Source organism: Stenotrophomonas sp. ATs4 (assembly GCF_051861585.1).
GTDB classification, from domain to species: Bacteria; Pseudomonadota; Gammaproteobacteria; order Xanthomonadales; family Xanthomonadaceae; genus Stenotrophomonas; species Stenotrophomonas maltophilia_AS.
This window is the reverse complement of record NZ_JBLYPK010000003.1, coordinates 1-104,957: the sequence shown is the minus strand read 5'-3', so window position 1 is coordinate 104,957 and position 104,957 is coordinate 1. Positions and strand designations below refer to the sequence as shown.

Here is a 104,957-nt window from a genome sequence, read left to right as displayed (position 1 = left end):
CAGATGCCCGGGTGGCGTGAGCGGTGCCGGTTCTTCCACCGCGACATCGGGGAATCGCATGGGCACCACCAGCACGCCGCGCGGCGTACGCAACAACAATCCTGGCAACATCGACCGCACCAGCACGCCGTGGCAGGGTGAGGATCGCTCCGTCGCCGCTATCGCGCGCGAGCAGCGCTTCTGCGTGTTCCTGACACCGCAGGCCGGGTTCCGCGCTCTGGCGAAGACCCTGCTCACATACCAGCGCAAGCACGGCCTGCGCACGGTGAAGGAGATCATCGGGCGTTGGGCACCCCCGGTGGAGAACGATACTGGTGCATACGTCCGGCAGGTTGCCACTGCGGTGGGCGTTGCGCCTTCGGAAGTCATCCGCCTGGACAACGCGGTCACTCTGAGCCGTCTGGCTACCGCTATCGCCAAGCATGAAAACGGCGGAATGTACTGGCGCCCGGACGTGATCGACGCCGGTGTTGCAGAGGCGCTGCGCTGATGGTCGGCGGCGGCGTCACCGCTACGGCTCCCTGGTGGGCTGCAGGCAGCGTGGTAGCGCTGTGGCTGCTCCGCGAGACGTGGACGGCGTTCCTCTCTCGTAGGAAGGAGCGTACCGAGACCGACGCCAACGTGGATCTCATCAAGGGCCTGTCCGACCGTGTCTCCTTCCTCGATCAGAGGGTCACCGCCCAGGATGAGCGGCTGCAGGCTGAAATGCTGCTGCGGCTCAGAGCGCAGGAGGAGGCCAGCGCCCTGCGCACGCGTGTGCGCCAGCTCGAATCGACGCTGCGGGGCCTTGGTGCGGTTATCCCGCCCGAAGACCCGGTGGTGTCCCCATGATCCGCGCTCTGGTCGTCGCCATCCTCCTGCTGCTGGGCGTCATCGTCTGGCAGCGCGGCTCGGTATCCATCGCGCACCGTGCGGCCGACCAGGCCGAGTCCAGCCGTGACGCTATGGAAATCGAGCGTGATGCCGCTCGCGCTGAGGCCGATGCCGCAGCCGAAACCCTGAAGGCAGAGCGTGGCAGCGCCGCCGCCGCGAACAACCTGGCGTCCAAGTACGAAAAGGAAAAGAACGATGCACAGAAGGCATCTGATCGCCTCATCGCTGATCTTCGCGCTGGCAACCAGCGCCTGCACCAGCGTTGGCAAGCGTCCGTCGCCACCGCCGCGCTGTCCGCGGCCGCCGCTGCCGGCAGCCAGCCTGATGGTCGAGCCGACGACCGAATTGAAAGTGCGGGCCGAGCTATTGGCGCCGCCGCCCAGTGCGACGCCCAGGTGAGGGCACTGCAGGCTTACGCGATGCTGTGTTCGGGAGGTGCGCGGTGAGCGAGGTCGACTTCCTCCGCGATCTGGATGGCACCTTGCACGCCGCCTTTGCGCTGGCGGGCATGGCGTCGCAAGGTCGGTACACGGCCAAGGATGGTCCGATCACCGAAGGCGTGCGTGCCTATGTGGAGCGCGACGTTGAGACCATCGGTGAACTGCGCCAGTTCAGGTCAGGCCGTGTGGAGATCGCGTACCTGCGTTCGGACGTAGCGCCTGACCAGGGCGATCGCTTCGAATTGGTTTCGAGCGCGTTCGGTACTGAGGTCTTCGTCAACAGTAAGAAGATCAGTGATGACGGCTCACAGAGCCGCTGGCTGGTGACCCGTGGCTGACCTGGCAGAGCCGCTGTCGTGGCAGCTGGTGGAGTTCCTGGCTGCTCGCGTCCGCCTGATCTCGCGCAGCAGTGGCTTCCGCACCGACATCGGCGCCGGCGCCGTAATCATCGATGAAACCGAGATCAGCGAGGACAGCACCGAGCCAGCGACGATCATCTCTGTCCGCCAGCTTTCGCGCAGTGGTGGTGGTGTGGCCCAGTCCAGTTCCGACGCGGCCATCACCATCGAGTTCGAAGTTCCGCGTGGCAGCGATGAGGCGAATCCCAGGCTGCTCGTTCATCGTGCGCGCCACGACCTGATCCGCGCCCTGACGTTCAAAGAGAAGTCGCTGCCGCTGGGGGTGACCAGTTTCGAGCTGCTGGAAACCCAGCTGGCGACCCTGGAGGACGATGCCGGGCATACCGCCGTAGTCGCTCAGATCACCGCGCGGGCTGGTCTGACCGAGACCTTTGAGCCCGTGTCCAACCCGTAAAGGAACCAGAACCATGGCACAGCCCAAAGTCCGCAAATTCGCAGGTGACCTGCGCTTCTGGGAGCACGGCTCCGAGGGCGTTCGCGTCCCCGTCATCCCCGAGCCCGCCGACAAGTTCGGCAACCAGCCCCTGGAGCAGTCCTCGCTGACCTTCAGCTACGAAGCCGGCGATTCGGTGGAGATCAAGAGCAAGCGACGTGATGCTCGCTATCAGCAGATCATCCACAAGGACTCGAATCCGGGCGTCACCAACGTCTCGATTACCGCGCTGGAAGTGCCGCCGGCCTTCTTGGCTCGCATGCTGTATGGCACCCTGGTCAACACCACCGTGGCAGCCGGATCGGCAAACGCTGTGTCGGTCACTGTTGGCAGCGTGGATACCCCCGTCAAGCTGCCGCATAACTTCATCGAAGCAACTCCAGCCCCGGTGTTCAAGAAGGGCGAAGTGGACCTGGTGAAGGGCACCGACTATGACCTCGAGCCCCGCCATGGTTTGCTGATCCCCAAGAAGGGTGGCGCGCTGCAGGCCGGCGATGTTGTGGCTGCCGATTACAACTTCGATGCCTATCTGGAAACCGCGATCAGCGGCGGCACCACGCCGAGCAAGTCGTTCCAGGTCTTGGGCGATATGCAGGACCGAATCAGTGGCGACGAAGGCCTGCTGACGATCCCCAATGTCGACCTGACCGTCGATGGCGACGTTGACTGGTTCAGCGATGAGCCGATTCAGGTGACCTTGACTGGCCCGGTCATCTTCCAGGCCGGCGAAACCGATCTCTACACCTTCAAGATCGCCGCGCAGTCGGCGGCCTGAGCGTACCGGTGACTCCGGCTAGGGGAGGGCGCCTGGAAGGCGCCCTCCCGGTTTGAAACAGGAAGGGCACTGTGGCATCCAATCGCAACAACAACCTGCTCAAGTACTACGTCAGCGGTCGGCGGGCAAAAGGCTTCCATGGCCTGACCGACCTGGCCGGCGAGGTGCTGAATCGGTACGACCTGTCGGTGCAGCGGGCGTTCGTTGGTCTGCAGCGCCGGGCTGGGCCGGCTACTGCGCAGGAGGTCCGTGCCTCTTACAACATCCGCGCCTCTGCGCTGCGCGGGAAGTATCGCGTGGAAACGGGCGAGCGTGGCTACAGCACCGGCAAGCGTGGCAGGGACGACTTCCTTTCGATCTGGGCCAGCACGCGGCAGATCTCGCTGATCGAGTTCGGTGGTCGCTGGGCCGGTCGCAAATCCCGAGGTGCTACGGCGGGCATTGGCGTGGGCGAGTCGAAGACCTACGACGGCGCCTTCATTGCGACGATCAAGGGCCGCAGGGCCATCCGGGTGCGTAGCTGGGATCGGGCGCAGCAGAAGCGCCACGGCCGTGGTCCCGTTCGCATCCTCCGTGGGCCCAGCCCGTTCGAAATGCTGTCGGGTGCTGATGGCAACAGCCGTGCCCTGGAGGCACGTCGCCGGCTGATCGAACGGTTCCACACCACCTACCTGACTGAACTGCGCCGCCAGTGGCGCGTCAACGGAAGCTCCAATGGCTGATCGGCTGGAAGAAGCAATTCGGGTCGTCATCGAAACGCAGGGCCGCGAGGGCGTGGATGAACTGCGCGCGGCGTTTGGCGATCTGGGGGATGTCTCGGTCGAGACCGCTGGCAAGGCGACAAAGCTGCTCGACTCGCTCACTGGGCTGAACGAGGCGGCGGCGAAAGCGGATGCCTTCGACGGCATGTTGGCCGATCTCGCGGAGCTGGAAAAGCAGTTTGATGACAATCAGAAGGCCGCGCTGGCGCTCAGCCTCGGCATCGGGGAGATGGAGAAGCCCTCCCGCGAGGTACTGGCAGCCCAGCGCGATCTTCGTAAGGAAGGCGAGCGCCTGAAAAAGGCGCTCAACGAGCAATGGGACGCCGTAGGCAAAGCCGACGAGGAGCTTTCTTCGCTCGGCGTCAACACCGCGAACCTGGCCGATCACCAGCAGCGCCTGCGTATCGAGGCGACCCGCAGCGCGGCAGCGCTCACTGAGCAGGCCCGGGCCGCTGCGGCAGAGGCCGAGGCGGGGCGTCGGCGCAAGCAGCAGATCGAGGAGGGCGAGGCTGCCTTCCGCAAGCAGGCTACTACCAGCAAGGCGGCCGCGAAGTCGTTGGCTGAGTACAGGGAGCGCGCCGCTGATGCCGCCGCCAGCAGCGGCGACCTGGCAAACGCCACGGAGAGCACGGTTAGCTTGTTCGGCAAGCTCAAGGCGGTCGCCGCTGGTGCGATCGCGTTCGTCGGCCTGAACCGAGTGGTTGATGGCATCAAGGCCATCGTGAAGGAGGGCAGCGACGCTGAGCAGGAATTGGCTCAGCTGGAAGCAGCCTTGCACGCCACGGGGCGCACCAGTGAGTTCACCGCGCAGAGCCTGGCCGCCATGCGCCAGCAGTTGCAGAGTGGGCTGTTTGACGATGGGCAGATCAGCGCCGCCCAGGTGCGTCTGCTCTCCTATACCAACATCGTGGGCGAGCAGTTCCCGGCAGCGATGCAGATCACCATCGACCAGGCCCAGCGGCTGGGCATGTCGCTGGAGCAGTCTGCCGAGGTCGTAGGCAAGGCTCTGCAGACGCCGTCGAAGGCAATGGAGAGCCTGAGCAAGCAAGGCTTCACGCTGGATGACAGCCAGAAGTCGCTGATCAAGAGTCTGGAAGCGACCGGTCAGGTGGCTAAGGCTCAGGCGATCATTCTCGACCTGCTGGCCGAGTCGTATGGTGGCGCGGCTGCAGCGGCGAAGGTGGGCACCATCGCCGGCCTGTGGAAGGCGGCCACCGATCGCTACAAGGATTGGAAGCAGGAGGTCGCAGACCAGGGCGTGCTGACCTACTTCAAGGAACAGCTCAACAGCCTGCTGACGACCCTGGACCGACTGGCCGCCGATGGAAGCCTGTCGCGCTGGGCCAAACAGACCGCCCAAGCCATCATCACCATGGCAGAGGCGGTGAAGGGCACGACGCAGTGGGTTGTGGACCATGCTCGCGTGATCGGCCTGATGGCTGCTGCGTATGCGCAGTTCAAGATCGTGGGGGCCCTGCTCCAGCTGAACGCATGGCGCGCGGCGCTGATCGCAACCACGAACGCGCAGATTGCCAACAATGCAGCGGTCGCAAGCGGCAGCCGGGGAATCGGTCGGTTCGGTGCGTTACTGCGCGGTTTGCCGAAGGCAGTCCCCATTACTGTCGCCGTCCTGGGGCTCGAAGCGGCGATGGGCGGTCTGGATGTCCTCAAGACCGTTGCGCAGGACATTTGGAAGCAGCACGACCCGGCGCTGAAGCGTGCCGGTGAAGCGCAGCGCGCTTACATCAGCCAGGTCCGCGATTCGGCGCTGCAACTGCGTGAACAGGCAGTGTCCTTCGTCGCATACCGTGACGTGGTTATCAAGTCAGCCGAGGAAGTCGCCAAGCTGGGCGAGGCGGAGCGGCAGGCTTACGAGAAGCGCCTGTCCGGTCTGGAGGAGTACCTCACGGCGCAGGAAGGCTTCCTACTGATGCAGCAGAAGGCCGGCGTCGCGACGGCTGAGCAGATGCAGCAGCTGGGCCAGGTCACACAGAAGCTGCTGGAGGTGTCGACGGGCTTTGCGGCGCTCCGGGGTGGCGTCCAGACGGCTGCGGACGCGCTCACGAACGGAATCGGCCCGGCTGCCCAGCTTGTGGTGCAGCAATTGGCGGGGATCGATGGAAACGCGAAGCTCGCGAAGGAATCGATTGGCAAGGTGTTCGAAGGGCTCAACTTTGCAGACACGGCGAGCCTGGAGGCGGTCGGAGCGGCATTGGGCTACATCGCCTCCCAAGGCGCGGCCGCAGAGCGCAATGTGCGCGATGGGTTGCTGGAGACGCTGAAGAAGCTATCCGGGGAGGAGCTGCTCCGCTTCCAGGCTTCGGCCCAGTCGGCGTTTGAGGCTATGCCGCAAGGCGCCACCAATGCCGCCGCCGTGCTGCAGACGACGCTTGTTGCAGCAATGGAGCGGCTTGGTGTTTCCGCATCGCGCATGGGCGTCAGCTTCAGCGCTGGTGGTAAGGATGCGATCGCCGCTTTCGGTGCGGTGGCTGAAAGCGCGGTCGCGACCGGTGTCCAGATCGAGACGGCCTTCAAGGCAGCGCTTGGCAAGGTCGCGACGCTGGACGAAGCACGCACGCTGGGCGCGCTGCTGGAATCGGCAGGGCGGCAGGGCAAGGTCGGCTTCGATGCGGCCGCGCGGTCGGCTGCAGCGCTGAACGCTCGCATCCGCGAGATTCAGGTCGCCATTGACCCGCTGGCTGACGAGTTTGCCAGGCTTGGCATCCAGTCCCAGGCCTCGCTCAATGCGACGCGCGACGCTGCCAAAAGCGCCTTCGAAGCGATCCGTGACGGCGCGGCGCGCGGCAAGGCCTCTGTGGAAGACGTTCGTCGTGCCTTCCGGGCATATGCCGATGCAACCCGTGCTGCAGCCGCAGACAGTGACCAGTGGCGCCGGGACAACGTCGATAGCCAGCTCGCAGTACAGGAATCGATCTACGACACCGAGCGCAGCATGCAGCGGCTGGGCGACGTGAGCGACGTGGCAATGCGGCAGCTGCAAGACGGTGCCAGCCGCAGCCGCGAGCGGCTGGAGGAAGTGCGCGAGAGCGCGGGAGGTGCGGCGGACCAGGTTGACCGGGTAGGGAGTAGTTCCGAACGAATGGGCAAGCAGATGGGGCAGGCCGGGGCCGCTGCGCAAGGAATGGCGTTCAGCATTGGCGAGGTCTCCGATGCAGCGCTCAAGGCGATGCGCAACCTAAGTGGTCCGAATCCGCTTCAACAGTTCGCGAATGCCCTGAATAGGGTCACCGCCCAGCGCAAGCAGCTGGCGGAGTACAAGAAAGAGCTTCAGGGATTGGCGGAGACCGAGGACGAGTTTGCCTCCTCCGCCAAGAGCCGATTGGAGTATCAGTACGACTTCCTTGGCAAGCAGGAGGTTGCCGAGGTCGCGGCGCTGGAAGCCCAGGTGCAAAGAAAGCGCGCCGAGCAGGATCGTGCGGCCGCCGATGCGATGAAGGAGCGGCGCAGGGCCGCTCAGGCCGAGGCAGATGCTCAGGCGAAGCTCGATGCGGGGCGGATACAGGCAGGCGCCGACAAGGAACAAGTGCTGATCATCGACTGGAAAGTGCCCAGCAAAGAAGTGGTGGCCGGGGCGACCGCCCAAGAGCTCCAGCAGGCCCAGAGAATCGCGAACCTGGTGACGCCGATGGTGCTGACTGCTGTCCAGAAAAGCCGCTCGGTTTCGGTCAGGGGGCGTCGCTGATGACCCGCATTCTGCTCGCCGGGATTGAGCTGCCGGCCGATCTCCAGTGGACCGATGAGTTCACAGCATGGAGGGTGGGGCAGCAGGTTCGAAACAGCCTCAATGGGGCAATGATCGTGCAGGAGTCCGCGCGTCAGGCCGGTCGCCCCATCACGCTGCAGACAACCCGCGACGGCACTGCGTACGTTGGTGTGGTTGCCTTGCCCATCGTCCGCGCACTTCAGGCCAGTGAGAGCGAGGCGCGCCTGTCGCCTCTGGAGTTGGTCATGCCTGCCCATAACGGCGGCGATCGCACGTTCCAGGTTCGGTGGCGTCGTGTCGATGCGCCAGCTATCGAGGTCGAGCCCACTCGATTCGCTGTTCCCGCGCTGGATTCGGATCTTTTCTCAATCACTCTTCGCCTCATGACGGTGTAACTAATGCCCATTTCCGCAACCGACATCAAGCTCCGCCAGTCGCAGCGCCTCACAGACAATCCGGATGGTGGTGGCCGGATGATCCAGGCTGAAGTTCAGGACGGCGCCATGAACAATCTTTTCCCTGACATCGGCGATGAGGAGCGGACGACCGGTCGTGCCACGCTGCGCAAGATGTTCGTGCACGTGGACACTTCGAACGTTGATGTGCTGAAGGATGCTATCGGCGTCCTCATTGAGCCGCCCTCTGACCCGAAGGTGACCGTGAGCATGTTCGCAACGGGGTCCTACAGTGATGTGCGCCTGGACGCTAAGAACAGGGTCGAGAGCTACATCACCCGTGGAACCGAGTCTCGATTCATTCTGATGGGGAACCACTTCATTGGCCAGATGACGCTGCTGGTGTACACGACCGCAGATGCGCCGAGCCCTGACATCAATGACAACCTGTCGCTGTTGACGCCCGCCAGCTCGGGGCACGATGAGGGAGAGCAGTACGTGCGGGTGAAGTCGGTGCTTTCGCGCACGACCCGAACCTTCACGGACGATCAGGGTGCTTTCGAGCGGGATGTTCTTGTCATTGAGCTGGTCAATGCCCTGCTGCGGAATTTCTACGGTCAGGAAGTCGTCCGCTACACCGCGAGCAAGCCGGCCACCCGTGTCTACGACACGAACGTGGTGGATGCCAACAGCTATCACAGCGTGAAGCGCCTTACAGCTGCCGGCAAGCCTGGCGATCTCTCCGTGCTGGTGGATACGCCGTACGTTCCAATCGTACCCACTTCTACCGCTGAAACCCCAGTGAGCGACGTGCTTGCCGGTCTGGGCATGATGAGTTTCGTACCTTCCGGCGCGGCGGGAAGCCTGGCGCTCAACTTCGCGTCCAGCTTCCAGGCAGGCGTACCGGTCACCCGCTACCTCGGCACAGGAATGGCCGTCGGCAGCGTGAAGGTGGTCGCCGGGAGCGTGGAGCTGGCCGACGATGGTTCCGGATCGTTGACCTCGGTGGCGGTCACGCCTTGGGGTGGAACGGTCGACTATCAGGCGGGCGTGATCTCCGTCACCCATGCTTCTGGTGCGAGCGCCACCTCTATCAGTGTCACGGCAACCCCGGCCGGCGCGATCCCCATGCAGGGCTTTACCGATGAGATCGCGGTGACGCAGAACAACCAGGGCATGGTGTGGTTGATCCAAGCGACGCCCTTGCCTGCACCTGGAACGGTGATCGTCGACTACCGGGCCCTCGGTCGCTGGATTCGGTTGACCGATAACGGTCGGGGGCAACTTGTTGGGAAGCCGGGGCAGGGCAGTGGCACGGTCAACTATTCGACTGGCTCCATCGTGCTCACTGCAGGTGCGTTGCCCGACCTGAAAAGCAGCATCATTGCCGCGTGGGGGACGCCTGTGATCGCTGAATCCCGTGTAGGGGATGCGGCCATCCAGCCGCCGTCATTGCACTTCGTTCTCGGCGAGGGCTCGGCTGTTCCGGGCACGGTCAGCATGACCCTGCGGATCGGCGGTGCGGACGTTGCTATCACCGACAATGGATCGGGCGGCATGTTGATTGGTGGTCAGGTGCGCGGCTCGATTGCTTACTCGACGGGCGAGGTATCGCTCCGGCCTGGAACACTGCCGGATGCCGACAGCCTCCTCGCAATCACCTACGACTGGGGGCAGCCACTGCATGCTGCGCCCCAACCGGTCCCGGACGCGTCTGGCGTCGTCTCCTTCACCCTGCCGCAGGGCCCTGTGCGCGCCGGCTCCGTTCTGCTCGATTGGTTGGTCAGCGTTAGCCGTGACCGGGATGACCTGACCTCTGCACCTCAGCCGATGCGCGTTATCGCCAAGGACGATGGGAACGGCAACATCGTGGCCGTATCGGTAGGCGACACTGCGTCCACGACGGTACTCGGTTCCGTGAACTACAGCACCGGGGCGGTGTCCGTTCAGGCGGGAAAGTTCATGGTGCGCCAGGTTTCCTACCCACAATACGAGAACAGGTCCGGGCGGCTCAGGGTTGTAGGGTACGGCCGACTGGACGTGCTTTCACAGTTCTCGGCAGGCACGATCATGTCTGCGGCGTGGCTGCTTGCAGGGGACAGTTCGCAGCAGGCGCAGGAATCATTGCCGCTGCCAGCCATGCAGCTGCAGCTGACACCGACCATCAGTGATAGCGTTGTGCCCGGCAGCGTTCGCTTTGGCTTCCGTGGTAGGACCTACATCGACCGGAGCGGTGGGCTGTACCACAGCGTCGACCCGCAGACTGGCGCCGGTGTGTACGCCGGCACGGTGGATTACACATCGGGCATCGTCAACCTGGCCCAGTGGCAACCAGGTGGCGGCAACACCGTACAGGTGCTTTCGCTGCTGACCCGGATCGCTGACCCGGGCGTGGCCTTCTCGTTCTTCCGCGCGCCAGGCTCACCGCTTCGGCCGGGAATGTTCACGCTACGGGCCAACCGCCTGGACGGCGAGCTGCTGACGGCGACAGCCGATATCAACGGTGATATCGCCAGCGCCGAGATCCGCGGCCACGTGGATTGGGAAAGCGGTGTGGCGAAGGTGAAGTTCGGTCAGTTGGTACCGGTCGCTGGTAATGAAGGCCAACCGTGGTTTGATCCCGGTCAAGTGGAAGGCGACCAGGTCTGGCGCCCGGCGCTCGTGCTTGCCGGCTCTATCTACATGGGGGCGGTGGTCTACAGGTCCATTCCGCTCTCCGAAGTGGTTATCGGCTTGTCATCGGTCCGCCTGCCGAGCGACGGACGTGTGCCGGCATTCAAGCCGGGTCAAACGGTGTTGATCCATCACACGGCCAAGCACAGCATCACATCGCCGCAGGCGGGTCAGGTTGTGGCCTTCGGCCGCACGCGAATCGCCGGTGTGGAGGTTAGGGATTCCAAAGGGGCTCCCGTCGACAGCGCCTGGTATGTCGTGGACCTCGCCTTGGGGCGGCTGACCTTCAGCGACCCTCTAAATTTGTCCGCGTATACCCTGCCCATCGTGATCAATGAGCGTGTCGAGGATCGCCGGCTGGTAGTCCAGCCTCAGATCACGGGGGAGATCGAGATCAACAGTGGGCTTACTCATGATTTCCCCGCTGGGGAGGCCATGATCAGCGCGGCCCTGCGCCTTGGTGAGGCCAACGGGTCGCTCGACCTGCAGGCACGCACAGTGAACCTGTTCGACCAGGCAGCCTGGACTGGCGTGTGGAGCGACCTGCTGATCGGCAGCGCCGCACCTGGCACGTTCAACGACACCGACTATCCGCTGGTGGTAGCCAATGCGGATGCGATTACCGAGCGATGGGCGATTCGCTTCAACAGCTCCACGACGTTCGAGGTGATGGGCGAGACGGTCGGCACCATCACGGCAGGGTCGGTCACCGCCGATTGCGCACCTACCAATCCGCGCACGGGGCGTCCCTACTTCACGATCCCGCGAGCAGGCTGGGGCTCCGGGTGGTCTACCAACAATGTGGTTCGCTTCAACACAGTCGGAGGCTTGGCGCCGATCTGGTTGGTACGGACCACGCTCCCAGGTACGCCTGAAAGCGTCGTGGATTCGACTCGCTTCCAGGTCATTGGCAACGTCGCAGGAGTTCAAGCATGAGTCTCGTTCCAACTATTTATCGAAGCACCGATTCAGGTGCGCCGCTGCTTTCGGGTGTGCCGGGCGCACTGATCGCGCTCCTCGATGCCGTCTTGGTCGATGGCTATGGCGTCGGCGCGGGAAGAAAGGATGGTCTGGGGTGGACGAAGGGGTTCGGCGGCGTGAACATTCGTGCCTACCAGAACTCGCAAGTGTCCGGCACCGGTTACTTTCTGAGGGTCGATGACACAGCTGCAAGATCGGCGTTGCTGCGTGGCTACTCGTCCATGAGCGACTTGAACACGGGGGAAGACGCGACACCCTCGCCATCGCTCAAAGCGATTGGATCAATGTGGGAGAAGTCCAACGTAGCGAGCGGCGCATTGCGTCATTGGATAGCTATCGGTACGGAGCGGTTCTTCTACCTATTCGTTGACACAGGCGGAAACTACGGAACCCAAGGGTACGCAGGAACGCATGGTCACTACGCTGGTGACATCACATCGATGAAGCCCGGTGATCGACATCATTTTGTTGTTTCCTACAAGGGCGGCGACAGCGAGGGAAGCAGTAACGTCGGGTATGGATTTAAGGCTCGGCCGTGGTCTGATTTCGGAAATGCGGATTCTCATACGGCGGCCTTTATTGGACGCTCAATGTCTGGGATTCCAGGTTCGATGCGATCCTTTGTCTCTGCTGCAGCCGCTACTGTAAACACCACGTTGGGGAACCAGTCCAACTACCCAACCTATCCGTACATTGGAAACGGCGGCCTGCTCTATTCGACCGTTGATGTCTTGGAATCAGTAATGCAGCCGCGTGGCTTCTTGCCTGGCATCTACGCACCTATCCACCGACGGCCTTTCCCAGAGCTGACCCTTGTATCCGACGTGGATGGGCTGCCTGTCGGTACTCAGCTGCTGGCGAAGTGCGTCACCGCTGACAGTTTCACGCCCGGCTTCAATGAAACTTACACGGGCCAGATTCTCATCGACATCACGAACGCGTGGGGATGACCGTGGGAATCCCGTCAACCCGATACGGTGCAAATTACGCTAGGGTCACCTGGAACGTTCCGCGTGCGGCAGTGCGGATCGGTGTTCGCAGCTCGTCCGGCCAAGCGTGGGCGGGGCCCGGCTATCTCGCCGGTGAGGCGCCGAAGACGAACGATCCCGCTGAGCCAGACGGTAGGCTTCGCATTCTGAATGAGCCCGCCCAGGGCCGCATCCTGGTCTTTGAGCGTGGTAGCGGTCTCTGCGTGGCGTCCACGATGAGCCGGGCCGACGGCACGTGGAGAGTCGATCGTCTCCACCCGGCATTCCGTTTCACGGTCGTCGGCTTCGATGACCTGGGTCGGCAGAATGCCGCGATCCAGGACTGGATTGCGCCGGCGGCGCGTGAGTAGCGAATGGACAAGCTCGGCAACAGGGTAGTGCTGAACCTGGGCCCGCCTGCTACGGCTGGCGGTGCGTTGGTCGGCCTAAATCTTGGCGTCGATTGGTGGTCGGAGGAGCCGCCGGAACCCGAGCGCGCCTACCTTCATACCAGTGCGTCGCTCTCATGGTCGGTGGCTCGCCCGCGCACAGCCATGATTCTGGTTGGTTGGGGTGGAGCAGACACTGCGTCGATTGTGACCTCTTCCGCTTGGCGTGGCGCTCAGCGCTTGGAGGGGAACGCCATCGCCACAGGGTGGGGTCTTACTCCCCTGCTGAGCCGTGAAGGCACTCTGCGGTGGAGGACTTCGCAGGGGGTCCTTCGGAAGTCGAATGCCCAACCCTGGCGGTCCATGGGCTCCCAGAGCGTGTCGCTGCTATCCCGGTGGACCCGGCCAAGCCTCTTGGGCAGGTACAGCGCTTTGCACTGGTCGTCGCAGGCGCAGGTGAGCGTATCGATGGGGGCGCGTTGGCTTTCGAGCAGTTCTGCGCGGAACCAATGGCAGGGGAGCTGGAGGTGCGGCGAACGTTTGCCCAGGTCTTGGCGGCTTCGCTGGGGGAGTGCAGCCAAGCTTCCATGGATCGTTCGGCCTCTAATTCCCCCCGATCCTGATCCCGAGCCTGGTTGGCCGGCCGGCAACACGGTCGGGCTGAATCTTGGCTGCCCCGTGGTCGGTGGCTTCGGGGTGGTTCCACTCAATCTCGGCGTTGTCGCGTGCTACGCGGTGCGCCCGCAACGAAGGACGTATGTCGTGATTAATACCGTGTCATTCGTACGACTGCCGGACCGTATGCCGATCGAAGTAACAAGAATCACCCTGCAATCGGGCCGGAGCGCGTGGGGCTGGACGTTCGACTTCGAGCTTGCCGATCCGGCACAGCTTGATCTCCTGAAACCCACGGCGGCGGGCCCGCGCCAGTTCGAGGTTGTGCTCAACGGCCATGTCTGGACTGGGATTGTGGAGAGCTATCAGAAGCAGCGCGAGTTCGCGGATGGGGCGGTGCGCCTCAGTGGCCGGTCGCGCACCGCGCTTCTCGCTGCGCCCTACGCGCCAGCGCGGGTGAAGGTCACCGGTGACGACCGGAGCGTGTCGCAACTGGTGGCGGAGGAGCTTGCCGATACGGGATTCACTAGCCAGTACGGGACTGTCGACTGGATCGTTCCTGCCGGTGCTTGGTTCTACGACGCGAACACGCCTCTCGATGCCATCAGTGGCCTGGCTGGGGCAAGTGGCGCGGTGGTGCAGTCCGACCCAGCGCAGCCGATGTTGCGGGTCCGGGCCAGCTATCCGGTCAGCCCGTGGCTTTGGCGGGACTCACCTCCTGACCACGTTGTGCAAGAGGACATTGTCCTTACCGAGAGCCTCCAGATGCGCAGCGCGCCACTGTACGATGCGGTGGTGGTCACCGGTGAGCTGCCGGGGAAGGGCATCACCTGCAAAGTGCGCAAGGACGGTGAGGCAGGTCAGCTGTTCGCGCAGCAGGTCAGCAGCCCGCTGATCAATGTTGCTGCTGCTGCCGCCGAGCGCGGTCGGAACATCCTCAGTGATCGCGGTGAGCAAGCCGCCGTCGACCTCACTATGCCGCTGTTTCCCAAGCCGCTTAAGCCAGGCGAGATCGGCCCTATCATGCCGTTGGATCTGGTGGAGGTCGTTGGCGCTGCGGGGCGGTGGCACGGGCAGTGCGAGTCGCTGCGCGTTGATGTTGTGATCGATCAACAGGCAGTGGTGATCGAGCAGACCGTAACCCTTGAAAGGCACTATAGCGATGCGGACTGACCTTTGGGATCAATTCGGCGAACTGGTCAGCAGCAACCCTCGATTGCTGGCGACCGTCACCGCGCACAACAGTGATGGCACCAGCACGCTGACGACCTATGACGGTGTACAGATGCGAGCGTTCGGCCAGCTGCAGCAGACCATCCCATACAACGTCTGGGTTCGCGGTGGTCGATTGGTCGAAGCGGCTCCGAATCTTCCGGTGATGGAAGTCACCATCTAGCAAGACAGGGCGCTGCCCAGATGCCTGCAAGCATCCAGGCAGCGCCGCAACACAGGTGGTCTCAGCACCTGGCATTGGCCGTGGCCCCGTCGCCCTCGCGAGAGCGGCGGGATTGTCGGCTTCCTCTATCGCAAATACTGAGAAACCATGCCCAAGCCCATCATTTCCTGGCCGGGCGGCAAGCGCCGCCTGCTGAAGCACCTCTATCCGCACTTCCCAACCCACGACTGCTACGTCGAGGCATTTGCCGGCGGCGCCGCGTCGCTGCTGATGCGGCCATACCCGGCCCAGATGGAGGTGCTCAACGACATCAACGGCGAACTGGTGTCCCTGTACCGCTGCGTGCGCCATCACCTGGACGAGTTCGTGCGCATGTTCCGCTGGTCCCTGGTATCGCGGCAAATGTTCGAGTGGGCGCAGATGGAGCGGCCGGAGACCTTGACCGATATTCAGCGCGCAGCGCGCTTCTACTACCTCCAGAAACTCGCCTTTGGGGGGAAAGTACAGGGCCAATCGTTCGGAGTGGTCACTGCCGGAGGCCCGCGACTGAACCTCCTGCGCATCGAGGAAGAGCTGAGCGCGGTGCATCTTCGGTTGTCGAATACGGTGATCGAGTGCCTCCCGTGGCAGGAGTGCGTGCGGCGCTACGATCGGCCCGGCACTCTGTTCTATCTGGACCCGCCGTATTGGGAGACTGAGGGATACGGCGTCGACTTCCCCTTCAGCGAGTACGAGGCGATGGCAGAGCTGATGCGCGGTGCTGCCGGCCGATTCGTGGTGTCGATCAACGACCACCCGCAGATCCGGGAGGTGTTCGCCGGCTTCGACCTAGTGCCCCTGCAGCTCGACTATACAATTGGCGGCGGGCAGGGCAGGGGGCGCAAGTCTGGGGAGCTGATCATCAAGAGCTGGGACGATCGCCAGGCCGCCCTGTTGTAGCGGTCAGGTGCAAAGCTCTAGATCATCCTCCTTCAATAGCGGCATGCGTCAAAGGATTGACTGGCAAAGCCAGTCTGCAGACATCACCCTCAAGTACCGCGCTCTGTAGGAATTTCCCTACAGGAATAAAGTGCTCTTTGATGCATGATCTAGTGGGGGCTATAAGCCCAAGACTAGGACTAGAGAAGGGGGGATGATGTCTGCAGGGCCGCGTCTTGTATATCGAAATGCTTATCTAAAGCGAGTCAAATTCAATTATGGTCGGCGAAAAAATCCGCCGATTCATAATCTTGAAGACTTACTGCTAGCTGTTCGAGCTGCTACCACTGATTGGACTAACCGACATTGGCCGGAGCGCCCCGCTAAGGGATTGCCTGATGCTGGGACTAGGTTCATGTACTTCGGTAAGATGACGAGGCGGCTCACTCAACCTGATGGTTCAGGAGGAGGTTTTTATTTCACCGTTGGTTCGTATATCTATGGCCAAGGCGAGCATCAGATTGCAGTAGATCTCCAAGACCCTGAGCCCGATATCAATTCGGGTCCGATGTATGATGCCAAAGGGCAGAAACGATCAATCTTGCATGAATTTCGATGCGTCGCAATTGGTGAGACGCTGATCGTCCAAAATGAGCAGGGCGGCGGAGGATTGCCGGCTCTTGCAGTATTCTTGACAAACATCTTAAGAAAACATAACGCATCTCTTCAGTTGCCTAACCTGGTGTTCATGGATGTCTTCGCGAATAATTTGCGGAAGATAATTGAGCAGGGCGGTGGTGTTAAGAGTATGCAGATAAGGGTTGTACAGGGGGCTCCGCCTACTGAGACTGCCACTCTCGCGATTGCTACCCCTCTTTATGATGCAAAAAATGCCGTTGCAAATACGGGTAAGCTGGTGGTGAGATGGGAGGCGGATGACGAGGATGGGTTGGATATTGATACTGTTATAGACACGTTCACTGCTGGGCGTGAAGTCGTGTCAGACTTGGATAAGGTAGACTTGGAGACAATGACCGGTGGGCCCATCCGGAACATCGGTAAATATAAAGCCAAGACAGAGATTCCAGTGACTATTGATGCGAGTGGAATAGAGCATAAAAATGAGATAAAGCAGTTGCTTTATAATTATTTGGATGATCTGCGAACGCCCGATAGCGAAGATTGGCGTATAATAGACGACGAGGGCATGTTTCTAACTGGGCGCGTCCTCTCAACCGAAGATTGAGGTCTATGGAAAGTCTGATGCTTCCCCACGATATAAAGTCAGCTTTTGCTACTTTAAAGCACCTGCGTGCCCACGTAGGGAAGCATCAGGAAGCGCGGGCGCAGTGTTTCTTTGCATTGCTGCTGTTGGCGCTAGGGAGCCTGTTGACTTGGGCGCTGATCCCAGCTGTGCCCGATGTGACGAAGGATGGAGTTAGTTCGTCGCTCTTGGCGGTGGCAGCTGGCGCATTGGCGTATGCGGCTATTTTGATCGGCTTTGTTGTGAACTTGATGCTGTTCAGTGGCCGAGTCGAGAATTCGCAAAGTTATAGCCCGGAGGAGCTGGATTTAATTATTCCAAGGCTTAGATATCTTTTGTACTCTCAAATGGTTACGTTATTTGCTGCTATTGGACTGTCGGCGATGACTTTGCTAGGCAGTCTTGTGGTTGCTGCAGGAATAGATCGCTTGGCAATTGGGCCTATCCTCTTTTTGTGTGGTGGCTTTGCTTTTTTGTGCGTAGTTCGTACTGCACTGCTACCTCTGCAGATCTACGAACTACATGAGGCGTCATTTAGCTCGATGGCAGTTTTAAATCGGAAGGCTGCAAAAGCAAAACATTCGCGTCGTACTCACGAAGAGGACTGATGATCACAGTCCGAGCGGTCCTGGACATGCCGACCCTGGCACCTTCTAACCGCTCTCCCGAGGACGTTTCAGCAGCGCCAGAGTCAGAACGTCAGCAGCGAGCAGCGGGAATTTCGTGCACTGACGTGGTGTAGTTGGGGGAAAGTAGGTGCTGTCGCATGCCCCAAGCAGGACGTGTCTGCCACCCCGAAGCGCCAAGGCCGGCCGTACCGCGCCCGAACTTCTGGTTGATCTGGTCCATGGTGGCCATCAGTCGGTCATTGCCAACAATCGTTGGCCCAAACAGATCAGCCTGAAGCTCGTCCGGCCGGGCTAGGTCGAGCAGTGCCACGCCTGCTTTCTTGTATCCGATCCCGTCGCGGAGCAGGCCGCCTAGCAGTTTGCGCACGATGCCCAGCACCACCTTGGTGTCTGCGGTCGACGAGGACAGACCCACGGTCTTGCTAGCGTTGTGCTGCGGCAGCTCTGGCCGGAACACGTCGGAATGGGCGAACACCCAGACGGCGGCGGTGACCAGGCCCCGGGCACGCAGCGTCTCGCAGGCGCGCACTGCGAAGGTGGTCAGCGCCTGGGCCACGGCTTCGTGGTCCTCGACTCGGTCGGCGAACGATCGGCTGACCATGATCTGCTGGCGGTCTGGCTCGACTTCCATCAACTCCATGCAGGGATGACCCTGCAGCTCGCGCTGTGTGCGCGCTAGCGTCACCCCGAACGCGGCCAGGATGTCGTCCGCCGGCGCATCGCGCAGCGCGGCAGCAGTGGAGATGCCCATCGCCTCCAGCCGCGGGGCCAGCTTGCGGCCCACGCCCCACAGATCTCCGGCGGGGAAGGTGCGCAGCACCGCTTCGCGGTAGCCTGCGTCCCCGAGGTCGATCACGCCGTCGGCGCTCTTGGCCACCTTGTTGGCCAGCTTGGCAAGCGTCTTCGTTGGCCCGATGCCAACGCAGTTGGGAATGCCGGTCCATCGATGCACGCGCTGTCGCAGATCCCGGGCGAACCGCTCGCGGTCGCGCACGCATTCCAGGTCGATGAAGCTCTCATCGATGCTGTAGACCTCCACTCGCGGCGCGGCTTCTCGCAGGATGGCCACGACGCGCGCGCTCATGTCGCCGTACAGGCCGAAGTTGGCCGAGCGCATCTGCAGCCCGTGGCGCCGCACCAAGTGCTTCAGCTCGTGGGCCGGCTGGCCCATCTTGATGCCTAAGGCCTTGGCCTCGGCCGAGCGCGCGATTGCGCAGCCGTCATTGTTGCTCAGCACCACCAGCGGCGCGCCGCGCAGCGCCGGCTGAAACACGCGCTCGCAGCTGGCGTAGAAGTTGTTCCCGTCAACGAGCCCGAACATGGCCGCCCCGGCGTTTGATCTGGCGGACGACGCCCACCACGGCGAACACCTCAACCTCGGTGGCCTGTTCGAGCACGATGGGCGGGAAGTCAGGGTTGGCCGAGTGCAGCTCCATGTGGCTCTCGAACAGTTGCAGCACCTTGCAGCTGGGCTGGTTCCCGTCCCAGATGGCAATCACCAGGTCACCAGCCAGCGGCGTGACTGACCGGTCCACCACCAGAATGTCCCCGTCGCTGACGCCGGCGCCGCTCATGGACCAGCCATCGGCTCGGTACAGAAAAGTGGCGGCGGGATTTCGCACCAGCAGACGATGCAGGTCGATCGCATCGTCCATGAAGTCGTCGGCGGGCGACGGGAAGCCCAGCCGTGCACGAACGGCGGCCAAGGGCACGAACTGTGCGGGGCCGTCGATAAGTGCCGGGCCGATATGTAGGGCGAGGGTGTTGGGGTAGGGAACGGACTGCATGGCGAGCACTCTGGGATCGGCAGGTCTCACCCGCCGCGACGGCGCGGATGTTAGTACAAATACTAATTCGCAGGCAGGGGCGACAATTTCGCGAACATGAATGATTCGGCCCTACTGTCGGTGGCAAGTCGGGCGGCATAGATTGTTAAGGCTATGATTTATAAAGAAGTGCGTAGGATTGCAAATCCGTTTACAGCGGTTCGATTCCGCTTGAGGCCTCCAATTGAAAAGCCCTGACTCCGGTCAGGGCTTTTTTGTTTGTCCGCTGCCAGCACCTGCCCGGATTGATATCTGCTACAGCCTGGCCAACGCCTGCACCGTGGCCTGCGTGAGCGGCTGGGGCAGGGCATCCAGCGCGAACCAGCCCAGCCCGGTCTGCACACCCGGCTCCTGGATGGAGGCCTCGGCACCTGCGGGTGCCCGTGCCTCGAAGATCGGCGCGACCCAGTGCTGCGCAAACGCGGGCTCGAAATGATCGGCCACGCACAGCAGGCGCAGCAGCGCCACTTCCAGCGCCGTCTCCTCGCGGATTTCGCGGACCACGGCAGCCTCCACCGTTTCCATCCAGTCGACTTTTCCGCCGGGCAGGCCCCAATGCCCGCGCTCCGGTTCACGTCCGCGCTGGATCAGCAGGATGCGGCCGTTGGCATCACGGACGACGGCGCCGCATCCAACGCGGGGAATCTGCAGTTCAGTCATGGCGGAGAATGAAAGAGGGACCATCTTCATTCTTGCATGCACGCCGCTTCAGGCGGACCCGCGCTAGGCTGAGCATCTGTGCATCAATAACCTCACAGGTGCGTCGCATGCTCATCCGGCAACTCGGTGCTGAAGACGCCGATATTCTTTGGCAAGCGCGATTGCAGGCGCTTCGCGAGTCGCCCGCGGCGTTCCTGTCCACGCTGGCCGAGTCGCAGAACGATACGGCGGACGTGATGCGCGTCCAGCTTGCTGATTCCGGTACGCGCTACTTCGGCACTTTCGTTGATGGCATGCTGGTGGGTTTCCTGCGTTACGTACGCCCGGCGCGGATGGCGCGATGGCACACGGCGGAACTGCACAGTGTCCACGTGAGTGTTGAACATCGTGGAAAGGGAATCGCCCGCCAACTTCTTCTTGCAGCGCTCGCGGCTGCGCGCGCGGACGGCATTGAATCGATCACCCTCACGGTGCTGGCTGACAATACTGCCGCACGCGCGCTGTATGAATCGCTGGGCTTCAGCGTATTTGGTACGGAGCCGCGGGCAGTCAAGCGCGCGGGCAGCTACACGGATATCGTCTCCTACTGGATCTCTCTGCACTGACAGTGGAACGTCGCGGCGGGTACGGTCATGTTTCGTGGCACGATGGGGCTCGGCACTCCTTCCACGAAGACCGGGCAATGCACGTTCAAGTATCCAGCTGGCAAAGCGTGGCGCCGGATCACCGTCAGCAGGCGGTGGAACTGCTCTGCCAGGCGTTCCCGGACATGCAGGGCGACGGCTACGCCATCCCGGGGCCGGTCGCTCCGGTGCTGGCGATGGAAGGCGATCACGTGGTCGCCCACCTCTCACTGTACGAACGCAACGTAGTGCTGGACGGCAAACCGGAACGCATAGGCTTGATCGGCGGCGTGGTGGTGCGTGCTGACGTTCGCAGGAAGGGCGTCGCCTCACGCTTGATCGAAGCTGCACACGCTGAACTGCGCCAGCGCGGGATCAATTTCGCCGTGTTGTTCGCCCTGGATCATCGGCATTACGCCTCGGCCGGATATGCGCCGATGCAGAACGAGACCTGCTTCATCGAAGACGGTCATGCACGCCGCTTCGTCTATCGAGGCGGCATGGTGGCCGCGCTGGGGGAGCGCCGCTGGACCACGTCCGTGCTCGATCTGCAGGGCGAAACGGTCTAGACCGCTAGGCAGAAGCGCCCGTAAGGGTCTCCGCGCGGAAGTTGTGCCCGACCGGTTCGCTCACGCCCAGGTAGTGGCGGAACAGGTAGATCAGCGGCTTCCATCGCGCCACGTCGATGTGCTGGGTACCAGCCACAGTGATCGCTTCGTGGGCGTGCACGCAGCGGATCCGTCCTTCGACGATCACGAAGCCCTGGCCGTCATCCTCGCCGGGTGGGTGCATCGCTATCACGCTGACTTCCACCTGCAGCGGGCACTCGGCAATCGCTACCGGCGCGACGTGGGTCGAGTCGACCGCACTGAATCCACCCAACGCGAACTTGTCGCGGACGTGCACGTAGCCCATCGCCTGTTTGGCAGTGGGCACCGGGTCGCAGCCGGTTGCCCGCGCGATGGCCTCAACTTGTGCGGCTTGCGCGGATGAGGGGAAGTTCAGCACGCACTCGTTGCGTAGTTGCAGGTTGCGGTAGCCCTGGCCCTGCACGCCGAGACCGAGCACCACCCGGTTGCCCAAGGCCCAGAACGAAGAAAGCGGACTGATGTTGCTACTGCCGTCGTCGTTCAGCGTGGTCATCAGCAGCACCGGCGTGCCCGGGTACAGGACCGAAGGGGTGATGCGGCGGCGGGGGATCGAAGCGGTTTTCACGGAAGGCCTTGCGGTATCGGAGTGGCCACTGTGCCTTGGCCGAGGGCGCCGACGCTTCGGCCTGCATCGAACTGTCGGCCCGCAACGGCGTGCCACAATGCGGGCATGGTCCACACCTCTGGTTCCCTTGTCAGCGTCGGTGCCCTGGTCGGTGACCAGGCGCGCGCGGCCATGCTGCTGCAGCTGATGGATGGGCGCGCCTATACCGCGATGGAGCTGGCCCGCGTGGCCGGGGTGACGCCGCAGACGGCGAGCACGCACCTGCGCAGACTGGTCGAGGGCGATCTGCTGGTCGCCGTCGCACAAGGGCGCCACCGCTACCACCGGTTGGCTTCGCACGAGGTTGCCGACATGCTCGAGGGCATCCTGCGCGTTGCCGACCGCACGCCGTCCTGCACCGCTGCGGCATCACGCAGCATGCCGGCGTTGCGTCAGGCGCGTTCCTGCTACCGGCATCTGGCCGGCGTGCACGCGGTGGCGATCACCGACCATCTGCTGCAGGCGGGGCATGTGATTGCGTGCGAGGGGCACTGGCAGGTGAGCGCCGGCGGTGCCGACTTCCTGCGGGGGCTGGGCCAGCCGCTGGCCCATGCACTTCAGCGGCCGCTGACGGTCAAGCCGGCACGCTATTGCCGGGGGTGTCTGGACTGCACCGAGCGGCGGCCACATCTGGCGGGCGTGGTCGGCGAAGCGATGCTGGACAGCTTCGTGAAGAACGATTGGCTGCGGCGCGTCGAGGCACGGCGAGAGCTGCGGCTGACGCCGCCCGGGCGCGAGGCGCTATGGAGGCTGTTCGGTCTGGCGACCTGAGCGACGCGATCAGTCTCATCCGCCTGCGACATGGCAAGGCGCTATGGTCGAGGTCCAAGCCTCAGGGAGCAGCAATGTCGAGCACGGACATGATGGATCGCGGCATGCAGGCAGCAGGCCGACAATGAACAAATCTACTGCGGAAGTCCGCTGGCTGACGTTCCGGCTGATGAATGGTCAGTCGATCGGGCCGGATCAACTGAAGGATGGGTGGGTGAGCGCTTCGGAAACCCGCCATTGTGGTGTGCGTCGCGAATCCATCGAAGGCGCGGGCGTGGTCTATGCGCTGTATGGACCTGCCAACCTGGCCTCGCCGCGACGTGCGGAAATGCGCATGCGCGAGTTCCTGATGAGCTCAGGCTACACCTTCACCATGGGCACGCTGGGCGGCTGACGCCGCCCGTCATCGTGGTCACGGACGTACCGTCAACGCCTGGCCGAGCGTCCCGATCGGGCCGCGCGCATCGTGCAGCACCGTGCTGGTCAGGCCCAGGCCCTGGCGGCCGAACGACACCGAGGTGTCGAAGCCCAGCCACTCGCCTTCGGGAGTGCCGAACAGGTGCGCGGTCAGATCGAGGTTGGGGAAGGCGACGTCCTTCGGATCGGCGCGCACGGCCATGCCATTGGAAAGATCGAACAGGGTGGCGGCACGGGCCAGTGGACTGACTGCTTCGCCGTCCAGCAGTGCGTGCTTCGCGCGCGCCCAGTAGGTGGCGCGTCCAGGCCCCTGGTCGTGTCGGCGGATCTCTACGCTTTGGATGAATCCCCCTGGCCAGACCGTGCCCGGATCCCACGCTGGCATCGACTCTGGCGGTGCAATGGTTGTCAGCGGTGTGCCCGCAATGGCCTCGGTATCGTTCGGACGCATCAGCCAGGCGCGCACGCGCAGTGCCGGCCGGTCGCCATGCCGCAGCGTGGCTTCGACCAGTTCGATGGTGCGGCCGCCGCGCAACACCTGCACGTCGGCTTCCATCGCCTCTATCGGAATGGTGCCGAGAATGTCGTAGGACAGGCGCGCGATCAGGAAGCCGTGGCCACGTGCGATGGCATCGCGTTCCAGATGATGTGCCAACAGGCCGATCGCAGGCGCGATATGTTGTTCGCGGACGTTCCAGGCGCCGCCGGTATGTTCGGTTGGCAGGTAGCGGGTGTCGCTCAGTCGTTCGAAGAAGGCCATCGTGTGCGTTGCTTCAGCAGGGAGGGAGGCGGCAGGTGCTGCACCGGTCCCTGCATCGTAAGCGTTCGGCAACGTGGCTGGCTGAGCCGGCTCCCGCAGGAGCCGGCCGGACGCCGGTCAGGGAGACGGGCAATCCATTTCGCGGCACATCTTGTACTCGGCCAGACACTGCTCAGAGGTCTTGCCCAGCGGTCCATGTGACGTGCGCAGGCACTGCTCGTACTTCAGCGTGCAGAACTCGCAGGTTCCTGCGGCGAAGGCCAGGCCGGTCACGGCCATGCCAAGGAACATCACGGTCTTCAAGGTCATCTTGATCATCACGTCAGTCCTTTGTCTGCCCTTCATTGGGCCCGGCCACCATAGCAGTCCTCATGACATGCCCCTGATGCGCTGCGGCACACGATGGGCTCAGTGCTGCACCGCCTTCAAGGCCTCGACCACCTGTGCTTCAGAGAAGCCACAGTGACCTTCGCAGGCCGGCTGCAGCACCCGTGGCCGTGGTCGCGGTCGTGCGCCGGCGCGTGTAGCCAACTGCGGATACACCGCCTGCATGTGCGGCACGATGGTCGGGTCGTTGTGGTTGAACTGGATCACCCGCGGTCGCTGCAATGCGCCGATCAATGCCAGCGTGTTGCGAACGTGCGCCGGCGTTGAATGCGGTGTCATTGCCGAAGCCGCTGTAGATCACCTCGATGTTGCCGACCGGCATGCCGCCGCTGCGCGTAGCCAGTTCGTGCAGGACCAGCGCGTGCAGGCTGATCGTCGGTGTGGCGTACACGCTTGAGTTCAATCAGGGCATGTTGGCGCAGGCGTTGCATGTCGGTGATCGCATCGGCCACCGCCCAGCCCTGGCTCGCATAGGCACTCTGCGCGACCGCGTAGCCCGCAGCCAATAGTGGCGCGGTGCTGTCATTGGCCGTCATCGGCGTGGTACGCGGAACGCCCACCGGTTCGTAGCCATGGGCCAGCATTACCAGGTCGCCGTTCCAGGCTGCGGGTACATCCAGCCGCCACGGTGCGCCCTGCAGTTCGCCGCTGAGCGTACGCGGTGCTGGCGGCGGTGCAGCCGGTGATGTCGTCCAAGGCAGCAGGCAGAGCGCAAGCGCGCATCGAAGCAAGTCTCGCATCGTGGTCATTCCATGCGGGAATGGCGCCGAGCATAGATCCCCGCGCGACCTTGCGCGCGCTGCACTGCCGCAGGCATTGCCGGTCGACCGTGCTGCGCTCTACGCTGGCGACATGGTCCTGCACACCACCGCGTCGATTATCCGCATTCCCCATGGGAAGGCGGGGTAGCGCGCGGTCGTCACGGCCATGCAACCCGCCCGGGAAGGCGGATTGCATGCAGCGCTCTCCCGGCAGTGGAATCCACCAAGGAGAACGCAGATGCAATACCTATCATCGAGCGACGACGCCCCGACCCTGCACCTGGTGTGCGGCAAGATCGGTGCAGGCAAATCCACCCTGGCGCAACAGCTGGCGGCGCCGCCGCGCCACGTGCTGATCAGCGAAGACGCATGGCTGGCGGCGCTGTATCCGGGCGAAATCCATTCCATTGCCGACTATCTGCAGCGCGCAGCCACGTTGCGCAATGTGCTGACCGGGCATCTGCAGGCGCTGCTGCGGGCGGGGATGTCGGTTGTGCTCGACTTTCCGTTCAATACGCCGGCCACGCGTGCGTGGGGGCGTGAGGTATTCGAATCGGCCAGCGCAGCGCATCAACTGCATTTCCTCGATATCGCCGACGAGGTCTGCAAAGCGCGACTGCGCGCTCGCAATGCGCGCGGCGAGCATCCGTTCCAGGCCAGCGACGAGGAGTTCGCACAGATCACCCGCCACTTCGTTGCACCGGCCGCGGGAGAGGGTTTCATCGTGATCCGCTATACCGAAGTCGGTTCGATGTAACGGCGCGGCTCAATCGACGAACGACGGCTTGCCATCGGTAGCGGTCTGCACCAGCGTCCTGCGGAAGGTCTCGACCAGCGGGCGCAGGTTGATGCGGTGCCAGGCCGCCCACAGCGGCGTGCGGTAGCTGAACCACGGCAGCTCGCGCAGTACCACGCCCTCCGGTGCCTGGTGGTCCAGGCTGCGCTGGATGGTGGTCAGGCCCAACCCAGCGGCGACCAGTCCAAGCGCGGCCAGTGGTTCGGTCGCTTCCATGGCGATGGTCGGGGTGAAACCGGCCTTCGCGCAGGCGGCGATCAAGGTGTCATGGCGCAGCGCGCTTTCCTTGTGCATCACGCCGATCCACTGCTGGCTGGCCAGATCTTCGGGCGTGATGGTCTCCGCGCTGGCCAGTGGGTGGCCGGCCGGCAGGGCCAGCAGCATCGGATCGTTCAGCACCTGCGTGGCTTCCAGGTCCGGATCGTCGAACGCGGGTGGTTCGCAGACCAGGGCGATGTCCAGGCTGCGCTGGCGCAGGCCTTCCAGCTGCACGTCCGACTGCTGGTTGTACAGCGCGATGTGTACGGCAGGACGGTCGCCGCGCAGTTCGCGCAGGGCGGTGGGCAATACGCCGGAGTGCATCGCGTACTCCAGATAGCCGATGCACAGGCCGCCTTCATCGCCGCGGCCGAGCCGGCGTGCCAGCGATTCCAGCCGGTTGGCGTGGGTCAGCAAGGCGCGCGCCTCGGCGAGGAAGGTGCGGCCATCGGCGGTGAGCCGGATGCGCTGCTGCGAGCGTTCGAACAGCTGCAGTTCAAGCCGTTCCTCCAGCTGGGCGATCTGCCGGCTGAGCGGGGATTGGGAGATGTGAAGGCGCTCGGCGGCGCGGCCGACGTGTTCATCTTCGGCGACGGCCACGAAATAGCGCAGTTGGCGGAGATCGAGCATAAGACCATTCGGGACTCAAGATGGGTAAATTATGTCTTGGACAGTCTTATCGGGCAAGCCTAGCCTATGCTCAACCTCAACAACCTCCCCAAGGGGAACCCCATGAGCATCAACACTCTGCTGGCTGGCAAGACCCTCGGCTTCGGGACCGCGCCGCTGGGCAACATGTTCCGTGACATCCCGGAAGCCGAGGCCCAGGCCACGGTGGACGCGGCCTGGGAACAGGGCACCCGCTACTTCGATACCGCCCCGTTCTACGGCGCCGGCCTGGCCGAGATCCGGCTCGGCGACGCGCTGGCCAAGCGCAACCGCGACGACTTCGTGCTCAGCACCAAGGTCGGCCGCCTGATCCTGGACGAAGTGGAAGACACCAGCGCCCGCGACCTTGGCGAGAAGGGCGGCCTGTTCGTCGCCGGTCGCCCGAACAAGCTGGTCAATGACTACTCGGCCGATGCCACCCTGCGGTCGATCGATGACAGCCTCAAGCGCCTGAAGACCGACCGCCTGGATATCGTCTGGGTGCACGACATCGCCCAGGACTTCTACGGCGATGAGTGGCTGTCGTACTTCGAGACCGCACGCCGCGGCGCCTTCAAGGTGCTGACCCGCCTGCGCGAGGAAGGCGTGATCAAGGCCTGGGGCCTGGGCGTGAACCGCGTCGAGCCGATCGAGCTGACCCTGGACCTGGACGAAGCCCGTCCTGACGGCTTCCTGCTGGCCGGCCGCTACTCGCTGCTCGACCATGAGCGTGCGCTGCAGCGGGTGATGCCGAAGGCGGCCGAGCGCAACACCGGCATCGTGGTCGGCGGTCCATACAGCTCCGGCGTGCTGGCCGGTGGCAGCCACTTCGAGTACCAGAAGGCGTCGCCGGAGATCCTGGCCAAGGTCGAGCGCATCAAGGCCATCGCGGCCGAGTACGGCATCAGCATCAAGGCCGCCGCCCTGCAGTTCTCGCTGGCCAACCCGGCGGTGGCGGCGGTGATCCCGGGCGCCAGCCGTCCCGAGCGCATCGCCGAAGACTACGCCGCACTGAAGGAAATCATCCCGGCCGGGTTCTGGCAGGAACTGCGCGCCCAGGGCCTGGTCGCGGCCAACGCCCCGCTGCCGATCGACAACATCTGAGTCCCCGAGGAGACCTTCCCATGGCAACTGCTTCTGTATCCATCATCGTGCCGACTCCGGCCGGCCAGGTCTGGAACCTGATCGGCGGCTTCGATTCACTGCCCGACTGGCTTCCGTACATTCCCCAGAGCACGCTCAGTGAAGGCGGTCGCGTGCGTCATCTGGCCAATCCTGATGGCGACGCCATCGTCGAGCGCCTGGAAGCGTTCGACCAGGCCGGTCGCAGCTACACGTACTCGATCCTGCAGGCTCCGTTCCCGGTCAACGGCTATCGCTCCACGCTGCGTGTGGTCGAGCAGGGCGGCGGTTCGCGGGTCGACTGGTCCGGTGAGTTCACCCCGGTCGGCGTCAGTGACGAAGAAGCGTCCGCATTGTTCCAGGGCATCTATCGCGATGGCCTGAAGGCACTGGAAACCACACTGGCCGGGTGAATGCCCGTGTGGCGTTGATCGCATGCAGGCGCCCCGGCCGGTCCGGGGCGTTTGCATGTCAGCGTGCGGGCGTCGGTCCACCGCAGGCGACGCGATGCATTGGAAAGTCCATTGCCTGCTTGGGATTGTCCTGGGCGATCTCGATGCGCGCATGCGCGCGCTGGTCGTCGAGGCGACGGTAGTGGATGCGCTGTGGGAAGTCGTTGGCGGGATTCTCGAACACGGCTTCATTGCCATCGACCCGAGTGGCGTTGAAGTCTGTGGCGTTCTGGCCAGAGGGCAGGGCGGTCAGCACCAGGCGCCCATCATCGTGCTGGCGCAGTTGCATGAACTCGAAGCCTACTGTGCGGCCGTCCCGCAGGCTGCGGCTGCTGCCGAACAGGGTGTTGCCAGCCAAGGTGGACCACTGCTCGCCGGCACCGGCCGGCTGGCCATCAAGCTGCCAGCAACCGGCCAGCCAGGCCAGGTGTTCAATCTTCGACGGTGCGGCGGACGATGCGTGCGGGGCTGCGAGCAGCAGCGGCAACAGGGCCAGGGCGATGCGGAGCGACATCGGTGCCTCCATGCGCGGGGATGTGCGGCCTGTATAGCGCCCCAGGGAGGAGGCGGCCAGTGCTGTCCTTTCCAGTGTTGATTCCGATACGATCTGTCGCATTGAGCCCGCCTTGCTTGACCCGGAGTCCCGTCATGGTCGACCGTCTCGCCATCCTGCTTGAACGCTTCGCCGTCACCGCCTCGGTATTCCATGCAGGTGCGCTATGCGGCATCAATACGCTGGACGGTGAAGACGAGGCCGGCCAGCTGCATCTGGTGCGGCGCGGCCCGCTGCAGGTCAGCCACGGCCAGCAGACCGTGCAGGTTGAAGTGCCAAGCCTGCTGCTGTATCCGCGGCCGATGCGGCGCCGCTTCAGCTCCGACCCGCAGCACGGTGCCGACATGGCCTGCGCCAACCTGCATTTCGAAGGTGGCCGGCTCAATCCGATCAGTGCCGCGCTGCCTGATTTCATCTGCCTGCCGCTGGCTGATCTGTACGGCGGCAACGCGGCGTTGGAGCTGCTGTTCGAAGAAGCGTTCGAGCAGCGCTGCGGGCGTGCGGCGATGGTGAACCGGCTGTTCGAGGTAGTGATGATCCAGGTGCTGCGCCAGTTGATGGAAGGTGGCGAGATGCGTGGCGGCCTGTTCGCCGGGTTGGGTCATCCGCGGCTGCGGCTGGCGCTGGTGGCGATGCATGAAGCGCCCGCACAGTCCTGGACCCTGGAAGACCTGGCCGAGGTGGCTGGCATGTCACGCAGCGTGTTCGCTGCCAGCTTCCGCGAGGCGATGGGCACGACTCCGGGCCAGTACCTGCAGGGCTGGCGGGTGGGTCTGGCCCAACAGGCGCTGCGCCAGGGGCGGCCGCTGAAACGCATTGCCGACGACGTGGGTTACGGCAGCGAAGCCGCGCTGTCGCGGGCGTTCAAGTCGCACACCGGGCAGTCGCCGCGGGAATGGCGCGGTCAGGCCCGTGCCAGTGCGGCCTGAGCCTCAGCCCAGCACCACCCGGGCCAGCTTCATCCCGCCGAACAGGCCGGCCAGGCCCAAAGCCACCGAGCCACCGGCATACAGTGCCGCCAGTCCATGCTGGCCACGCTGCAGCAGCAGGCCGATCTCCAGCGCGTAGGTGGAAAACGTGGTGTAGCCGCCGAGGATGCCCGTGGCCAGCAACAGGCGCAGCTGCGGCGAGGCGCCATTGCGCATGGCGAAGACCTCGACCACCACGCCCATCAGCAGCGCACCGCTGATGTTGATCAGGAAGGTCGACCAGGGCCAGGGACTGCCGACCGCCACCCGTGCGCCGATCAGGTTGCAGGCATGGCGCAGGCAGGCGCCGATGCCGCCGCCAACGAAGACCAGGAAATAGTTGTTCAAAGCTTGCATTGCGTGCCTCGAGTGCGGGTTCGCAGGGTCGATGGCGAACGCCGAGGGCAGGCACGGCCTGCCGTCGACGAACACCCGGTTCGTCTTGGCAGGAGCCATCAGCCCTCTCAGGCGGTTATCGGGGGAGCCCCATCCCCATCGTCGTCCATGCTACCAGCGGTGGCGCGTTCACGTCATCGAGGTCATCAGCACGCGGGCCACCTTGCTGCGGCTGAAACCGTCCATCAGTAGTTCGAAGGCCAACAGATCCAGTGCCGCGTGGCGGCGATGGTCGATCTCCAGTCCGTTTTCGGCGACCAGGTGGCTGACCAGTTCGTAGGCGTCCTGCCAGACGTCCAGATGGGCCTGGCTGGGAATGTAGGCGCTGCCGGGTTCACCAACGCCGAGCCCGCTGATGCCATACAGCAGTTCGCGCGCGTCCAGCTTGGCCGCATCGGCGATGCGGAACAGCTGTTCGGCCTTCACATGCGAGGGGCTGACATGGTCGTTGAGCCAGTTGCTGATGGTTGCCGTCGTCGAGTGCGCGGCGCGGGCCAGATCGGCCGGGCGTGGGTGCCCGGCTTTCTTCATGGCGGTAGCGAGTCGTTGGCCGAGAGTATTCATCTATGCAAGCCAGCTTAACGCGTGGAATGCGAAGAATCCTTGTCGCAAGAATAAGGCTGGTTAACAGAAGGACCGACCATGACCGAATTCTGGAGCAAGGGGCAGGTGCGCACCCGGCTGGGCTTCCGGACCGACGCTGAACTGGCGCGTTTCTTTGGCATAAGCCGATCGGCAGTGTCGCAATGGCCCAGGGACTTTCCCATTCCTGCGTTGCGGCAGTACATCCTGCATCAGCGCTACCCAAACCTGTTCCCTGCAACTGAGGCTGCGGAAGGTAAATCCATCTGATCTGCGCCGCATTCTGTCGTATCTAGCGCTCTAAGCACTTTTTGTTAAGTATACTTAGCAACATAGGCAAATTCGATCAACCCGGGCTTGCCGATCAGTGGTGTCTACTGGCGAGAAGGGCGGTCGAGGCCGGCCGAGTGTCGGCTTAGACCCGTGTGGCGACCTTGTGCTTCCGTATGCAGTTTCGTGAACGATTAATAATTTCGATCACGAATGTCGCTGCATGTAATTGACGTGTCGTGAAATCTATGACTAATTGGCATCAACTGGGCGTGAAGCCCGGGAGTCTTTCAGTAGCACGCAAGTGAATCGGTAGACCGTCAACGATGCAGAACAAGTCCAACGGAGGTCGTATGGAATACGGCATGCATGGCTTGGCTGAACGGGTACGCCGCGAACTGGAAGCCAGTTATCACAAACACGGATGCGGTCCGGCGTTCTGGGATACCTACCAGCAGGTGCTGGACCGCCTCGTCCCGCAGGGGACCGAGCGTACCGAAGTCACCAACGAAATGGCGCTGATCATCGAACAGCTGGGCATTGTCCGACGTGCGCAGCTTGTCCCGCCGAACGCCAGCGGGCCGCGTTGATTCAGAGCAGGCGCCACGCGCCGCAGGCAAGCAGCGCCAGCAGCATTGAAAGCAGGCCCAGGGTCCGCGGTCGCCACCAGCGCCGCGGTTGCCCGGCCATGGCCTGCGGACTGCAGTAACGCACCAGCCCCGGACCGAAGCCGGCCCGGTGCTGCTGCTGTGCGCAGGCCTCCAGGCAGGCACCACACGCCAGGCAATCGGCCTGCGGCCCCTGGCGGATGTCCAGCTGCATCGGACAGGCCCTGACGCAGGCAGCGCAATCGGTGCAGTCACCGAGACGGTCCGCGCTGAAGGTCGGCATCGGTCCGGCCAGCAGCGGATGTGCTGCGCGGAACACGTAATCCTGCGCTGTGGTCGGATCGAGCAGGCCGCGACGGCGGCCAAGCACGCCGCCCAGGCCCGATGGGCGGGGACCGCGAGGTTCCCCGCGACGTGCGTCGTACAGCATGCGCGGCGTGTGTGGATCGGTCAGCAGTGGCTGCATGCGTGCGAATGGGCACAGCGATCGGCAGACCTGCTCGCGCAGGAAGCCTGCATTGCCCCAGGTAGCGGTCGCATAGAACAGCACCCAGAACATTTCCCAACGGCTCCAGCCGGCCTGCGGCAGCGCCGACAGCAGCTCCCCGATGGGACTGAACAGCCCGACGAAGGTGACGCCGGTCCACAGTGACAACAGTCCCCAGGCCGCCTGCGTGGCGGGGCGCGCCGCGGATGCCGGCAGTACGCGCGCCACCGCCCGTGCGATCCAGTCGAAGGCTCGGCGCCACAGCGTCTGCGGGCAGGCATGGCCGCACCAGATGCGCCCGGCGAGATGGGTGAGCAATGCAAGGCCCACCGCCAGTGCGGCCAGTAGTCCGATCAGCACGCCGACGTCGCCCGGCCACAGTGTCCAGCCGAACAGGTCGAAGCGTCGCGCGTTGATGTCCAGCAGCAGGGCCTGGCGACCGTCCCAGCGCAGCCATGGCAGTGCGTAGAACAGCATCAGAAGGGCGGCGCTGAGTGGGCCGCGCCAGTGCCAGGGACGGGATGTCATGGTGCAGGTCGTGCTCATCCCAGCGGCAACTCGTCGTCATCGTCGCTCGGCATCGGTCGCTGCAGATACCAGGTGACTGCACTGGACAGCGCCGTCACCGCCCAGAACATGAAGAAGCCAGCGGTATAGCCCAGCTCACGGCTGATCGCCGTGCCGGGGAAACCGATGGCCTGCAGGCGCAGCGGGTCGACGAAGGCGAAGAACACCACGCTGGCCACGCCGGCGGCGATGAAACTGGGCCAGAGGATGGCACCCCAATGCTGGATCAACCGCTGGCGTTGGCTGGGAGAGGGTCTGTTCATGCTGTCCCGGATTGAAAAGGGGGCGGCGCGTATACTTCGCCGGGGCTGGCGCAGCATCCGCAGGGCATGCTTCCTGCAAGCGTGCCAGCGTAGGTGCAGCCGACTGCGCCGACATTGATCTGGATCAACGGTGGTGGCAGCCGGCTGCGGCACACTGCCGGCAAGCTTTGGGTGCCTCGATGAACGCAATACCCCCGTCAGTCCTACCCGTTGCCTCGCCCGAGTTGTGCAGCGAGCAGGAAGTGACCCGCCTGGTCCACGACTTCTATGCCCGCGTGCGCGAAGAAGATCGGCTGGGGCCGGTGTTTGGTGCGCACGTCCACGATTGGCCGGAGCACCTGGCGCAGCTGGTCGATTTCTGGTCGGCGATGCTGCGTGGTACGCGCCGTTTCAAGGGCTCGCCGATGTCCAAGCACATGGCCATCGAGCTGGACAAGGACCTGTTCGACCGTTGGCTGGTGCTGTTCCGGATCACCACCGCCGAATGCAACAACCCACCGATGCAGGAACTGGCCAACGATGTGGCTGCACGCATCGGTGACACCTTCTGGAAGCGCTACCAGATGATGCGCTGGCCGCAGGTTGGCCTGCCAGTGCTGGGCAGCCCCGCCAAGGATTGATCTGGGTCAAGGCGGCGCAGGCCGCCCGGCGCGATGCTTGCGGCATGGACACGTTCTCTCCCGCCGCTGGCGGCCTGGCCTGGAACTTCGACCCCGATCTGCTGCGTCGGCACGACCGCCCGGGGCCGCGCTACACCTCATATCCGACCGCGCCGCATTTTCACGATGGTTTCGATGCGCCGGCCCTGCGCCAGGCGATCGCCGACAGCAACCAGATGGCCCGTGCACTGTCGCTGTACGTGCACGTGCCGTTCTGTTCCAGCCCCTGCTTCTACTGCGGCTGCAACCGGGTGATCAGCCGTGATCGCGGCCGTGGCCACAGCTACGTCGCGCGCGTGCTGGCCGAGGCCGATCTGCTGGCGCCGCAGTTCGAGGATGGTCGCGAGGTCATCCAGCTGCATCTGGGCGGGGGGACGCCGAACTTCCTCGATGCCGAGGCGATGACCACGCTGGTGGAAGGCCTGCGCAGGCGTTTCGATTTCAGCGATTCGGCGCAGCGGGATTTCTCGATCGAGCTCGACCCGCGCTTCATCGATACCCGCGACGTGGGCATGCTGGCCAGGCTCGGGTTCAACCGCGCCAGCCTGGGCGTGCAGGATTTCGACCCGCAGGTGCAGGAATCGATCAACCGCGTGCAGGGCGTGCAGCAGACGCTGGACATCCTGCGCGCGTGCCGCGACAGCGGCATGCGTTCGGTCAATGTTGATCTGATCTATGGCCTGCCCGGGCAGAGCCTGGAGGGTTTCGGGCGCACCTTGGAGCTGGTGCTGGCACTGCGCCCGGATCGCTTGGCGGTGTACGGGTATGCGCATCTGCCGCATCTGTTCCGCGCGCAGAAGCAGATCGACGAAAGCCGTCTGCCGTCACCGGAAGACAAGCTGGCGCTGCTGGGCCTGGCGGTGGAGAAGCTCTCTGCGGCCGGCTACCAGTACATCGGCATGGATCACTTCGCGTTGCCGGAAGAGGACCTGTCACGCGCGCAGCGTGCCGGCCAGCTGCATCGCAATTTCATGGGCTACACCACCCACGCCGATACCGATCTGCTCGGTCTGGGCGTCAGTGCGATCAGCCACATCGGCGCCACCTACAGCCAGAATCCGCGCGACCTGCCGTCGTGGGAGGACGCGGTGGACCACGGCCAGCTGCCTGTGTGGCGTGGCGTGGCGTTGAGTGCTGACGACCAGCTGCGTGCGGAACTGATCCAGCAGCTGATGTGCCAGGGCGAGGTGGATGGTGCCGTGTTGGGCCAGCGCCATGGTGTCGACTTCGAGCAGTACTTCGCAGAAGACCTGCGTTCGGTGCAACGCCTGCAGGAAGATGGTCTGGCCGAATACCGTGGGGGCGTAGTGCGCGCCAGTGAACCTGGCCGACCGCTGCTGCGGCTGCTGGCGATGTGCTTCGATCCGTACCTGCGTGCAGCGCATGAGCAGCCGCGCTATTCGCGGGCGATCTGAAGGCTCGTTGCGTTGTGCGTGCGTGGTGCCCGGAGCCGGAATCGAACCGGCATGGGGTTGCCCCCGGCGGATTTTAAGTCACCTGATGCAGCGCAACTAGTTGATTCGTATAGGTCGGTGCAGGACTGAAATGACCTGTTTTGACCCATCTACTGCACAGAAACTGCACAGGATCAGGCCATCTTCCTGATGGCCTCTGACAGGTGTTCCGGTGACAGGTGAGCATAGCGCCGAGTCATCGCCATAGAGCTGTGCCCAAGCACCTCTGACACGGTGTGAAGGGGCACGCCAGCCTGGACCAGCCATGAGGCGCACGAGTGCCTCAGGTCATGCCAGCGGACGTGCTCCATGCCGCACGCAGCCCGTGCCTTTGCCCACGAATCCCGCACCTGATCGTCTGTGGCACCCAAGGGGAGCCGCGCAGCAATACCCTCTACCTTCGGGTGCAGCGGCACCAGCTGCAGCGTCTTCGTCTTGCTGGTGCGGTCCAGATGGATGAACCCTCCACGCACCTCGTGAGCAGTCAGACGTAGCAGATGCCCGCGCCGGATGCCGGTGTACGCCGCCAGGCGCACGTAGTCGCCCGCCGCAGGGTTCGGACAGGATCGCGCCAGCGCCTCGACCTGTTCGGTTGTCAGGAACGTCTCGCGTGGCTTCTCCGGCAGCAGCCCGATAGCGGCTGGCCGCTCCAGCCACCCCCACTCGCGCCACGCCATCCTGCTGATCTGCCGTAGGATGCGCCCTTTGTGGTTGACCGTGGCCGGGGCCTTCCCGATCTCCGCAGCCTTCACCTCCGCCCATACCTGGGCAATATCCCCAATCTTCCGACCAGCGATATAGGGCAGCAGTGCCCGAACGTGAGCCTTCGTCTTGGTAGCCGAGCGCAGGCGCGGCACGTGGTCCGTCAACCAGCGCTCCACCGCCTCAGCGATCAGCCGTTCCGGCTCACGACCAGCCGCAACGTCTTTGACGGACGCGAGCCACTTGCGCTCGTACTCCCGCGCGTCCTTGAAGGACCAGTGGCGAGAAGTCTTGCGATACGTTCGTCCGCCGTATCCGATGGTGACTTGATAGTGTCCGTTGGGACGCTTGGTGACGGGCATACCTTTACCTTGCACTTGGCCCACCATACAGCGAGGTCGGCGGGGTGAATTCTGTCAGATCGGGGGCCTTGGCCTAGCCGTGCCGCTGCAAGCTGCCCGGCATCGATGGCGCGCCTCAGCGTCTTGACTGAGCAGGCGCAGTGGTCTGCTGCCTGCGCCAGAGTCATCAATTTCTCAGCCGCGCCCATCCGGCACCTCCGGCTTGATCCAGTTGTTCCAGACGCCACGGGCCCAGGCCACGGTGTAGAAGCAGCACAGCACAACGATGCCCCATTGCTCAGCGGCTATGGCCGATGCAAACCAGAATGGCTGGCCTGCCAATCCGAACAGGCACGCGAACCGCCGCACGCCGTCGCGCTTGGACTGTGTGAGCCAGATCGCAGTGAACCCGGTGAACGCAATAGCTGCCTGTACGATCACGGCTTCACCTCCGGGCGCGCGGAGAGAGCTGCCGATATGGCGAATCCCATGTCGCCGAACGGCATGTGCGCCTCCTCCGCCGCAGCGATCATCGCCTCAGTCGGCTGCAGCGGAACCAGTACGAACCCCTCGGGCGGCGTGAGGGCGGCGATTACTGCCATCATCAGGCGCCCATTGGGGCTATACGGATCAAACTCGCGTGTTTCAGGCCGCGTCTCATAGCCGAACTGAGGCGCAAGTCGCTCATAGGCCTCATGGAATTCCCTGGCCCTCTGTTCAACGTCCATCGTCGGTCTCCTTCTCAGCCCGCAGTGCGCGCTGCTTCCAGTAGTCAATGGTCTCTTCGGTGGTGGCTTCGCGGACAAGGGACTTGGCCCAATGTTCTAGCCGTCCTTCTGGGCTCCGGAGGACATAAGTCGGCTCAATCATGTATCCGACCACTTCGCTCATGTACTTGATTCCGCCGTCGCCGTAGAAGGCGACAACGATCTTCCCGCCATCAACGAACCCGTTCATTCGGTCTCCTTCGGCGGCTCGGGGAAGGGCTGGAAGTGCGTCGCCTTCTGCCACTTCTCCCATTCGCCAGTTGATCCACTCTGACCCCACCACGCCTGATGCAGGCGGTGCCAGTACGCAAGCAGGATCTCTTTCCGACCAACTATCCCGAGCATCACCCAGCTCCCATCCCTCGGCGCGCTGCTGATCGGCTTCCAGGTCATGCGGCTTGCTCCTTAAAGTCTGGCGTGTAGCTCTCGGAATGCTCGCGCAGCCACTCGCGGAACTTGGCCGTTTCCAAGGGCTTTAATTCGGTCCACCCTTCCGGCAACCCCATGAGCCACTCGGCCCACGTTGGGTTCAGCAGGCCACCGATTGCCTGTGGGAGGCACTCTCCCGACTTGCTGCCAGTCCTCTCCAGGCGACTCCTGCCGATCCCTCGATAGTCCCTGGCACAAACGGTTGGCCAGAATCCAGATGCGCTCGCGGAGGTGCGGAGCGCCGGTGTCGGCTGCTGATACAACTCCCCATTCCGCATCGAACCCCAGCGCGGCCAAGTCTCCAAGAACTCGTCCGAGCCCCCGAGAAGTGAGCATTGGGCTGTTTTCCACGTAGACGAATAGTGGCTGTACTTCGCCAACGATCCTGGCCATTTCCGACCAGAGTCCACTCCGCTCGCCGTCCAGTCCATCGCCCTTGCCAGCGATGCTGATGTCCTGGCACGGGAAGCCTCCAGAAACCACGTCAACAGACCCTCGCCAAGGGCGTCCGTCAAAGGTGCGAACGTCATCCCAGATCGGGAAGGCCGGGAGAAGTCCATCATTCTGTCGTTGGGCAAGAACGCTTGCGGGGTAGGGCTCCCACTCGACAGCGCAGACTGTGCGCCATCCGAGCAAGTGGCCTCCCAGTATTCCGCAACCAGCGCCTGCGAATAGAGCCAGCTCACGCACGTTCACTCCTTGGCTTGGCTGATGTTCTTGCTTCTAAGGCGGCCTTGATAGCGGCCCTGGCATGCTCAAGACTCAGTTCAAATGGGTAGCCATCCCCGATAATCGCATCGGCTGCAGCCTCAACCATTGCGTCGGTAACCTCCACCGGCTCCCCCACCGGCTGGCGGGCGGCGAGGGCGGCCTCCACAAACTGCTCCAACTGTTTTTCTGAAAAGTCGTAGTAGGTATCGACCTGCTGGCCGTACAGATAAGCGCCAACAGTCTTTGCAATATCAACCAGCGACGCCCCTTGGACAACAGTGGATGGCTTGGCGACATCACCAGCGTAGGCGGCACCAAGATCACAGTCAGGGCAGAAAACGTTGCGGCCTTCATCGTTCCGGCGGATGCCGGTTCGATGGCACGCATCGCAGCCCTGCGGAACAGTAGCAGCCGTATTGCTGGAAGCGATGGGGTTGTGGCGGAATCCATCGTCAATGTCGCAGCTGTCGTCGGGGCAGATGACGCCATTGTGCTGGGATGCGAGGCACACGTCCGCTCGCCCGTTCTGGCAGTGCTCGGCACAACGTCGCGCCTCCTGACCACCCGGCTGGCGGGCGGCGAGGCGTGGCAGCTTGTCGATGATTTCCTCAGCGAGCGCCCCAGCACCGAGCGAGTGATTTCCATCAACCTGTCGGATGACCTGTGCCAGGTCGTCCACGGTGATCAACCCCTGACCACCCGGGGAGGGCTGGGCGGAGAGGGCGGCGCGTGCGTAGTCCTGCATCTGCTCTGCGGTGTACAACGGTTCGCTTCCATCGCCGTACGCGTTGTAGTGCGTGCACGGCAGCGGCGGCAGCTGATCCCCCAGCCTCACCCTCCCACCGGGCTGCACGTCGACCAGAGTCTTGTCAGTGCTCATGCTGATTCTCCTTTGACGCGGGCGAGGGCTGCTTCAATCTGCTTGTACTCGCCGCATGCCCGCAGGCCACGCTCACGAAGAGCCAGCTCGGCGACCTGAAGGGCACTAAGCATCTCGGCGACGGCGGCGCGGACGGCTTCCGACTCTTCCTCCGCGTCGTCTGCGTACTCGGCATCCACCGTCATTCGGTGACGCTTCGCCTTCTGTGCGTCGTCAAGCATCACCGCCAGCACATCGACAGCCAGGGTCTTGTTGTCGGTGGTCATGCGGATGCTCCCATTGCGGCGTCGATGTTATTAAGAAGGGACGTGCGTGCGTTGCAGACGGCTTGCATGAGCCCATCGTCATTCCTGCAAGCCTGCTCATAAGCATCGGAATTGCTGCGGCGAGTTTTCGCCACAATTTCCTTAACCTGCTTCAAACCCTCCACCTCAGCGCGCCGCTCCGCTACCTTCTCTTCCAGCGGCGCGACTTCGTAGCCGAGCACCTTCTCCACCTCAGCGCGCAGGCGGGCTACCTCTGCCTCGTGGTCGGAGTGGAGGACGTAGGGTCCATCATCAGCAATCTCGCAACCGTCATTTGAGTCATAGCGCTTGATGGTCATTCCATCTCTCCCAAGATGCGGCGCAGTTCCAGCGCGACCCGGTTCTGCTCGATCTGCTCGTCACTGGCATTGGCCCACTTTCCGTCGTAGGAAAGCTGATCCGCGTAGTCGGAGACAGCAGCGACAACCTCGTTCAGTCGCTCGATCTCGTCCTGTAGTTCCTCCAGATTCTGCTTATCCTTCTCCCGGCGCTCGTCCTCCACGAATTCCCGATAGGCGGAATCGGCCACAGCGCTCCAATCGGTATCGGCGCTCATCACCAGCCCCCCTGCATGGAGACGAATGGAATTTCGTCGTCGGCAAACTCGTTCTGCGGCGCATTGTCCGTAGCCCTCTGCGGCCGCTCGCGCTGCTCCTGACCGCCTCGGCGGGAGCTGGTGCCGCCTGACTGGCCTTCCTGCTTGCCGCCGAGCATCTGCATCTCGTCGGCCACGATGTCGGTCGAGTACTTCTCCACGCCGTCCTGACCGGTGAACTTGTCGTACTTGATGGCGCCCTCAACGTAGACGCTCGATCCCTTGCGCAGGTACTCGCCAGCAATCTCGCCAAGCTTCCCGAAGAAGACCACACGGTGCCATTCGGTGCGCTCGACCTGGTTGCCGTCCTTGTCTTTGCGGACACTGGTTGTCGCCAGAGAGATTCGCGTGATCGCCATGCCGCCCTGGGTGTACTTCGTATCAGGGTCATTCCCCAGGTTCCCAACCAAGATCACCTTGTTTATCCCGCGTGCCACAGGCCTTACTCCTTTGTCAGTTGTTGAACCTTCGCCTCAACCTCGGCGTCGGCCTTGCGGATTTCTTCGGACAGTTGCTTGATCGCTTCCTCGTCGCGGGTGACGCGGCGGATAGCCTGCTGTAGGTTCTCGGGCCAGCGCGGGTCATAGCTGTAGGCGTCAACCCATTCCCTACCGGTGACCAGCAGTTGGTGCTGCAGCTGCCAGCGATACTCGTCGGCGTGTGCGCCAGTAAGGAGTGCATCCAGGTGCTTTCCCATTGCGGACGGGCACTTGATCTCGACCAACCCTTCATCGCCAACCAGCCCATCAGGGGAGCAGCCCGTGTTGGGAAGCCAGCCGCAGGTGATGAATCCGGTTTCGACAACAGCCTGTCCGGTGTTGAAGCTGTAGGCATCGCGTGCCTCGCCTTCAAGCTCGATACCGCGATCCATGGCCGCATTCCGGTAGCCCTCGACCGCCTGCCCAGTGATCCGCTCTGCCACCAGAGTGGCGATCAGATTGGCGCGGGCAGCACCTGGGCCAGTCTTGGTGCGTGCCATCAGGTCAGCCGCTCGGGAGGCCGTAAACTTGCCTGCCCGTGCCTGCATCCAGTCCTGTGACTCTTGGGCGGCGTTGGCCTTCACTTGGCAAGCTCCTTCGCCTTAGCCGACCACAGGGCGCGAATCTGACGCAGTGCCAGAGCCGGGATGCCGGTCTGCGCCTTCAAGTCAGCGCCAATACGGTCAAGCTCCGTCTTGTCAGCGGCGCCATTGATGGCAGAGGCCCATTCGCTGATATCGAAGCCGGTCACCGATGCAAAGGCATCGTCGTCCTCACCATGGCTCGTCAGGTTCAGTAGGGCCGACGCGGTGTATCGCTTGCCATAGCTGACGCTTGATGCCACTGCCTGTACGGCATTCTTGTTGCCGCTACCGTCAGCTGGCAGGTTGATGGTCGTCTCTTCCCGGTGGCCGCTGCGGTGGGTCAGGACGCCCGTCACGCTCACGCCGTTGGAGCAGTCGGTACGGAACGACAGGGCGAAGCCAAAGCGCTTCATGATCGGCTTGATGGCGGCGTTGATGTCTTCCCACAGGGCGTAGGTGTACCGGCCTGCTGCATTGCCACGCTCACCGATGGAGGGGAGCGTGTCCTGCATCTCGGCCAGATCGGCTGCGAACTCAGCCTGGGCACGGCGGCTCTCGATCCTCTCGTACATGCCCATCAGACGCTCCATCTTGTCCACGTCCGTGTTCGGGTCGGACGCGGCGCGGGAGATGACGGCCAGGATCGCGGAGCCTTCAGCTACCGTCTGAACCGGATGATCGTTTTGGGTAGCGACTACTGCGTTCATGTGTGCCTCGTTGAATTAGTGCCAGCTTCTGGACCCGGCTGGCGCGGGTCCCTGTCGTGGGGAGCGACAGGGCAGGGGATTGGGTGGAGGGGCCGGTGGTGCGTTTCCGGCTTTGACCTGAGTGGCTCCAGTCACGTGCAGAACCTGATGGCCGGGCTCTCTCACTGCGGCTAACTGCCTCGCTGCGGATCACCACTCCGCATTCCCTCCGTAGAACTCAGCCCCGCTCGGTGGTGAGCGGCGGCTGCTTGAATCGGTCGTTGCGCTTCTTGCGGATCACTGTCAGTTCGTCGGTGCCGAACAGAACGGCCAGCACAGCCAGTGCAGCGAAGATGAAAGTCAGGTCGAAGCGCTCGATCTGCTTGCATACCCACGACAGACCAACGCACGCCAGCAGAGCCGCAACGCACCAAGCCAGTACCAGGTAGTGGGCCTTCATTCCTCATCCACCTGTGCGCAAGGGCCATGGTTCGTCTCGTCGGCGTCTACCTCGTCGCCCAGCGGATCGGGCTTCGGGATGGCGGGGAAGAGGCGGGCGAGTTCGGATAGCGGGGTCATCACTCGGCTCCGCACAGAAAACCTGGGCTTGACTCTTCCAGCCACGCCCGCATGGTCGTCATCTCGCCAGTCGGAAGTTCGTCTTCTCCGAAATCAGGGATAGAGCGGTCCAACTCTGTTTCGGACACTTCTCGCGGATAGCCTTCGTCGCAGGGATCGCCAACGTCTTCCTCATAGAGGCGTTCAGCCTCTTCCGCCGACTCGGCGGCGTAGATGGTTGGCATGTCATCGACATAGAACGCTTTCAGATTCATTGCACAACTCCATTCATAGCCAGCACAAGCTGGGTCACTGTTGCGGCGGCAATGACTGCTTGCACTGCCAGCGGGAAGTAGGGGGAGCGCAGGAAGCGGGTCATGGGCGGGATTCCAAAGTTGAGCTCGCATCGGTCTCATCGGGGTTGTAGTCATAGCCGCCCAACTGCACCGCTGTGTCCTCAACCTCACGGCCATACCAGCAACCATCGGCCTGATCCCAAAATGGCTCGGCTTCATGGAAGTTCCAGCCGCCATCGGAATCCATCGCAAGCCACTCCGCCCACTCCGGCGCATCCTTCCAATCCGGCTTCATCACGCTGCTCCTTGCGGCCCGTGGCCCTGGTTCATGCGCTGGCGGCGGGCGGCCTCAGCAAGGTCGTTCATCTCGCTACGCTGGCAACCGTGCTGGATGAAGGCGCGGACAACTGACACGCCCCATCCATGACGCTTCGCCAGGCCGCGCACCACGTTGATGTCGTGGCGCTCCGTGGGGTTCGGGAACTGGATGACCATTAGCTGTTCCTCGGATCGTGATAGGAGGGAGACTTCATCTCGGACTCGATCTGGCACTTGATGTCCCGCTGCTTGTTGAGCAGGGCGCGAAGGTCGTGGAGCAGGTAGCTCGGCACATCAACCCGTGAAATCAGGTAGTCCAGCGCCGACTCAGCCCCAGCGATCACCGCGACCAGCTCGGCCGTTTCGTGACACTTCGCGACCTCGTTGACCGCGTCCTGGTAGGCGGATTCGTTGTCATCCGGAAGCAGGCCGTCAAAGCTCTTCTGAGCGTTCCGGGCGATTTCGTTGGCAGTGTGGGGGGTCATGCTGCCTCCATGGCATCGAGCGCCTTGGTTGCCTCTTCCAGCTCCATTTCCAGAGATTCGATTTGCTGGCTCTTCTCCGAAATTCGCTCTTCCAGTTCTGCGATGGTCTGCTGGGCCTCGACCAGCTCTAGATAGGCGCCTTCCAGAGCTTCACGGAGTGGGATCGTCGCTTCGTCCTTGATGCTCTCAACCAGATCCTTCAGCACATCCTCGATTGCGGATTGGATGGAATCGATAGCCCTGTCCCTCAACTTGTCGAGCTTCGGGCAGGTTTCCCCGATGGCGCCAAAGGACATACGCCGTGCTTCTTGCTCATTGGCCCGACTCATACCTCACCCGCCTTACCAGCAGCGATCAGCTGCTCGCCTATGGTCACGGCTTCGGAGGGGAGGACGGCGATCATCAGGGTCAGCAGACCGCTTGCCGAAGACAGCCAAACCTCGTTGTCTCGGCGCTCGATGGTTACGACGGATTGCTCGTCGGCTCCTTCCGATGCCCTGATCAGCTCAACTTCAAAGGTCTTGTCCATTCAACCCTCTCCTGTGGCCTGAGCGATAACCGCTTGCATCTCTGCAAGTACGCTGCTTGGCTCACCTTCGGTCACGCAGTTCTTCCGATAGACACACTCGACCATCTGCAGGGTCCTCAGAAGCATCGGGGCCGCCTTGATCAGGCTGGCATTCGCCCTCCTCTCTCCCTCTTGGTGGGCTCCCATAGAGCGCGGCACCTGGTGGATCTGAACGGAACAGACGTATTTCCCTGCCCCGCCGTCTCCGAGAATCAGAATTCGGTCATCGAAGTTGGTATTTCCGAAACCCCACGGGCCCGGTGTGTGCCTTTCGGTCATGGCTCAGTTCTCCAGCACGGTGTAGGCCGGGGCGAAGTTCACCGGCGACGAGGTGCGGATACCGTAGGCCAGCGAGAGCAGGCGGCCACGGTTGGAGTCGTTCAGTTCATCGCCGTAGGCGGTCGGCTGACGGACGGCTGCATTGGCTTCCTGGGCAACATCGGCGCCGATCAGGTTGGCGGCGAGGTAGTCGGCGATCAGCTGAGTGGCGGTTGCGATGTTCATCTTCGTCTCCTAGCCCCTGGTCCCGGTGTTGGGTGTCGTGGGGCGTTGGAGATAAGGTAAGCTCGGCTTACCATCGAGTCAAGCAAAACTTACGTTTTTACGTAAGCGAATTATGAACGATCCTGATTTCGTTCATAAAAAAGGCCCCGAAGGGCCTTTGCACACTATCTGATGATCCTATGCCTCGCGCCGTAGGCTATGTAGAAGATGATCTTCTGCAGGAATGCGATCAGTAGCCAGAGGACAATGCTAAATAACAGCGCGTATCCTCCGTTCTTCCGCATTTCGGGCCAACTTATTCGCTGTTCCCAGGATGTCTTAATGGGGTGCTGCTTTGAAACCGCCTCCAGAACTCTAGCATCGCTTACCGGAGTGCGCGGCGTGGGGATTTGCTCAGACTGGGTGATGTATCCGATGCTCACCATGTCATCAACCGCGCTTCTGGCATCCCTGAATTCCCCGCAGAAGAAGCTAGATTCGTTGATGGAGTAGTAGATCGAAGGCTCGCATGTGGTCTCGTGACCAGTAGCAGCGTATGGAAGCCGCCAGCTGTACGAATACACAGTCTTCTCAGAAACGGCCCATGCAAAGTAAGCGGCTGCCAATGAAGCGAGCAGCCAGAACCAGCCCAAAACCACTGCTATCAATCGGTGCCACCATGTTTCTTGGATTTCCTTGATTTCCATATCAGCTCCCTCAGTTGAACCTATCGATCCGATTGCGCAAGTACACCTTCCCGCCGATCAAGGTCCCATCGGGGATAGGGAAGGGAGCCCCATAGCTGGGGTTCTCACTCGCAACATGGATCACACCCCTATCGAGCAGTCGCTTGATCTGATGGCCGTTGCCCATGTTGATCAGGTAGACGCCGTCCCCGTCGAAGGACGTTACTCCAGTGTCCACGACAACCGTATCGCCAGGCTGGATGAGAGGCATCATGGAGTCGCCGCGCCCGGCGATCAGGCACAGCCGACCAGGCGGAGGCATGTAGCCCACGATGCTACGGATGTAGCTAGATTCAAAGTCAATCGCCCGTATCACTTCAGGGGCGTCCACGTTTTCAATCTCGCTTCCCATGCCAGCCTCCGCGTCAAGTTGACGGACGCGAACATACCCCTCTCCACTCTCAATCTCTGAGACTTCTGAGACTGAATGTGAAGAAGGGATCAAAAGGTCTGAGTCGTCGTCATAGAGCCACCCCAGTGGGGCGCCAGTGACCCTGGAAAAGTCCTTCAGATTGTCCCTAGACGGAGTAGTCCGCTTGTCTTCTTGGATGGCTTCCCATTGAGCTACAGCAGCACGGCTGATTCCTAGCTTTGTGCCGACCTGTTCTTGAGTCATCCCCGCTGTTGTGCGGGCCAGCTTGATGCGTTGCCAGAGGGAGCTTTTCATCCCGGCATTGTGTAAGAACGCCTTACGCGTTTCTACGTAAGCGTGGCTTGACACGTAAGGTAAGAGGAGCTTACTGTGCTTACCCATGAAGAACATTTCCCTCAAAGCGCTTGGTGGTCCCGCCCATATCGGACGGGTGTGCGGTGTTTCCTCTCAGGCTGTGAGCCAGTGGAAAAGGGTGCCAGCGGAATACGTCTTGGCGATTGAAGAGGACACCGGCGTCTCTCGCCATGACCTCCGGCCAGACGTATTCGGCCCGGCCCCCAAGAAGCGGGCTGCTGCCCGGAAGGTGGCTTGAGTCATGAGCGCCGAGGCCGAGATGGTCAATGGCTACTTGACTGGGTATGCCTCTAGCTCCATCGACCTTCCTGATTGTCACAAGCGGCAGTCTCCAGCCTTCAAGCATGGCTGGCTCAACGGACGAGACGACAGAGAGCGCAACCCCAGGGAACGCGGCAGCGTCCTGCGCGCACGGGCTGAGATCATCCTCGGCAATTCGGGAGTTACCCATGCTCCAGCATGAGCCCGCCAAATCGTCGCCTCGAATCACTGCGTGCGTCGCAGTTGCGTACCGACAGTACCAGGACGGCAAGACCCTCCAGCAAATAGCCGACGAGTACGGGGTAACCCGCCAAGCGGTTGGCATCGCATTCAAGCGCGCGGGCCTGCAGGTCAGGCCGCGTGGTTGCGCCCCTCGATTGGGCGCTAAGCGGTCGGATTGACCGCAGCTTTCTGAAATCTCTCTCACTGACAAGGCTCCATCTATGTACGCAGACCCCACACACCTCCGCGACAACCCGATCAAGGTCCGTTTCAACGACTCCGAAAAGGCAGTGATCGAGGCTCTCGCCAACTTCAACGGTCGTCAGCCCGCAGTGTTCGTGCGGGAACTGGTCCTGGCTGGGATTGCTTCTCTCGAACAGCGTAGCTCCGACCGCGATGCCGCCTGAAGGTCCATACAAGTCCCCGGGGAGGGCCTATGGAAATACAGCTGTCGCGCGATGAGCGCCGAAGGCTTGAGAAGTACGCGGAAGCATTGGGGCTTCCGCTGGAACAGGCACTGAGACATGCGGCGGGCGCTGAGATTGAACGGCGTTACCGCCTCCCGGCCCGAGAGGCCTCAGTAGTACCGATTAAGGGCCTCAATCGTGACGACCGCGACCCCTAAGAAGAAACCACTTCACCCCTTGCGCAACTTCTCCCCCGGCTGGTTGCAGCAGGAATCAGACAGACAACGCGCCGAACGAGTCATCCCGCTCCACGCCCGCCCGATCAAGGGCTGAGGAATCCACATGAACCATCCAGCTCGCTACACCGATCCCAGCAGCAGCCACGAAGCCGCAGCGCACATGGTGTCGTCTGGCGCTCAGGCTGTGCAGCACTCGCAGGCCGCTTCGGCGGTAAGCAAGTATCCGGGCCTCACCAGCCTGGAACTGGCCCGTGCCACCGGGCTGGATCGCTTCATGTTGGCCCGTCGCCTGCCCGAACTGGAAAAGCAGGGCCTCATTCTGCGCGGCATGGTCCGCAAGTGTTCGGCCAGCAACGGCCGCAGCGGTTGCACTTGGTTCCCGATCAGCAGTGACGAAGGTCCGAAGGCCGCCTGAGCCATGAATTATTTTGAGCATCACATCGGTGACTACGCAGCGGCGACGGCTCATCTGTCGCTGATCGAGGACGCCATCTACAGCCGCCTCCTGCGGCGGTACTACCTGCAGGAAGAGGCGCTGCCTGCCGATGTGAAGCAGGTTGCCCGACTGGCCGGCGCTCGCTCTCAGGAAGAGCTGGAGGCGGTCCAGGCAGTGCTGGAAGAATTCTTCAGCCTGCACCCCGATGGTTGGCACAACAAGCGCGCCGATGAAGAGATTGAGCGCTATCAGGCCAAGCAGGACAAGGCACGAGCCAGCGCTGCTGCTCGCTGGAACAAGGACGCAATGCCATCGGATAGCGAACGCAATGCGAACGCAATGCGAACGCATAGCGAAGGCAATGCTCTCCAGACACCAGACACCAATATATCTACTTCACTTCGTTCAGTAGATAAGGCGCGCAAGCGCGCTGCCGCCCCCGATTGCCCGGATGACGTTGATCCGCAGACATGGGGCGACTGGCTCGCCCTGCGCAGAGCGAAGAAAGCTCCGGTAACCGAGACGGTGCTCGATCAGGCGCGCCGTGAAGCCCACAAAGCCAACCTCACGCTGACCCAGTTTCTGCAGGTCTGGTGCGCTCGTGGATCTCAGGGGCTGCAAGCCGAGTGGCTCAAACCAAACGAACGGGGAGGGCCTCAATCGGTTCCTCCCAGTGCCCAACAGCCCAGCAAGACACGAGCTGGCGTCGAACTCCTTCAGAGCCTGAAACCCAATGCACAACGAATGGATCCACAGCGAGATTCTGGATGGCCTGAGCCGGTTGCTTTGCTTGGGCCTGGATCGGACCCCGGCGATGGACATGATCCAAGGGACCGCCGCTATGTGGGTTGATGCGCTGACCGATGACAAGGTTTGGGAGCAAGAGTTTGACGCCCCGCGCTTCCGCAAGGCGTTCGTGAAGCTAAGTCAGACGCGCCGGCAGTGGCCCGCTCCGGCTGACTTCTTCGAAGTAATCCCGCCGCGAGAGCAGCTTGCACTGACGAAGCAGCCGCTTCCGGCCGACCCTGATTCACCCGCGATGAAGAAGCGCTTCGCCGAGCTGGCGAAGGTGCTGGGGATACCGAAATGACCCGCCTGAACCTTTCCGACGTAGACGTGTTCCGCCTGTACTGCGAGGGCTGCAACGCCAACGAGATTGGCGCGGCCATGCAGATCCCGGCGCAGGCTGCGGCGGCGCTGATCGCACGTAGCCGCGTCCTGTACGCCCGAGCGCAGGAGTTTCGCCGTCCTGGCGTCCTGCAGCTGTCTGAAAGGAGAGCTGCGTGATCGCCGCCTACGAACTGGAGCGCGCCCGCCAGACTGGCCGGTGGATGCGCGACGCACACAAGGACCGGAGGCCACCCCTCTACGCCATGGGCGAGGACGGGGCGGAGATGCGCCGGGAATGGCTGGCTGGGTACGACGAGCGGGACGAGCAGATCAAGGGGAAGCGGAAATGAGCGAGCAAAAATGGATCGGCGAAGATGGCCCTCAGGAAATGTGGGTGTTCCTCGACCAAGGGACGAATGTAGTTGGGTATTCGGAGACTGGCCCGGAACTGGCACGGCCCAATGAGCGCGCCGTCCACTTCACCCGCGCCCCGCAGTGGCAGCCGATTGAGTCGGCGCCGAAGGATGGGACGTGGGTCCTGATATGGGAGGAATGGAATCCGGAGCGGAAGCACAGGAACTGGACTATCAGCCGGTTCATCAGGGGCAAGTGGTCAAATTCTCAGGCGTATCAAGGCCCATCACATTGGATGCCCATGCCCGCAGCGCCGGAGGCGGAGGGATGAAGATGACCGTCAACAGCGACCGCGCCCTGCAGGACGCCATCGGCGAGCTACGCGGGGCATACGCGGCTCGACGCTACGTGACCATGACCATCGATGACGGGAAGCCCCGCAGCCACGACCAGAACGCAATCAGCCACGTCTGGTACGAGCAGGTTGCCCGAGAGCTTCGAGAGGACACCGCGCTCGGCGTGAAATCGTTCTGCAAGTTGCACTTCGGAGTGCCAATCCTGCGCGCCGAGGAAGACGACTTCCGCGCCATGTACGACCGCGTGGTCAAGCCGATGGGCTACGAGGACAAGATCGCGCTGATGGCGTTCTTCCCGGTCACATCGCTGATGAAGACCCCGCAGCTTTCGCAGTACCTGGAGGCCGTGCAGGCCCACTACCACAAGCATGGCGTCTGGCTGCAGTTCCCAGAGCCGACCTCCAAACAGCAGAGGGCAGCGTGATGATTTGGCCGTTCTTAAGTCCGCCGCCAGCAGTCTTCCACATGCCATCGATTGAGATGCGGTGGGTGGTTCATGCGCGATGCGCTGATATAGCGAAGGACAGGCTTCGTGCGATTGTCAGGATCGATCGTGAGGCCTGCGGCGATGGGAAGTGGCTGAAGGTTTCAGAGGGCTACTACTTTGAGTGGCCGTTAAGCGAGCCACAGCCAGTTTTCGTGGCGAAGAAGCCCCGATACCGTTGGGAGCGCCGCCGATGAGGACCAAAAACGCGAAGGCATTCACTGCCGCCGAGCGCGCGCACCTGCAGGCGGTCAAGGATCTGCCTTGCTCGGTCTGCGATGCCCCGCGCCCATCCGACGCCCACCACATCAACCAAGGCCAGCACTACACCACCGTAGCCCTGTGCAAGGACTGCCACCAGGGCAGCTTTAACGGGATCCACGGACAGAAGCGCATGTGGGCCATCATGAAGATGGATGAGCTGGCCGCTCTCAACGTGACTCTGCGCCGACTGGGTCTTGGAGTGGCGGCATGAGCCTCGTCATCCTCCCGTGGCCGCCGTCAGTGAACCGCTACTGGCGCACATTCCGTGGCCGGATGCTGATCTCCGCAGATGGTCGGACCTACCGGCAGGAGGCAGTAGCTGCGGCTGTCACTGGTGATCGGTTCGGGTCGGCAAAGGTCCGGGTCAGCATCGACGCATGGCTGCCGGACAACCGGCGCCGCGATGTCGACAACTTGCTCAAGGCCCCGTTAGACGCCCTATGCCATGCAGGGATCTACGACGACGACAGCCAGATCGTAGAGCTGTCCATCAGGCGGGCAGGGTTGGACAAGGCCAATCCGCGCCTAGTAATCACGCTGGAGGCTGCATGAAGTTCTATGTGTTCCGAAGGGCAGAGGGCTTCTATCCGGTCGCACTTAAGGATGACGCCGACGCCGTGGCAAATGCTGAATGCAATCCTGGGACGCTGAGGGTTGAGGATCTCGATGGTCGGCAGGTATGGCCATTGGCCCTGCAGCCGGTAGAAAGCGAATGACTCCAATCTTCAGTCAATACACAACCCCAGAACTGGAGGTGGTCGCGCGGCTCGACCACGCGCTGGCCGACGAGATCTTCAGCCTACACCGGCAGGGCTACGACGTGCGCGAGGTGCTGCACGAGGCCCGCGCGTTCAAGACCGAAGCGCAGCTGATGCGCCGCGAGATCAACCGCAGGAAGGCACGCCCATGAGCCAGGTATCCCAACCCCGCACCGGAGGTCGAAACATGGCCGCATCCGTTGAAGCTCCGCGCCGCACCGGTACAACTGAGGGTGTTCCGTTCCGGCAGGTCTGGAAGCCGCGCGTGGTCTGCGTGGTCGACCCGACCAACCCGGCAGATGCCCTGAACGCCATCCTTCCACGAATCGCAGAGAACCAACGCGGATGCACGGTAGCCAGCTACCTACTGATCAACCCGGAGACCTCGCAGGCGTTCGTCCTGGCCGAGGACAAGCCGGTGGCCGTGGAGATGGCCCGCAAGGGCGAGAAGTCTCCGTACTGGCCGTGGTTGGTGGGCAAGTACAGCTTCCCCCGTGTGACCGCCGAGGCCGCAGCAAACGTGCTGGAGGACATTCTGGAGCACCTGGGCATCGCCACGCCGGCGCTACGGAAGCGGCCCATGCCCGTGCAGCTCGACTTGTTTGGCGCACCGGAGCTGGCTGCATGACCGGGTACATGCGCCCGTCTACCGAGGGACATATCGGTAGCCCCAGCTGGCAGGTGGGTAACAGCCAGCGCCGAGGGAGCGGGTTGCCGCGTTGCGGCGGCGGGGAAGGGGTGCAGCCCGGAGCCGCGTCACTCATCGCCCGTGGGACCGAGGAGGCCCTGCCGTGAGCCTGGACCCGATCACGCAGGGCCTGCAGCACTTGGCCGGCCAGTTCAGCCTGACCCGTCAGGAGTGGCGGGACCATCACCGCGGCGGCGACTCGCTGCTGGACTCGCTGGTGAGCCACGGCTACGCGCAGAAGCAGGGCGAGCGATTCGGCATCACCCGGCAGGGGCAGGTTCGGCTGCAGGCGGAGGTGGGCAATGGATAAGGCGCCCCCGATCCCAGGCTTCACCACGCAGTTCACGCATGTGGTTCTGCAGAGCCTGATCGAAAACTACCGCAAGGCGCATGGCGCGGCCCCGGCCTTCGTCATGGTCACGCCACCCCAGCTGGCGATGCTGCATGCGTCCATGGCTTCGCGCCCGCAAGGAGTGCGCAAGAGTCTCCAGCAGTGGAGGGTCCTCGCCAGCAAGGGGCGCCTCAAGGTGCTGAGCCTGCTGATCCTGGTCGTGGAGCCGTGTGATGGCCGGTAAGCAGCCCAGGGCCAGCACTGCCAAGAAGCCGGGTAAGTCGGCTGGTGGGCGGCCAAGCACCTATAGCGCCAAGCTGGCAGCAGAGATCTGCGCCTACATCGCTGAGCACAAAACCCTTCGCGATGCCCTGAAGCAGCCCGGCATGCCATCTGAGGCCACGGCCTATCGGTGGCTGGCTGAGCGGCAAGAGTTCCGGGAGATGTACGCCCGCGCGCGCGAACAGGGCGACGAGCTGGATGCCGAGCGCATGCGGGAGATTGCCTTCGACCAGGGAATCCCGCCGGACCAGAAGCGGGTGATGATCGACGTCCTGAAGTGGCAGATGGCTAGGCGCTCGCCCAAGAAGTGGGGCGACAAGGTCCAGCATGCCGATGCTGACGGCGAGAAGCTGCCGGCGCCGCCGCCGTTCTACGTGATGGGCGTGACTCCCGCCAAGCAGGGCGAGTGACCGTGGCGGCCACGCCGAACCCACTGGCACCGCACACCCCGGTGCACATCCCGGCCAAGCTGCTGCCGGTGCTGAAGCCCAAGCAGTTCAAGGTGCTGTACGGCGGCCGCGGCTCGGCGAAGTCGCACACTGTGGCGCAGATCCTGGTCATGCTGTCGATGCAGGCCAAGCACCGCATCCTGTGCGTGCGCGAGATCCAGAAGTCGATCGCTCAGTCCTCCAAGCGGGTAATTGAGGACTACATCAACCGCATGGGCCTCTCGGCCTACTTCAAGATCAACAAGCAGGGCGAGGACCAGATCACCTGCATCCTGACCGGTTCCACGTTCAGCTTCACGGGCCTGCAGGACCACACGGCCGACAGCATCAAGTCGTTCGAGGGAGCGACCATCGTGTGGGTGGAGGAGGCGGCGAACGTCTCGACCAACAGCTGGAACAAGCTGATTCCGACCATCGTCCGCACGACCGGCGCCGAGATATGGGTCACCTTCAACCCGGACCAGCAGGACGACTACGCCTATAAGCGCTGGGTGCTGGGCAACGACCCGGACGCGATCGTCATCCAGATCAACTGGCTGGATAACCCGTGGTGGAACCAGCCGATGGAGACGGAGCGGCTGAAGACGCTGGCTGTCTCGCAGGACTTGCACGACCACATCTTCGGTGGCCAGCCCCGGGCTAAGGCCGGCATCCTGTTCAAGCGGCACTGGTTCAAGCGCTTCAACCTGGGCGACGAGCCGAAGGGCCTACGCAAGTACCTGTCGAGCGACTATGCCGGCGCGCCCGACCCGGACGACCCCGAGGCCGATCCCGACTGGACCGAGCATGGCTGTGCCGGCCTCGACCACGTAGGCGATATGTGGTTCCTCGACTGGTGGAGTGGGCAGGAAGACCCGTCGGTGTGGATCGCTGCCCTGATGCAGATGGGGCGGCGCAACAAGCCGGTGATGGCCTTCGAGGAGATGGGCGTCATCCTGCGGACCACCGACGGCGCCATCCGCCGGGCAGCCAAGGCCACACAGACGTTCGTGCACCGCGTGCCCCTGGCCAGCGCAGGCAGCAAGGCAGACCGCGCTCTGGGCTTCGCTGCCCGTGCTGCCACCGGCTCAGTGCATATCCCGAACACCGAGTGGGGCGACAGGCTGATCGACCAGCTGTGTGCCTTCACTGGTGAGGACGGCCGCCGCGACGACATGGTGGACGTGTGCAGCCTGTTCGGCCGAGGCATTGACCTCATGGCTGACGGCAGCCTCCCGCCCGAGGCCAAGCCAGCGCCGCCAGCACCGTTCACCGATCCATGGTTCAAGCAGCGCGACGCTGCCGACCGCGACGACGACGAGAAGACCGCCCGCTACTACAGCTGATGCTCCGTTGATGCTTCCAGCAGCTCGGGCACCGTGGGGTCAGTTCGAACACCGGCCCGACCATGGCAGACCAACCCATCGCAGCACTCGAAACCGGGATCGCAGCCGCCGCTGATCCTGATCCGTCGCGCGCCAAGCAGCTGAGCCGCATCCAGGCGGATGTGAAGCGCTGGTCGGCCCGGTTCGATGAAGCACGGAAGTACGACGAGGAGGCCCGGCTGCAGTATGCGAAGGACCGGCGCCAAGCTCGTGGCGATTCAGGATTCCTGGTCGACGCCAACATCATCGGGACCAACATCGACAACCTGGAAGCGTTCCTCTACGCCCGCAATCCAGACTTCGATGTATCCCCGGGTCCGGCGCACCGCATGCCAACGCCCGAGCAGCTCCGCGACATTGTGGAGTCAGACGAGCAGTTGATGACGGGGTTGCAGCAGCAGGCTGAGCAGGATGCGATGGAGGTCGGCCGGCAGGTGGCCACGCAGCTGACGGCTGATGGCGTGCCCCAGCAGCAGGCACTGGCGCAGAGCATGCAGGCGCAGGAGGGCTTCCTAGCCACCGGTGCGGTGGACAAGCTGGTCTCCGACGAAGTGCTGAAGCTGCGCAAGCAGTACGCCAAGCGCTCGCGCGAGATGAAGCAGTTTGCCGAGACCATGGAAGCGGTCGGCACCCAGATGTGGAAAGACGCGCAGCTGAAGCGCCGCGGTCGGCCGTGGGTGCGGTCGTCGCTGACAATCGGCATCGGCGTGTTGAAGGCGTCATGGCAGGAGCGGACCGAGATCTCGCCCGAGACGCAGACGGCCATCAACGACCTGCAGCAGAACATTGCCCGCGCCAAGGCGCTGCAGCAGGAGCTGGCCGACGGCACCGCCGGCTATGGCGCGCGCGCCTGGGACGCGGTCAAGGGCATGGTCGGCAACGATCAGGATGCGACCGTCGCCGAGCTGGAGCGCCAGATGGCCACAATCCAGAGCGGAGCCGAGCGGGTTGTTGCCCGCGGCTACGTGATCGACAACGTGGCCGGCGAGAACTTCCAGGTGGCGCCGGGCTTCACGATCTCCAACCACGTCGACGCGCCGTGGAACGCCGAGATCTCCTACATGCGCTACGACGATGCGCTGGCCGAGTTCGGCCCGTATCTGGCGCAGTACGACCCCAAGGGCGACGCCGCCAGCATCATGTGCAAGGCCGCAAGGTACGCGCCACGCAAGCCATGCATGGGGAAGAACGAGAGCGTCAATGTCGCGGCCGGTAGTGCCACGGCGGAGGACGCTGACGAGTTCACCACCAACGCTGACACCACCGCCGGCTGCTACGTGCGCCTGGTCGAGATCTGGGACGCAGAGAGCAACACCGTCCTGACCATGATCACGGGTGTTCCGTATTGGGTGAAGCCGGGCTTCAACCCGCCGGCCACGACCCGGTTCTACCCGTATTTCGTGTTCCCTACCTCCGAAGTGGACGGCCAGCGCCACCCGCAGAGCCTGGTCAGTCGCTCGATCAAGCTGACGGACGAGTACAACCGCAGCCTGTCGGCTGAGACTGAGCATCGCCGCCGCATCATCCCGAAGATGGCATTCCACGCAGGTGCCATGGAGGAGGAGGAGGCGACGAAGATCACCAAGGCGAAGACCGGCGAGCTTGTTCCAATCAAGGCGACCTCACCGCAGGCTGACCTCCGTGCACTGCTGGTCCCGATCGCCTATCCGCAGATGGACATGGCCGCCTACGACCGCAGCAAGATCGAGGCGGCGCTGGAGCGCATCTGGGGCGTCCAGGAGGCATTGTCCGGGTCGATCAACACGGCCAAGACTGCCACCGAGGCCGACATCCAGCAGCAGGGATTCCAGGCGCGCAGCAGTAGCCGGCGCGACAGCATGGAAATGCGCCTGAGCGAGCTGGCCGAGTACACCTGCCAGATTGCCCGCGTGTACATGACCGACGAGGACGTGCGCTTCGTCGCAGGACCGACCGCCTTCTGGCCGCCGTATCAGGGCCCGGATGACCTGGCCGAGTTCATGCGCATCGAGATCCGCGCTGGCTCGTCGGGCAAGCCAAACACCGCGATGGAGCGCCAGTCGTGGGCGAACCTTCTGCCGCTGCTGCAGGCCGGCGTGGCCCAGATCGGCCAGCTGCGCGGCGCTTCGCCCGACGCCATCGCCGACTCGATGGAACAGCTGATGCGCCTAACGGCCGAACGCAGCGGCGAACGCTTCGACATCGACCAGCTCATCCCACAGAACGACGGCACACAGCCGGCCATGCCTGCACAGGCAGTGCCGGGCAGTGCGCCGCCGCCCCAAGGTGGCAATGCCGGCCAGCAGCCGCCGGTTCCGCCTGCACCTCCCGGTGGCTCTCCTGCCGCCGATCCCCTTGAACCAGCCTGATCGGAGTAATTGATGAACGTTGATGCAGACACCCCGGCCACTGCGCCGGATACCACCCCGACCGATCAGCCGGCCGACGTGATGGCGGCGCTGGATGCCGGCATCGCCGCTGCTGATGCTGAAGCCGCGCCTGCCGCCGAGACTGCGCCAGTCGAAGCTCCCCTGGCTGATGCAGCCACGCCGCCGGCGGATGATCCTGGCACTACTCCTCCAGCTGACGGACATCCCCCGGCGCAACCGCAGGAAGGTGCACCTCCGGCCGATGGCCAGCCGCCTGCTGCCGCTGAGGGTGAGCAGCAGCCCGATGCCGACACCGAGGCGGAGATCACTGCGCTTGGCCTGAAGGAGAAGTCCGCCGAGCGGTTCCGCGGCATGGCCTCCGAGATCAAGGAGCTGGCGCCGCTGCGCGAGGCAATGAAGGCTGCCGGCATCGAGGATGTGGCACGTCTGCCAGAGCTGGTCCAGCGCTCGAAGGTGGGCGAGGACATGGTCCAGATGGTCATGGAGACCGGCGCCAGCTCCGAGCAGTACGGCATGGCGCTGGACTACCTGGCGATGATCAGCAAGGCGGGGCAGGGCGACATGGCCGAGGCCGAAAAGGCCTACACCATGCTGTCGGGTGAGGTGGCAGCTCTGGCGAAGATCCTCGGCAAGGAAGTCCCGGGCGTACATGACCCGTTGGCAGCGCATTCGGACCTGCGTTCCGAGGTCGAGGCCGGCGACCTTCCGCGCGCCCGCGCCATCGAGATTGCTGGCCAGCGCGATCGCACAGCTTACGCGGGCGGTGTCGAGCGGCAGCGGACCGAGAGCCAGCAGGCTGCGGAACAGGCCGAGCAGAAGGGCATCGACTGGCTGAAGCGTTTCGACGTCGAGATGGCACAGGAAGACCCAGGCTACGCAGTGAAGCGGCCGCAGCTGAGTGAGGCTGTTCGTCAGATCCGCGAGCAATTCCACCCGAGCGAATGGGCACAGCGCACCGCCCTGGCCTATGCGCGCATCCAGGCACCGGTGGCAGCGGCAGCTCCGGCAGCGCCCGCGGCTCCGGCCCAGCCGCGCCCCGGCCCGATGCGTCCGGGCGGCCCTCGTCCTGCAATGGATCCGGTCGCATTCGATGATCCGCTGGCTGCACTGGACTACGGCATCCAGAAGGCCAACGGAGGCTGAGCAGAGCCAAGCTCTGCCATGGAAAGACCCCGCTTCGGCGGGGTTTCTTGTGTCCGTTGACGCATTCCGCAGCACGGGCAATCTGGCCCTGCGGCTGACAACCGCGCCACGCATGCAGTACGCCGGAGTCGCGCCCGGTAGGGCAGTAGGAGGCCTCGCCCCCCTCGAACGTGGATGGAAAGCGACAACCCATTCCCCTTCGAGGACATCACCATGGCCTTTACCCAGGCTCAGCTCCTGATCGGCACCAACTACACGTTGGAGACCTACGCCAAGAACGAGCCCGTTGACCAGATCAACGTGGCGCACCGCACCCTGGACCTGCTGGTCAAGGGCAAAGAAGAGTCCGTTTTCGGCAACGGCATCTTCAACGAGAAGCTGTACATCTCCAACGACAGCAACTACCAGAACTACCAGGGCGCCGACCAGGTCACCTACAACGAGCGTGACCCGAACCGCTTCGCCAAGTTCCAGTACTACAGCAACCACGAGGGCTTCTGGTTCGATGAAGACCGCCTGATCGCCAACGGCATCCAGATCGATGACGAGGGCGTGGCTGTTCCGACTTCGAGCGAGAAGGAGCAGCTGGTCAACCTGATGAAGACCAGCTACTACGCCGTCAAGGCCTCGATCCAGGAGGGCCTGGCGCTCGAAACCCTGCAGAACGGCACCCAGAGTTCCAAGGCCGTCCCGGGTCTGGACCACATCATCAACACCGTGCCGGGCACCGCCGACGTTGTGGGCGGCTGGGATGCGTCGACTGCAACCTGGTGGCGGAACAACGCCGACATGGCAATCGCCTCCGGATCGCTGGTGGCCGAGATGGAGAAGATGTGGGAGGCCTGCATGCGCTACGGCGGCGGTCTGCCGACCGCGATCCGCTGCGGCCAGGCCTTCATCGATGCCTACCGCAAGGAGGCAAAGCTGGAGGTCAACCGCCAGATCATCATCGGGCCGAAGGGCGGCACCGGTCTGGATGCGTCCATCAGCGGCGTGTTCTTCAAGGGCATCGAGCTGGTCTGGGATCCGACCTTCGAACTGCTGGACGCCAAGCTGGGCACGATCACCTACCCGTGGACCAAGCGCTGCTACTTCATCAACGAGAACTTCCTGAAGTTCCGTCCGGTGAAGGGCAACTGGATGAAGAAGCGCAAGCCGGAGAAGCTGCCGGACCGCTACGTCACCTACTACGCGCAGACCAACAAGTACGGCCTGACCGTCAGCAAGCGCAACGCGCACGCCGTCCTGTCCATCGCCTGATCCACTAGCGCCCCGGTTTCGGCCGGGGCCTTATTCGGCATTCAAGGAGTCATCCATGAAGTCCCAAGCCATCACGAACACCGCTTTCAAGATCGGCAACAGCCCGTTCCTTCGCGGCGGCAGCGCCGTGTTCGCCAACCTGGCAGGCGCTGACGCCACCCTGCAGGGATCGGACACGCTCGCAGGCACCTACACCACGCTGGCGACGCTGACCACGCTGAGCTTCACCAATGTGGCCAACCTGCCTCCGTACATCAAGCTTTCGGCCGCCGGCACCGTCTACGCCCTGGGCGACTGACCAAGATGGCGGCCAGCGATGGTCGCCATCTCCACTCCTGGAGGAAACATGAGCAACAGCATCATCGCCACCGTCCAGCTGGTCGCTGTAAAGCGCGGCATGGAAACCACCATTGCGGCCGAAGTGTTCAAGCACGAAGTCCCGATTCTCGAAGCAATCCATGGACGCGAGAACGTGAAGGTCGTGGACGCAGACTTCCATGCACTGGAGCTGCCAGACAACGCCGAAGGCGAGTTCCAGCGCCTGCGCAGCAAGTACGGCGAGCGGTTCCAGCCGGCCATCGACATGGCATTCCCGCGTGGCGCCAACGACATCGCGCGTGAACTGGAAATGGATCTCGGCCGAGATACCTACGTCCGTCCGTCGGAAGCGGTCATCAACAGCCGTCGCCCGGAACGTCCGGGGCAGAAGGCCGAGGCCAACACTGGCGGCGACGCTGAACTGAACGCTGCGGAGCTGAAGGCTGAGCTGACATCGCGCGGCATCCCGTTCAGGGGCAACGCCTCGAAGGTCGACCTGCAGGCGCTCCTGGATGAGGCCAAGAAGGCCGAGGCCGGCGCCGGCACCCTGGGCGGCTGATAGCCAGTACCACGCTGTAACCCGACGGGCTGGGGAAACCCGGCCCGTCTCCACAAGAGGGCTCCCATGAGCATCACCGACGGCATCCAGTGCGCCTGTTCCAGTACCGATGGCAATGCCACGCTGGCAGCGCTGCGCAAACGGCTGATGGTCCGGCTTGGCTTCGCCGCACAGGCGAACAACCCGCCGCCTGGCATGAAGGAGCTGCTCAACGACTTCCTGCAGAGCGCGCAGGTGGCGCTGTTCCGCCGCCCCACCGGTGAGTTCCGCAACGAGCGCTGGTTTTCATGGCCTCTGGTGGCCGGCCAGCGCCTGTACGACTACCCGGACAACGATGAGAAGAACGCGCCGCAGTCGTGCCCGGCGACGCTCGATCCACGCAAGGTGACCTGGGTCGGTCGCGAGCGCGATGGCGTCTGGTCCGAGATGCACCAGGGCATCAACCCGCGCAGCTACACGACAAGCGAGCTGACAGGCCTCCCGCAGCGCTACGAGTTCCGCAACTGCATCGAGATCTCGCCGGCGCCGGACGAGACGCTGGGCAATCTGGTGATCAAGGGTAAGTTCGACCTCAACCGGTTCACCGAGGATGCGGACAAGACCACCATCGACAGCGAAATCGTGTTCTTGCTGGCGCTGGCCAATGGCAAGGCGCATTACCGACAGGCAGATGCACAGGCCTATATCCAGCAGCTGGAGGTGATGATCGCCAACCTTGTGGCCGGCACGCATGCGACAGCGCGGTATATCCCGGGGCCACCGGTGGGTGAGGGCGTGTATGTGCCGCCTCGGCCCGAGGTGCCGTTCCCATGACCGGACGCATCGTCACCCTCAACGCCTCCAAGGGCGGCATCAACCGACTCAGGACGAAGGGCGGCGCGGACCCCAACACGCTCTACGACCTGGTGAACGGCTATGTTGATCAGGACGGCGTACCGCGGTCTCGGCCTGGCACCAAGAACAAGAACACGCTCCCGACTGGCGCCACGAAGGGGCTGTGCGCCTATGACGGCAAGCTGATCGTTTTCAGCCATGAGCCGCAGACCATCACGGCCAGTGCGCCGGCGGTGGAGTGCGAGGTGCTGAAGCACCCAAACACGCCGGACCTGCCGATCAAGGAAATCCACTTTGCGGGGCCATTCCTCGGCTACCTGTACGTGGTGCCCGAGTTCGTCAATGGGGACGTTTTCCATTACTGGCTGCAGCGGGGCACCGTGTGGGCCCCCGGCAAGATCTACATGCCGGGCGCGCTGGTCACACCGACCACGCCAAATGGCATCGCCTACCAGCTGGACAGCGGCACCGAGCAGTTCCAGGTGTGGGTGCGGAACGTCGCGCGCGCCGCTGGCGACAAGGTGGTTCCGACCGTCGACAACGGCTACTACTACACGGTCACCGACGTATTCGGGCCGGCGCCGCGCTCCGGCGCTACTGAGCCGTCATGGCCGACTTCGCCGGGCGCCACGGTGTTCGAAGACAGCGATGTTGCCAACCCCGCGCCGATTCCGAGCGAAGGGTCTGGCGGTCAGCTGCCGCCAGACGTGACTGATCGTTACGGAAGCAGTGGCGGCAATAGCCCGTGGCGAAACCTGAACAATCAGGAGATCCAATAATGGCAGCTCCTGTTTGGCAGCCCGGCACACTGTATCTGCCTGGAGATTTGGTCCAGCCGATCACCCAGCCACCGCCGAACAACCCGCAGGTGGTAAACGGCGACTTCTCCGCTGGAAATACCGGGTGGACCTTCAGTGGTGATGGGGCCTACAGCCCATCCGGCGGATACGGCGGCGGTGGTCCGTCCATGATCCTTCCTGGCAATAGGCCTGAAGGCCTGGGCATCAATAACACGACGCTGGTTGTGCCGGTGGGGGGGCAGCTGACTGCCACCTCGATGATCAACCAGGGTGCATCGTCGGCCGGCAAGACTGCTGGGTGGACTGAGGTCCGCTGGTTCGACTCGCTCAACACGCTGTTGCAGACCGACAAGGGCAACGTAGTAGACAGCGGCTCTGGCGGTGCTTGGCATCAGTCCAAGGTGATCAGCACAGCGCCTGCATCGGCGGCCTACGCCAAGGCCGCCATCCACCTGACCTCAGTCGCCGACCACAACGCCCCGATCTGGGGCGACAACTTGGCGGTCAGTGGCGCAACGGCCGGGCTTCCGGAGGGCTTGGTCTACAAGGCCGTTCAGACCGGATCCGGGACATCCGGGAGCAGCGAGCCGGCGTGGCCCGGCGTGCTGGGCCAGCAGGTCATCGACAACGAAGTGATCTGGGAGGCCGTCACTACCAGCCGCGTGACCTGGACCGCGGCGCCGCGGTACGTCAGCGGAAGCACTGAGCCGGTGTGGCCCATCGATGTTGGGGCCATGGTGAAGGACGGGACCATCAACTGGCGCGCGGTGTCGCGTCGGGTGACTGACGAGAAGTGCCCGCAGTCCAAGGTTGTGGCTATCGTTGCCAGCAAGGTGTTTGCGGCGGACAAGGACATCGTGCGCTACAGCGCCACGGCAAACCCACTGGACTGGTCGACGGCCGATGACGCCGGCTACTTGCCCACCGGCCTGCAGCAGGCAAACTCCAACGATGTGGCGGTGCTGCAGCAGTACCGCTCCAACCTTGTCCCGATGAATGCCAGTAGCTTCCAGAACTGGCAGGTGGATCCAGATCCTGCATCGATGGCCATCCTCGACCAGATGGATGGCATCGGCTCGATCTGGCAGAAGGCCGCCGCTCCGGTGGCCAACGATCTGATCTACCTCTCCCAGCAGGGCGTTCGCTCGGTGGGCATCGCCAACGCTGCCGAGAACCTGGCAGCCGGGGACATCGGCGCACCAATCGACATTCTGGTGCAGCAGGCCATGCTGTATGCGGACCGCAACAATACGCCGCCCTTGGCGACCTATTACCCGGGCGCCGGCCAGTACCTGCTGGCGTTCCCGAACTATCCCCCGCCGGTGCTGGGTGTCTATGGGGCGCTGCCCAAAGCCGCATGTGGAGACACGGTCGACTACAGCTATGTGATCGCCGGTGGACTGCCGCCCTACAGCGTGGAGATCTCCGCTGGAGAGCTGCCCGATGGCCTGGCCATGGACGCGAGTGGCCACGTCACCGGCGAGATGGCGCGCGGTGGCGATGCTGAGTGGACGGTTCGCGCCACGGATTCGCTCGGCGACGTGGCGGAGAAGGTCGAGACCCGCACTGGTGCGGATGGCTTCTTCAAGTACCTGACCACGCGCCTGTACCCGGTGGAGATACCGGCGGATTCAATTTCCCTGGCTTCAGTGGTGGAAGCGGCGACGTTCCGTGATGTCTACCACGAGTACACCGTCCCCGCCGATGCCTTTGCGCTGTCGTCGGTGGCTACTGCCGGCACGCTGCGCCCCATCCTGCAGACCTACGCGCTGGACGACAGGGTTTCGCTGGCCTCCGCCGTTGAAGCTGCGACGCTGCGAAATATCCTCCGTAGCTATGTGATCCCGGCCGAATCCATGAGCCTTTCCAGCGCAGTAGTGGCCGGCACGCTGCTCCAGAAGCTGATCGTTTCCAACATGGCGCCCGAGGGCATCGGGCTGTCTTCCAGTGTCGTAGGAGGCACGCTCACATGAGCAGCAATTCTCTCAACGCCAGCAGCGGTTTCGCCGGCTGGTTCAAGATCGAAGCGTTCCGCGCGGACGAGGGTGGCCAGGAGATCCCCGGCAGCCGCCGCATCGCTGCCGACTGGTTCCCGAACCTGATCACCAACGCCGGCCTGGATCTGCTCGGGACCACTGGATCCACTGACGTGTTCACTTTCTGCCGGGTCGGGTCAGGGAACACGGTTCCCGCCGTCACCGATACGGCGCTGGTTTCTCAGGTCGCGGTCACGTCCAGCGAGCAGGCCCTTACCAACGGCGTTGATCGTTCGGGGGCATTTTATGCCTGGCGGCGTCGGACCCTTCGGTTCGCAAATGGTGCAGCAGCAGGGACGCTGGCCGAGGTGGGCGTTTCGTTGACCAATGCGGGTGCATTGTTCAGCCGTGCCCTGATTCTGGATTCTGGTGGTAGCCCGACCACGATCACGGTGTTGTCTGACGAAACGCTCGATGTGACCTATGAGCTTCGCCTGTATCCGGTACTGACGGATGCCACTGGAACGGTCGACATCTCTGGTACGACGTACAACTGGACCGCAAGGCCGCTGATTCCCGTGTCCTACGACGTGGTCTGGTCGGGATACCTCGGGCGAGGGATCATCCCTTACTCGGTGGCGGGTAATCCTTCCAATGGCCCTGCTGTCGCAGCAGTCCTGCCGGCTCAGGGGAGTGCACTATCGAGCCCCATCGCATCCGGAGTCATCACTGCTCTGGCGTACACCAACGGCAGCTATCAGCGTTCCTTCCGATTTGACTGCGACCTCAATAATGCCAACGTCGCTGGCGGAATTGGATGTTTCTTTGCCACTTCTGGGACGACCAATCTCGATGCAAACACCTTCGGCGCCTGGGCATGGGGCCTGTCTCCCAAGCTGCCCAAGACTGCCTCGTTCAAGGCCACTTTCACCATCCGCATGAGCTGGGGTCGCTACACGCCATGATCCCGACTGGCGGCCTCTCCAGCACTCCGCAGCCGGCCCCGTTCTCCGAGCGGGTTAACTCGACGCTGCAGCCGCTCATCGACTACGAGATGGGCGGCCGTGCGATCAATGACAGCTCGGCTGGCCTGCAGTATCAGCTGTGGCGGGTGCGCGTGGATGAGGACGTGGTGTATCTGGGGCCGGATGGCGGCAGCGAGCTGCCTGCGTTCATCCGCCCGGGCATCACCGAGATTGCGCTGGCGTTCGACCAGAACATGCAGCCGGTGATTGCCTTCACGCAGGGTGGGCAGGCGTGGCTCTGGTGGTTCGACGGCACGGTTCCGGGCATGGTGTTCACAAGCATCCTCGGGGCGGTCAACCCGCGGTTGACGCTGGACGACAAGCGCCGCGGCCAAACCTCCAACTCGGATGTGATCCTGGCCTACCTTCGCGCCGGCTCCCTGTACTACCGGCAGCAGCGCGACCGCTACCTGACCGAGTACCTGCTAACGGCCAATCCTCCCTGCGGCGGCCTGGCCACGCTGTGCATGTCCACCGGCGGCCGGCTGCAGTTCGGATTTGGGGGTGCGTGATGGAGTCGACCGTCTTCGTCTACACGATGCGCTCGGGCAAGCAGGGGGCATGGAGCCGCTATCTGTTCCCGTTCTCCGTGGATGCCTTTGCCCAGCTCGGCAATGATCTCTACATCCGGCATGGGGACGAAATCAGCGCTGTCAGCGACTTTGCCTTGGGCGACGACGTCGGCGGCCAGACAATCCCCTTCGGTGGCACGGTCTGGTGGCCGTGGCTGGACTTCGGCACGCCGAGTGTCACCAAGATGATGGAGGGTTTCGACATCGTGAGCCAGGGGACGCCAAGCATCAGCATCGGCTACGACCAGCGCAATACGGCCGCGTTCACCGACCCTTACACCGTCGATGCCGACACGCTGCCGGGCGGCGTGATTCCGTTCCCATTGTCAGCACCGACCTTCAGCCTGCGCGTGGACTTCGCACCCGGCAAGAAGTGGTCGCTGACACAGGCGTCGCTGAGCTTCTTCGACCTCGGAAACGGCCCATGAGCAGCTTCCAGGTCACCAGCCAAGTGGCACTCGAGGATCTGGCCTATCTGGCGCGTCACATGCGTCCGGACGAAATCGCGCAGGACATGGCATTCAACGGCACGGGAGTGCACGACGTTGAATCGGCGATTCTGCGGATGGTGAACGTCGCTGGGCCCAAGTTCGTCATGCTGGCCGACGGGCTTCCGATTCTGGGTGGCGGCTTCTACTGCATCCGGCCCGGTGTCTGGGAGGGGTGGCAGGCTGGAACCATGCCGGGCTGGGATCGGTACTGGCGCTCGATCACCAAGGTGACGCGCAGGATCAACGACGAGATGCTGGCCGACCCGAGCGTGCACCGGCTCCAGCTCTGCGCCATGGCCGGCCGTGAGAAGACATTTGAGTGGTACGAGCGCAGCTTGGGCTACCGGCGCGAGGCCACCTTGCACCGGTACTGCGCAAGCGGCGTGGATGCGGTGATGTTCGCTCGCGTGAAGGAGGCGGAATGAGCGGTCCCCCGAAGCAAAGTAACGCAGCAGATCAGGCTGCACAGATGGAGAAGGAGCGCCAGGCCGCTATCCGCGAGACGCAGGGGAGGGTCAATGCGGTTTTCGACAACCCGCGGCGCGCGCGCGACATCTCCGATTTCGTCTCTGCTGTGCGCAGCCGTGCGCTGATCGATCTGGATCGCCAGAACGCCGACGCGCAGCGTGATCTGAAGTTTGCGCTGGCCCGTGGCGGCCTCTCTGGCGGCAGTGTCAGCGTTGACCAGAACCGTCGGCTGGGCGACGAGTACAACCGCGGCCTCATCAACGTGGAGAACCGCGCGCAGGGCGCCGGGTCTCAGCTGGAAGCGGCAGATCAAGATGCACGTTCGCGACTGATCCAGCTGGCCACGTCGGGTCTCGATGCAACAAGCGCTGCGTCGCAGGCCGCGTCGAGCCTTCGTTCGAACATCGGAAGTGCCCAGGCCCAGGCCTACGGCGAGCAGCTGGGAGACCAGTTCGCCAACGTGGGTTCGTTCGTGAAGCAGCGGCGCGAGGAGTCTGCCCGTCGGCAGGCAAACCGCGACGCCAACTACAACTTGTACGGCGGCGGTGCCGCTTACGGAGGCTGATCCATGGGCGCCGCGCTCCCTTTCATCATCCCTGCCGCTGCCATGATTGGCGGCCAGGTCATCCAGAGCAACGAGACCAATCGCTACCTGCGTAAGCAGGACGAGGCGGCGGCACAAGGCATCCTCAATCAGGCACAGAAGCAGCGCGAGGCCGACCAGGTTGTGCGCAACCAGGTGGGGGAACTGGAGGGCAGCACATCCGGGGACGAACGAGCGCAGCGGCTGGACCAGTACATGCAGGTACTGCGCCGCGGCCAGCGTCAGGCCAACAGCGGCCTAGAAGGTCCGGTGGGCGGTGCTACGTTCCAGGCCGACGCCGGTAGCGCACGTAACGCGGCCGATGCAGCTGCGGCGACCACTGCAGGGCTACAGGCCCGAATTGACGCTCCGGGTCTGCAACGACAGGGCGAAGCCTTTGACTACGGCCGGCTGGCCACCGACCTGAATCTGATCGGTCGAGAGTCGCAGGGGCAGTCCTTCGTGGACGACCTTCGTCGGCGCCAAATCCGCCGCCGGCCTGGCATGGACCTGCTGGGCGGTCTGGCATCCGGCATTGGCGCGAGCATGCTGGGTAATGCCGCGATGGGCGCTGCTGGCAGGGGCGCCCCGCAGGGGTTCGGCAACAACATCGACGGACTGAAGGGATTGCCTGGTGCCGGCGCGCGCGCCAGCTATGGCATGCCCGGCTACGGGCTGGTGGGAGGCTGATATGGCGAATCCATACAACGCAGGCCAGGCGCTGGGCACCGCACTGTTCGGCAGCACGCGCGACACCTACACCGACCAGCTTGGCCGTAGCTACAAGGTGGAACAGGCCCTGCAAGAGGCTCGGCAGGCACGCTCCAAGGCGGTGCTGGCAAACCAGATCAACGAACAACGGGCGGTGATCACCCCTGAACTGCTGGGATCGTACCGTGGTGGTGACAACGCCGCCGCCAACCAGCTGATCGCTGCGGGTCTGTTGGCCAACGACAAGGTGGATTTCTCGACCCTCGGCGACATCGAGGGTGCGACCTATCGCCGAAACGCCGTGGACCGCGCCACGCTGGGCGATTGGGACGGGGCGAATGCGTCGATGCTCGGCGTTGCGAACGGTCCGCAGGAGCTTGCTACCGTCCAGGGGCAGAACCTCATCAACAACCGATTCCTGACCGGAGGCGGCGGCATCTCCACTACCGAGCAGGGGCGCGCCGGCATTGCCGCCGACGCGGCGCGCTCGGCAGCGTCCTACGCCAGCGCCAACAACTCGAACGCCAGCGCGGCACGTACCCGGCAGGCTGCCGGCATTGATGCGGCGGAGTTTGGGCTGAAGCGCAGCGGTCAGTGGAACCCTGGTGGCCAAAGCGCAGGAGGCGGAGTGCTTGGCGATGCAGGATCTCCGAAGCTGACAGAAGGGCAGTCCAAGGACTTGGTCTACCTGAAGCGCGGAGATGAGGCGAACAAGCTGCTGGAAACCATGGCTGGGAACCTCACTGCGAGCGGTGGGCAGCAGGGTTCGCGCGGCGCGGCCGACGTCTTCCTGCGAGGACTTCCTGGCATCGGCGATTCCTCTGCCGTGAACGCTCTCGTGTCGGCCCCTCGACAGCAGGCCGAGCAGGCGGCGCGCGAGTTCTTGGCAGCTGTTCTGCGTAAAGATACTGGCGCGGCGATCACCGCTCAGGAGTTCGATATTTATGGCCAGACCTACCTGCCGCAACCAGGAGATAGTCCGGCAACGTTGAGGCAGAAGGCCAAATCGCGTCAGGTCGCGTTGGATGCAATTGCCACTGGCCTCGGACCAGAGCGGGCCGCAATCGCCCGACCGGGTCCCGCTCAAGTGGGCATGGCGGGAGGGGCAGTACGGACTCTGGGAGACCCGCCGGCTCCACCTGGGGCGCGCCGCCGCTACAACCCGGCCACGGGGAGGGTCGAGTAATGCCGATCGAAGTCGAACTGCCGGATGGCAGTATTGCCGAGTTCCCCGATGGGATGTCCAACGACGCCATCAGCAGTGTGCTGCGCAAGCAGTTCGGAGGAGGTGGAGCGCCGATTACTGACCTGCCGGCGGTCAACGCGCTGCCCCCGGACTTCTCTGGTGTTGAATCCACTGTGGACAGTACCGCAAGCGGGCGGCAGACCGATGGCTGGCGGGCCGGCCCGTTGCGCGATGCTGCTTTCGGCGCGCGTTCTGTGCTGCAAGGCATTGGCAGCTTGCTCGGCGCAGTGGGCGGCGATGCGCTCGGCGCGCTGGAGACCAAGGTCACTGGCCGCCCCGTGGCCAGCTTCCGTGACAACGCGGCAACGCTCGGCGACACGCTTGGCCTGCCCAAGGCGCAGACCAGCGGTGACCGCGTGCTGGGCGACATCGGCGAAGCACTGACCGGCACTGGCCTGACATTGGGCGCCGGTGGCGCTCTGACTGCAGGCCGTTCGGTGGCACCGACGCTGGCGCGCGCTGTGCCGGCCCCCAATGTGGTCCCAGCGTTGGGCGAGAAAGCCGGCGCGTTTCTCACTGCTCAGCCTGCATTGCAGGTGGCCAGTACCGTGACCGGCTCCGGCGCGGCAAGCGGCGCGCGTGAGCTTGGTGGCGGGGCTGGTGCGCAGGCCATTGCCGGCCTAGCTGGCGGCTTGGCGCCCGGCTTCGTGCCACGCCTTCCGACATCCGGCGTGGGTTCGGCTGTAACTCAGAATCTCACCCGCCGCGCGCTGCGCGGGTCGGATCCGGATCAGGTGGCGCAGACCCTTGGAGATTTCGCGGAAGCCGGAGTGCAGCCGAGCATGGGGCAGGCAACGGGGAATCGCGTCCTGCAGGCAACTGAGACCCTGCTAGGTAGTGTTCCGGGCTCTGCCGGCGTGGTGGACCGCTTCGCGCAGCGCCAGGCAGGCCAGTTTGGCAAACGCATCGATGAGATCGCGAACTCACTCGCTCCGGACGGGCAGCCTGTTGACCCGGAAATGGCGGGTCTCGCTATCCGGCAGGGCATCGCCGGCCCCGGCGGTTTCAAGGAAACGTCTCGCGCAGAGAGTAATGCCCTCTACCAGGCGCTGGATGAGCTGATCCCGCAGGACTCGCGTGTGGACATTTCCAATGTGCAGGCGGCACTGCGGGAGCTGAATCAGGCGATCCCCGGCGCACCCGCCACTTCGCGCCTGTTCCAGAACGCTCGCCTTGGCAGCATCGAAGGCGGCCTGATCGATGACACGCAGGGCGTGCAAGCGCTGCTTACCCAGCCCGGCATGCAGGACCAGGCCGACGCCTACCGAAGCTACCTGCAGGCCCAGGCTCGCTCCGTCGAGATGGAGAACGCGCGCCGGAAGTCGCTGGGCATGACGGTGATGGAGCCGGTGCCGACGACGGACCAGATCGAGCAGAACGTCATGGCTACCCTCGGCAACATGACCGACAACCGTCTGCCCTACGAGGCCCTGCAGAAGCTACGGTCGCTGGTCGGACGCGAGATCGACAACGCCAACTTCGGCAGCGACGTGCCGCGCAGCATGTGGCGGCCGGTGTACGCCGCCCTGAGCCGCGATATGGAGGATGCAGTCAAGGCCACAGGCAACCCGAAGGCGGCTGAGGCACTGACGAACGCCAACCAGTACCACTCCCGCTACGTGGACCAGTTGGAGAACATCGACTCCATCATCGGCAAGCGAGATGGCGAGGGCGCCTACTTGGCCGCAGTCAGCGGCGCGAAGGACGGCCCGACGCGCATCCGGTCGATCATGCAGGCACTGCCCGAAGCTCAGAAGAAGATCGTCAGCTCGGCCTTCATCCGCCGCATGGGCCGCGCTGTCGGTAGCCAGCAGACCGACGAAGGCGACGTGTTCTCGATGAACACATTTCTGACGAACTACGCGAACACCAGCCCCGAGGCGCGCAAGGTGCTGTTTGGTAGCTATGGGCCGGAGTTCGAGCGCAACATGGAGACCATCGCCAAGGCCACATCCCGCATCAGGGAAGGTTCGAAGGTGTTTTCGAACCCATCCGGCACGGGCGGTCGAGCGGCCCTGATTGGACAGGTTGCCGGTACGGCAAGCACTGCGGGGGCTCTAACGGCCACTGGGAATCCAGGCTTGGCCTTCATCACGGTTGCTTCTTCTGGATTGGGTGCCGCAGGCGCAAACGCCATCAGTCGGATCATGACAAGCCCCAAATACGTGAACTGGCTTGCGAGGACAACCGAGAAGCCTCAGGGAGAACTTCTATCCCAGCTGCAGGTTCTGCGGGGTATCGCAGAACGCTCGCGCGACCCCGAGATAGTAGAGCTGGCGAACGCGGTGCAGGAGCAGGTCAGTGGAGAACAGACGCCAGAACAAACAACAGGCCTGCCACCGCTCCAATAAGCAGAAGCGCGGCGAGTGCCATCATAGGCAACGGACTGGCGCTGTTCTTGGCCAGCTCCTCGTCGCGCCTCTCCTCTTGGATGCGCGACCAGGACTTCCAGCTGAAGTAGTCGTTGGTTTTCCAGCCTTTCATGCTGCTTCCTCAGCGCTCAAGCGCCACTTTGATGCTTCCTTCGAGGTGCGCCCCACGCAGGGTCGCGGTCTGATGGTACTGACTGAACAGGATGCGCGCGGGCCTAAAGTCCTCGTCATGTTCGAACTTTATGGCCCCGTGAGCCACTGCGTTCTTCTCGCCAGGCGCCATGAACATGAGGTTCTCGTGCCGCCACTGGAGCAAGTAGATGACCCCCGGAGCGTCATCGCCGGCATGGATCCGGACGAGTACCTGCATTGGCACCACGTCGCCGGACGCCCAGGCGCGGACATCGTCTACCAAGAGCGGCGGGAGATCATCAAACACGATCGAATCAGGCGTCATGGCGCGGGCCTTGGTGGTGGACGGATAGTAGCACCGGCCGCGGGGCTGACCGGTGCTGGGGCATTCATAGAACAGCCGGATCAACAGCTATCGGTACTTCAGTCCTTGGAGAAGCGTCCGAAGTGGAAACCATCAATCTGACTCAGCCGACCGCGCCACATCGGCTTCGCGTCCGATCCATTTGGAATTCCATCCTTGGTTGTCGCCGAGTGATAGGTGACGTTCTTGAGGTGGATGTACCCAATCCTCAGAGTCGAGGAATTCTCGTAGGGAACCAAGAACTGGCCGACTGTTTCCTGGATCAGACGCTTCGTGTTGGCATCGCTTGCGGCAGTTTGCAAGCCGTCGATCGTCTTCTGGAAGTACTCTTTCCCGCCGACGGTCTCGCCGCATACAAGAATCCCGCCAACAGTTAGCGTTACCGGGATCGACAAGCCATCCAATGCTAGGGCAGCCAAGACTTCAATCAAGAAGTCCTGAGACGGGTGGGTTTCTAGTTGCTTGGCTGCTTCGTCGTTCTGGCTGGCCAGTTGTTCCGTATCTAACATCACCATCTCCTTGGCGGCCCGGCCAATCCAGGGCCCAGAGTATCGTAGCACCAGAGCTGAACAACGTCGGGCGTATGGATTGGCAACGAAGAGGGCGATAGTATCGGTTCGCCGGCGCCGCCGGCCCTAGGGGAAAATGTCCCAAGGAAGTGCTTAGGGGGAAAGGATGACCACCAATGTTGTCGTGGCGACGTACCACGGCGTCGTTCTAGGCTGTGACTCACTGTCCAGTATCGTTGAAAGGGCATTTTTTCCATTCCGGACGGCGGATGCTTTGGCGCGCGATGCAAATGGTGATCTGATGTTCGACGCGCAGGGTCGACTGCTGCTCGCCTACGATGAAAGCAAGCTTCAACTCACACCGACGAACATCATGGGCGGCGTCCAGAAGATGTTCATCCTTCACGAAGATCCAGACTCAAACAACATTGAATGCTCCGTGGCGGCAACTACATCCGGCCTGGGTACGCTCAATGGGGTAGTGATCGCAGAGATTGCCGACCGGTTCCGTAGGCGTTGCCGGGCAAATCCGAATGGGTACGCATCAATCACTGATGTCGTCAGTGAGTTTCTTGAGTTCGTTAGACCTCAATGGGAGCTGGCAGTTGGTTACGACGACGTCGATCCCGCCGTGCGCCAAACTCTTGACGATCTCCAGTTCTTGATCGCAGGGTACGGGCGTGATGATGAATACGTTAAGGTTATTCGCGTGAGCGTCGCATCTGATTCGGCGACCGAATTGTTTGACGCATTCCCCCACTGCAGCGCAGCTTGGGCGGGGCAGGCAGATTCCATTGCAAGTCTTGTTAATGGATCGAACCCAACGACGCGCTGGGCTGTCAATCGTAGCGTCATTGCAAGCTTTGAGGCTCATCGGGCTAGTGTTGTTGAATCTGTTCTCACTCAGCTGAGAGACCAAGGTGTGGAGATTCCTGAACCTTTCGAGGCTACAATTCAGGAAGTGGTGCCCGCTGAGCTTCCTTGGCTAGAGGGGACTCCATTCTTTGACTGGGCCAATTTGCCAGTTCAGTCCGCTGTTGACCTGGTTTCCACATTGGTTAACGCAGAGTCGGCGGTGCAGAAGTTTGCGATGGGCATCCCAACGGTGGGCGGCAGAACGCGGATAGGGTTGATGCGCCGTGGCATGCCCTTTGCATTCCTCAATGAGCCAGAAATCATCCACCAACATGTCGGATACAACCATGATGCATAACGCACTGAACTGCGCTGCGCAAAAGGCGCCTTCGACGCATGGTGAAAGGCCGGCCAGGATTGTTGCGCCAACCTCCAATGGTCAGGTCGCCAGTAAGAAGGTCTCGGCTGAACCGAAGAAGAGCACCTTCTTCGTCTCTGCTAGCAATGGCCGAGTCGTCGTGTCGAAGACGCGATAGGAAACGGCGCGCACGATTCGAACCTAGCCCCGCTTTTGCGGGGCTTTCTGTATCCGTTGAAGCTATTAGCCGCAGCGGCAGCATGGTCCCATCACACATGGGGGCGGCTGTATGGCGCGCATCACAGCACAGGAGGCCGGCGGCCAGAACGTCGTGGCGTTCTTGGACATGCTGGCATGGTCCGAAGGGACCGATAACGGGCGCCAGCCCACGAAACAGAACGGGTATGACGTGCTGGTCGGCGGCGGCCTGTTCACCGACCTCAGCAAGCACCCAGCCAAGCTGGTGCGCCTGAACCCGAAGCTGGCGTCCACCGCGGCCGGCCGCTACCAGTTCCTGTCCCGCACGTGGGGCAGCCTGCAGAAGCAGCTGGACCTGCCGAACTTCGGCCCGCTGAGCCAGGACAAGGCCTGCATCGAGCTGATCCGGGGGCGCAAGGCGCTCGACGCCGTGAAGGCCGGCCAGTTCGACCGAGCGGTGGCGCTTTGCTCGAAGGAGTGGGCCAGCCTGCCGGGTGCCGGTTATGGCCAGCACGAGCAGAGCCTGGAGAAGCTGCGCGCGGTCTACCAGAAGGCCGGCGGCCGGGTGGGTGGCGCATGAACTGGTGGACGGTGGTCGCCCCCCTGATTGCGGGCTTGGCGCTGTTTTACGTCCAGCGCATCGCGGCGCGCGCCGACAAGGAGGCCGAGAAGGCCGAGCTTCGGCATAGGGAGCTGGAGAAGCGAGTCAGCTCATTGGAGCTGAAGGTCGTTGCTGAGATGCCTAGCCGTGAGGACTTCAAAGATCAGTCCCGCCGCATCGAAGCGATCGCGTCGACCCTGTCCGAGGTCCGCGACATGGTCATCCGGATGGATTCCAGGGAGACGAAGGGCTGATGGACCACGACCTCAACAATATCGAACGCATGGTCAACGAAATGCACGACGCCGTGAAGCGCCGAGGCGAGCCTGGCGGCGCTTCCAGTAACGGGAACGTCGTGCGCTTGGAAGGGGCCGGGAGCATCTGGAATGGAATCGCCATAGGCCTGTCGATTGCCGGCGTGATCGCCGGGATGGTCTGGATTTCGTTCGTCGCCAGCAACGCTCAGGTGTCTGCGCGCCAGGCCGAGGCCTATCGAGCCGCGGTCTACATCGTCGCTCCCAAGTTTGCCGAAGAAGTCGACAAAGAACTCGAACGCCAGAAGGAGCGTGACCCGAAATGAGCAGCCCGACCCCGATCATCACCCCGCCGAAGCGCCCGGCAAGGGCCAGCATCTTGCCGCAGGGCCTGATGCCGATCCGCGACACCCTCAAGCACTGGACCACGTGGCTGTGGGCCGTACTGCTTGCCAGCCCGGACGGCTTGTATGCCGGCGCCGCTGCCCTTGGCATGTTGGCTGATGAGGCCATGCCTTCGGCCATCACCACCTTCATCCGCGTCTTTGCTGGTATCGGCCTGATCGCCAAGGTCATCAGCCAGAAGCGTCCGGGGGCGTGACGTGCAGATCCCAGACCCGCTGCGGCCCTATGTCGGTCTGATCCGCATCGGCCTCTGGTGCGCGTTGGCTGGCGGCATCTTCGTCGCTGGCTGCCAGCGTGGAGCGGACCGCCAAGCGGTGGCAGATCGAGAGCAGATCGAATCGGTGCAGCGCCAGCTCGACGGCGCGCGCGCCGAGGCGGCCGAGAACCTGCGAGCGGCAAACGCTGCCGGCCAGCTCCTACAGGACGTGAACCGGCAGACCCAGGCATCAATCGATGCGGCCGAGCTGGCGCGCAAGGCCGCGGATGAAGCAGTGGGCCGCGCTGAAGCGGCAGCTGCAGAGGGTCGGCGTCGGGCGACCGCGGCAGAGAAGTCACTGCAGGCCGCCAAGTCCCAGCCCGGGTGTCGGGCGCAACTGGAACAGACCCTATGCGATTCCATTCCCTTGCTCTGATCGCCGCGCTGCTGCTGGCCGGCTGCGCGCACCAGCCCGAGCGACCGAAGCTACCTGAGAAGGTCTATGTGACCGTGGAGAAGCTGGTCCCGGTCGATGATCGGCTCACCCAGCCCTGCACCGCGACCCGGGCGACGTCCCGCACGGTTGAAGCGGTGGTCACCGCCTACAACGCCAACCTGCTCGCCCTGCAGGACTGCAGCACCCGCATGGGCGAGATTCGCGCGCTGGGACGGTAATGGCCAAGAAGCGCGTTCCACTGCACCAAAATCCCCGCGGCTACGTTGACGTTGATCCCGACGCAACCGATGGCGCCCAGGTCGGCGTGAACCTCCGCGGGCCTGATGGCCAGATCCTGACCGCGGCGCAAGTGATCAACCCGACCACCGGCGGCAGCGGTGGCCCGAGCAGCATCGCATCGACTATCTGGAAGTTGATCAGGGAAATCCCACTCAACATCCAGAAGCTGGCCGTGCTCATCGGTGCCGGCTTCGCAGCCAGGCAGAGCAACGGCGATTGGGCGCTGCGGACGCTGCAGGAAGGCACTGGCATTGACATCGTCAACCCCGATGGCGATGCAGGCAACCCGATAATCGGCCTGGCCGACGTTCCTGATTCGGGCGCGGGCACGCTGCTGGCGACAACCTTCGACGCGAAGGGGCGCAAGACTGGTAGCCGTCCGGCCACGATCACCGGCACGGCCCAGCAGATCAACGTGGCCAACGGCAATGCAGCGGCGGGGTTGCCGACGATCTCGCTGGCCGCTGAGGTTCTGGCCGCGCTGGAAGAGGCGAAGACTGCCCTACAGCCCGGCGATGTAACCGGCCCGAACAGCGTCAAGGTCACGCCGAACGGGTCGGGCGGGATCGTCCTGAATCTGGACAACGATCAGGCATCTCCGCCAGCACTGACCGAGTACAGCACCAACTCCGCTGGCGTTCGCGGCTGGCACCGTCCGGCCCTGTTTGAGTCCACGGGCGTCATCAACGGCGGCGCGCTGTCGATCAACGCGGGCAACAACGCCCGGTTTGATATGGCGCAGGCGGTGATTGGCTATACGGATTGGAGCGTCACCCCGACGCAGCCAACCCGGGTGCTGCTGACGGTCGGCCCCTTCTCGGCCCAGGTAGTGACCAACATAGCCACGGCGAACGCGACCTACGTCGGCATCCAGATGCCGGGCGGGACCATCGTCCAGCAGACAAGCCCGTTCTCCAACGCCCAGCGCCGGACCATCGCCCAGATCGGCGTGCTGGTGCACAGCAACAACGTCAACCTCAACGCGATCAACGATCAGGCGGCCACGATCCGGGCCGGGGTGAATCAGGTTGGCGACCTGATGAACGCTATCGGCGCCCTGAACCTGGCGGGGAACATCTACAGCGCCAACGGAGCCAACCTCAACATCAACAAGTCGGCGGGCTCCATCTTCAAGATGGGCGCCAACTTCCAGGCCAGCAACCTGGACCCCCATGTGGTGAGCATGGGCGCGCAGACGGCGTTGACGTTCCGCTACCGGCTGAGCAACGGCACCGAAGGCGCCGACACCGCCAACATCAACCCAAACCAGTACGAGAGCGCGCCGGGCGTCCTGAGCAACATTCCGATCCTCGGCAACCAGTGGCACGTCCAACGGATCAGCATCTTCCAGACGGGTCTGACCCGGATCCAGTACGGCCAGCAGCTGTATGGAAGCCTCGCCGCAGCCCTGCAGGGCATCCAGACCGACCCGTACAACACCGAGCAGAACATCGCCGAGAACGGCATCCTGCGCTGCTACCTGATCATCAATCGGGGCCTTCTGGGGCTGCTTGGCAGCGCCACGTTCGCCAACGTCAGCAAGTTCGGCGCGACCCAGGCAGGTGGCGGCATCGTGCCGGTCCACAACGACCTGTCAGGCCTGCAGGGTGGCACCTCGGGCGAGTACTACCACCTCACCTCGGCCCAATACACCCAGCTCGTTGAGGGCGGCGCGGTGCCATTCTTCCTCGCCAACAACACCAACTATCTCGTCCCGCAGAACCGGCAAGCCTTGTTCACCCTCCCGATTGAGTTCGGGACGGGAGCAACGATGACGGTCGATGGCGTCCTTGTGGAGGTTTCCTGATGCTCGTTCTTACCAATACCGCTGGCGCCTCAGCCGCGACCCCGCCTGCCAGCAAGACGACCCTGTTCGTTGATGCCAGCGGCGTCCCGTCCACGAAGAACAGTGGCGGCACGGTGACCCCGTTGCTGACTGGCCCTGCTGCTGCTGCCGCCTACCAGCCACTGGACTCTGACCTGACCGGCATCGCGGGCCTGACCTACACCACCGACCTGTCGCCGTACTACAACGGAACCGCATGGGCGACGTACACCGTCACGGCTGTCGGTCGCACCCTCCTTGCAGCCACCACCCAGGCGGCGCAGAGGACGGCGATTCAGGCGGTGGGATTGGTCGGGAATGAGACGGTCGCCGGAGTTAAGACCTGCACGTCTGAACTGCGCATCCAGAACATAGCCCCGGGTTTCTGGCTTGACGAATCAGACGGGACAATGGGCATGTTCGCCGTACTTGATAACGGCGTTCTACAGCTGCAAGTTCGAGGCGCAGGGTTCGGCCCGTACGTCGATCAGATCATGCAGATTGCTCTTGACAGAAGCTCAACCGCGTTCGCTGGGACTACGGTGAGAGCGCGTGTTGATAACGCCCAGTCGCTCGGTTCATCCACGTTCCGATGGACTACGGTGTTCGCCACCAACACCACCATCAGCACCTCCGACGCCCGCCTCAAGACCGAGCCGCGCCCGCAGTCTGTAGCGGAACGAAAGGCCGGGTCCGCGTTGGCTAGGGAGGCGATGATCTGGGAGTGGCTGACCGGCGACCGGCTGCACGCTGGCCCGACTGTGCAGGCTGCAATGGCGGTGATGGAGGCGCATGGCCTCGATCCGTTTTCCTACTCGTTCATCTGCTACGACGAGTGGGAGGCAGAAGAGGCCACCTACGATGAGGAAGGCAACGAGCTGACCCCGGCGCGTGAGGCTGGCGACCGCTACAGCTTCCGCAAAGAGGAGCTGCTGTGCTTCATGGTTTCGGCGCTCGCGGCGGAGAATGACCTGCAGGCTGCCAAGGTCGAGGCGCTCGACGCCCGGCTGGCAGCCCTAGAAGCCAAGGCCTGATCGCAGCCCCTGAGACGGGGAGGCGTATCCTCCCCGGGATGGAACTACCGTCCGACTTCAAATGGCAGTACGCCTCGGGATATGAGCAGATCCCGGTGATGATCAGCCACAACTGTGTGGGCGTTGCCAGGATCAACCAGAGGGAGGGCGACCTGAAATGGCAGGTCACTCTCGACTACCACAAGGATTACCGGCAATACATCTTCCGTCCATGCGAGACCCAGTGGACGGGCAGGGCTGGGATGGAGCAATGGGTGATCCGGCATCAGGACAGGCTGCGGCAGGAAGTCGCAGCTATCCTGGCGGCGAAGGAGGCGGGGAAGATCAAGCCCGCAGAGTGAACGCTGCACAAAAACTGCACAGCGGTGTTTTGCACTGGATGGCGTAATAGCCCTGAAAGCCTTGGTGCCCGGAGCCGGAATCGAACCGGCATGGGGTTGCCCCCGGCGGATTTTAAGTCCGATGCGTCTACCAGTTTCGCCATCCGGGCCTGCAGCGCGGCGCCGATTGTAGCCCACCCGCAGCACGACGACCGGATTGCATCGCGGCAGCGGCGTGCTTAACTGTCGATCCCATTCATGTCATAGTCCCAGCTATCGTTCCCAGGGGGGGAGCCACCTCATGTCGCTGCACGCGATTGCCTATGCCAGTGAGGCCCGCGCCGATCTGCAGACAACCGATCTTGACCGCCTGCTGGCCGATGCCACGGCATTCAACCGTGTAGCCGGCGTCACCGGCGTGCTGATGTTCGACGGCACGCGCTTCCTGCAATACCTGGAGGGCCCGGAAGATGGCATCGATTCGGTGTTCCCGCGCATCCTCAACGCGCGCAGCCATGGGCAACTGAAAGTGTTGTGCCGCGCGCCGGTAGCGCAGCGCGCGTTCCCGCGCTGGTCGATGGGCACGCGACGGATCGAGGCGGACCTGCTGGCGCAGATCATCGATGCCGCCTGGCCGGGCTTCCTGCTGGGCAGCGGCGGCTTCGAGCGCCTGCGTCAGGCCTGGACCGGTGCCGATGGCGAACTGGAACCGGCAGCGGTCGCACTGGGGTCCTGAACTGCCTTGGCGGCGGGGGGCGAGGCCGTTACGCTGTAGCCTTTCCGGCGTGGGTTCCTCCGAGTGGTACAGCGAATGAGCGTATTGGCCGAAGCCGTGGCTGCAAACGTGGCGCCCTGCCTGTTGCACAGGGCGTGTCGATGAGTGTGCCTGTTGCAGCGGCCGACGCACCCCGTTTTGCGGTGATCGGCCTGGGTTACGTGGGTCTGCCGCTGGCGGTGGCGTTCGGCCGGCACTGGCCGACGCTGGGCTTCGATATCGATGCCGGGCGCATCGCCGAGCTGCGCGACGGCCTGGACCACACGCTGGAAATGGACGCCGACGAGCTGGCCACTGCGCAGCTGCTGCAGTACGGCAGCGATCCGGAGCTGCTCGATGCGTGCAACGTCTATATCGTGACCGTGCCGACGCCGATTGATGCCTACGAGCAGCCCGACCTGGAGCCGCTGCGCTCGGCGACACGGTTGATTGCCAGCCACCTGCGCGCCGGCGACCTGGTGATCTACGAATCCACGGTGTACCCCGGTACCACCGAAGAAGTGTGCGTGCCGCTGCTGGAGCAGGGCTCCGGCCTGCGCTTCAACGAAGATTTCTACTGCGGCTACAGTCCGGAACGGGTCAGCCCCGGCGACCGCCAGCGGCGCCTGGCCGACATCCGCAAGATCACTTCCGGCTCGACCCCGGAAGTCGCTGCGGTGATTGATGGTCTCTACCAGCGCATCATCGCCGCCGGTACGTTCCCGGCGCCGTCGATGCGTGTGGCCGAAGCGGCCAAAGTGGTCGAGAACATCCAGCGCGACGTCAACATCGCGCTGGTCAATGAGCTGGCCCTGATCTTTGACCGGCTCGGCATCGATACCCAGGACGTGCTCGACGCGGCGGGCAGCAAGTGGAACTTCCTGCCGTTCCGGCCGGGCCTGGTCGGTGGCCACTGCATCGGCGTGGATCCGTACTACCTGCTGCACAAGTCCGAGAGCGTGGGTTTCCATCCGGACCTGATCCACACCGCACGGCAGGTCAACAACCGCGTGGGTGAACATGTGGCCACGCGGGTGCTGGCAATGCTGGCCGAACGCGGCCGCGCGCCGGCGCAGGCACGCATCCTGGTGCTGGGCGTTACCTTCAAGGAAGACTGCCCGGACCTGCGCAACAGCCGCGCACTTGAACTGGCACAGCGCCTGCGCGATGCCGGTGCCCAGGTCGAGGTCAGCGACCCATGGGTCGGCCCTGCCGCATTGGCCGACGAGGGCGTGCAGTGGCTGGCCGAGCCGGTGGCCGGCTGCTACGACGCGGTGGTGCTGGCCGTGGCTCATGCCCACTTCAAGGCGATGGACGAGGTACGGATCCGCAGCCTGCTGGCGCCGGGTGGCCTGGTCTACGACGTGAAATCGGCCTGGCCGCGCAACGTGGTTGACGGTCGACTGTAAACCCCGGCGGCGGGCGGCGCGGTAGACTCGGGGGCAGTTGCAACCAAGGAAAGCCATGCACCGGTATATCGTCTACGTGCTCGCCATCTTGATGTTCCCGATCTGCCTGTGGCTGGCCATGATATGGCCGGCCTGGTACTGGGGCGTCGGCCTGACTGCCGCGATGGTGGCGCTGGGGACCTGGGACCTGCTGCAGAAGCGCAGCACGCTGCGCCGCAACTACCCGGTGATGGCGCACTTCCGCTACGGCCTGGAATCGATTGGTCCGGAAATCCGCCAGTACTTCGTGCAGAGCGATCTGGAAGACGTTCCGTTCTCGCGGCAGCAGCGCGCGCTGATCTACCAGCGCGCCAAGAACGAAATGGACACGGTGCCGTTCGGTACCCTGCGCAGCACCTATGCGGTGGACTATGAGTGGATCAACCACTCGCTGGCGCCGACCGCCATCGCCAAGCACGATTTCCGCGTGCTGATCGGTGCCAGCTGCGCCAAGCCCTATTCGGCCAGTGTGTTCAATATCTCGGCGATGAGCTTTGGCTCGTTGTCGGCCAATGCGATCCGCGCGCTGAACGAGGGCGCGCGCCGCGGTGGCTTCTACCACGACACCGGCGAAGGTTCGATCTCGCCGTACCACCGTGAGATGGGAGGCGACCTGGTGTGGGAGATCGGCTCGGGTTACTTCGGGTGCCGTGACGAGAAGGGCGGTTTCAGCGAAGAGCGCTTCGTTGCCAACGCCACGCATGACCAGGTCAAGATGATCGAGATCAAGCTGTCGCAGGGCGCCAAGCCCGGCCACGGCGGCGTGCTGCCGGCACCGAAGGTGACCGCCGAGATATCGGTGACCCGTGGCGTGCCGATGGGGGTGGATTGCGTATCACCGTCGCGTCACTCGGCATTTTCAACGCCGGTCGAACTACTGCAGTTCGTGGCCCGCCTGCGCGAGCTGTCCGGTGGCAAGCCGGTGGGATTCAAACTGGCGGTCGGCCACCCGTGGGAATGGTTCGGCATTGCCAAGGCCATGCAGGAAACCGGCCTGCTGCCGGACTTCATCGTGGTCGATGGTGCCGAGGGCGGCACCGGTGCGGCACCAGCGGAGTTCGTCGACCATGTCGGCGTACCGATGCACGAGGCGCTGTTGCTGGTGCACAACACCCTGGTCGGCCTGGATCTGCGTGATCGCATCCGGATCGGCGCGGCGGGCAAGATCACCAGTGCCTTCGACATCGCGCGCACCATCGCGCTGGGTGCCGACTGGTGCAATGCCGGGCGTGGCTTCATGTTTGCGCTGGGCTGCATTCAATCGCTGAGCTGCCACACCGACAAATGCCCGACCGGCATCGCGACCCAGGACCCGGCACGCTGGAAGCACCTGGATGCGCCCGACAAGGCGACGCGTGTGTACAGCTACCACGAACACACGCTGCACGCCTTGAAGGAACTGCTCTGCGCTGCTGGCCTGAATGACCCGGCGGAGCTTGGCCCGGAGCACATCCTGCGTCGTGTCTCGCCGGTGGAGATCCGTTCGCTGGCCTCCCTGTACCGTTATCTGGAACCGGGTGAGCTGCTGCACAAAGTGCCGGACCACGCGGTGTTCCATGCGTTCTGGGCCGATGCTCGCAGCGACTCGTTCCAGCCGCCGCCGAAGATCCAGGCGTTGCGCGCCAGCAAGTCGCGGTAACGATTGCGTAGAGTCGAGCCATGCCGACTGCCTTTCGATCAGGCATCGCGACGTTGGAACGAAGAACAGTCGAGCATGGCTCGACGCTACAAGGAGGCGCCATGCAGTTCAGAACCGGCACCATGGATGATGTAGCCATGCTGTGGGCCCTGCGCACGCGCTGCGTGCGCGAAACCTGCAGCAGCCATTACCCGCCGCAGGTGATCACCCCCTGGTCGGCCTCGCCACCGCCGGCGCAGTACGCGCGATTGCTGGGGCAGAGTGGTTGCGTGGTGGCCGAGGACGGGCAGGGCGGCCTGCTGGGCTTCGGCGTGTTCGATACCGATGCCAATGAAGTCGATGCGTTGTTCGTCGACCCGGATCGAGGTGGGAGGGGCATTGGTCAGGCGCTGATGCAGCGCCTGCTGGCGATGGCCGACCACGAGCGCGACGTGGTGCTGTCGGCCTCGCTCAACGCCGTGGCGTTCTACCAGCGACAGGGTTTCATCAGCGTGCGCGAAGAGGCCTACCCGCATCCCAGCGGCGTAGCGCTGGCCTCGGTGAGCATGCGCCGGCCATGGTGAAGTAGCGTCGAGCGTGCTCGACTGCTTTTGATTCAAGCGATAAAGCAGTCGAGCAAGCTCGACTCTACAGGGCAGGTCCTACCGCTCCGCCAACCACCCGATCACGCCTTCCGCCGCACGCAGGCCGCTGGCGAAGCACGCGGTAAGCAGGTAGCCCCCGGTCGGTGCTTCCCAGTCCAGCATCTCGCCGGCACAGAACACGCCGGGCAGTGCCCGCAGCATCAGGCCCTCATCCATCGCATCCATGCGCACACCACCGGCGGTGCTGATCACTTCGGCCATCGGTCGCGGCCGCAGCAGGCGCAAGGGCAGCCGCTTGAGCGTGGCCACCACGGCCGCCAGGTCGTTGCCCGCGTCCTTGCCGAGGAGCTCGAATACCAGCGCGGCCTTCACCGCATCCAGCCCCGCGTTGCGGCGCAGATGCTCGCCGAAGCTGCGGCCCTTGCGTGGGCGCGACAGGTCGGCCAGCAGGCGTGCCTCGTCGCGGCCTGGCACCAGGTCCAGCCATAGCATCGCGTGACCGTCGCGGTTGATGGTTTCGCGCAGATCGGCGGCCAGCGCATAGACCAGGCTGCCTTCGATGCCGTACTCGCTGGCCACGCACTCGCCCTGCAGGGACTGCGGCTGGCCATCCAGGTCGATCCAGTGTGCAACCACCGGCTTCAGCGGCGCGCCGGCATTGCGCTGGGCAAAGAACGGCGTCCACGCGATGTCGAAGCCGCAGTTGGCCGACTGCAGCGGGGCGATGCCCACCCCGCGTGCCTGCAGGGGCGCGACCCAGGCACCGTCGCTGCCCAGCTGCGGCCAGCTGCCGCCACCGACGGCGAGCACGGTGGCATGGGCATGTACTTCAACGGCGCCTTCTTCTGTTTCGAAGCGCAGGGCACCGTCGTCACTCCAGCCGATCCAGCGATGGTTGGCGTGCAGGCGCACACCCTGTTCCTTCAGGCGGCGCACCCAGCCGCGCAGCAACGGGGCTGCCTTGCGGTCCACCGGGAACACGCGACCGGAGCTGCCGACGTAGGTTTCCACGCCGAAGCCGGCGGCCCAGTCGCGCAGTGCCTGCGCGTCGAACCCATCCAGCCAGCGGCCGACCGAGGCCGTCTGCTCGCGGTAGCGGCTGTCGAACAGCGGACGCGGATCGGAGTGGGTGAGGTTGAGCCCGCCCTTGCCGGCGATCAGGAACTTGCGGCCGGGCGAACCCTTGCCCTCATAGACGTCTACGTCCAGTCCGGCCGCGCGCAGGCGCTCGGCAGCGAACAGGCCGGCCGGGCCACCACCGACAACGGCGACCCGTTGAGCAATTGCGGTATTACGGTTTGACATCGAGCAGCTCGACGTCGAACACCAGCGACGAGCCGGCCGGGATCGGGCCGACGCGGCGGTCGCCGTAACCGTAGTCCGGCGGGATCATCAGGGTGCGCTTGCCACCGACCTTCATGCCGGCCACACCCTCATCCCAGCCACGGATGACCTGGCCCGCGCCGAGCGCGAAGGTGAACGGTTCGCCACGGCTGACCGAGCTGTCGAAGGTCTTGCCATGCTTGGTCTCGGTGCGGCTGTCGTAGATCCAGCCGGTGTAGTGCACGGTCACCTTGTTGCCGGAAACGGCTTCGGTGCCGGTGCCGGGTACGGTATCGATGCGCTCGAAGGTGGTCAGGGTGCCGCCCGGCGGCGGACCGGCGGGTTCGCTCGAACAGCCAACAGCGGCGAGGGACAGCAGCAGGGGAAGCAGCAGGCGGCGCATCGGGCGTCTCCGGAAGGGCGCAGGGCGAGGGCGGCAAGGGTAGCGCATCGGCGCCGGGTATCATGGGCGCATGGCAAAACTCCTGCTCAATCTGCGCAACGTCGGCGACGACGAATATGCCGATGTCTGCACGCTGCTCGACCAGCACGGCATCGCCTGGTATCGCACCGAACCCAGCCCCTGGGGCATTTCCAACGGTGGCCTGTGGCTGAGCGAGGATGCCGACCATCCCCGCGCCAAGGCGCTGATGGCCGAGTACCAGGCCGAACGCGGGCCCCGCATCCGTGCCGAGCGCGAGCAGGCCCTGCGCGATGGCACCGGCGAGACCTTCGGCAGCCTGCTGCGGCGGCGGCCGGTGTATGTGGTGCTCGTGTTGTTGGCAATGGCTGCTGCAGCGGCACTGGTACTGCTGCCGTTCGTGCTGTTGCGGGGGTAGGGGGAGGCGGCCGGGTTGCACCCGGCACGCGCAGAGGCAACGGCAACTCCAAAAGCTTGGTTTCCGTGGGATGGCGTGGCGGTGTGGACAGGCGGGGGACGGCAAAAACTGCTCCTGCGTGCCTCGTAGAGCGCCATCCATGGCGCTCTGCGCCCCCGCCTGCCCACACCGCCACGCCTCTGTCAGGTTCATGAGCTCTGTAGATCCACGCCATGCGTGGATGAACGTGAAAATCTGCTCCTGAGGCGGTCTGGCGCTAAAATGGCAGGATGATCGCCAATACCGCTGCCTACCATTTCGCCGTCATCGACGCCCCCCAGGCCCTGTGCGACCAGTTGCTGGCGCGTGCCGAGGCGGCGCAGCTGCGGGGCACGATCCTGGTGGCGGGCGAGGGTCTGAATCTGTTCCTGGCGGGTGCGCCGGAGGCGATCGAGAACTTCTACGCAGCGCTGCATGCCGATGCGCGCTTTGCCGATATGCGGGTCAAGACCAGCCTCAGTGAGCATCAGCCGTTCGCGCGGCTGAAGGCCAAGGTCAAGGACGAGATCATCAGCTTCCGCCGCGATGACGGCCAGCCGCTGGAGTATCCGCGTGCACCGGCGGTTGATCCTGCAACCGTGCAGCGCTGGTTGCGGCAGGGGCACGACGATGCCGGCAAGCCGGTGGTGATGCTCGATACGCGCAATCTGCAGGAAGTGGAGTACGGCACGTTCAAGGATGCGCTGGTGCTGCCCATCCACAAGTTCACCGACCTGCCCGAGGCGTTGGCGCCGCATCGCGAAGCGCTGAAGGACAGCACCGTGGTCAGTTTCTGCACCGGCGGCATCCGCTGCGAGAAGGCTGCGCTGTGGATGGTCAACGATGGCATGGACAACGTGCTGCAGCTCGACGGCGGCATCCTCGGCTACTTCGAGGAGGTGGGCGGTGAAGGCTACGAGGGCCGCTGCTTCGTGTTCGACGAGCGCGTGGCGCTGGATGCCGAACTGAAGCCGATGATCGACCAGGCGCTGGCCGAGCCGCGCCCCAGCGCGTTCTGACGCTTCCCCGGTAGAGCCGGCCGCTGGCCGGCTGCCAGGGCACTTTGCCTGCCGGCCAGCGGCCGGCACTACCGGATCAAGCGCAGTGGGCCCTGAACCCGGCCCGCGGGAATCAGCATCCCGCCATCGTCACTGGCCGCGGCGCCCGGCCGACCCCATGCATGGGGGATCCTGTGACGGAAAACCGCCTGATGATCCCGTTGTCGATTCTTGACCTGGCCCCGGTCTGCGAGGGCAGTGACACCACCGCTGCCTTCGCCAACATGCTGGAACTGGCCCAGCACGCCGATGCGCTTGGCTACCGCCGCTACTGGCTGGCCGAACACCACAACATGCCCGGCATCGCCAGCGCGGCCACCGCCGTGCTGATCGGTCACGTGGCGGGAGGCACAAAGCGCATCCGCGTCGGCGCTGGCGGCATCATGCTGCCCAACCATGCACCGCTGCAGGTGGCCGAGCAGTTCGGAACGCTGGCTTCGCTGTATCCGGACCGCATCGACCTCGGCCTGGGCCGTGCACCGGGCACTGATCAGCCAACCGCGCGCGCACTGCGCCGCTACTTCGACAGCGCCGACCAGTTCCCGCAGGACGTGCGCGAGCTGTTGCACTACTTCGAGCCGGTACAGCCCGGCCAGGCGGTGCAGGCTGTTCCAGGTGGTGGCCTGCGGGTGCCGACCTGGATCCTCGGGTCCAGCCTGTTCGGTGCGCGCATGGCCGCCTCGATGGGCCTGCCGTATGCGTTCGCCTCGCACTTCGCGCCCGATGTCATGGACGAAGCACTGGCGGCGTACCGGCGCGAATTCCGCCCCTCGGCGACGTTGAAACAGCCGCATGCGATGCTGGCCCTGAATGTCGTCGCCAGCGACAGCGAGGCCGAATCGCGCCGCCTGTTCACCAGCCAGCAGCAGAGTTTCGTGAACCTGCGTCGCGGCCGGCCCGGCAAGATTCCGGCACCGATCAACGACATCGAGTCCTTCTGGGAACCGCATGAGAAGCTGGGCGTGGAGCGGGCGCTGGCCTGCACCGTGTTGGGCGATCCGCAGCAGGTGGCGGAAGGCATCGCCGCTTTCGTCGAACGCCACAGGCCCGACGAACTGATGCTCACCGCCAACCTGTACGACCATCGCGCGCGCCTGCGTTCGTTCGAGCTGGCGATGCAGGCCTGGCACGCCCGCCACGCGGGCTGAACAATTGCGTCACGGCCCATTGCAGCCGAACCGCGTCTGATGGGGGCTCATACCGATGGAGCCCCCACATGGCTGATACCCGCGCCGAACACATTGCCCAACTGGCCGAGCTGATCAAGGACGTGGAGGTGGCGATGTTCACCACCACTGGCGTCGACGGACGGCTCTACAGCCGGCCGCTGGCCACCCAGCAGGTCACTTTCGACGGTGACCTGTGGTTCGTCATCACTGCCGACAGCCCGAAGGTCGCCGAGATCGCGCTCGATCTGCACGTCAACGTTGCCTACGCCTCGCCTTCAAAGAACACCTATGTGTCGGTTGCAGGACGCGCGGGCATCGTCGATGACCGGGAGAAGATCGAGGAGCTGTGGTCGCCGGCGATGAAACTGTTCTTCCCCGGTGGCAAGGACGATCCCAATCTGCGTCTGATCCACGTGCGTGCCGATTCGGCAGAGTATTGGAATGGCCCGGGTACGCTGCTGGGCAAGGCGTTGAGCTTCGTGCTGTCGGCGGTGCAGGACGAGCCGGGGCAGCTGGCCGACAACGGGTTCATCGACCTGCGTTGATCGCTCCATCCGCGCATGGCGTGGATCTACTGGCCGACAATGGATTCATCGACCTACGTTGATTGCTCCATCCACGCATGGCGTGGATCTACCGCGTGACGCGCCTGCCTGGCTTCAGTAGATCCACGCCATGCGTGGATGACAGACGGTCGGCGAGGGTAGTGCCGGCCGCTGGCCGGCAATCCTGGAAACGTGGCAGCCGGCCAGCGGCCGGCTCTACCGGATTCCCGCTCAGAACCAGCGCTGGAACAGTTCCACCGTATAGCCCACCAGCTGCCCCGAACTGAAACCGAAGAAGGCGATCGCCGCCAACGCTGCGATCCAGTTGAAGAGCATCAGCGCGCCATCGCGTTCCAGCAACGCCAGCGAGAACAACAGCAACTGGAAGCCGAACAGGAAGTTGGTGAAGGGAATCGGCAGCGACAGCAGCAGGCCCAGCAGCACCAGCAGCAGGCCGCTGAAGGCCTGCGCCGGTACGGGTGTCAGCAGCTGCGGCAGCCGCGGCTTCAGCATCCGGTCCAGCCGCCGCAGCGGGCGGTCGATGCGGTCGAGGAAGCGGTGCATGGTGCTGCGCTTGGGCCCGCGGCGGGCAATGAAACCTGGCAGCCAGGGCCGGCGCAGGCAGCACAGCATCTGCACGCCGATCAGGATCACCAGCGGGCCGCTGACCGCGCCGCCCATGCCCGGAATCGGGATGAACGACGGCAGGATCGCAACGAACAGGAACACGCCGAACGCGCTCTGCTGCAGGTTGCACAGGATCTGGCCCAGCGGCATGTGCTCGGCCGGGTCGCCGGAGGCGAACATCTCCAGCAGGGTGCGGATGCCCTCGTTGCGGTAGGCCGGACGCGCGTCGCCCGGTCCCTGGCCGGCCTCAGGCGGTGAGCTCATCGGCCTGCTCGTCGGACAGCGTGCGCAGCAGCAGCTTGTCCACCCGCGCACCGTCCAGATCGACCACCTCGAAGCGCCAGCCGGCCCAGTCGAAGTACTCGCCTGCGTGCGGTATGCGCCCGAAGTAGTGGATGCACATGCCGGCCAGCGTGTAGTAGTCGCCATCCTCGGCATCGGGCAGGTCGTTGCTGCCGATCAGCTCGCGCAGGTCCTCGATCGGCAGCGAGCCGTCCACCAGCAGCGAACCATCTTCGCGGGTCACCACCAGCGCATCTTCGTCGGCGTTCTCCACCGCCTGCAGGCGGCCGACCACGGCGCCCATCAAGTCGCTGATGGTCACCAGGCCCTGGATCTCGCCGTACTCGTCCACCACCAGCGCCATCGACTGCTGTTCCTCGCGGAAGATCTCCAGCAGCTTCATCGCGTGGGTCGACTCGGAAACGTACAGCGGCTCGCGCAGGGTCTGGAACAGCGCGTTGTCGCCGCGCGCCATGCGGGTGGCCAGCGATTTCAGTTCCAGCACGCCGACCACGTCCATGTCGTTGTCGCGGTATACCGGGTATCGCGAGAATTCGTGCTCGGCCATGATTTCCAGGTTGCGCTCCAGGCCGGCCTGGGTATCCAGCCAGGCGATGCGGTTGCGCGGGGTCATCAGGCTGTCTGCGGTACGATCGCCCAGGCGCATGACGCGGTTCATCATGTCGCGCTCGTGGCTGTCGATCACGCCGGCCTCGTGGCTTTCGGCCACCAGCATGCGGATCTCTTCTTCAGTCACCGAGGCGACTTCATCCTTGCCCAGGCCAAACAGGCGCAGGACCAGCTGGGTGGTCTTGGACAGCAGCCAGACGAAAGGCAGGGCCAGTCTGGCCAGCCAGCTCATCGGCATCGCCACCAGGCTGGCAATGGCCTCCGAACGGGTCAGCGCCAGGCGCTTGGGTACCAGTTCGCCGAAGATCAGCGTGATGAAGGTGATCAGGCTCACCGCCAGTGCGGTGCCGACGTTGCCGGCGTAGGCAAAGCCGGGCATCAGGCCCTGGATCCAGCCGGCGAAGGCCTCACCCAGCGCTTCACCGCCGAGGTAGCCGGTCAGCACGCCGATCACGGTGATGCCGATCTGCACGGTGGACAGGAAGCTCTCCGGCTTCTCCGACAGCTCCAGCGCCTTGGCGGCGCGCTTGGAGGTGGCGGCCATCTGCTTCAGGCGGCTCTTGCGCGAGGTCATGACCGACATCTCGGACATGGCAAAGAAGCCGTTCAACAGAACCAGCGCGAAGACAATCAGGATCATTTCAAACACGGGCATCGTCCCCGGTTGGTGGCAGGGAGGGCGAGTGCTTGCGATGGCGGCTGGCGCTCAGGAACGGGGTCCGGCGCGGCGCAGGGGGATAAGGGTCGTCGTCCATAAGGTGCGCCCGAGGGCGCGCTGGCATCTTAGCAAAGGGCCGTGGCTGGGTGGCAACTGCCTGTTCAGGTTGAGGGTATCCGGGCTCCGGGAGGCGCCGGGGATACCCGAGATGGTCATCTAGCCGTCATAATTCGTCCTGGTGCCGTCCTTCCCGCGACGGCTGACAGGTTTCTCAATGTTCTCTCTGCAGACCATTTTCGGTTCCGGCAAACAGTTCTACACCCTGCTCGATGAGGCTGCCGTCGCGGCCTCCGACGCCGCCAAGGCGCTGCATTCCATGCTGCGCGAGGCCGACCGCCAGCCCGCGCTGGACGCGTTCAAGCTGGCCCGCCTGCGCGAGCGCGCGGCCTCGGACAAGATCAGCCAGGCGCTGGTGGACAGCTTCATGACCCCGATCGAGCGCGAGGACATCGAAGCGCTGGGCTCGGCGCTGTACAAGATTCCCAAGCAGATCGAGAAGTTCGCCGATCGCTATTCGCTGGCCACGACCCACCTGGAGCACATCGACTTCGCGCCGCGCGCGGCGATGTTGGAACAGGCTGCCGGCGTGGTGGTGGAGATGGTGGCCGACCTGCGCCATATGAACCTGGACCGGATGACCGCGCTCAACGAGAAGCTGCGCTCGTTGGAGAACGAGGCCGACCGCTTGATGCTCGAGCTGTACCGCGACATCTATTCGGGCCGCCTGGACAACCTGCAGATGTTCCTGCTGAAGGAGTTCTTCGAGATCCTGGAAAAGGCCATCGACCGCTGCCGCGAGGCCGGTGTGGTGGCATACCAGATCGTGTTGAAGAACAGCTGACGGACGCCCCCGCATGTTGACCCTTGTCCTGGTGGTGATCCTGGCCGCACTCGTCTTCGAGTTCATCAACGGCTTCCACGACACCGCCAACTCCATTGCCACCGTGGTGGCGACCAAAGTGCTTTCGCCCGGCTGGGCGGTGATGCTGGCCGCTTTCATGAACCTGCTGGGTGCGCTGACCGGCACCGCCGTGGCCCTGACCATCGCTTCGGGCCTGCTCAACACCAACGTGGTCGACGTGACCCCGCAGGTGATCCTGTGCGCGCTGCTGGGTGGCATCATCTGGAACCTGATCACGTGGTGGAAGGGCTTGCCGTCCTCGTCCTCGCACGCGCTGATCGGTGGCCTCTGCGGCGCCGGCCTGGCCGCCGCCCACAACAACTGGGACGCGCTGATCTGGTCCGAGCGCCTGGGCAGCTGGGCGCAGAACAAGGGCCTGCTGTGGAAGGTGTTCGTGCCGATGATCACCTCGCCGATTGCCGGCTTCCTGCTCGGCATCGTGGTGATGGTGCTGCTGTGGGGCCTGATCGCCGGCCTGGCCAGGATCGGTGGTGCCATCGGCCGCCTGGCCCGTCCGCGCATCGTCAACGCCTTCTTCGGCAAGGCGCAGATCGCCTCGGCGGCCTACATGGGCTTCGCCCACGGCCACAACGATGCGCAGAAGACCATGGGCATCATCGCGATGACCCTGATCGGTGCCGAGGCGACCGGCGCACTGAACGACCTGCCGTCCTGGCTGGCCTTCATGCACCCGGACGCGCATGCCGGCGACGGCATCGCCATGTGGATCGTGCTGACCTGCGCGGTGGTGATGGCGGCCGGTACTGCTTCGGGCGGTTGGAAGATCATCAAGACCCTGGGCCACAAGATGGTCAAGCTGCACCCGATCCATGGCTTCGCCGCAGAAACCAGCTCGGCCACCGTGCTGACCGTGGCCGCCCACTTCGGCATGCCGGTCTCGACCACACACAGCATCTCCACCGCGATCATGGGCGTGGGCTTTGCCAAGAACCCGCGTTCGCTGCGCCTGGGCGTGATCGAGCGCATCGTCTGGGCCTGGATCCTGACCATCCCCGCTGCTGGCGGTTGTGCGTACCTGATCCTCAAGCTGTTCGAGCTGTTCGGCTGGGCTTGAGTTCCAAAGCTATGGCAGCACAAGAAACCCGCCGGTTCGCCGGCGGGTTTTTTAATTCAGGGTTCCATCCGATTCCAGATATCCACGCATGGCGTGGATCTACCAACAGCGCCAGGAACCTGTCGAAGGCGGGGTGGGTCCGGTTGCGGGGGTGTCCGCGGCATGGGCCCGAGGTATACCTCGGGCGGGTTGGGCAGGACGCCCAACCCCGGTCTTGCCGTGTGCGCAGGACAGCGCACACGAGCAAGCCGCGGACAAGCCCCCATGGAAGGGTTTACGGCGTCCCCCGCAACCGGACCCACCCCGCCAACCCACGGAGAGCTCGCAGTTGCTGTTGCTTCGGCTATTGCCCTTGCCTCTGCGGGTGCCGGGCCGCAGGCCCGGCCGCCCCCCCTCAATTACGCTGGAACAACGCCTGCACATCCTTGCGGAACGCCGCCTGGCTGTCCGCCCGGCTGTAGAACATATGCCCGCCCGGATAGCTGCGGACCTGCACCCGGTCCGGGTTGCTGCCCATGGCCGGCATCTGGTCCACGGTCAGGATCGAGCCCATGAACGGGCACGACAGGTCGTTCCAGCCATGCACGATCAAGACCTGCAGGTGCGGATCGATCGCCACCGCCTGGCGCAGCTGGGTCACTGCGCCCTGGCGCAGGTCACCGTTGCGGTCCCACAGCCGGTTCACTTCGTAGTTCAGCGCCTGGTAGCGTGAATCCACCTTCCAGCCGACCACCCGGGTCACGAAGTCGACCATCGCGGTGGTCGTCGGCGCGATGATGCTGTCCAGCAGTGGGTCGTTGGCGCGCTGCTCGGGATCATTCGGGAACGGATCGAATGCGGTCACGTTCGAATCGTAGCGGCTGCCCAGCGTGCCTTTGTCGCGGAACACCTCGCGCAGATACGCCTGGGTCTCCAGGCGGCCACCGGCACGACGCACGAACTGCGGGTCCAGCCCGGTCAGCTCGGTCACCCGGCGCAGCATCGCCTCGGTCGCCTGCGGATCACTGCGGCCCTTCATCAACGCGGTGGCGTAGTCGCCACGGGTGTATTCCACCACTTCGCGCATCGCCGCATCGGTCAGCTTGCCCTGGCGCTCGAGGTGCGCGGCGGCGATCGATGGCAGCGTCTGCATCCACGCCATCGGCGAGACATCGGCGTTGTCTTCCAGGGTCGGGCTCAGATACGGCGACACCAGCACCAGGCCGTTCATCGCCACGCCCAACCGGGTCTGCAGGAAATGGGTGATGCGCGGGCCGCGGTAGCCACCGTAGCTTTCGCCGGTGAGGTACTTGCGCGAGGCCATGCGCTGGTTGCGCAGGAGCCAGTCGTAGATCGAGCGCGACAGGTACTCGATGTCGGCGTTGGGGTTGTACAGCTGCTTCTTCGCTTCTTCATCGCCAATGCGTGCGCGGCTGAAGCCGGTACCGACGGGGTCGATGAACACCAGGTCGGTGAAGTCCAGCCAGGTGCCCGGGTTGTCGTGCAGGGTGGCCGGCGCCGAGGCGCTGTCGCCCTCCGAACCGAAGGTCACCACTTTGGGACCGATCGCGCCCATGTTGAGGTAGACCGACGAGGCGCCGGGGCCGCCATTGAGCGCGAAGGTCACCGGCCGGTTCTTGCCCGGCATCGTGTACGCGGTGAACACCACATCGGCGATCACCTTGCCCTTCTCGTCGCGTACCGGCAGGGTGCCGACGGTGGCGGTGTAATCGAGCGTGCGGCCGGCCAGGTGGATGCTCTGGCGCGCCGAGGCATCGGCCGGCAGCGCAGGGGCTTCGGTCTTGTCTTCTTTCGGATCGGGTTTTGCATCGGCCGCCGGGGCAGCCAGCGTGACGGCGGGGGCGATGAGCAGGCCGACGCAGAGCGCGGCAGTGTGCAGCAGGGACTTCATGGCACCGTATCGGCAGCGGAAGGGGATTCCGATGCTAGGCCCCTGGGGTGCCGCGCCGTATGTGTCCAAAGCCATGGCCAGGTGTTGTCGCCAGCTGCGGCCAGATTCGGTCAAGCGGGCAGGGCGGTTGCCGCTTCGTCGTCGGCCAGGAGCCCGTACAAAGCCGAATCGGCCAATTCGCCCTGGATGCGCCAGCGTTGGCGCAGGAGGCCCTCACGGTGGAAGCCGAGGCGTTCAAGCACGTGTGCGGAGGCGGCGTTGCGTGGATCGATCTCGGCTTCCACGCGATGCAGGCGCAGCGTCCTGAACAGGTAAACCAGCACCTGCTGCAACGCTTCGTGCATGTAGCCCTGGCCCTGGAGGTCGGGTGCCAGCAGGTAGCCGATCTCGGCACGCGCGGCGTCACGGTCGACGGCAAACACCACGCAGATGCCCAGCAATGGCCCTTCCAGCGATTCGCGCACGGCCAGCTTGAGCTGGGTGCCGATGGCGTGTGCCGCGAGGTCGTCGTCGATCTGTTCGCGGGCCTCGCCAGGTCGTTTCCAGGCAGGATGGTTCCACCAGCGCATCACCGCCGGGTTGGACTGCAGCGTGAACAACGCAGCCGCGTCATCACGGCGGATCGGGCTCAGGACCAGGCGCGCGCTGTGCAGCGGCAGGCCGGGGAACAGCAGCGAGTGGCTGGGCAATGCAGTGGTCCACGCGGATGAGCGCGCATTATGGACCCGCAGGGTTTGCCGATGGGGGTGTAATGCCCGGGGCAGATGAACCGGTAGTGCCGGCCGCTGGCCGGCAGATCTGCCTGGATCACGCGGATGTCGAGGTTGCCGGCCAGCGGCCGGCACTACCGGGCAGTGGGGTCGGATCCGTTTCCTGTCAGGAAACGGATCCGACCCCGCGCCGGTATCAGGCTTCCAGCGAGGCCAGGTCGCCCTTGGTCTCCAGCCAGCCCTTGCGGTCAGACGCACGCTTCTTGGCCAGTAGCATGTCCATCAGCGAGCTGGTCTGCTCACGGTCGTCCACCGTCAACTGCACCAGCCGGCGCGTATCCGGGTGGATGGTGGATTCACGCAGCTGCGGCGGATTCATCTCGCCCAGGCCCTTGAAGCGGGTGACATTGATGGCGCCCTTGATCTTCTCGCGTTCGATCTTGTCCAGCATCGAGCGCTTTTCTTCCTCGTCCAGGGCGTAGAACACCTGCTTGCCCACGTCGATGCGGAACAGCGGCGGCATCGCCACGAACACGTGGCCGGCATCCACCAGCGACGGGAAATGCTTGAGGAACAGTGCGGTCAGCAGGGTGGCGATGTGCAGGCCGTCGGAGTCCGCATCGGCCAGGATCACCACCTTGCCGTAGCGCAGCCCGCTGATGTCATCCTTGCCCGGGTCGCAGCCGATGGCCACGGCCAGGTTGTGCACTTCTTCCGAGGCCAGCACGCTGTTGGACGAGACTTCCCAGGTGTTGAGGATCTTGCCGCGCAGCGGCAGGATCGCCTGGAAATCCTTGTCGCGGGCCTGCTTGGCGCTGCCGCCTGCCGAGTCACCCTCCACCAGGAACAGTTCGGTGCGCGACAGGTCCTGGCTGATGCAGTCGGCCAGCTTGCCGGGCAGGGCAGGGCCCTGGGTGACCTTCTTGCGGACGACCAGCTTTTCGGTCTTCAGGCGCGCGCTGGCGCGCTCGATGGCGATCTGCGCGATCTTCTCGCCCAGCTCCACGTTCTGGTTCAGCAGCAGGCTGAACGCATCGTGCGCGGCGCCTTCAACGAAACCAGCGGCCTGGCGCGAGGACAGGCGTTCCTTGGTCTGGCCGCTGAACTGCGGGTCGGTCATCTTCAGCGACAGCACGAACGACACGCGGTCCCAGACGTCTTCCGGGGCCAGTTTGACGCCGCGCGGCAGCAGGTTGCGGAAGTCGCAGAATTCGCGCAGTGCCTCGGTCAGGCCGGTGCGCAGGCCGTTGGCATGGGTGCCGTGCTGGGCGGTCGGGATGAGGTTGACGTAGCTTTCCTGCACCAGCTCACCTTCCGGCAGCCAGGCGACAGCCCAGTCGACGATCTCGGTGTCCTTCTTCAGGTTGCCCACGAACAGGTCGGCCGGCAGCGACTCACGATCACCCAGCTCCATCTTCAGATAGTCGCGCAGGCCGTCTTCGTAGTACCAGGTATCGACTTCGCCAGTAGCCTCGTCGGTCAGCTTGACGGTCAGCCCCGGGCACAGCACGGCCTTGGCGCGCAGCAGATGCTTGAGCGCACGCACGGCGAACTTCGGCGTATCGAAGTACTTCGGGTCCGGCCAGAAACGCAGGCGGGTGCCGGTGTTCTTCTTGCCAACGGTGCCGACCACTTCCAGCGGCGAGGCGCGGTCGCCGTTGCGGAAGGTGATGCGGTGCTCGGCACCTTCGCGCTTGATGTGGATTTCCACCAGGGTGGACAGCGCATTGACCACGCTGACGCCCACGCCATGCAGGCCGCCGGAGAAGGTGTAGTTGTTGTTGTTGAACTTGCCGCCGGCATGCAGGCGGGTCAGGATCAACTCGACACCGGGGATCTTCTCTTCCGGATGGATGTCCACCGGCATGCCACGGCCGTCATCGCTGACCTCCACGCTGCCATCCTTGAACAGGGTGATCTCGATCGAGCGGGCATGGCCGGCGAGGGCCTCGTCCACCGAGTTGTCGATCACTTCCTGCGCCAGATGGTTCGGGCGTGCGGTATCGGTATACATGCCGGGACGGCGCTTGACCGGGTCAAGGCCGGACAGGACTTCAATATCGGCGGCGTTATAGCGGGCGTTCATCTGTCTTCGAAAGCTTGGAGCGACGCGCAAGTGTGCGGTCTGGCCCGTGATTTTGCACGCCTGCGGTTCAGCCTTGGAGGGCGCAAGGGGGTAAAATGGCAGCCGCTGGAATCTGAACGCCGGCGCCCCTAGTTGGACCGATACGTCCAAGCCATACCGCGAGGAGGACTCCATGAAGAAGTTGCTGACCATTGCGATCCTGGCCGCCGCTGCCGTTGCTGTGCCGTTGGTACTGGCGCAGAACGCCGGCCAGCCGGCCCCGCAGCAGGGCGACCAGGCCGACAAGGCGCAGGCCGAAGCCGACGCCAAGGCCAAGCGCCGTGCGCAGGCCAATGCCGAAATGAAGGCCAAGGGCCAGCCGGTCCCGCAGCAGGAAGAAGAGGAAGAAGCGCGGAAGAAGCGCTGATCCCGCAACCTGCCAAGCGCCCTTGCGACAAGGGTTGCGCTCCAGAACGCCCCGCCCAGCGGGGCGTTTTTTATGGGCTGGGTCGCACAAGCCCCTTGGGTTGGCGGCCATCAATCTGTAAACTATGGCTTTCCGGGAGTAAGTGCGTGTCCACCATTTGCGAATGGGCTGGAGCGGCCAAGCGTGGCTTCCAGCATGGCGGGTCGCAGGTGACGGTCGATTTGACCGGCACGGCCACCCCGACCTCGCACGGTGGTCCCCGTCCGGCGCCTGCCGCCGCACGGATCCGCACCTCCCTCGCTGTTCCAGCGAACCGGAAAACCCCCTCTGAGCACCATGCCCGCCCTCCGGGTGCGCGTGGTGCTGCCGTTTTCCATTTCCAGACAGGATGCTTGCAGCCATGACTCCCTTGATTTTCGTAACCGGCGGCGTGGTGTCCTCGCTCGGCAAAGGCATTGCCGCCGCGTCGCTGGCCGCCATTCTTGAAGCCCGTGGCCTGAAGGTCACGATGATGAAGCTCGACCCGTACATCAACGTCGACCCGGGCACCATGAGCCCGTTCCAGCACGGTGAGGTCTATGTCACCGACGACGGCGCCGAGACCGACCTCGACCTGGGCCACTACGAGCGCTTCGTGCGCACCCGCCTGAGCCGCAAGAATTCGGTCACCACCGGCCGCATCTACGAGAACGTGATCCGCAAGGAGCGCCGCGGCGATTACCTGGGCGCGACCGTGCAGGTCATTCCGCACATCACCGATGAAATCCGTCGTTGCATCGATGAAGCCACCGAGGGCTACGACGTGGCCCTGGTCGAGATCGGCGGTACCGTCGGCGACATCGAGTCGCTGCCGTTCCTGGAAGCGATCCGCCAGGTGCGTACCGAGCGTGGCCCGGAGAAGGCACTGTTCATGCACCTCACCCTGGTGCCGTACATCGGTGCGGCCGGTGAGCTGAAGACCAAGCCGACCCAGCACTCGGTGAAGGAGCTGCGTTCGATCGGCATCCAGCCGGACGTGCTGTTGTGCCGCTCCGAGCAGGCCGTGCCGGATTCGGAGCGCCGCAAGATCGCCCAGTTCACCAACGTCTCCGAACGCGCCGTCATCAGCGTGCCGGACGTGGACGTGTTGTACCGCATTCCGTCGGGCCTGCATGCGCAGGGCCTGGATGAGATCGTGGTCAATCAGCTGAAGCTGGCCGACAAGGTCGGTCCGGTCGATCTGTCGATGTGGGAAGACGCGGTCGACGCGACCCTGCATCCGCTGGACGAAGTGACCATCGCCGTGGTCGGCAAGTACGTCGATCACCAGGACGCCTACAAGTCGGTCGGCGAGGCGCTCAAGCACGGCGGCCTGCGCCAGCGCACCAAGGTCAATCTGAAGTGGCTGGAAGCGCAGGACCTGGAAGGCACCGACATGGCCGCACTGGCCGATGTCGACGGCATCCTGGTGCCGGGCGGCTTCGGTGATCGTGGTTTCGAAGGCAAGGTGCTGACCTCGAAGTTCGCCCGCGAGCAGCACGTGCCGTACTTCGGCATCTGTTACGGCATGCAGGCAGCCGTGGTCGACTACGCCCGCAACGTGGTCGGCCTGGAAGGCGCCAACAGCACCGAGAACGATCGCCAGTCGCCGAACCCGGTGATCGGCCTGATCACCGAGTGGCGTACCGCCACCGGCGACGTCGAGAAGCGTGACGACAAGAGCGACCTGGGCGGCACCATGCGCCTGGGCCTGCAGGAGCAGCGCCTGAAGCCGGGCACGCTGGCCCGCGAGCTGTACGGCAAGGACGTGGTTGCCGAGCGTCATCGCCACCGCTACGAGTTCAACAACCGCTACCGCACCCAGCTGGAAGATGCAGGCCTGGTGATCGCCGGCAAGTCGATGGACGACACCCTGGTGGAAGTGGTCGAGTTGCCGCGCGCTGCACATCCGTGGTTCCTGGCCTGCCAGGCGCACCCGGAATTCCTGTCCACGCCACGTGATGGCCACCCGCTGTTCATCGGTTTCATCCGGGCCGCGCGCGAGCGCAAGGCCGGCGGCAAGCTGCTGCAGGAAGCCCGCGCTTGACTTGTGATGGGGGCCCCGAGCCCCCATCTTGCTCGCTTCAACCCCAGAGCATCGGCCTGGCCGCTGCGTGGACAACCAAGGAAATGCCATGAAACTGTGTGGATTCGAGGTCGGGCTGGATCAGCCCCTGTTCCTGATCGCCGGCCCCTGCGTGATCGAGTCGATGCAGCTGCAGCTCGATACCGCCGGCAAGTTGAAGGAAGTCACCGACAAGCTCGGCGTCAACTTCATCTTCAAGTCCAGCTTCGACAAGGCCAACCGCACTTCGGGCACCGCATTCCGCGGCCCGGGCATGGAAGAGGGCCTGAAGGTCCTGGCCGAGGTCAAGAAGCAGATCGGCGTGCCGGTGCTGACCGACGTCCACGAGTACACCCCGATGGATGAAGTGGCCTCGGTGGTGGACGTGCTGCAGACGCCCGCGTTCCTGGTCCGCCAGACCGACTTCATCACCAAGGTGTGTGCGGCCGGCAAGCCGGTCAACATCAAGAAGGGCCAGTTCCTGGCGCCGTGGGACATGAAGCCCGTCGTGGAGAAGGCCAAGGCCACCGGCAACGAGCAGATCATGGTCTGCGAGCGTGGCGCCAGCTTCGGCTACAACAACCTGGTCAGCGACATGCGCTCGCTGGCCGTGATGCGCGACACCGGCTGCCCGGTGGTGTTCGATGCCACCCATTCGGTGCAGTTGCCGGGCGGGCAGGGCACCAGTTCCGGTGGCCAGCGCGAACACGTGCCGGTGCTGGCGCGTGCCGCGGTGGCGGTGGGCATCTCCGGCCTGTTTGCCGAGACCCATCCGGACCCGTCCAAGGCGCTGTCCGATGGCCCCAACGCGTGGCCGCTGGACCAGATGGAAGCGTTGCTCGAGACCCTGATGGAGCTCGATGCGGTGACCAAGAAGCACGGCTTCTCGCGCTTCGCGTGAGTCGTGACCCGTGGGCGGCGCTGGCAACCCAGCGTCGTCGCCGGCACTGGAAACAGTGGCCGTGGGGCCTGATTGCGCTCGGCCTGGCGCTGCTGTCGCTGTCCGGTGCCTTCTTCATCTTCATGCTGGTGGGGGCAGCCATGCGCCCGCCCGGTGATGGCGCGGGCGTCAACCTGAGGCCCTATGTCATCGCCCTTGCCGTGGCCGAACTGGTCACTGTTTCCACGGGTATCGTTGCAGCGGTGCTGGGTTGGCACCTGAACCGGGGCAGGGCGACCGCGGCATTGGCGATGGTCCTGCTGTCGCTGTGGCTCGGCGTGCTGCTGCACGATCTGCTCTGATGAATGCGACGCCATCGCCACGAGGCTGGCCATGGGGCCTGGTCGCCCTGGGATTGTCGGTGCTTGCCTGGAGCAGCCTGTTGATCGCTGTCGTGGCCTTTGCCGCCAGCTTCCGTCCGCCGGGGGACGGCGACAACGGCGTGCAGGCCATGCAGTGGTGGGTGCTGGGCGCGCTGGTCACCATGGCGCTGTCCTTCGTGGGCAGCCTGGTGGCGATGGTGCTGGCCTGGCGGCGGCAGCGCGGGCCGATCTGGGCGGGGATTGCCGGTGCGCTGCTGGTGATGCTGGTGTCGCTGGTGCTGATCGTGATCGGGTCCAGCTGGGGCTGAAGCCGCCCATGCCATTTGGCAAGCGGCGGGTAGCCGGGGATAATCACGCGGCATTCGTTTTTGTCGCCCCCTCTCCATACAGGTAACCGGCCCGACCATGAGTACGATCCGCAGCATCCATGCCCGTGAAATCCTCGACAGCCGTGGCAATCCCACGCTGGAAGCCGAAGTCACCCTGGAGGACGGTTCGTTCGGTCGCGCCGCCGTTCCCTCCGGTGCCTCCACCGGCACCAAGGAAGCGGTGGAGCTGCGCGACGGCGACAAGACCCGTTATCTGGGCAAGGGCGTGCGCAAGGCGGTCGAGAACGTCAACACCACCATCGCCAACGCCCTGAAAGGCGTTGAAGCCTCCGACCAGGAAGGCCTCGACCGTCGCCTGATCGACCTCGATGGCACCGAGAACAAGGGCCGCCTGGGCGCCAACGCGCTGCTGGGTGTTTCGATGGCCGCCGCGCATGCTGCCGCTGCATCGAACAAGCAGGCGCTGTGGCAGTACCTGGCCGCCAAGACCGGCGTGACCCCGTCACTGCCGGTGCCGATGATGAACATCATCAACGGCGGCGCACATGCCGACAACAACGTCGACTTCCAGGAGTTCATGGTGCTGCCGGTCGGCTTCACCTCGTTCTCCGAAGCGCTGCGTGCCGGTACCGAAATCTTCCATTCGCTGAAGTCGGTGCTGAAGGGCCACGGCCTGAGCACCGCCGTGGGCGATGAGGGCGGCTTCGCGCCGGACTTCCGCAGCAACGTCGAAGCACTGGACACCATCCTCGAAGCCATCGGCAAGGCCGGCTACACCGCCGGTGAAGACGTGCTGCTGGGCCTGGACGTGGCCTCCAGCGAGTTCTTCGAGAACGGCAAGTACAACCTGGTCGGCGAGAACAAGCGCCTGACCTCCGAGCAGTTCGTCGACTTCCTCGCCGACTGGGCCGCGCAGTACCCGATCATCACGATTGAAGATGGCCTGGCCGAGAACGATTGGGCCGGCTGGAAGCTGCTGACCGACCGCATCGGCAAGAAGGTCCAGCTGGTGGGTGACGACCTGTTCGTGACCAACCCGAAGATCTTCCAGGAAGGCATCGATTCGGGCACCGCCAACGCGATCCTGATCAAGGTCAACCAGATCGGCACGCTCAGCGAGACCCTGGAAGCGATCGCCATGGCCGACCGTGCCGGCTACGCCGCGGTGGTCTCGCACCGCTCGGGCGAAACCGAAGACACCACCATCGCCGATATCTCGGTGGCCACCACCGCCACCCAGATCAAGACCGGCTCGCTGTGCCGCAGCGATCGCGTGGCCAAGTACAACCAGTTGCTGCGCATCGAAGAAGCTCTCGGTGCCGGCGCGCGTTACGCCGGTCGTGACGCGTTCGTTTCGCTGAAGCGCTGATCCGATGCGCGACTGGCGCTGGATGCTGCTGGTGCTGGCCCTGTTGCTGGGCTGGCTGCAGTATCGCTTCTGGTTTGGTCCGGGAAATTCGGGTGAAGTCATGATGCTCGAGGCCCAGGTCACCAACCAGGAGCGCGACAATGAGGGCCTGCAGCAGCGCAATGATGCGTTGGCTGCCGAAGTGAAGGACCTCAAGGAAGGCCAGTCCGCCATCGAGGAGCGCGCGCGCAGCGAGCTGGGCATGATCAAGCCTGGCGAGAAGTTCTACCGCGTGGTCGAGGATGCACCGGTCCACCCGGTGCAGCCCGCCGCTGGCGTCAGCGCGCAGGTGGGCGAACACCCGGCGGACGTGCCATGAGCGCAGCGATCTGGGTGGTGGTTCCGGCCGCCGGTCGTGGCGCCCGTTTCGGCGCGCCGCTGCCCAAGCAGTACCTGCAGGCGGGAGGGCAGATCCTGCTCGCCCACACCCTGGATGCACTGATGGCACATCCGGCCGTGGCCGGGGCGATGGTGGTGATCGGCCAGGACGATGCCGACTGGCCGGGCTGGAGCGAATGGGCCGGCAAGCCGGTGCTGACCTGCATCGGTGGCGCGACCCGTGCGGCCTCGGTGCTGGCCGGGCTGCAGGCGCTGCCGGAGACGGTGCGCGCCGACGAGTTCGTACTGGTCCACGACGCAGCGCGCCCCAACCTGTCGCCGGCCGATCTCGGTCGCCTGCTTGAAGTCGGTCGTACCGACCCGGTCGGCGCGATTCTCGCCGCACCGGTGCGTGACACCCTCAAGCGCGCTGGCGACGATGGTGGCATCGATGGCACCGAGCCACGCGAGCGCCTGTGGCGCGCACTGACGCCGCAGTTGTTCCGTCGCCACCAGCTCAGCCGCGCGCTGACCGAAGCCGCCGCTGCCGGCGTTGAAGTCACCGACGAGGCCATGGCCATGGAGCGCCAGGGCCAGCGTCCGCTGCTGGTGGAAGGCAGCGAGGACAACTTCAAGGTCACCACCCCGGCCGATCTGGACCGGTTTGAATTCGTACTTTCCCGCCGCGCCGGCTGACCGCCCGCGCGGCCCTGCTGCAAGGGTTGTATCCATGAGCACCGCACCGTTCCCGCCCGTCCGCATCGGCCAGGGCTACGACGTCCATGCCTTCGGTGAAGGCGACCACATCATGCTCGGCGGAGTGAATGTGCCGCACAGCTGCGGCGTGCTCGCGCACAGCGATGGCGACGTGATCCTGCACGCGCTGTGCGATGCGATGCTCGGCGCGTTGGCGCTGGGTGACATCGGCCAGCATTTTCCGCCAAGTGACGACCGCTGGAAGGGCGCCGACAGCAGTGATTTCGTACGCCACTGCGACAGCCTGCTGCGCGAGCGCGGCTGGCGTGTCGGCAACACCGACATCACCGTGATCTGCGAACGGCCCAAGGTCGGCCCGCACGCATCGGCCATGCGCGCGCGCATCGGCGAGCTGCTGCAGCTGCCGCTGGACGCGGTCAGCGTCAAGGCGACTACCTCGGAGAAGCTGGGCTTCACCGGGCGTGGCGAAGGTATCGCCGCGCAGGCGGTGGTGCTGCTGGTGGCCGCATGATTCCGCTGCCGCTCGCGTTTGGTGCGCCGTTGCTGAAGGCACGCATCCGCACCACGCCGGAAGATTTCCAGGTTGACGAGCTGCCGGCCTTCGAGGCCACCGGCGAAGGCGAACACCTGCTGCTGCACATCCGCAAGCGTGGTGCCAACACCGTTCACGTGGCCAAAGTGCTGGCCACGTGGGCCGGCCTGCCGGAGATGGCTGTGAGCTATGCCGGCATGAAAGATCGGAATGCGGTCACCACCCAGCGCTTCAGCGTGCACCTGCCCAAGCGCATTGCACCTGACCTGGCCACGCTGGCCAGTGATGAAATCGAAGTGATCGAATCCACCTGGCACAACCGCAAGCTGCAGCGTGGTGCGCTGGCCGGCAACCGCTTCAAGCTGGTACTGCGCGAGGTGCAGGGTGATGCTGCAGCGATCAGCGAGCGCCTGCAGCAGATCGCCGAGCGGGGCCTGCCGAACTGGTTCGGCGAGCAGCGTTTCGGCCGTGACGGTGGCAACGTGCCGGCGGCGCTTGCAATGTTCGGTGGCCGTCGCATGCGCAAGGACCAGCGTTCGCTGCTGTTGTCGGCCGCCCGTTCGGCGCTGTTCAACCGCGTGCTGGCCGCACGTGTGGAGCAGGGCAACTGGGATCAGCCGCTGGGCGGTGAAGTGTGGATGCTCGATGGCAGTCGCAGCGTGTTCGGCCCTGAGCCGTACACCGATGTGCTGGCCGAGCGCCTGGCGCGTTTCGACATCCACCCCAGCGCACCCCTGTGGGGTGAAGGCGAGCTGCGCAGTGCCGATGCCGCGCGCGCGCTGGAGCTGGCCGCGCTGGATGACGACGAATCCAAGGCCTTGCGCGCGGGCCTGGAAGACGCGCGCCTGAAGCAGGAACGCCGTTCGCTACGGCTGCGACCGGCGCTGCTGCAGCACCAGTGGCTGGCCGACGACGTGCTGGAACTGTCGTTCGCGCTGCCGCCGGGCTGCTACGCCACCGCCGTGCTGCACGAGCTCGGCCCGGTGGAAGACGCCTCGCAGGCCTGACAGAAAAAGGGGCGGAGGCGAAGAGCATCCACGCATGGCGTGGATCTACTTTCCTCCGCTCGCCACAGTAGATCCACGCCACGCGTGGATAGCCGTCAGTAGATCCACGCCATGCGTGGATGGGCCGCCAGTAGATCCACGCCACGCGTGGATAGCCGTCAGTAGATCCACGCCACGCGTGGATAGCCGTCAGTAGATCCACGCCACGCGTGGATGGGCCGTC

At 64.0% G+C, this 104,957-nt stretch carries 139 protein-coding genes, 1 tRNA gene, 2 pseudogenes and 1 riboswitch; of the genes and pseudogenes, 93 read left to right on the top strand and 49 right to left on the bottom strand.

Annotated features, from left to right (window positions below; genetic code table 11):
* The first annotated feature begins 58 nt into the window (after positions 1–58).
* The 16 genes from ABR323_RS06485 (at position 59) to ABR323_RS06410 (ending at position 17,632) form a co-directional block, all read left to right on the top strand.
* Entirely contained in the window at positions 59–490 is a 432-nt protein-coding gene (locus tag ABR323_RS06485; RefSeq protein WP_125894700.1) for a structural protein P5, read from the top strand.
* A complete protein-coding gene (locus ABR323_RS06480; protein ID WP_125894702.1) occupies positions 490–831 on the top strand; it encodes a hypothetical protein in 342 nt (113 codons plus the stop codon). The genes ABR323_RS06485 and ABR323_RS06480 overlap by 1 nt, the downstream gene beginning before the upstream one ends.
* The gene (locus tag ABR323_RS06475; protein WP_197574845.1) at positions 828–1,319 is read left to right on the top strand and encodes an endopeptidase; all 492 of its coding nucleotides are present in this window, start codon (positions 828–830) and stop codon (positions 1,317–1,319) included. Before ABR323_RS06480 ends, ABR323_RS06475 begins: the two co-directional genes overlap by 4 nt.
* A complete protein-coding gene (locus tag ABR323_RS06470; protein ID WP_125894706.1) occupies positions 1,316–1,651 on the top strand; it encodes a hypothetical protein in 336 nt (111 codons plus the stop codon). The genes ABR323_RS06475 and ABR323_RS06470 overlap by 4 nt, the downstream gene beginning before the upstream one ends.
* Positions 1,644–2,126 carry a hypothetical protein gene (locus tag ABR323_RS06465; RefSeq protein ID WP_049423654.1) on the top strand — a complete coding sequence of 161 codons (483 nt, stop codon included), beginning with the start codon at positions 1,644–1,646 and terminating at the stop codon, positions 2,124–2,126. The genes ABR323_RS06470 and ABR323_RS06465 overlap by 8 nt, the downstream gene beginning before the upstream one ends.
* Before the next feature lie 13 nt (positions 2,127–2,139).
* Positions 2,140–2,940 carry a hypothetical protein gene (locus tag ABR323_RS06460; protein WP_125894708.1) on the top strand — a complete coding sequence of 267 codons (801 nt, stop codon included), beginning with the start codon at positions 2,140–2,142 and terminating at the stop codon, positions 2,938–2,940.
* Between the two features lie 71 nt (positions 2,941–3,011).
* Entirely contained in the window at positions 3,012–3,662 is a 651-nt protein-coding gene (locus ABR323_RS06455) for a hypothetical protein (protein ID WP_107380163.1), read from the top strand.
* Positions 3,655–7,404: a Laminin subunit alpha-2 gene (locus ABR323_RS06450; RefSeq protein WP_439448705.1), complete on the top strand. Its 3,750-nt coding sequence runs from the start codon at positions 3,655–3,657 to the stop codon at positions 7,402–7,404. The genes ABR323_RS06455 and ABR323_RS06450 overlap by 8 nt, the downstream gene beginning before the upstream one ends.
* Positions 7,404–7,820 carry a hypothetical protein gene (locus tag ABR323_RS06445; protein WP_439448704.1) on the top strand — a complete coding sequence of 139 codons (417 nt, stop codon included), beginning with the start codon at positions 7,404–7,406 and terminating at the stop codon, positions 7,818–7,820. Before ABR323_RS06450 ends, ABR323_RS06445 begins: the two co-directional genes overlap by 1 nt.
* 3 nt (positions 7,821–7,823) lie before the next feature.
* Positions 7,824–11,429: a hypothetical protein gene (locus ABR323_RS06440; protein WP_439448703.1), complete on the top strand. Its 3,606-nt coding sequence runs from the start codon at positions 7,824–7,826 to the stop codon at positions 11,427–11,429.
* Positions 11,426–12,424 carry a hypothetical protein gene (locus ABR323_RS06435; RefSeq protein WP_439448702.1) on the top strand — a complete coding sequence of 333 codons (999 nt, stop codon included), beginning with the start codon at positions 11,426–11,428 and terminating at the stop codon, positions 12,422–12,424. The genes ABR323_RS06440 and ABR323_RS06435 overlap by 4 nt, the downstream gene beginning before the upstream one ends.
* A 1,169-nt stretch (positions 12,425–13,593) precedes the next feature.
* Entirely contained in the window at positions 13,594–14,619 is a 1,026-nt protein-coding gene (locus tag ABR323_RS06430) for a hypothetical protein (protein ID WP_193390899.1), read from the top strand.
* The gene (locus ABR323_RS06425) at positions 14,609–14,842 is read left to right on the top strand and encodes a hypothetical protein (protein WP_049397882.1); all 234 of its coding nucleotides are present in this window, start codon (positions 14,609–14,611) and stop codon (positions 14,840–14,842) included. Before ABR323_RS06430 ends, ABR323_RS06425 begins: the two co-directional genes overlap by 11 nt.
* Positions 14,843–14,989: 147 nt before the next feature.
* Positions 14,990–15,781: a DNA adenine methylase gene (locus tag ABR323_RS06420; protein WP_164186250.1), complete on the top strand. Its 792-nt coding sequence runs from the start codon at positions 14,990–14,992 to the stop codon at positions 15,779–15,781.
* Positions 15,782–16,175: 394 nt separating this feature from the next.
* Positions 16,176–17,006 (top strand): hypothetical protein, encoded by an 831-nt coding sequence (locus tag ABR323_RS06415; protein ID WP_164186252.1) that lies wholly within the window; start codon positions 16,176–16,178, stop codon positions 17,004–17,006.
* Positions 17,007–17,023: 17 nt separating this feature from the next.
* Positions 17,024–17,632 (top strand): hypothetical protein, encoded by a 609-nt coding sequence (locus ABR323_RS06410; RefSeq protein WP_439448701.1) that lies wholly within the window; start codon positions 17,024–17,026, stop codon positions 17,630–17,632.
* Between the two features lie 91 nt (positions 17,633–17,723).
* Here the strand turns inward: ABR323_RS06410 and ABR323_RS06405 are convergent, their stop codons facing one another.
* The 3 genes from ABR323_RS06405 to ABR323_RS06395 form a co-directional block, all read right to left on the bottom strand.
* Positions 17,724–18,974 (bottom strand): Y-family DNA polymerase, encoded by a 1,251-nt coding sequence (locus tag ABR323_RS06405; protein WP_439448700.1) that lies wholly within the window; start codon positions 18,972–18,974, stop codon positions 17,724–17,726.
* Positions 18,958–19,440, bottom strand: coding sequence for a LexA family protein (locus ABR323_RS06400; protein WP_164186258.1), 483 nt, complete (start codon positions 19,438–19,440; stop codon positions 18,958–18,960). Before ABR323_RS06400 ends, ABR323_RS06405 begins: the two co-directional genes overlap by 17 nt.
* Positions 19,441–19,734: 294 nt before the next feature.
* Positions 19,735–20,139, bottom strand: a complete 405-nt coding sequence (locus tag ABR323_RS06395; RefSeq protein ID WP_439448699.1) for an NUDIX hydrolase — start codon at positions 20,137–20,139, stop codon at positions 19,735–19,737.
* A gap of 107 nt (positions 20,140–20,246) precedes the next feature.
* Between ABR323_RS06395 and ABR323_RS06390 the strand changes: the two genes are divergently transcribed.
* Together ABR323_RS06390 and ABR323_RS06385 are read left to right on the top strand one after the other, a co-directional pair.
* Positions 20,247–20,744 carry a GNAT family N-acetyltransferase gene (locus ABR323_RS06390; RefSeq protein WP_439448698.1) on the top strand — a complete coding sequence of 166 codons (498 nt, stop codon included), beginning with the start codon at positions 20,247–20,249 and terminating at the stop codon, positions 20,742–20,744.
* Between the two features lie 77 nt (positions 20,745–20,821).
* A complete protein-coding gene (locus ABR323_RS06385) occupies positions 20,822–21,331 on the top strand; it encodes a GNAT family N-acetyltransferase (protein ID WP_439448697.1) in 510 nt (169 codons plus the stop codon).
* A 4-nt stretch (positions 21,332–21,335) separates the two neighbouring features.
* On the opposite strand, the gene ABR323_RS06380 is transcribed toward ABR323_RS06385, so the two are convergent.
* Positions 21,336–21,977, bottom strand: coding sequence for a flavin reductase family protein (locus tag ABR323_RS06380; protein ID WP_439448696.1), 642 nt, complete (start codon positions 21,975–21,977; stop codon positions 21,336–21,338).
* A gap of 105 nt (positions 21,978–22,082) precedes the next feature.
* Between ABR323_RS06380 and ABR323_RS06375 the strand changes: the two genes are divergently transcribed.
* The gene (locus tag ABR323_RS06375) at positions 22,083–22,787 is read left to right on the top strand and encodes an ArsR/SmtB family transcription factor (RefSeq protein ID WP_439448695.1); all 705 of its coding nucleotides are present in this window, start codon (positions 22,083–22,085) and stop codon (positions 22,785–22,787) included.
* Between the two features lie 124 nt (positions 22,788–22,911).
* Entirely contained in the window at positions 22,912–23,181 is a 270-nt protein-coding gene (locus tag ABR323_RS06370) for a hypothetical protein (protein ID WP_135273018.1), read from the top strand.
* An 18-nt stretch (positions 23,182–23,199) separates the two neighbouring features.
* Here the strand turns inward: ABR323_RS06370 and ABR323_RS06365 are convergent, their stop codons facing one another.
* The 3 genes and pseudogenes from ABR323_RS06365 to ABR323_RS06355 form a co-directional block, all read right to left on the bottom strand.
* Positions 23,200–23,964 (bottom strand): thioesterase family protein, encoded by a 765-nt coding sequence (locus ABR323_RS06365; RefSeq protein ID WP_439448694.1) that lies wholly within the window; start codon positions 23,962–23,964, stop codon positions 23,200–23,202.
* A gap of 117 nt (positions 23,965–24,081) precedes the next feature.
* Complete coding sequence (locus tag ABR323_RS06360) at positions 24,082–24,282, bottom strand: hypothetical protein (protein ID WP_439448693.1); 201 nt, start codon at positions 24,280–24,282, stop codon at positions 24,082–24,084.
* Positions 24,283–24,372: 90 nt separating this feature from the next.
* Positions 24,373–25,091, bottom strand: a pseudogene (locus ABR323_RS06355) (hypothetical protein).
* 259 nt (positions 25,092–25,350) lie between these two features.
* Here ABR323_RS06355 and ABR323_RS06350 point away from each other — a divergent pair.
* On the top strand, positions 25,351–25,869 hold the full coding sequence (locus tag ABR323_RS06350) for an AAA family ATPase (RefSeq protein ID WP_439448692.1): 519 nt from the start codon (positions 25,351–25,353) through the stop codon (positions 25,867–25,869).
* Positions 25,870–25,878: 9 nt separating this feature from the next.
* Here the strand turns inward: ABR323_RS06350 and ABR323_RS06345 are convergent, their stop codons facing one another.
* Positions 25,879–26,796, bottom strand: a complete 918-nt coding sequence (locus tag ABR323_RS06345; RefSeq protein ID WP_439448691.1) for a LysR family transcriptional regulator — start codon at positions 26,794–26,796, stop codon at positions 25,879–25,881.
* A 102-nt stretch (positions 26,797–26,898) separates the two neighbouring features.
* Between ABR323_RS06345 and ABR323_RS06340 the strand changes: the two genes are divergently transcribed.
* Both ABR323_RS06340 and ABR323_RS06335 read left to right on the top strand, forming a co-directional pair.
* Positions 26,899–27,918 (top strand): aldo/keto reductase, encoded by a 1,020-nt coding sequence (locus ABR323_RS06340; RefSeq protein ID WP_126927795.1) that lies wholly within the window; start codon positions 26,899–26,901, stop codon positions 27,916–27,918.
* 20 nt (positions 27,919–27,938) lie between these two features.
* Entirely contained in the window at positions 27,939–28,349 is a 411-nt protein-coding gene (locus ABR323_RS06335) for an SRPBCC family protein (RefSeq protein WP_439448690.1), read from the top strand.
* Between the two features lie 58 nt (positions 28,350–28,407).
* Here the strand turns inward: ABR323_RS06335 and ABR323_RS06330 are convergent, their stop codons facing one another.
* Complete coding sequence (locus ABR323_RS06330) at positions 28,408–28,902, bottom strand: DUF6265 family protein (RefSeq protein WP_439448689.1); 495 nt, start codon at positions 28,900–28,902, stop codon at positions 28,408–28,410.
* Between the two features lie 134 nt (positions 28,903–29,036).
* Between ABR323_RS06330 and ABR323_RS06325 the strand changes: the two genes are divergently transcribed.
* Positions 29,037–29,870: a cupin domain-containing protein gene (locus tag ABR323_RS06325; RefSeq protein ID WP_439448688.1), complete on the top strand. Its 834-nt coding sequence runs from the start codon at positions 29,037–29,039 to the stop codon at positions 29,868–29,870.
* Positions 29,871–29,873: 3 nt separating this feature from the next.
* Here the strand turns inward: ABR323_RS06325 and crcB are convergent, their stop codons facing one another.
* A complete protein-coding gene (crcB, locus tag ABR323_RS06320; protein ID WP_439448687.1) occupies positions 29,874–30,266 on the bottom strand; it encodes a fluoride efflux transporter CrcB in 393 nt (130 codons plus the stop codon).
* A gap of 82 nt (positions 30,267–30,348) precedes the next feature.
* A riboswitch (Fluoride riboswitch) is annotated at positions 30,349–30,412 on the bottom strand.
* 22 nt (positions 30,413–30,434) lie between these two features.
* A complete protein-coding gene (locus ABR323_RS06315) occupies positions 30,435–30,836 on the bottom strand; it encodes a helix-turn-helix domain-containing protein (protein WP_135273141.1) in 402 nt (133 codons plus the stop codon).
* Positions 30,837–30,947: 111 nt separating this feature from the next.
* On the opposite strand from ABR323_RS06315, the gene ABR323_RS06310 reads away from it, so the two are divergent.
* On the top strand, positions 30,948–31,157 hold the full coding sequence (locus tag ABR323_RS06310) for a hypothetical protein (protein ID WP_004152788.1): 210 nt from the start codon (positions 30,948–30,950) through the stop codon (positions 31,155–31,157).
* Between the two features lie 353 nt (positions 31,158–31,510).
* Positions 31,511–31,747, top strand: coding sequence for a hypothetical protein (locus ABR323_RS06305; RefSeq protein ID WP_012510634.1), 237 nt, complete (start codon positions 31,511–31,513; stop codon positions 31,745–31,747).
* Between the two features lies 1 nt (position 31,748).
* Here the strand turns inward: ABR323_RS06305 and ABR323_RS06300 are convergent, their stop codons facing one another.
* A complete protein-coding gene (locus tag ABR323_RS06300) occupies positions 31,749–32,798 on the bottom strand; it encodes a 4Fe-4S dicluster domain-containing protein (protein WP_135273028.1) in 1,050 nt (349 codons plus the stop codon).
* A complete protein-coding gene (locus tag ABR323_RS06295) occupies positions 32,795–33,082 on the bottom strand; it encodes a hypothetical protein (RefSeq protein WP_439448686.1) in 288 nt (95 codons plus the stop codon). Before ABR323_RS06295 ends, ABR323_RS06300 begins: the two co-directional genes overlap by 4 nt.
* A 179-nt stretch (positions 33,083–33,261) precedes the next feature.
* On the opposite strand from ABR323_RS06295, the gene ABR323_RS06290 reads away from it, so the two are divergent.
* Positions 33,262–33,702, top strand: coding sequence for a group III truncated hemoglobin (locus tag ABR323_RS06290; protein ID WP_135273030.1), 441 nt, complete (start codon positions 33,262–33,264; stop codon positions 33,700–33,702).
* A gap of 44 nt (positions 33,703–33,746) precedes the next feature.
* Complete coding sequence (hemN, locus tag ABR323_RS06285) at positions 33,747–35,156, top strand: oxygen-independent coproporphyrinogen III oxidase (RefSeq protein WP_439448685.1); 1,410 nt, start codon at positions 33,747–33,749, stop codon at positions 35,154–35,156.
* 173 nt (positions 35,157–35,329) lie between these two features.
* On the opposite strand, the gene ABR323_RS06280 is transcribed toward hemN, so the two are convergent.
* The 25 genes and pseudogenes from ABR323_RS06280 to ABR323_RS06160 form a co-directional block, all read right to left on the bottom strand.
* Positions 35,330–36,259 (bottom strand): tyrosine-type recombinase/integrase, encoded by a 930-nt coding sequence (locus tag ABR323_RS06280; RefSeq protein WP_439448684.1) that lies wholly within the window; start codon positions 36,257–36,259, stop codon positions 35,330–35,332.
* A 23-nt stretch (positions 36,260–36,282) separates the two neighbouring features.
* Positions 36,283–36,426, bottom strand: a pseudogene (locus ABR323_RS06275) (helix-turn-helix domain-containing protein); the annotation flags it as partial.
* A 7-nt stretch (positions 36,427–36,433) separates the two neighbouring features.
* The gene (locus ABR323_RS06270; RefSeq protein ID WP_439448683.1) at positions 36,434–36,679 is read right to left on the bottom strand and encodes a hypothetical protein; all 246 of its coding nucleotides are present in this window, start codon (positions 36,677–36,679) and stop codon (positions 36,434–36,436) included.
* Positions 36,676–36,966, bottom strand: a complete 291-nt coding sequence (locus ABR323_RS06265) for a hypothetical protein (protein ID WP_439448682.1) — start codon at positions 36,964–36,966, stop codon at positions 36,676–36,678. Before ABR323_RS06265 ends, ABR323_RS06270 begins: the two co-directional genes overlap by 4 nt.
* The gene (locus ABR323_RS06260) at positions 36,956–37,195 is read right to left on the bottom strand and encodes a hypothetical protein (protein WP_439448681.1); all 240 of its coding nucleotides are present in this window, start codon (positions 37,193–37,195) and stop codon (positions 36,956–36,958) included. Before ABR323_RS06260 ends, ABR323_RS06265 begins: the two co-directional genes overlap by 11 nt.
* Entirely contained in the window at positions 37,192–37,398 is a 207-nt protein-coding gene (locus ABR323_RS06255) for a hypothetical protein (protein WP_439448680.1), read from the bottom strand. The genes ABR323_RS06260 and ABR323_RS06255 overlap by 4 nt, the downstream gene beginning before the upstream one ends.
* 12 nt (positions 37,399–37,410) lie before the next feature.
* Positions 37,411–38,124 (bottom strand): DNA cytosine methyltransferase, encoded by a 714-nt coding sequence (locus tag ABR323_RS06250; RefSeq protein ID WP_439448679.1) that lies wholly within the window; start codon positions 38,122–38,124, stop codon positions 37,411–37,413.
* Positions 38,117–39,025 (bottom strand): hypothetical protein, encoded by a 909-nt coding sequence (locus ABR323_RS06245; RefSeq protein ID WP_439448678.1) that lies wholly within the window; start codon positions 39,023–39,025, stop codon positions 38,117–38,119. Before ABR323_RS06245 ends, ABR323_RS06250 begins: the two co-directional genes overlap by 8 nt.
* Positions 39,022–39,291, bottom strand: a complete 270-nt coding sequence (locus ABR323_RS06240) for a hypothetical protein (RefSeq protein WP_439448677.1) — start codon at positions 39,289–39,291, stop codon at positions 39,022–39,024. Before ABR323_RS06240 ends, ABR323_RS06245 begins: the two co-directional genes overlap by 4 nt.
* On the bottom strand, positions 39,288–39,629 hold the full coding sequence (locus tag ABR323_RS06235; RefSeq protein WP_439448676.1) for a hypothetical protein: 342 nt from the start codon (positions 39,627–39,629) through the stop codon (positions 39,288–39,290). Before ABR323_RS06235 ends, ABR323_RS06240 begins: the two co-directional genes overlap by 4 nt.
* On the bottom strand, positions 39,626–39,886 hold the full coding sequence (locus ABR323_RS06230; protein ID WP_439448675.1) for a hypothetical protein: 261 nt from the start codon (positions 39,884–39,886) through the stop codon (positions 39,626–39,628). Before ABR323_RS06230 ends, ABR323_RS06235 begins: the two co-directional genes overlap by 4 nt.
* Positions 39,886–40,362, bottom strand: coding sequence for a single-stranded DNA-binding protein (gene ssb / locus ABR323_RS06225; protein WP_439448674.1), 477 nt, complete (start codon positions 40,360–40,362; stop codon positions 39,886–39,888). Before ssb ends, ABR323_RS06230 begins: the two co-directional genes overlap by 1 nt.
* A gap of 5 nt (positions 40,363–40,367) precedes the next feature.
* On the bottom strand, positions 40,368–40,988 hold the full coding sequence (locus ABR323_RS06220; RefSeq protein WP_439448673.1) for a lambda exonuclease family protein: 621 nt from the start codon (positions 40,986–40,988) through the stop codon (positions 40,368–40,370).
* Entirely contained in the window at positions 40,985–41,695 is a 711-nt protein-coding gene (locus ABR323_RS06215; protein WP_439448672.1) for an ERF family protein, read from the bottom strand. The genes ABR323_RS06220 and ABR323_RS06215 overlap by 4 nt, the downstream gene beginning before the upstream one ends.
* A 217-nt stretch (positions 41,696–41,912) precedes the next feature.
* The gene (locus ABR323_RS06210) at positions 41,913–42,134 is read right to left on the bottom strand and encodes a hypothetical protein (protein ID WP_439448671.1); all 222 of its coding nucleotides are present in this window, start codon (positions 42,132–42,134) and stop codon (positions 41,913–41,915) included.
* Entirely contained in the window at positions 42,131–42,253 is a 123-nt protein-coding gene (locus tag ABR323_RS06205) for a hypothetical protein (protein ID WP_439448670.1), read from the bottom strand. Before ABR323_RS06205 ends, ABR323_RS06210 begins: the two co-directional genes overlap by 4 nt.
* Positions 42,253–42,507 carry a hypothetical protein gene (locus tag ABR323_RS06200; RefSeq protein ID WP_439448669.1) on the bottom strand — a complete coding sequence of 85 codons (255 nt, stop codon included), beginning with the start codon at positions 42,505–42,507 and terminating at the stop codon, positions 42,253–42,255. The genes ABR323_RS06205 and ABR323_RS06200 overlap by 1 nt, the downstream gene beginning before the upstream one ends.
* Before the next feature lie 100 nt (positions 42,508–42,607).
* Positions 42,608–42,823 (bottom strand): hypothetical protein, encoded by a 216-nt coding sequence (locus ABR323_RS06195; RefSeq protein ID WP_439448668.1) that lies wholly within the window; start codon positions 42,821–42,823, stop codon positions 42,608–42,610.
* The gene (locus ABR323_RS06190; RefSeq protein ID WP_439448667.1) at positions 42,823–43,023 is read right to left on the bottom strand and encodes a hypothetical protein; all 201 of its coding nucleotides are present in this window, start codon (positions 43,021–43,023) and stop codon (positions 42,823–42,825) included. Before ABR323_RS06190 ends, ABR323_RS06195 begins: the two co-directional genes overlap by 1 nt.
* The gene (locus ABR323_RS06185; protein ID WP_439448666.1) at positions 43,023–43,331 is read right to left on the bottom strand and encodes a hypothetical protein; all 309 of its coding nucleotides are present in this window, start codon (positions 43,329–43,331) and stop codon (positions 43,023–43,025) included. Before ABR323_RS06185 ends, ABR323_RS06190 begins: the two co-directional genes overlap by 1 nt.
* A complete protein-coding gene (locus ABR323_RS06180; RefSeq protein ID WP_439448665.1) occupies positions 43,328–43,627 on the bottom strand; it encodes a hypothetical protein in 300 nt (99 codons plus the stop codon). The genes ABR323_RS06185 and ABR323_RS06180 overlap by 4 nt, the downstream gene beginning before the upstream one ends.
* A 29-nt stretch (positions 43,628–43,656) precedes the next feature.
* On the bottom strand, positions 43,657–43,860 hold the full coding sequence (locus ABR323_RS06175; RefSeq protein WP_439448664.1) for a hypothetical protein: 204 nt from the start codon (positions 43,858–43,860) through the stop codon (positions 43,657–43,659).
* 321 nt (positions 43,861–44,181) lie between these two features.
* Complete coding sequence (locus ABR323_RS06170) at positions 44,182–44,403, bottom strand: hypothetical protein (RefSeq protein WP_439448663.1); 222 nt, start codon at positions 44,401–44,403, stop codon at positions 44,182–44,184.
* Positions 44,404–44,567: 164 nt separating this feature from the next.
* Complete coding sequence (locus ABR323_RS06165; RefSeq protein ID WP_439448662.1) at positions 44,568–45,089, bottom strand: hypothetical protein; 522 nt, start codon at positions 45,087–45,089, stop codon at positions 44,568–44,570.
* A gap of 10 nt (positions 45,090–45,099) precedes the next feature.
* Entirely contained in the window at positions 45,100–45,795 is a 696-nt protein-coding gene (locus ABR323_RS06160; RefSeq protein ID WP_439448661.1) for a S24 family peptidase, read from the bottom strand.
* Between the two features lie 85 nt (positions 45,796–45,880).
* Here ABR323_RS06160 and ABR323_RS06155 point away from each other — a divergent pair, with 85 nt between their 5' ends.
* From ABR323_RS06155 to ABR323_RS05985, 35 genes are all read left to right on the top strand, one after another.
* Complete coding sequence (locus ABR323_RS06155; RefSeq protein WP_439448660.1) at positions 45,881–46,093, top strand: transcriptional regulator; 213 nt, start codon at positions 45,881–45,883, stop codon at positions 46,091–46,093.
* Between the two features lie 3 nt (positions 46,094–46,096).
* Positions 46,097–46,318 carry a hypothetical protein gene (locus ABR323_RS06150; RefSeq protein ID WP_439448659.1) on the top strand — a complete coding sequence of 74 codons (222 nt, stop codon included), beginning with the start codon at positions 46,097–46,099 and terminating at the stop codon, positions 46,316–46,318.
* Between the two features lie 241 nt (positions 46,319–46,559).
* A complete protein-coding gene (locus tag ABR323_RS06145) occupies positions 46,560–46,745 on the top strand; it encodes a hypothetical protein (RefSeq protein WP_019658943.1) in 186 nt (61 codons plus the stop codon).
* 342 nt (positions 46,746–47,087) lie between these two features.
* Positions 47,088–47,399, top strand: coding sequence for a winged helix-turn-helix domain-containing protein (locus tag ABR323_RS06140; RefSeq protein WP_439448658.1), 312 nt, complete (start codon positions 47,088–47,090; stop codon positions 47,397–47,399).
* 3 nt (positions 47,400–47,402) lie between these two features.
* Complete coding sequence (locus tag ABR323_RS06135; RefSeq protein WP_439448657.1) at positions 47,403–48,272, top strand: DUF1376 domain-containing protein; 870 nt, start codon at positions 47,403–47,405, stop codon at positions 48,270–48,272.
* The gene (locus tag ABR323_RS06130; RefSeq protein ID WP_439448656.1) at positions 48,235–48,510 is read left to right on the top strand and encodes a hypothetical protein; all 276 of its coding nucleotides are present in this window, start codon (positions 48,235–48,237) and stop codon (positions 48,508–48,510) included. Before ABR323_RS06135 ends, ABR323_RS06130 begins: the two co-directional genes overlap by 38 nt.
* Positions 48,507–48,707, top strand: coding sequence for a hypothetical protein (locus tag ABR323_RS06125; RefSeq protein WP_439448655.1), 201 nt, complete (start codon positions 48,507–48,509; stop codon positions 48,705–48,707). Before ABR323_RS06130 ends, ABR323_RS06125 begins: the two co-directional genes overlap by 4 nt.
* Positions 48,704–48,880, top strand: coding sequence for a hypothetical protein (locus ABR323_RS06120; protein WP_439448654.1), 177 nt, complete (start codon positions 48,704–48,706; stop codon positions 48,878–48,880). Before ABR323_RS06125 ends, ABR323_RS06120 begins: the two co-directional genes overlap by 4 nt.
* Positions 48,826–49,215, top strand: a complete 390-nt coding sequence (locus tag ABR323_RS06115) for a DUF551 domain-containing protein (RefSeq protein ID WP_439448653.1) — start codon at positions 48,826–48,828, stop codon at positions 49,213–49,215. The genes ABR323_RS06120 and ABR323_RS06115 overlap by 55 nt, the downstream gene beginning before the upstream one ends.
* Positions 49,212–49,664 (top strand): hypothetical protein, encoded by a 453-nt coding sequence (locus ABR323_RS06110; protein WP_439448652.1) that lies wholly within the window; start codon positions 49,212–49,214, stop codon positions 49,662–49,664. Before ABR323_RS06115 ends, ABR323_RS06110 begins: the two co-directional genes overlap by 4 nt.
* Before the next feature lie 253 nt (positions 49,665–49,917).
* On the top strand, positions 49,918–50,199 hold the full coding sequence (locus tag ABR323_RS06105) for a hypothetical protein (RefSeq protein ID WP_439448651.1): 282 nt from the start codon (positions 49,918–49,920) through the stop codon (positions 50,197–50,199).
* Positions 50,196–50,540 (top strand): RusA family crossover junction endodeoxyribonuclease, encoded by a 345-nt coding sequence (locus ABR323_RS06100; protein ID WP_439448650.1) that lies wholly within the window; start codon positions 50,196–50,198, stop codon positions 50,538–50,540. Before ABR323_RS06105 ends, ABR323_RS06100 begins: the two co-directional genes overlap by 4 nt.
* Positions 50,537–50,704, top strand: coding sequence for a hypothetical protein (locus tag ABR323_RS06095; protein ID WP_439448649.1), 168 nt, complete (start codon positions 50,537–50,539; stop codon positions 50,702–50,704). Before ABR323_RS06100 ends, ABR323_RS06095 begins: the two co-directional genes overlap by 4 nt.
* Positions 50,701–50,898 (top strand): hypothetical protein, encoded by a 198-nt coding sequence (locus ABR323_RS06090; RefSeq protein ID WP_439448648.1) that lies wholly within the window; start codon positions 50,701–50,703, stop codon positions 50,896–50,898. The genes ABR323_RS06095 and ABR323_RS06090 overlap by 4 nt, the downstream gene beginning before the upstream one ends.
* Positions 50,899–50,933: 35 nt before the next feature.
* The gene (locus ABR323_RS06085) at positions 50,934–51,374 is read left to right on the top strand and encodes a hypothetical protein (RefSeq protein WP_439448647.1); all 441 of its coding nucleotides are present in this window, start codon (positions 50,934–50,936) and stop codon (positions 51,372–51,374) included.
* Between the two features lie 163 nt (positions 51,375–51,537).
* A complete protein-coding gene (locus ABR323_RS06080) occupies positions 51,538–51,744 on the top strand; it encodes a hypothetical protein (RefSeq protein ID WP_439448646.1) in 207 nt (68 codons plus the stop codon).
* A complete protein-coding gene (locus ABR323_RS06075) occupies positions 51,737–52,009 on the top strand; it encodes a hypothetical protein (RefSeq protein WP_439448645.1) in 273 nt (90 codons plus the stop codon). Before ABR323_RS06080 ends, ABR323_RS06075 begins: the two co-directional genes overlap by 8 nt.
* Positions 51,999–52,457, top strand: coding sequence for a hypothetical protein (locus ABR323_RS06070; protein ID WP_439448644.1), 459 nt, complete (start codon positions 51,999–52,001; stop codon positions 52,455–52,457). Before ABR323_RS06075 ends, ABR323_RS06070 begins: the two co-directional genes overlap by 11 nt.
* On the top strand, positions 52,454–53,821 hold the full coding sequence (locus ABR323_RS06065) for a PBSX family phage terminase large subunit (RefSeq protein ID WP_439448643.1): 1,368 nt from the start codon (positions 52,454–52,456) through the stop codon (positions 53,819–53,821). The genes ABR323_RS06070 and ABR323_RS06065 overlap by 4 nt, the downstream gene beginning before the upstream one ends.
* Before the next feature lie 62 nt (positions 53,822–53,883).
* The gene (locus ABR323_RS06060) at positions 53,884–56,208 is read left to right on the top strand and encodes a hypothetical protein (RefSeq protein ID WP_439448642.1); all 2,325 of its coding nucleotides are present in this window, start codon (positions 53,884–53,886) and stop codon (positions 56,206–56,208) included.
* A gap of 12 nt (positions 56,209–56,220) precedes the next feature.
* The gene (locus ABR323_RS06055; protein ID WP_439448641.1) at positions 56,221–57,372 is read left to right on the top strand and encodes a hypothetical protein; all 1,152 of its coding nucleotides are present in this window, start codon (positions 56,221–56,223) and stop codon (positions 57,370–57,372) included.
* 174 nt (positions 57,373–57,546) lie between these two features.
* Positions 57,547–58,632, top strand: coding sequence for a phage major capsid protein (locus tag ABR323_RS06050; RefSeq protein WP_272774058.1), 1,086 nt, complete (start codon positions 57,547–57,549; stop codon positions 58,630–58,632).
* Between the two features lie 55 nt (positions 58,633–58,687).
* The gene (locus tag ABR323_RS06045) at positions 58,688–58,930 is read left to right on the top strand and encodes a hypothetical protein (protein ID WP_439448640.1); all 243 of its coding nucleotides are present in this window, start codon (positions 58,688–58,690) and stop codon (positions 58,928–58,930) included.
* A 48-nt stretch (positions 58,931–58,978) separates the two neighbouring features.
* Positions 58,979–59,509, top strand: coding sequence for a hypothetical protein (locus ABR323_RS06040; RefSeq protein ID WP_439448639.1), 531 nt, complete (start codon positions 58,979–58,981; stop codon positions 59,507–59,509).
* A 66-nt stretch (positions 59,510–59,575) separates the two neighbouring features.
* Positions 59,576–60,322 carry a phage adaptor protein gene (locus tag ABR323_RS06035; protein WP_439448638.1) on the top strand — a complete coding sequence of 249 codons (747 nt, stop codon included), beginning with the start codon at positions 59,576–59,578 and terminating at the stop codon, positions 60,320–60,322.
* Positions 60,319–61,122 carry a hypothetical protein gene (locus ABR323_RS06030; RefSeq protein ID WP_439448637.1) on the top strand — a complete coding sequence of 268 codons (804 nt, stop codon included), beginning with the start codon at positions 60,319–60,321 and terminating at the stop codon, positions 61,120–61,122. The genes ABR323_RS06035 and ABR323_RS06030 overlap by 4 nt, the downstream gene beginning before the upstream one ends.
* A gap of 188 nt (positions 61,123–61,310) precedes the next feature.
* Positions 61,311–63,116, top strand: coding sequence for a hypothetical protein (locus ABR323_RS06025; RefSeq protein ID WP_439448636.1), 1,806 nt, complete (start codon positions 61,311–61,313; stop codon positions 63,114–63,116).
* Positions 63,113–64,084 carry a hypothetical protein gene (locus ABR323_RS06020; RefSeq protein WP_439448635.1) on the top strand — a complete coding sequence of 324 codons (972 nt, stop codon included), beginning with the start codon at positions 63,113–63,115 and terminating at the stop codon, positions 64,082–64,084. Before ABR323_RS06025 ends, ABR323_RS06020 begins: the two co-directional genes overlap by 4 nt.
* Entirely contained in the window at positions 64,081–64,656 is a 576-nt protein-coding gene (locus ABR323_RS06015; RefSeq protein ID WP_439448634.1) for a hypothetical protein, read from the top strand. The genes ABR323_RS06020 and ABR323_RS06015 overlap by 4 nt, the downstream gene beginning before the upstream one ends.
* Positions 64,656–65,144 (top strand): hypothetical protein, encoded by a 489-nt coding sequence (locus tag ABR323_RS06010; RefSeq protein WP_439448633.1) that lies wholly within the window; start codon positions 64,656–64,658, stop codon positions 65,142–65,144. The genes ABR323_RS06015 and ABR323_RS06010 overlap by 1 nt, the downstream gene beginning before the upstream one ends.
* Positions 65,141–65,632 carry a hypothetical protein gene (locus ABR323_RS06005; RefSeq protein ID WP_439448632.1) on the top strand — a complete coding sequence of 164 codons (492 nt, stop codon included), beginning with the start codon at positions 65,141–65,143 and terminating at the stop codon, positions 65,630–65,632. Before ABR323_RS06010 ends, ABR323_RS06005 begins: the two co-directional genes overlap by 4 nt.
* Positions 65,629–66,240, top strand: a complete 612-nt coding sequence (locus tag ABR323_RS06000) for a hypothetical protein (RefSeq protein ID WP_439448631.1) — start codon at positions 65,629–65,631, stop codon at positions 66,238–66,240. The genes ABR323_RS06005 and ABR323_RS06000 overlap by 4 nt, the downstream gene beginning before the upstream one ends.
* 3 nt (positions 66,241–66,243) lie before the next feature.
* A complete protein-coding gene (locus ABR323_RS05995) occupies positions 66,244–66,948 on the top strand; it encodes a hypothetical protein (RefSeq protein ID WP_439448630.1) in 705 nt (234 codons plus the stop codon).
* A 1-nt stretch (position 66,949) separates the two neighbouring features.
* On the top strand, positions 66,950–68,155 hold the full coding sequence (locus ABR323_RS05990; RefSeq protein WP_439448629.1) for a hypothetical protein: 1,206 nt from the start codon (positions 66,950–66,952) through the stop codon (positions 68,153–68,155).
* Positions 68,155–70,566 (top strand): hypothetical protein, encoded by a 2,412-nt coding sequence (locus tag ABR323_RS05985; protein ID WP_439448628.1) that lies wholly within the window; start codon positions 68,155–68,157, stop codon positions 70,564–70,566. The genes ABR323_RS05990 and ABR323_RS05985 overlap by 1 nt, the downstream gene beginning before the upstream one ends.
* On the opposite strand, the gene ABR323_RS05980 is transcribed toward ABR323_RS05985, so the two are convergent.
* From ABR323_RS05980 to ABR323_RS05970, 3 genes are read right to left on the bottom strand one after another with little or no spacing between them, the layout of a single operon-like run.
* Positions 70,514–70,699, bottom strand: a complete 186-nt coding sequence (locus tag ABR323_RS05980) for a hypothetical protein (RefSeq protein WP_439448627.1) — start codon at positions 70,697–70,699, stop codon at positions 70,514–70,516. The two genes, ABR323_RS05985 and ABR323_RS05980, sit on opposite strands and share 53 nt — an antisense overlap.
* 9 nt (positions 70,700–70,708) lie before the next feature.
* Positions 70,709–71,128 carry a hypothetical protein gene (locus ABR323_RS05975; protein ID WP_439448626.1) on the bottom strand — a complete coding sequence of 140 codons (420 nt, stop codon included), beginning with the start codon at positions 71,126–71,128 and terminating at the stop codon, positions 70,709–70,711.
* A gap of 14 nt (positions 71,129–71,142) precedes the next feature.
* Positions 71,143–71,592 carry a hypothetical protein gene (locus ABR323_RS05970; RefSeq protein WP_439448625.1) on the bottom strand — a complete coding sequence of 150 codons (450 nt, stop codon included), beginning with the start codon at positions 71,590–71,592 and terminating at the stop codon, positions 71,143–71,145.
* A 166-nt stretch (positions 71,593–71,758) separates the two neighbouring features.
* On the opposite strand from ABR323_RS05970, the gene ABR323_RS05965 reads away from it, so the two are divergent.
* The 10 genes from ABR323_RS05965 to ABR323_RS05920 all read left to right on the top strand — a co-directional run bounded on the left by ABR323_RS05965 (position 71,759) and on the right by ABR323_RS05920 (position 78,395).
* Positions 71,759–72,805, top strand: coding sequence for a hypothetical protein (locus ABR323_RS05965; RefSeq protein WP_439448624.1), 1,047 nt, complete (start codon positions 71,759–71,761; stop codon positions 72,803–72,805).
* Positions 72,806–73,094: 289 nt separating this feature from the next.
* Positions 73,095–73,583: a glycoside hydrolase family 24 protein gene (locus ABR323_RS05960; RefSeq protein WP_439448623.1), complete on the top strand. Its 489-nt coding sequence runs from the start codon at positions 73,095–73,097 to the stop codon at positions 73,581–73,583.
* Positions 73,580–73,858 carry a hypothetical protein gene (locus ABR323_RS05955; protein WP_439448622.1) on the top strand — a complete coding sequence of 93 codons (279 nt, stop codon included), beginning with the start codon at positions 73,580–73,582 and terminating at the stop codon, positions 73,856–73,858. Before ABR323_RS05960 ends, ABR323_RS05955 begins: the two co-directional genes overlap by 4 nt.
* Positions 73,858–74,184: a hypothetical protein gene (locus ABR323_RS05950; protein ID WP_439448621.1), complete on the top strand. Its 327-nt coding sequence runs from the start codon at positions 73,858–73,860 to the stop codon at positions 74,182–74,184. The genes ABR323_RS05955 and ABR323_RS05950 overlap by 1 nt, the downstream gene beginning before the upstream one ends.
* The gene (locus tag ABR323_RS05945) at positions 74,181–74,459 is read left to right on the top strand and encodes a hypothetical protein (RefSeq protein ID WP_439448620.1); all 279 of its coding nucleotides are present in this window, start codon (positions 74,181–74,183) and stop codon (positions 74,457–74,459) included. Before ABR323_RS05950 ends, ABR323_RS05945 begins: the two co-directional genes overlap by 4 nt.
* Position 74,460: 1 nt before the next feature.
* Positions 74,461–74,895 (top strand): hypothetical protein, encoded by a 435-nt coding sequence (locus ABR323_RS05940; RefSeq protein ID WP_439448619.1) that lies wholly within the window; start codon positions 74,461–74,463, stop codon positions 74,893–74,895.
* On the top strand, positions 74,871–75,134 hold the full coding sequence (lysC, locus tag ABR323_RS05935) for an Rz1-like lysis system protein LysC (protein ID WP_439448618.1): 264 nt from the start codon (positions 74,871–74,873) through the stop codon (positions 75,132–75,134). The genes ABR323_RS05940 and lysC overlap by 25 nt, the downstream gene beginning before the upstream one ends.
* Positions 75,134–77,002 carry a hypothetical protein gene (locus ABR323_RS05930; protein ID WP_439448617.1) on the top strand — a complete coding sequence of 623 codons (1,869 nt, stop codon included), beginning with the start codon at positions 75,134–75,136 and terminating at the stop codon, positions 77,000–77,002. The genes lysC and ABR323_RS05930 overlap by 1 nt, the downstream gene beginning before the upstream one ends.
* Positions 77,002–78,054, top strand: coding sequence for a tail fiber domain-containing protein (locus ABR323_RS05925; RefSeq protein ID WP_439448616.1), 1,053 nt, complete (start codon positions 77,002–77,004; stop codon positions 78,052–78,054). Before ABR323_RS05930 ends, ABR323_RS05925 begins: the two co-directional genes overlap by 1 nt.
* A gap of 38 nt (positions 78,055–78,092) precedes the next feature.
* Positions 78,093–78,395, top strand: a complete 303-nt coding sequence (locus tag ABR323_RS05920; protein WP_439448615.1) for a hypothetical protein — start codon at positions 78,093–78,095, stop codon at positions 78,393–78,395.
* 62 nt (positions 78,396–78,457) lie between these two features.
* Here ABR323_RS05920 and ABR323_RS05915 read toward each other — a convergent pair.
* Positions 78,458–78,544 (bottom strand) — tRNA-Leu (locus ABR323_RS05915).
* Positions 78,545–78,675: 131 nt separating this feature from the next.
* Between ABR323_RS05915 and ABR323_RS05910 the strand changes: the two genes are divergently transcribed.
* The 4 genes from ABR323_RS05910 (at position 78,676) to ABR323_RS05895 (ending at position 82,778) form a co-directional block, all read left to right on the top strand.
* Positions 78,676–79,110 (top strand): BLUF domain-containing protein, encoded by a 435-nt coding sequence (locus tag ABR323_RS05910; protein WP_004152797.1) that lies wholly within the window; start codon positions 78,676–78,678, stop codon positions 79,108–79,110.
* A gap of 140 nt (positions 79,111–79,250) precedes the next feature.
* Positions 79,251–80,537 (top strand): nucleotide sugar dehydrogenase, encoded by a 1,287-nt coding sequence (locus tag ABR323_RS05905; RefSeq protein ID WP_439448614.1) that lies wholly within the window; start codon positions 79,251–79,253, stop codon positions 80,535–80,537.
* A gap of 55 nt (positions 80,538–80,592) precedes the next feature.
* Positions 80,593–82,215, top strand: a complete 1,623-nt coding sequence (locus ABR323_RS05900) for an FMN-binding glutamate synthase family protein (protein ID WP_439448613.1) — start codon at positions 80,593–80,595, stop codon at positions 82,213–82,215.
* Between the two features lie 101 nt (positions 82,216–82,316).
* Positions 82,317–82,778 carry a GNAT family N-acetyltransferase gene (locus ABR323_RS05895; protein WP_439448612.1) on the top strand — a complete coding sequence of 154 codons (462 nt, stop codon included), beginning with the start codon at positions 82,317–82,319 and terminating at the stop codon, positions 82,776–82,778.
* 78 nt (positions 82,779–82,856) lie between these two features.
* On the opposite strand, the gene ABR323_RS05890 is transcribed toward ABR323_RS05895, so the two are convergent.
* Positions 82,857–84,104 carry a TIGR03862 family flavoprotein gene (locus tag ABR323_RS05890; RefSeq protein WP_439448611.1) on the bottom strand — a complete coding sequence of 416 codons (1,248 nt, stop codon included), beginning with the start codon at positions 84,102–84,104 and terminating at the stop codon, positions 82,857–82,859.
* Complete coding sequence (locus ABR323_RS05885; RefSeq protein ID WP_439448610.1) at positions 84,091–84,525, bottom strand: FKBP-type peptidyl-prolyl cis-trans isomerase; 435 nt, start codon at positions 84,523–84,525, stop codon at positions 84,091–84,093. Before ABR323_RS05885 ends, ABR323_RS05890 begins: the two co-directional genes overlap by 14 nt.
* 70 nt (positions 84,526–84,595) lie before the next feature.
* Here ABR323_RS05885 and ABR323_RS05880 point away from each other — a divergent pair, with 70 nt between their 5' ends.
* From ABR323_RS05880 to ABR323_RS05865, 4 genes are all read left to right on the top strand, one after another.
* A complete protein-coding gene (locus tag ABR323_RS05880) occupies positions 84,596–84,961 on the top strand; it encodes a DUF6164 family protein (RefSeq protein WP_439448609.1) in 366 nt (121 codons plus the stop codon).
* A gap of 269 nt (positions 84,962–85,230) precedes the next feature.
* On the top strand, positions 85,231–85,998 hold the full coding sequence (locus ABR323_RS05875; protein ID WP_439448608.1) for a sulfurtransferase: 768 nt from the start codon (positions 85,231–85,233) through the stop codon (positions 85,996–85,998).
* 191 nt (positions 85,999–86,189) lie between these two features.
* The gene (locus ABR323_RS05870) at positions 86,190–87,185 is read left to right on the top strand and encodes an LLM class flavin-dependent oxidoreductase (protein ID WP_439448607.1); all 996 of its coding nucleotides are present in this window, start codon (positions 86,190–86,192) and stop codon (positions 87,183–87,185) included.
* 68 nt (positions 87,186–87,253) lie between these two features.
* Complete coding sequence (locus tag ABR323_RS05865) at positions 87,254–87,751, top strand: pyridoxamine 5'-phosphate oxidase family protein (protein ID WP_439448606.1); 498 nt, start codon at positions 87,254–87,256, stop codon at positions 87,749–87,751.
* A 231-nt stretch (positions 87,752–87,982) separates the two neighbouring features.
* Here the strand turns inward: ABR323_RS05865 and ABR323_RS05860 are convergent, their stop codons facing one another.
* Both ABR323_RS05860 and ABR323_RS05855 read right to left on the bottom strand, forming a co-directional pair.
* Entirely contained in the window at positions 87,983–88,642 is a 660-nt protein-coding gene (locus ABR323_RS05860) for an exopolysaccharide biosynthesis protein (protein ID WP_439448605.1), read from the bottom strand.
* On the bottom strand, positions 88,626–89,930 hold the full coding sequence (locus tag ABR323_RS05855) for a hemolysin family protein (protein ID WP_240796967.1): 1,305 nt from the start codon (positions 89,928–89,930) through the stop codon (positions 88,626–88,628). Before ABR323_RS05855 ends, ABR323_RS05860 begins: the two co-directional genes overlap by 17 nt.
* A 292-nt stretch (positions 89,931–90,222) precedes the next feature.
* Between ABR323_RS05855 and ABR323_RS05850 the strand changes: the two genes are divergently transcribed.
* Together ABR323_RS05850 and ABR323_RS05845 are read left to right on the top strand one after the other, a co-directional pair.
* On the top strand, positions 90,223–90,849 hold the full coding sequence (locus ABR323_RS05850) for a DUF47 domain-containing protein (RefSeq protein ID WP_004152833.1): 627 nt from the start codon (positions 90,223–90,225) through the stop codon (positions 90,847–90,849).
* A gap of 13 nt (positions 90,850–90,862) precedes the next feature.
* Positions 90,863–91,984, top strand: coding sequence for an inorganic phosphate transporter (locus tag ABR323_RS05845; RefSeq protein WP_439448604.1), 1,122 nt, complete (start codon positions 90,863–90,865; stop codon positions 91,982–91,984).
* A gap of 394 nt (positions 91,985–92,378) precedes the next feature.
* Here ABR323_RS05845 and ABR323_RS05840 read toward each other — a convergent pair whose 3' ends face one another.
* The 3 genes from ABR323_RS05840 to parE form a co-directional block, all read right to left on the bottom strand.
* Complete coding sequence (locus ABR323_RS05840; protein ID WP_439448603.1) at positions 92,379–93,875, bottom strand: S10 family peptidase; 1,497 nt, start codon at positions 93,873–93,875, stop codon at positions 92,379–92,381.
* 110 nt (positions 93,876–93,985) lie between these two features.
* Complete coding sequence (locus tag ABR323_RS05835) at positions 93,986–94,564, bottom strand: GNAT family N-acetyltransferase (RefSeq protein ID WP_439448602.1); 579 nt, start codon at positions 94,562–94,564, stop codon at positions 93,986–93,988.
* Positions 94,565–94,781: 217 nt separating this feature from the next.
* A complete protein-coding gene (gene parE / locus ABR323_RS05830; protein ID WP_439448601.1) occupies positions 94,782–96,671 on the bottom strand; it encodes a DNA topoisomerase IV subunit B in 1,890 nt (629 codons plus the stop codon).
* Positions 96,672–96,843: 172 nt separating this feature from the next.
* On the opposite strand from parE, the gene ABR323_RS05825 reads away from it, so the two are divergent.
* The 10 genes from ABR323_RS05825 to truD all read left to right on the top strand — a co-directional run bounded on the left by ABR323_RS05825 (position 96,844) and on the right by truD (position 104,734).
* Positions 96,844–97,077, top strand: coding sequence for a hypothetical protein (locus tag ABR323_RS05825; RefSeq protein WP_439448600.1), 234 nt, complete (start codon positions 96,844–96,846; stop codon positions 97,075–97,077).
* Positions 97,078–97,477: 400 nt separating this feature from the next.
* Positions 97,478–99,142 carry a CTP synthase gene (locus ABR323_RS05820; RefSeq protein ID WP_439448599.1) on the top strand — a complete coding sequence of 555 codons (1,665 nt, stop codon included), beginning with the start codon at positions 97,478–97,480 and terminating at the stop codon, positions 99,140–99,142.
* Between the two features lie 88 nt (positions 99,143–99,230).
* Positions 99,231–100,061, top strand: coding sequence for a 3-deoxy-8-phosphooctulonate synthase (gene kdsA / locus ABR323_RS05815; RefSeq protein ID WP_135273093.1), 831 nt, complete (start codon positions 99,231–99,233; stop codon positions 100,059–100,061).
* On the top strand, positions 100,058–100,402 hold the full coding sequence (locus ABR323_RS05810; protein WP_439448598.1) for a hypothetical protein: 345 nt from the start codon (positions 100,058–100,060) through the stop codon (positions 100,400–100,402). Before kdsA ends, ABR323_RS05810 begins: the two co-directional genes overlap by 4 nt.
* Entirely contained in the window at positions 100,402–100,731 is a 330-nt protein-coding gene (locus ABR323_RS05805; RefSeq protein ID WP_439448597.1) for a hypothetical protein, read from the top strand. Before ABR323_RS05810 ends, ABR323_RS05805 begins: the two co-directional genes overlap by 1 nt.
* A gap of 97 nt (positions 100,732–100,828) precedes the next feature.
* The gene (eno, locus tag ABR323_RS05800) at positions 100,829–102,121 is read left to right on the top strand and encodes a phosphopyruvate hydratase (protein WP_439448596.1); all 1,293 of its coding nucleotides are present in this window, start codon (positions 100,829–100,831) and stop codon (positions 102,119–102,121) included.
* Positions 102,122–102,125: 4 nt separating this feature from the next.
* Positions 102,126–102,479 carry a cell division protein FtsB gene (gene ftsB / locus ABR323_RS05795; protein ID WP_004152846.1) on the top strand — a complete coding sequence of 118 codons (354 nt, stop codon included), beginning with the start codon at positions 102,126–102,128 and terminating at the stop codon, positions 102,477–102,479.
* Positions 102,476–103,174: a 2-C-methyl-D-erythritol 4-phosphate cytidylyltransferase gene (gene ispD, locus ABR323_RS05790; RefSeq protein ID WP_135273096.1), complete on the top strand. Its 699-nt coding sequence runs from the start codon at positions 102,476–102,478 to the stop codon at positions 103,172–103,174. Before ftsB ends, ispD begins: the two co-directional genes overlap by 4 nt.
* A 34-nt stretch (positions 103,175–103,208) precedes the next feature.
* Positions 103,209–103,706, top strand: coding sequence for a 2-C-methyl-D-erythritol 2,4-cyclodiphosphate synthase (ispF, locus tag ABR323_RS05785; protein WP_135273097.1), 498 nt, complete (start codon positions 103,209–103,211; stop codon positions 103,704–103,706).
* Positions 103,703–104,734 carry a tRNA pseudouridine(13) synthase TruD gene (truD, locus tag ABR323_RS05780; RefSeq protein WP_439448595.1) on the top strand — a complete coding sequence of 344 codons (1,032 nt, stop codon included), beginning with the start codon at positions 103,703–103,705 and terminating at the stop codon, positions 104,732–104,734. The genes ispF and truD overlap by 4 nt, the downstream gene beginning before the upstream one ends.
* Positions 104,735–104,957: the final 223 nt, after the last annotated feature.

Coding starts and splice junctions, on each gene's coding strand:
- ABR323_RS06335 (WP_439448690.1), top strand. CDS start 27,939: ATGGCAACTGCTTCTGTATCCATCATCGTGCCGACTCCGGCCGGCCAG.
- ABR323_RS06390 (WP_439448698.1), top strand. CDS start 20,247: ATGCTCATCCGGCAACTCGGTGCTGAAGACGCCGATATTCTTTGGCAA.
- ABR323_RS06090 (WP_439448648.1), top strand. CDS start 50,701: ATGACTCCAATCTTCAGTCAATACACAACCCCAGAACTGGAGGTGGTC.
- ABR323_RS05980 (WP_439448627.1), bottom strand. CDS start 70,699: ATGAAAGGCTGGAAAACCAACGACTACTTCAGCTGGAAGTCCTGGTCG.
- ABR323_RS06440 (WP_439448703.1), top strand. CDS start 7,824: ATGCCCATTTCCGCAACCGACATCAAGCTCCGCCAGTCGCAGCGCCTC.
- ABR323_RS06425 (WP_049397882.1), top strand. CDS start 14,609: ATGCGGACTGACCTTTGGGATCAATTCGGCGAACTGGTCAGCAGCAAC.
- ABR323_RS06015 (WP_439448634.1), top strand. CDS start 64,081: ATGATCCCGACTGGCGGCCTCTCCAGCACTCCGCAGCCGGCCCCGTTC.
- ABR323_RS06280 (WP_439448684.1), bottom strand. CDS start 36,259: ATGCCCGTCACCAAGCGTCCCAACGGACACTATCAAGTCACCATCGGA.
- ABR323_RS06215 (WP_439448672.1), bottom strand. CDS start 41,695: ATGAACGCAGTAGTCGCTACCCAAAACGATCATCCGGTTCAGACGGTA.
- ABR323_RS06230 (WP_439448675.1), bottom strand. CDS start 39,886: ATGAGCGCCGATACCGATTGGAGCGCTGTGGCCGATTCCGCCTATCGG.
- ABR323_RS06025 (WP_439448636.1), top strand. CDS start 61,311: ATGATCCTTCCTGGCAATAGGCCTGAAGGCCTGGGCATCAATAACACG.
- ABR323_RS05985 (WP_439448628.1), top strand. CDS start 68,155: ATGCCGATCGAAGTCGAACTGCCGGATGGCAGTATTGCCGAGTTCCCC.
- ABR323_RS06130 (WP_439448656.1), top strand. CDS start 48,235: ATGGACATGATCCAAGGGACCGCCGCTATGTGGGTTGATGCGCTGACC.
- ABR323_RS06240 (WP_439448677.1), bottom strand. CDS start 39,291: ATGACCACCGACAACAAGACCCTGGCTGTCGATGTGCTGGCGGTGATG.
- ABR323_RS06155 (WP_439448660.1), top strand. CDS start 45,881: ATGAAGAACATTTCCCTCAAAGCGCTTGGTGGTCCCGCCCATATCGGA.
- ABR323_RS06375 (WP_439448695.1), top strand. CDS start 22,083: ATGGTCCACACCTCTGGTTCCCTTGTCAGCGTCGGTGCCCTGGTCGGT.
- ABR323_RS06040 (WP_439448639.1), top strand. CDS start 58,979: ATGAGCAACAGCATCATCGCCACCGTCCAGCTGGTCGCTGTAAAGCGC.
- ABR323_RS05840 (WP_439448603.1), bottom strand. CDS start 93,875: ATGAAGTCCCTGCTGCACACTGCCGCGCTCTGCGTCGGCCTGCTCATC.
- ABR323_RS06050 (WP_272774058.1), top strand. CDS start 57,547: ATGGAAAGCGACAACCCATTCCCCTTCGAGGACATCACCATGGCCTTT.
- ABR323_RS05845 (WP_439448604.1), top strand. CDS start 90,863: ATGTTGACCCTTGTCCTGGTGGTGATCCTGGCCGCACTCGTCTTCGAG.
- ABR323_RS06100 (WP_439448650.1), top strand. CDS start 50,196: ATGAGCCTCGTCATCCTCCCGTGGCCGCCGTCAGTGAACCGCTACTGG.
- ABR323_RS06255 (WP_439448680.1), bottom strand. CDS start 37,398: ATGACCTGGAAGCCGATCAGCAGCGCGCCGAGGGATGGGAGCTGGGTG.
- ABR323_RS06475 (WP_197574845.1), top strand. CDS start 828: ATGATCCGCGCTCTGGTCGTCGCCATCCTCCTGCTGCTGGGCGTCATC.
- ABR323_RS05860 (WP_439448605.1), bottom strand. CDS start 88,642: ATGAGCTCACCGCCTGAGGCCGGCCAGGGACCGGGCGACGCGCGTCCG.
- ABR323_RS06110 (WP_439448652.1), top strand. CDS start 49,212: ATGAAGATGACCGTCAACAGCGACCGCGCCCTGCAGGACGCCATCGGC.
- ABR323_RS05900 (WP_439448613.1), top strand. CDS start 80,593: ATGCACCGGTATATCGTCTACGTGCTCGCCATCTTGATGTTCCCGATC.
- ABR323_RS06405 (WP_439448700.1), bottom strand. CDS start 18,974: ATGTTCGGGCTCGTTGACGGGAACAACTTCTACGCCAGCTGCGAGCGC.
- ABR323_RS06020 (WP_439448635.1), top strand. CDS start 63,113: ATGAGCAGCAATTCTCTCAACGCCAGCAGCGGTTTCGCCGGCTGGTTC.
- ABR323_RS05905 (WP_439448614.1), top strand. CDS start 79,251: ATGAGTGTGCCTGTTGCAGCGGCCGACGCACCCCGTTTTGCGGTGATC.
- ABR323_RS06000 (WP_439448631.1), top strand. CDS start 65,629: ATGAGCGGTCCCCCGAAGCAAAGTAACGCAGCAGATCAGGCTGCACAG.
- ABR323_RS06325 (WP_439448688.1), top strand. CDS start 29,037: ATGGTCGACCGTCTCGCCATCCTGCTTGAACGCTTCGCCGTCACCGCC.
- ABR323_RS05895 (WP_439448612.1), top strand. CDS start 82,317: ATGCAGTTCAGAACCGGCACCATGGATGATGTAGCCATGCTGTGGGCC.
- ispF (WP_135273097.1), top strand. CDS start 103,209: ATGAGCACCGCACCGTTCCCGCCCGTCCGCATCGGCCAGGGCTACGAC.
- ABR323_RS06010 (WP_439448633.1), top strand. CDS start 64,656: ATGGAGTCGACCGTCTTCGTCTACACGATGCGCTCGGGCAAGCAGGGG.
- ABR323_RS06185 (WP_439448666.1), bottom strand. CDS start 43,331: ATGACCCCCCACACTGCCAACGAAATCGCCCGGAACGCTCAGAAGAGC.
- ABR323_RS06445 (WP_439448704.1), top strand. CDS start 7,404: ATGACCCGCATTCTGCTCGCCGGGATTGAGCTGCCGGCCGATCTCCAG.
- ABR323_RS06175 (WP_439448664.1), bottom strand. CDS start 43,860: ATGGACAAGACCTTTGAAGTTGAGCTGATCAGGGCATCGGAAGGAGCC.
- ABR323_RS06200 (WP_439448669.1), bottom strand. CDS start 42,507: ATGAATCTGAAAGCGTTCTATGTCGATGACATGCCAACCATCTACGCC.
- ABR323_RS05990 (WP_439448629.1), top strand. CDS start 66,950: ATGGCGAATCCATACAACGCAGGCCAGGCGCTGGGCACCGCACTGTTC.
- ABR323_RS06370 (WP_135273018.1), top strand. CDS start 22,912: ATGAACAAATCTACTGCGGAAGTCCGCTGGCTGACGTTCCGGCTGATG.
- ABR323_RS06400 (WP_164186258.1), bottom strand. CDS start 19,440: ATGCAGTCCGTTCCCTACCCCAACACCCTCGCCCTACATATCGGCCCG.
- ABR323_RS06410 (WP_439448701.1), top strand. CDS start 17,024: ATGCTTCCCCACGATATAAAGTCAGCTTTTGCTACTTTAAAGCACCTG.
- ABR323_RS05870 (WP_439448607.1), top strand. CDS start 86,190: ATGATCCCGTTGTCGATTCTTGACCTGGCCCCGGTCTGCGAGGGCAGT.
- ABR323_RS06150 (WP_439448659.1), top strand. CDS start 46,097: ATGAGCGCCGAGGCCGAGATGGTCAATGGCTACTTGACTGGGTATGCC.
- ABR323_RS06420 (WP_164186250.1), top strand. CDS start 14,990: ATGCCCAAGCCCATCATTTCCTGGCCGGGCGGCAAGCGCCGCCTGCTG.
- ABR323_RS06340 (WP_126927795.1), top strand. CDS start 26,899: ATGAGCATCAACACTCTGCTGGCTGGCAAGACCCTCGGCTTCGGGACC.
- crcB (WP_439448687.1), bottom strand. CDS start 30,266: ATGCAAGCTTTGAACAACTATTTCCTGGTCTTCGTTGGCGGCGGCATC.
- ABR323_RS06160 (WP_439448661.1), bottom strand. CDS start 45,795: ATGAAAAGCTCCCTCTGGCAACGCATCAAGCTGGCCCGCACAACAGCG.
- ABR323_RS06435 (WP_439448702.1), top strand. CDS start 11,426: ATGAGTCTCGTTCCAACTATTTATCGAAGCACCGATTCAGGTGCGCCG.
- ABR323_RS06075 (WP_439448645.1), top strand. CDS start 51,737: ATGGATAAGGCGCCCCCGATCCCAGGCTTCACCACGCAGTTCACGCAT.
- eno (WP_439448596.1), top strand. CDS start 100,829: ATGAGTACGATCCGCAGCATCCATGCCCGTGAAATCCTCGACAGCCGT.
- ABR323_RS06180 (WP_439448665.1), bottom strand. CDS start 43,627: ATGTCCTTTGGCGCCATCGGGGAAACCTGCCCGAAGCTCGACAAGTTG.
- ABR323_RS06060 (WP_439448642.1), top strand. CDS start 53,884: ATGGCAGACCAACCCATCGCAGCACTCGAAACCGGGATCGCAGCCGCC.
- ABR323_RS06035 (WP_439448638.1), top strand. CDS start 59,576: ATGAGCATCACCGACGGCATCCAGTGCGCCTGTTCCAGTACCGATGGC.
- ABR323_RS06415 (WP_164186252.1), top strand. CDS start 16,176: ATGTACTTCGGTAAGATGACGAGGCGGCTCACTCAACCTGATGGTTCA.
- ABR323_RS05820 (WP_439448599.1), top strand. CDS start 97,478: ATGACTCCCTTGATTTTCGTAACCGGCGGCGTGGTGTCCTCGCTCGGC.
- ABR323_RS06310 (WP_004152788.1), top strand. CDS start 30,948: ATGACCGAATTCTGGAGCAAGGGGCAGGTGCGCACCCGGCTGGGCTTC.
- ABR323_RS06105 (WP_439448651.1), top strand. CDS start 49,918: ATGAGGACCAAAAACGCGAAGGCATTCACTGCCGCCGAGCGCGCGCAC.
- ABR323_RS06205 (WP_439448670.1), bottom strand. CDS start 42,253: ATGACCCCGCTATCCGAACTCGCCCGCCTCTTCCCCGCCATCCCGAAG.
- ABR323_RS06140 (WP_439448658.1), top strand. CDS start 47,088: ATGAACCATCCAGCTCGCTACACCGATCCCAGCAGCAGCCACGAAGCC.
- ABR323_RS06345 (WP_439448691.1), bottom strand. CDS start 26,796: ATGCTCGATCTCCGCCAACTGCGCTATTTCGTGGCCGTCGCCGAAGAT.
- ABR323_RS06395 (WP_439448699.1), bottom strand. CDS start 20,139: ATGACTGAACTGCAGATTCCCCGCGTTGGATGCGGCGCCGTCGTCCGT.
- ABR323_RS05855 (WP_240796967.1), bottom strand. CDS start 89,930: ATGATCCTGATTGTCTTCGCGCTGGTTCTGTTGAACGGCTTCTTTGCC.
- ABR323_RS06480 (WP_125894702.1), top strand. CDS start 490: ATGGTCGGCGGCGGCGTCACCGCTACGGCTCCCTGGTGGGCTGCAGGC.
- parE (WP_439448601.1), bottom strand. CDS start 96,671: ATGAACGCCCGCTATAACGCCGCCGATATTGAAGTCCTGTCCGGCCTT.
- ABR323_RS06305 (WP_012510634.1), top strand. CDS start 31,511: ATGGAATACGGCATGCATGGCTTGGCTGAACGGGTACGCCGCGAACTG.
- lysC (WP_439448618.1), top strand. CDS start 74,871: ATGCGATTCCATTCCCTTGCTCTGATCGCCGCGCTGCTGCTGGCCGGC.
- ABR323_RS06295 (WP_439448686.1), bottom strand. CDS start 33,082: ATGAACAGACCCTCTCCCAGCCAACGCCAGCGGTTGATCCAGCATTGG.
- ABR323_RS06030 (WP_439448637.1), top strand. CDS start 60,319: ATGACCGGACGCATCGTCACCCTCAACGCCTCCAAGGGCGGCATCAAC.
- ABR323_RS05930 (WP_439448617.1), top strand. CDS start 75,134: ATGGCCAAGAAGCGCGTTCCACTGCACCAAAATCCCCGCGGCTACGTT.
- ABR323_RS06460 (WP_125894708.1), top strand. CDS start 2,140: ATGGCACAGCCCAAAGTCCGCAAATTCGCAGGTGACCTGCGCTTCTGG.
- ABR323_RS06210 (WP_439448671.1), bottom strand. CDS start 42,134: ATGAAGGCCCACTACCTGGTACTGGCTTGGTGCGTTGCGGCTCTGCTG.
- ABR323_RS05925 (WP_439448616.1), top strand. CDS start 77,002: ATGCTCGTTCTTACCAATACCGCTGGCGCCTCAGCCGCGACCCCGCCT.
- ispD (WP_135273096.1), top strand. CDS start 102,476: ATGAGCGCAGCGATCTGGGTGGTGGTTCCGGCCGCCGGTCGTGGCGCC.
- ABR323_RS05885 (WP_439448610.1), bottom strand. CDS start 84,525: ATGCGCCGCCTGCTGCTTCCCCTGCTGCTGTCCCTCGCCGCTGTTGGC.
- ABR323_RS06165 (WP_439448662.1), bottom strand. CDS start 45,089: ATGGAAATCAAGGAAATCCAAGAAACATGGTGGCACCGATTGATAGCA.
- ABR323_RS06265 (WP_439448682.1), bottom strand. CDS start 36,966: ATGGACGTTGAACAGAGGGCCAGGGAATTCCATGAGGCCTATGAGCGA.
- ABR323_RS05950 (WP_439448621.1), top strand. CDS start 73,858: ATGGACCACGACCTCAACAATATCGAACGCATGGTCAACGAAATGCAC.
- ABR323_RS06290 (WP_135273030.1), top strand. CDS start 33,262: ATGAACGCAATACCCCCGTCAGTCCTACCCGTTGCCTCGCCCGAGTTG.
- ABR323_RS06350 (WP_439448692.1), top strand. CDS start 25,351: ATGCAATACCTATCATCGAGCGACGACGCCCCGACCCTGCACCTGGTG.
- ABR323_RS06385 (WP_439448697.1), top strand. CDS start 20,822: ATGCACGTTCAAGTATCCAGCTGGCAAAGCGTGGCGCCGGATCACCGT.
- ABR323_RS06360 (WP_439448693.1), bottom strand. CDS start 24,282: ATGATCAAGATGACCTTGAAGACCGTGATGTTCCTTGGCATGGCCGTG.
- ABR323_RS06170 (WP_439448663.1), bottom strand. CDS start 44,403: ATGAACATCGCAACCGCCACTCAGCTGATCGCCGACTACCTCGCCGCC.
- ABR323_RS05865 (WP_439448606.1), top strand. CDS start 87,254: ATGGCTGATACCCGCGCCGAACACATTGCCCAACTGGCCGAGCTGATC.
- ABR323_RS05850 (WP_004152833.1), top strand. CDS start 90,223: ATGTTCTCTCTGCAGACCATTTTCGGTTCCGGCAAACAGTTCTACACC.
- ABR323_RS06045 (WP_439448640.1), top strand. CDS start 58,688: ATGAAGTCCCAAGCCATCACGAACACCGCTTTCAAGATCGGCAACAGC.
- ABR323_RS06365 (WP_439448694.1), bottom strand. CDS start 23,964: ATGGCCTTCTTCGAACGACTGAGCGACACCCGCTACCTGCCAACCGAA.
- kdsA (WP_135273093.1), top strand. CDS start 99,231: ATGAAACTGTGTGGATTCGAGGTCGGGCTGGATCAGCCCCTGTTCCTG.
- ABR323_RS06315 (WP_135273141.1), bottom strand. CDS start 30,836: ATGAAGAAAGCCGGGCACCCACGCCCGGCCGATCTGGCCCGCGCCGCG.
- ABR323_RS06070 (WP_439448644.1), top strand. CDS start 51,999: ATGGCCGGTAAGCAGCCCAGGGCCAGCACTGCCAAGAAGCCGGGTAAG.
- ABR323_RS06145 (WP_019658943.1), top strand. CDS start 46,560: ATGTACGCAGACCCCACACACCTCCGCGACAACCCGATCAAGGTCCGT.
- ABR323_RS06055 (WP_439448641.1), top strand. CDS start 56,221: ATGAACGTTGATGCAGACACCCCGGCCACTGCGCCGGATACCACCCCG.
- ABR323_RS05965 (WP_439448624.1), top strand. CDS start 71,759: ATGACCACCAATGTTGTCGTGGCGACGTACCACGGCGTCGTTCTAGGC.
- ABR323_RS06115 (WP_439448653.1), top strand. CDS start 48,826: ATGGCTGGCTGGGTACGACGAGCGGGACGAGCAGATCAAGGGGAAGCG.
- ABR323_RS05910 (WP_004152797.1), top strand. CDS start 78,676: ATGTCGCTGCACGCGATTGCCTATGCCAGTGAGGCCCGCGCCGATCTG.
- ABR323_RS06330 (WP_439448689.1), bottom strand. CDS start 28,902: ATGTCGCTCCGCATCGCCCTGGCCCTGTTGCCGCTGCTGCTCGCAGCC.
- ABR323_RS05880 (WP_439448609.1), top strand. CDS start 84,596: ATGGCAAAACTCCTGCTCAATCTGCGCAACGTCGGCGACGACGAATAT.
- ABR323_RS06005 (WP_439448632.1), top strand. CDS start 65,141: ATGAGCAGCTTCCAGGTCACCAGCCAAGTGGCACTCGAGGATCTGGCC.
- hemN (WP_439448685.1), top strand. CDS start 33,747: ATGGACACGTTCTCTCCCGCCGCTGGCGGCCTGGCCTGGAACTTCGAC.
- ABR323_RS06095 (WP_439448649.1), top strand. CDS start 50,537: ATGAAGTTCTATGTGTTCCGAAGGGCAGAGGGCTTCTATCCGGTCGCA.
- ABR323_RS05825 (WP_439448600.1), top strand. CDS start 96,844: ATGAAGAAGTTGCTGACCATTGCGATCCTGGCCGCCGCTGCCGTTGCT.
- ftsB (WP_004152846.1), top strand. CDS start 102,126: ATGCGCGACTGGCGCTGGATGCTGCTGGTGCTGGCCCTGTTGCTGGGC.
- ABR323_RS05890 (WP_439448611.1), bottom strand. CDS start 84,104: ATGTCAAACCGTAATACCGCAATTGCTCAACGGGTCGCCGTTGTCGGT.
- ABR323_RS06450 (WP_439448705.1), top strand. CDS start 3,655: ATGGCTGATCGGCTGGAAGAAGCAATTCGGGTCGTCATCGAAACGCAG.
- ABR323_RS06245 (WP_439448678.1), bottom strand. CDS start 39,025: ATGAGCACTGACAAGACTCTGGTCGACGTGCAGCCCGGTGGGAGGGTG.
- ABR323_RS05970 (WP_439448625.1), bottom strand. CDS start 71,592: ATGTTAGATACGGAACAACTGGCCAGCCAGAACGACGAAGCAGCCAAG.
- ABR323_RS05805 (WP_439448597.1), top strand. CDS start 100,402: ATGAATGCGACGCCATCGCCACGAGGCTGGCCATGGGGCCTGGTCGCC.
- ABR323_RS06235 (WP_439448676.1), bottom strand. CDS start 39,629: ATGACCATCAAGCGCTATGACTCAAATGACGGTTGCGAGATTGCTGAT.
- truD (WP_439448595.1), top strand. CDS start 103,703: ATGATTCCGCTGCCGCTCGCGTTTGGTGCGCCGTTGCTGAAGGCACGC.
- ABR323_RS06085 (WP_439448647.1), top strand. CDS start 50,934: ATGGCCGCATCCGTTGAAGCTCCGCGCCGCACCGGTACAACTGAGGGT.
- ABR323_RS06300 (WP_135273028.1), bottom strand. CDS start 32,798: ATGAGCACGACCTGCACCATGACATCCCGTCCCTGGCACTGGCGCGGC.
- ABR323_RS06195 (WP_439448668.1), bottom strand. CDS start 42,823: ATGAAGCCGGATTGGAAGGATGCGCCGGAGTGGGCGGAGTGGCTTGCG.
- ABR323_RS05945 (WP_439448620.1), top strand. CDS start 74,181: ATGAGCAGCCCGACCCCGATCATCACCCCGCCGAAGCGCCCGGCAAGG.
- ABR323_RS05955 (WP_439448622.1), top strand. CDS start 73,580: ATGAACTGGTGGACGGTGGTCGCCCCCCTGATTGCGGGCTTGGCGCTG.
- ABR323_RS05995 (WP_439448630.1), top strand. CDS start 66,244: ATGGGCGCCGCGCTCCCTTTCATCATCCCTGCCGCTGCCATGATTGGC.
- ABR323_RS06125 (WP_439448655.1), top strand. CDS start 48,507: ATGACCCGCCTGAACCTTTCCGACGTAGACGTGTTCCGCCTGTACTGC.
- ABR323_RS05920 (WP_439448615.1), top strand. CDS start 78,093: ATGGAACTACCGTCCGACTTCAAATGGCAGTACGCCTCGGGATATGAG.
- ABR323_RS05960 (WP_439448623.1), top strand. CDS start 73,095: ATGGCGCGCATCACAGCACAGGAGGCCGGCGGCCAGAACGTCGTGGCG.
- ABR323_RS06485 (WP_125894700.1), top strand. CDS start 59: ATGGGCACCACCAGCACGCCGCGCGGCGTACGCAACAACAATCCTGGC.
- ABR323_RS06190 (WP_439448667.1), bottom strand. CDS start 43,023: ATGGTCATCCAGTTCCCGAACCCCACGGAGCGCCACGACATCAACGTG.
- ABR323_RS05875 (WP_439448608.1), top strand. CDS start 85,231: ATGATCGCCAATACCGCTGCCTACCATTTCGCCGTCATCGACGCCCCC.
- ABR323_RS06135 (WP_439448657.1), top strand. CDS start 47,403: ATGAATTATTTTGAGCATCACATCGGTGACTACGCAGCGGCGACGGCT.
- ABR323_RS06260 (WP_439448681.1), bottom strand. CDS start 37,195: ATGAACGGGTTCGTTGATGGCGGGAAGATCGTTGTCGCCTTCTACGGC.